The 108,823-nt window shown below is 63.5% G+C and carries 116 protein-coding genes and 2 pseudogenes (1 of these 118 cut by a window edge); 71 read left to right on the forward strand and 47 right to left on the reverse strand.

Annotation, left to right across the window (positions count from 1 at the left end; genetic code table 11):
• Positions 1–289 precede the first annotated feature (289 nt).
• From NKH33_RS15310 to leuB, 3 genes and pseudogenes are all read left to right on the forward strand, one after another.
• Positions 290–673, forward strand: coding sequence for a RidA family protein (locus tag NKH33_RS15310; protein ID WP_352570052.1), 384 nt, complete (start codon positions 290–292; stop codon positions 671–673).
• A gap of 70 nt (positions 674–743) precedes the next feature.
• Positions 744–1,049: pseudogene (locus NKH33_RS15315) on the forward strand (VOC family protein); the annotation flags it as partial.
• Positions 1,050–1,185: 136 nt separating this feature from the next.
• Positions 1,186–2,289: a 3-isopropylmalate dehydrogenase gene (gene leuB / locus NKH33_RS15320; RefSeq protein WP_352577299.1), complete on the forward strand. Its 1,104-nt coding sequence runs from the start codon at positions 1,186–1,188 to the stop codon at positions 2,287–2,289.
• Positions 2,290–2,377: 88 nt separating this feature from the next.
• Here leuB and NKH33_RS15325 read toward each other — a convergent pair whose 3' ends face one another.
• The 3 genes from NKH33_RS15325 to NKH33_RS15335 all read right to left on the reverse strand — a co-directional run bounded on the left by NKH33_RS15325 (position 2,378) and on the right by NKH33_RS15335 (position 5,967).
• Complete coding sequence (locus tag NKH33_RS15325) at positions 2,378–3,154, reverse strand: hypothetical protein (protein WP_352920372.1); 777 nt, start codon at positions 3,152–3,154, stop codon at positions 2,378–2,380.
• Between the two features lie 178 nt (positions 3,155–3,332).
• Positions 3,333–4,046 (reverse strand): DUF805 domain-containing protein, encoded by a 714-nt coding sequence (locus NKH33_RS15330; RefSeq protein WP_352920374.1) that lies wholly within the window; start codon positions 4,044–4,046, stop codon positions 3,333–3,335.
• A gap of 88 nt (positions 4,047–4,134) precedes the next feature.
• Positions 4,135–5,967 (reverse strand): DEAD/DEAH box helicase, encoded by a 1,833-nt coding sequence (locus tag NKH33_RS15335; protein ID WP_352920377.1) that lies wholly within the window; start codon positions 5,965–5,967, stop codon positions 4,135–4,137.
• 201 nt (positions 5,968–6,168) lie between these two features.
• On the opposite strand from NKH33_RS15335, the gene NKH33_RS15340 reads away from it, so the two are divergent.
• Together NKH33_RS15340 and NKH33_RS15345 are read left to right on the forward strand one after the other, a co-directional pair.
• Positions 6,169–6,318, forward strand: a complete 150-nt coding sequence (locus NKH33_RS15340) for a hypothetical protein (protein ID WP_352920379.1) — start codon at positions 6,169–6,171, stop codon at positions 6,316–6,318.
• Between the two features lie 106 nt (positions 6,319–6,424).
• Complete coding sequence (locus tag NKH33_RS15345) at positions 6,425–7,459, forward strand: aspartate-semialdehyde dehydrogenase (RefSeq protein ID WP_023680535.1); 1,035 nt, start codon at positions 6,425–6,427, stop codon at positions 7,457–7,459.
• 398 nt (positions 7,460–7,857) lie between these two features.
• Here the strand turns inward: NKH33_RS15345 and NKH33_RS15350 are convergent, their stop codons facing one another.
• Entirely contained in the window at positions 7,858–8,265 is a 408-nt protein-coding gene (locus tag NKH33_RS15350; protein WP_352920579.1) for an ACT domain-containing protein, read from the reverse strand.
• 255 nt (positions 8,266–8,520) lie between these two features.
• Here NKH33_RS15350 and NKH33_RS15355 point away from each other — a divergent pair, with 255 nt between their 5' ends.
• Positions 8,521–8,931: a DoxX family protein gene (locus NKH33_RS15355; RefSeq protein WP_352507359.1), complete on the forward strand. Its 411-nt coding sequence runs from the start codon at positions 8,521–8,523 to the stop codon at positions 8,929–8,931.
• 190 nt (positions 8,932–9,121) lie between these two features.
• Positions 9,122–9,385, forward strand: coding sequence for a YMGG-like glycine zipper-containing protein (locus tag NKH33_RS15360; protein ID WP_023680734.1), 264 nt, complete (start codon positions 9,122–9,124; stop codon positions 9,383–9,385).
• A 72-nt stretch (positions 9,386–9,457) separates the two neighbouring features.
• On the opposite strand, the gene rpsP is transcribed toward NKH33_RS15360, so the two are convergent.
• From rpsP to NKH33_RS15395, 7 genes are all read right to left on the reverse strand, one after another.
• Positions 9,458–9,859, reverse strand: a complete 402-nt coding sequence (rpsP, locus tag NKH33_RS15365; protein WP_352615509.1) for a 30S ribosomal protein S16 — start codon at positions 9,857–9,859, stop codon at positions 9,458–9,460.
• Positions 9,860–9,909: 50 nt separating this feature from the next.
• Positions 9,910–10,236 (reverse strand): chorismate mutase, encoded by a 327-nt coding sequence (locus NKH33_RS15370; RefSeq protein ID WP_254817890.1) that lies wholly within the window; start codon positions 10,234–10,236, stop codon positions 9,910–9,912.
• Positions 10,237–10,243: 7 nt separating this feature from the next.
• Positions 10,244–11,860, reverse strand: coding sequence for a signal recognition particle protein (gene ffh, locus NKH33_RS15375; RefSeq protein WP_352920382.1), 1,617 nt, complete (start codon positions 11,858–11,860; stop codon positions 10,244–10,246).
• Positions 11,861–12,169: 309 nt separating this feature from the next.
• Entirely contained in the window at positions 12,170–13,138 is a 969-nt protein-coding gene (locus NKH33_RS15380) for a CPBP family intramembrane glutamic endopeptidase (protein ID WP_352541974.1), read from the reverse strand.
• Between the two features lie 147 nt (positions 13,139–13,285).
• A complete protein-coding gene (locus tag NKH33_RS15385) occupies positions 13,286–13,888 on the reverse strand; it encodes a DUF1236 domain-containing protein (RefSeq protein ID WP_352470842.1) in 603 nt (200 codons plus the stop codon).
• A gap of 63 nt (positions 13,889–13,951) precedes the next feature.
• Entirely contained in the window at positions 13,952–15,046 is a 1,095-nt protein-coding gene (locus tag NKH33_RS15390; RefSeq protein ID WP_352920386.1) for a zinc-binding metallopeptidase family protein, read from the reverse strand.
• 96 nt (positions 15,047–15,142) lie between these two features.
• Positions 15,143–15,376, reverse strand: a complete 234-nt coding sequence (locus NKH33_RS15395) for a hypothetical protein (RefSeq protein ID WP_352920389.1) — start codon at positions 15,374–15,376, stop codon at positions 15,143–15,145.
• Between the two features lie 185 nt (positions 15,377–15,561).
• Here NKH33_RS15395 and NKH33_RS15400 point away from each other — a divergent pair, with 185 nt between their 5' ends.
• The 3 genes and pseudogenes from NKH33_RS15400 to NKH33_RS15410 all read left to right on the forward strand — a co-directional run bounded on the left by NKH33_RS15400 (position 15,562) and on the right by NKH33_RS15410 (position 17,740).
• On the forward strand, positions 15,562–16,362 hold the full coding sequence (locus NKH33_RS15400) for a lytic murein transglycosylase (RefSeq protein WP_352817236.1): 801 nt from the start codon (positions 15,562–15,564) through the stop codon (positions 16,360–16,362).
• 113 nt (positions 16,363–16,475) lie between these two features.
• Positions 16,476–16,898 carry a DUF4279 domain-containing protein gene (locus tag NKH33_RS15405; protein ID WP_352920391.1) on the forward strand — a complete coding sequence of 141 codons (423 nt, stop codon included), beginning with the start codon at positions 16,476–16,478 and terminating at the stop codon, positions 16,896–16,898.
• A 76-nt stretch (positions 16,899–16,974) separates the two neighbouring features.
• Positions 16,975–17,740, forward strand: a pseudogene (locus tag NKH33_RS15410) (IS5 family transposase).
• Positions 17,741–18,665: 925 nt separating this feature from the next.
• Here the strand turns inward: NKH33_RS15410 and NKH33_RS15415 are convergent.
• Positions 18,666–19,889, reverse strand: coding sequence for an argininosuccinate synthase (locus NKH33_RS15415; RefSeq protein WP_352920394.1), 1,224 nt, complete (start codon positions 19,887–19,889; stop codon positions 18,666–18,668).
• 166 nt (positions 19,890–20,055) lie between these two features.
• On the opposite strand from NKH33_RS15415, the gene NKH33_RS15420 reads away from it, so the two are divergent.
• Positions 20,056–20,697: a LysE family translocator gene (locus tag NKH33_RS15420; protein WP_352920397.1), complete on the forward strand. Its 642-nt coding sequence runs from the start codon at positions 20,056–20,058 to the stop codon at positions 20,695–20,697.
• On the opposite strand, the gene NKH33_RS15425 is transcribed toward NKH33_RS15420, so the two are convergent.
• From NKH33_RS15425 to NKH33_RS15440, 4 genes are all read right to left on the reverse strand, one after another.
• Positions 20,669–21,148 (reverse strand): hypothetical protein, encoded by a 480-nt coding sequence (locus NKH33_RS15425; RefSeq protein WP_352456359.1) that lies wholly within the window; start codon positions 21,146–21,148, stop codon positions 20,669–20,671. The two genes, NKH33_RS15420 and NKH33_RS15425, sit on opposite strands and share 29 nt — an antisense overlap.
• Positions 21,145–21,570 (reverse strand): hypothetical protein, encoded by a 426-nt coding sequence (locus NKH33_RS15430; protein ID WP_352470834.1) that lies wholly within the window; start codon positions 21,568–21,570, stop codon positions 21,145–21,147. The genes NKH33_RS15425 and NKH33_RS15430 overlap by 4 nt, the downstream gene beginning before the upstream one ends.
• On the reverse strand, positions 21,567–22,799 hold the full coding sequence (rlmN, locus tag NKH33_RS15435) for a dual-specificity RNA methyltransferase RlmN (RefSeq protein ID WP_352685352.1): 1,233 nt from the start codon (positions 22,797–22,799) through the stop codon (positions 21,567–21,569). The genes NKH33_RS15430 and rlmN overlap by 4 nt, the downstream gene beginning before the upstream one ends.
• 267 nt (positions 22,800–23,066) lie before the next feature.
• A complete protein-coding gene (locus NKH33_RS15440) occupies positions 23,067–23,573 on the reverse strand; it encodes an invasion associated locus B family protein (protein WP_023721899.1) in 507 nt (168 codons plus the stop codon).
• 360 nt (positions 23,574–23,933) lie between these two features.
• Between NKH33_RS15440 and NKH33_RS15445 the strand changes: the two genes are divergently transcribed.
• On the forward strand, positions 23,934–24,542 hold the full coding sequence (locus tag NKH33_RS15445; RefSeq protein ID WP_352920401.1) for a methyltransferase family protein: 609 nt from the start codon (positions 23,934–23,936) through the stop codon (positions 24,540–24,542).
• A gap of 44 nt (positions 24,543–24,586) precedes the next feature.
• On the opposite strand, the gene NKH33_RS15450 is transcribed toward NKH33_RS15445, so the two are convergent.
• The 4 genes from NKH33_RS15450 to NKH33_RS15465 all read right to left on the reverse strand — a co-directional run bounded on the left by NKH33_RS15450 (position 24,587) and on the right by NKH33_RS15465 (position 26,723).
• Positions 24,587–24,949, reverse strand: coding sequence for a YkvA family protein (locus NKH33_RS15450; RefSeq protein ID WP_352540811.1), 363 nt, complete (start codon positions 24,947–24,949; stop codon positions 24,587–24,589).
• A 92-nt stretch (positions 24,950–25,041) separates the two neighbouring features.
• A complete protein-coding gene (locus NKH33_RS15455; protein WP_023679826.1) occupies positions 25,042–25,338 on the reverse strand; it encodes a 4a-hydroxytetrahydrobiopterin dehydratase in 297 nt (98 codons plus the stop codon).
• 6 nt (positions 25,339–25,344) lie between these two features.
• Positions 25,345–25,941, reverse strand: coding sequence for an RNA 2',3'-cyclic phosphodiesterase (gene thpR / locus NKH33_RS15460; RefSeq protein WP_352450198.1), 597 nt, complete (start codon positions 25,939–25,941; stop codon positions 25,345–25,347).
• A 137-nt stretch (positions 25,942–26,078) separates the two neighbouring features.
• Positions 26,079–26,723: an arylesterase gene (locus NKH33_RS15465; RefSeq protein WP_352450197.1), complete on the reverse strand. Its 645-nt coding sequence runs from the start codon at positions 26,721–26,723 to the stop codon at positions 26,079–26,081.
• 107 nt (positions 26,724–26,830) lie between these two features.
• On the opposite strand from NKH33_RS15465, the gene NKH33_RS15470 reads away from it, so the two are divergent.
• From NKH33_RS15470 to NKH33_RS15485, 4 genes are all read left to right on the forward strand, one after another.
• Positions 26,831–27,541 carry an ABC transporter ATP-binding protein gene (locus tag NKH33_RS15470; RefSeq protein ID WP_352920405.1) on the forward strand — a complete coding sequence of 237 codons (711 nt, stop codon included), beginning with the start codon at positions 26,831–26,833 and terminating at the stop codon, positions 27,539–27,541.
• On the forward strand, positions 27,541–30,090 hold the full coding sequence (locus tag NKH33_RS15475) for an ABC transporter permease (RefSeq protein ID WP_352920581.1): 2,550 nt from the start codon (positions 27,541–27,543) through the stop codon (positions 30,088–30,090). Before NKH33_RS15470 ends, NKH33_RS15475 begins: the two co-directional genes overlap by 1 nt.
• Before the next feature lie 219 nt (positions 30,091–30,309).
• Positions 30,310–31,089: a Bax inhibitor-1/YccA family protein gene (locus tag NKH33_RS15480; RefSeq protein WP_254817871.1), complete on the forward strand. Its 780-nt coding sequence runs from the start codon at positions 30,310–30,312 to the stop codon at positions 31,087–31,089.
• Positions 31,090–31,199: 110 nt separating this feature from the next.
• Positions 31,200–31,769, forward strand: coding sequence for a GNAT family N-acetyltransferase (locus NKH33_RS15485; RefSeq protein ID WP_352920407.1), 570 nt, complete (start codon positions 31,200–31,202; stop codon positions 31,767–31,769).
• 4 nt (positions 31,770–31,773) lie between these two features.
• Here the strand turns inward: NKH33_RS15485 and NKH33_RS15490 are convergent, their stop codons facing one another.
• Positions 31,774–32,160 (reverse strand): DUF2794 domain-containing protein, encoded by a 387-nt coding sequence (locus NKH33_RS15490; RefSeq protein WP_031212724.1) that lies wholly within the window; start codon positions 32,158–32,160, stop codon positions 31,774–31,776.
• A gap of 475 nt (positions 32,161–32,635) precedes the next feature.
• Positions 32,636–33,385: a DUF1223 domain-containing protein gene (locus NKH33_RS15495; RefSeq protein WP_352470828.1), complete on the reverse strand. Its 750-nt coding sequence runs from the start codon at positions 33,383–33,385 to the stop codon at positions 32,636–32,638.
• Positions 33,386–33,560: 175 nt separating this feature from the next.
• Between NKH33_RS15495 and NKH33_RS15500 the strand changes: the two genes are divergently transcribed.
• Positions 33,561–34,241 carry a ceramidase domain-containing protein gene (locus NKH33_RS15500; RefSeq protein ID WP_352470827.1) on the forward strand — a complete coding sequence of 227 codons (681 nt, stop codon included), beginning with the start codon at positions 33,561–33,563 and terminating at the stop codon, positions 34,239–34,241.
• 77 nt (positions 34,242–34,318) lie between these two features.
• Here the strand turns inward: NKH33_RS15500 and acnA are convergent, their stop codons facing one another.
• The gene (gene acnA / locus NKH33_RS15505) at positions 34,319–37,009 is read right to left on the reverse strand and encodes an aconitate hydratase AcnA (protein WP_352920410.1); all 2,691 of its coding nucleotides are present in this window, start codon (positions 37,007–37,009) and stop codon (positions 34,319–34,321) included.
• 282 nt (positions 37,010–37,291) lie between these two features.
• Between acnA and ccmA the strand changes: the two genes are divergently transcribed.
• The 6 genes from ccmA (at position 37,292) to NKH33_RS15535 (ending at position 40,872) form a co-directional block, all read left to right on the forward strand.
• Positions 37,292–37,891, forward strand: a complete 600-nt coding sequence (ccmA, locus tag NKH33_RS15510; protein ID WP_352491649.1) for a heme ABC exporter ATP-binding protein CcmA — start codon at positions 37,292–37,294, stop codon at positions 37,889–37,891.
• A 37-nt stretch (positions 37,892–37,928) separates the two neighbouring features.
• Complete coding sequence (gene ccmB / locus NKH33_RS15515; RefSeq protein ID WP_352470824.1) at positions 37,929–38,594, forward strand: heme exporter protein CcmB; 666 nt, start codon at positions 37,929–37,931, stop codon at positions 38,592–38,594.
• Complete coding sequence (locus tag NKH33_RS15520) at positions 38,594–38,971, forward strand: Imm50 family immunity protein (RefSeq protein WP_352920413.1); 378 nt, start codon at positions 38,594–38,596, stop codon at positions 38,969–38,971. The genes ccmB and NKH33_RS15520 overlap by 1 nt, the downstream gene beginning before the upstream one ends.
• A 102-nt stretch (positions 38,972–39,073) precedes the next feature.
• The gene (gene ccmD / locus NKH33_RS15525) at positions 39,074–39,241 is read left to right on the forward strand and encodes a heme exporter protein CcmD (RefSeq protein ID WP_352456348.1); all 168 of its coding nucleotides are present in this window, start codon (positions 39,074–39,076) and stop codon (positions 39,239–39,241) included.
• Positions 39,238–39,813, forward strand: a complete 576-nt coding sequence (locus NKH33_RS15530) for a DsbE family thiol:disulfide interchange protein (protein ID WP_352491647.1) — start codon at positions 39,238–39,240, stop codon at positions 39,811–39,813. The genes ccmD and NKH33_RS15530 overlap by 4 nt, the downstream gene beginning before the upstream one ends.
• Positions 39,814–39,828: 15 nt before the next feature.
• Positions 39,829–40,872 carry a DUF2332 domain-containing protein gene (locus NKH33_RS15535; protein ID WP_352491646.1) on the forward strand — a complete coding sequence of 348 codons (1,044 nt, stop codon included), beginning with the start codon at positions 39,829–39,831 and terminating at the stop codon, positions 40,870–40,872.
• Positions 40,873–40,888: 16 nt separating this feature from the next.
• On the opposite strand, the gene NKH33_RS15540 is transcribed toward NKH33_RS15535, so the two are convergent.
• A complete protein-coding gene (locus NKH33_RS15540; RefSeq protein WP_352491645.1) occupies positions 40,889–41,056 on the reverse strand; it encodes a hypothetical protein in 168 nt (55 codons plus the stop codon).
• A 265-nt stretch (positions 41,057–41,321) separates the two neighbouring features.
• On the opposite strand from NKH33_RS15540, the gene NKH33_RS15545 reads away from it, so the two are divergent.
• Both NKH33_RS15545 and NKH33_RS15550 read left to right on the forward strand, forming a co-directional pair.
• On the forward strand, positions 41,322–42,239 hold the full coding sequence (locus tag NKH33_RS15545; RefSeq protein WP_352491644.1) for an SMP-30/gluconolactonase/LRE family protein: 918 nt from the start codon (positions 41,322–41,324) through the stop codon (positions 42,237–42,239).
• A 32-nt stretch (positions 42,240–42,271) separates the two neighbouring features.
• A complete protein-coding gene (locus NKH33_RS15550) occupies positions 42,272–42,481 on the forward strand; it encodes a tautomerase family protein (protein WP_352491643.1) in 210 nt (69 codons plus the stop codon).
• A 107-nt stretch (positions 42,482–42,588) separates the two neighbouring features.
• On the opposite strand, the gene NKH33_RS15555 is transcribed toward NKH33_RS15550, so the two are convergent.
• The 8 genes from NKH33_RS15555 to NKH33_RS15590 all read right to left on the reverse strand — a co-directional run bounded on the left by NKH33_RS15555 (position 42,589) and on the right by NKH33_RS15590 (position 49,702).
• A complete protein-coding gene (locus NKH33_RS15555) occupies positions 42,589–43,122 on the reverse strand; it encodes an NADPH-dependent FMN reductase (protein ID WP_352491736.1) in 534 nt (177 codons plus the stop codon).
• A 40-nt stretch (positions 43,123–43,162) separates the two neighbouring features.
• The gene (locus tag NKH33_RS15560) at positions 43,163–43,783 is read right to left on the reverse strand and encodes a pyridoxamine 5'-phosphate oxidase family protein (RefSeq protein ID WP_352491642.1); all 621 of its coding nucleotides are present in this window, start codon (positions 43,781–43,783) and stop codon (positions 43,163–43,165) included.
• Positions 43,784–43,873: 90 nt separating this feature from the next.
• Positions 43,874–44,539 carry a septation protein A gene (locus NKH33_RS15565; protein WP_352920418.1) on the reverse strand — a complete coding sequence of 222 codons (666 nt, stop codon included), beginning with the start codon at positions 44,537–44,539 and terminating at the stop codon, positions 43,874–43,876.
• Positions 44,540–44,599: 60 nt separating this feature from the next.
• Positions 44,600–46,189 (reverse strand): signal recognition particle-docking protein FtsY, encoded by a 1,590-nt coding sequence (ftsY, locus tag NKH33_RS15570; protein ID WP_352920421.1) that lies wholly within the window; start codon positions 46,187–46,189, stop codon positions 44,600–44,602.
• An 11-nt stretch (positions 46,190–46,200) separates the two neighbouring features.
• Positions 46,201–47,502, reverse strand: a complete 1,302-nt coding sequence (mtaB, locus tag NKH33_RS15575; RefSeq protein ID WP_352920424.1) for a tRNA (N(6)-L-threonylcarbamoyladenosine(37)-C(2))-methylthiotransferase MtaB — start codon at positions 47,500–47,502, stop codon at positions 46,201–46,203.
• Positions 47,502–48,386 (reverse strand): diaminopimelate epimerase, encoded by an 885-nt coding sequence (gene dapF / locus NKH33_RS15580; protein ID WP_352470815.1) that lies wholly within the window; start codon positions 48,384–48,386, stop codon positions 47,502–47,504. The genes mtaB and dapF overlap by 1 nt, the downstream gene beginning before the upstream one ends.
• 73 nt (positions 48,387–48,459) lie before the next feature.
• Positions 48,460–48,621, reverse strand: coding sequence for a DUF1328 family protein (locus NKH33_RS15585; protein WP_031195454.1), 162 nt, complete (start codon positions 48,619–48,621; stop codon positions 48,460–48,462).
• Positions 48,622–48,691: 70 nt separating this feature from the next.
• The gene (locus NKH33_RS15590) at positions 48,692–49,702 is read right to left on the reverse strand and encodes an MBL fold metallo-hydrolase (RefSeq protein ID WP_352540819.1); all 1,011 of its coding nucleotides are present in this window, start codon (positions 49,700–49,702) and stop codon (positions 48,692–48,694) included.
• Positions 49,703–50,008: 306 nt separating this feature from the next.
• Between NKH33_RS15590 and NKH33_RS15595 the strand changes: the two genes are divergently transcribed.
• The gene (locus NKH33_RS15595) at positions 50,009–50,548 is read left to right on the forward strand and encodes a protease inhibitor Inh/omp19 family protein (RefSeq protein ID WP_352540820.1); all 540 of its coding nucleotides are present in this window, start codon (positions 50,009–50,011) and stop codon (positions 50,546–50,548) included.
• A 144-nt stretch (positions 50,549–50,692) separates the two neighbouring features.
• Positions 50,693–51,895, forward strand: coding sequence for a cell division protein ZapE (gene zapE / locus NKH33_RS15600; RefSeq protein WP_352920428.1), 1,203 nt, complete (start codon positions 50,693–50,695; stop codon positions 51,893–51,895).
• Positions 51,896–51,926: 31 nt separating this feature from the next.
• On the opposite strand, the gene NKH33_RS15605 is transcribed toward zapE, so the two are convergent.
• On the reverse strand, positions 51,927–52,355 hold the full coding sequence (locus NKH33_RS15605) for a GNAT family N-acetyltransferase (protein ID WP_352920431.1): 429 nt from the start codon (positions 52,353–52,355) through the stop codon (positions 51,927–51,929).
• Positions 52,356–52,587: 232 nt separating this feature from the next.
• On the opposite strand from NKH33_RS15605, the gene mdh reads away from it, so the two are divergent.
• The 11 genes from mdh (at position 52,588) to lpdA (ending at position 64,571) form a co-directional block, all read left to right on the forward strand.
• On the forward strand, positions 52,588–53,556 hold the full coding sequence (gene mdh, locus NKH33_RS15610; protein ID WP_352456335.1) for a malate dehydrogenase: 969 nt from the start codon (positions 52,588–52,590) through the stop codon (positions 53,554–53,556).
• Positions 53,557–53,597: 41 nt separating this feature from the next.
• Complete coding sequence (gene sucC, locus NKH33_RS15615; protein ID WP_352685336.1) at positions 53,598–54,791, forward strand: ADP-forming succinate--CoA ligase subunit beta; 1,194 nt, start codon at positions 53,598–53,600, stop codon at positions 54,789–54,791.
• 261 nt (positions 54,792–55,052) lie between these two features.
• Positions 55,053–55,424, forward strand: coding sequence for a cupin domain-containing protein (locus tag NKH33_RS15620; RefSeq protein ID WP_352540826.1), 372 nt, complete (start codon positions 55,053–55,055; stop codon positions 55,422–55,424).
• 2 nt (positions 55,425–55,426) lie between these two features.
• A complete protein-coding gene (locus NKH33_RS15625; protein ID WP_352920434.1) occupies positions 55,427–55,924 on the forward strand; it encodes a DUF1579 family protein in 498 nt (165 codons plus the stop codon).
• Positions 55,925–55,936: 12 nt separating this feature from the next.
• On the forward strand, positions 55,937–56,839 hold the full coding sequence (gene sucD / locus NKH33_RS15630) for a succinate--CoA ligase subunit alpha (RefSeq protein ID WP_352920437.1): 903 nt from the start codon (positions 55,937–55,939) through the stop codon (positions 56,837–56,839).
• A gap of 126 nt (positions 56,840–56,965) precedes the next feature.
• Positions 56,966–59,953, forward strand: a complete 2,988-nt coding sequence (locus NKH33_RS15635; RefSeq protein WP_352920440.1) for a 2-oxoglutarate dehydrogenase E1 component — start codon at positions 56,966–56,968, stop codon at positions 59,951–59,953.
• Positions 59,954–59,982: 29 nt separating this feature from the next.
• Complete coding sequence (odhB, locus tag NKH33_RS15640) at positions 59,983–61,284, forward strand: 2-oxoglutarate dehydrogenase complex dihydrolipoyllysine-residue succinyltransferase (protein WP_352920443.1); 1,302 nt, start codon at positions 59,983–59,985, stop codon at positions 61,282–61,284.
• A 9-nt stretch (positions 61,285–61,293) separates the two neighbouring features.
• Entirely contained in the window at positions 61,294–61,875 is a 582-nt protein-coding gene (locus NKH33_RS15645; RefSeq protein ID WP_352832380.1) for a hypothetical protein, read from the forward strand.
• Positions 61,876–61,940: 65 nt separating this feature from the next.
• Positions 61,941–62,393: a hypothetical protein gene (locus NKH33_RS15650; protein ID WP_352920583.1), complete on the forward strand. Its 453-nt coding sequence runs from the start codon at positions 61,941–61,943 to the stop codon at positions 62,391–62,393.
• Positions 62,390–63,145 (forward strand): SDR family oxidoreductase, encoded by a 756-nt coding sequence (locus tag NKH33_RS15655; RefSeq protein ID WP_352615455.1) that lies wholly within the window; start codon positions 62,390–62,392, stop codon positions 63,143–63,145. The genes NKH33_RS15650 and NKH33_RS15655 overlap by 4 nt, the downstream gene beginning before the upstream one ends.
• Positions 63,146–63,164: 19 nt before the next feature.
• Positions 63,165–64,571, forward strand: coding sequence for a dihydrolipoyl dehydrogenase (lpdA, locus tag NKH33_RS15660; protein WP_352767376.1), 1,407 nt, complete (start codon positions 63,165–63,167; stop codon positions 64,569–64,571).
• A 924-nt stretch (positions 64,572–65,495) separates the two neighbouring features.
• Here the strand turns inward: lpdA and NKH33_RS15665 are convergent.
• Both NKH33_RS15665 and NKH33_RS15670 read right to left on the reverse strand, forming a co-directional pair.
• Positions 65,496–66,563 carry a TraB/GumN family protein gene (locus NKH33_RS15665; protein ID WP_352920446.1) on the reverse strand — a complete coding sequence of 356 codons (1,068 nt, stop codon included), beginning with the start codon at positions 66,561–66,563 and terminating at the stop codon, positions 65,496–65,498.
• Positions 66,564–66,648: 85 nt separating this feature from the next.
• A complete protein-coding gene (locus NKH33_RS15670; RefSeq protein WP_352920449.1) occupies positions 66,649–67,587 on the reverse strand; it encodes a tyrosine recombinase XerC in 939 nt (312 codons plus the stop codon).
• A gap of 115 nt (positions 67,588–67,702) precedes the next feature.
• On the opposite strand from NKH33_RS15670, the gene rimM reads away from it, so the two are divergent.
• Entirely contained in the window at positions 67,703–68,302 is a 600-nt protein-coding gene (gene rimM / locus NKH33_RS15675) for a ribosome maturation factor RimM (protein ID WP_352685328.1), read from the forward strand.
• Complete coding sequence (gene trmD / locus NKH33_RS15680) at positions 68,299–68,997, forward strand: tRNA (guanosine(37)-N1)-methyltransferase TrmD (RefSeq protein WP_352685327.1); 699 nt, start codon at positions 68,299–68,301, stop codon at positions 68,995–68,997. The genes rimM and trmD overlap by 4 nt, the downstream gene beginning before the upstream one ends.
• On the opposite strand, the gene NKH33_RS15685 is transcribed toward trmD, so the two are convergent.
• Positions 68,979–69,731: a sulfite exporter TauE/SafE family protein gene (locus NKH33_RS15685; protein WP_023679781.1), complete on the reverse strand. Its 753-nt coding sequence runs from the start codon at positions 69,729–69,731 to the stop codon at positions 68,979–68,981. The genes trmD and NKH33_RS15685 overlap by 19 nt on opposite strands.
• A gap of 365 nt (positions 69,732–70,096) precedes the next feature.
• Here NKH33_RS15685 and rplS point away from each other — a divergent pair, with 365 nt between their 5' ends.
• From rplS to leuC, 5 genes are all read left to right on the forward strand, one after another.
• The gene (rplS, locus tag NKH33_RS15690) at positions 70,097–70,636 is read left to right on the forward strand and encodes a 50S ribosomal protein L19 (RefSeq protein WP_254817835.1); all 540 of its coding nucleotides are present in this window, start codon (positions 70,097–70,099) and stop codon (positions 70,634–70,636) included.
• A gap of 262 nt (positions 70,637–70,898) precedes the next feature.
• Complete coding sequence (locus NKH33_RS15695; RefSeq protein WP_031212709.1) at positions 70,899–71,696, forward strand: transporter substrate-binding domain-containing protein; 798 nt, start codon at positions 70,899–70,901, stop codon at positions 71,694–71,696.
• 266 nt (positions 71,697–71,962) lie between these two features.
• Positions 71,963–72,778 carry an amino acid ABC transporter permease gene (locus NKH33_RS15700; RefSeq protein ID WP_352920453.1) on the forward strand — a complete coding sequence of 272 codons (816 nt, stop codon included), beginning with the start codon at positions 71,963–71,965 and terminating at the stop codon, positions 72,776–72,778.
• Between the two features lie 52 nt (positions 72,779–72,830).
• A complete protein-coding gene (locus NKH33_RS15705; RefSeq protein WP_352920456.1) occupies positions 72,831–73,466 on the forward strand; it encodes a class I SAM-dependent DNA methyltransferase in 636 nt (211 codons plus the stop codon).
• A 249-nt stretch (positions 73,467–73,715) separates the two neighbouring features.
• Complete coding sequence (gene leuC, locus NKH33_RS15710) at positions 73,716–75,125, forward strand: 3-isopropylmalate dehydratase large subunit (protein WP_352470795.1); 1,410 nt, start codon at positions 73,716–73,718, stop codon at positions 75,123–75,125.
• A gap of 58 nt (positions 75,126–75,183) precedes the next feature.
• Here the strand turns inward: leuC and NKH33_RS15715 are convergent, their stop codons facing one another.
• The gene (locus NKH33_RS15715) at positions 75,184–75,495 is read right to left on the reverse strand and encodes a hypothetical protein (protein WP_352920459.1); all 312 of its coding nucleotides are present in this window, start codon (positions 75,493–75,495) and stop codon (positions 75,184–75,186) included.
• Positions 75,496–75,656: 161 nt separating this feature from the next.
• Here NKH33_RS15715 and NKH33_RS15720 point away from each other — a divergent pair, with 161 nt between their 5' ends.
• Both NKH33_RS15720 and NKH33_RS15725 read left to right on the forward strand, forming a co-directional pair.
• The gene (locus tag NKH33_RS15720; protein ID WP_352767386.1) at positions 75,657–76,853 is read left to right on the forward strand and encodes a GGDEF domain-containing protein; all 1,197 of its coding nucleotides are present in this window, start codon (positions 75,657–75,659) and stop codon (positions 76,851–76,853) included.
• Between the two features lie 75 nt (positions 76,854–76,928).
• Positions 76,929–78,149 (forward strand): GGDEF domain-containing protein, encoded by a 1,221-nt coding sequence (locus tag NKH33_RS15725; RefSeq protein ID WP_352920460.1) that lies wholly within the window; start codon positions 76,929–76,931, stop codon positions 78,147–78,149.
• Here the strand turns inward: NKH33_RS15725 and NKH33_RS15730 are convergent.
• Positions 78,133–78,492 (reverse strand): hypothetical protein, encoded by a 360-nt coding sequence (locus NKH33_RS15730; RefSeq protein ID WP_352450158.1) that lies wholly within the window; start codon positions 78,490–78,492, stop codon positions 78,133–78,135. The genes NKH33_RS15725 and NKH33_RS15730 overlap by 17 nt on opposite strands.
• Before the next feature lie 254 nt (positions 78,493–78,746).
• On the opposite strand from NKH33_RS15730, the gene NKH33_RS15735 reads away from it, so the two are divergent.
• The 7 genes from NKH33_RS15735 to NKH33_RS15765 all read left to right on the forward strand — a co-directional run bounded on the left by NKH33_RS15735 (position 78,747) and on the right by NKH33_RS15765 (position 84,142).
• On the forward strand, positions 78,747–79,127 hold the full coding sequence (locus tag NKH33_RS15735) for a hypothetical protein (protein WP_352470792.1): 381 nt from the start codon (positions 78,747–78,749) through the stop codon (positions 79,125–79,127).
• 242 nt (positions 79,128–79,369) lie between these two features.
• A complete protein-coding gene (gene sdhC / locus NKH33_RS15740; protein ID WP_292663224.1) occupies positions 79,370–79,789 on the forward strand; it encodes a succinate dehydrogenase, cytochrome b556 subunit in 420 nt (139 codons plus the stop codon).
• Position 79,790: 1 nt separating this feature from the next.
• Positions 79,791–80,186 (forward strand): succinate dehydrogenase, hydrophobic membrane anchor protein, encoded by a 396-nt coding sequence (sdhD, locus tag NKH33_RS15745; RefSeq protein ID WP_292663226.1) that lies wholly within the window; start codon positions 79,791–79,793, stop codon positions 80,184–80,186.
• A gap of 4 nt (positions 80,187–80,190) precedes the next feature.
• Positions 80,191–82,029, forward strand: a complete 1,839-nt coding sequence (sdhA, locus tag NKH33_RS15750) for a succinate dehydrogenase flavoprotein subunit (RefSeq protein WP_352615442.1) — start codon at positions 80,191–80,193, stop codon at positions 82,027–82,029.
• A gap of 1 nt (position 82,030) precedes the next feature.
• Positions 82,031–82,471 (forward strand): DUF3052 family protein, encoded by a 441-nt coding sequence (locus NKH33_RS15755; RefSeq protein WP_352470790.1) that lies wholly within the window; start codon positions 82,031–82,033, stop codon positions 82,469–82,471.
• The gene (locus tag NKH33_RS15760) at positions 82,471–83,250 is read left to right on the forward strand and encodes a succinate dehydrogenase iron-sulfur subunit (RefSeq protein ID WP_292663232.1); all 780 of its coding nucleotides are present in this window, start codon (positions 82,471–82,473) and stop codon (positions 83,248–83,250) included. Before NKH33_RS15755 ends, NKH33_RS15760 begins: the two co-directional genes overlap by 1 nt.
• Before the next feature lie 250 nt (positions 83,251–83,500).
• Positions 83,501–84,142, forward strand: coding sequence for a YceH family protein (locus NKH33_RS15765; protein ID WP_352920464.1), 642 nt, complete (start codon positions 83,501–83,503; stop codon positions 84,140–84,142).
• Between the two features lie 47 nt (positions 84,143–84,189).
• Here the strand turns inward: NKH33_RS15765 and NKH33_RS15770 are convergent, their stop codons facing one another.
• Positions 84,190–84,615: an OsmC family protein gene (locus NKH33_RS15770; RefSeq protein WP_352470788.1), complete on the reverse strand. Its 426-nt coding sequence runs from the start codon at positions 84,613–84,615 to the stop codon at positions 84,190–84,192.
• Between the two features lie 222 nt (positions 84,616–84,837).
• Between NKH33_RS15770 and NKH33_RS15775 the strand changes: the two genes are divergently transcribed.
• The 3 genes from NKH33_RS15775 to NKH33_RS15785 all read left to right on the forward strand — a co-directional run bounded on the left by NKH33_RS15775 (position 84,838) and on the right by NKH33_RS15785 (position 86,107).
• A complete protein-coding gene (locus NKH33_RS15775; RefSeq protein ID WP_352450153.1) occupies positions 84,838–85,077 on the forward strand; it encodes a hypothetical protein in 240 nt (79 codons plus the stop codon).
• 2 nt (positions 85,078–85,079) lie between these two features.
• Positions 85,080–85,436 (forward strand): YciI family protein, encoded by a 357-nt coding sequence (locus NKH33_RS15780; RefSeq protein ID WP_352615439.1) that lies wholly within the window; start codon positions 85,080–85,082, stop codon positions 85,434–85,436.
• A gap of 143 nt (positions 85,437–85,579) precedes the next feature.
• Positions 85,580–86,107: a hypothetical protein gene (locus NKH33_RS15785; protein ID WP_352540843.1), complete on the forward strand. Its 528-nt coding sequence runs from the start codon at positions 85,580–85,582 to the stop codon at positions 86,105–86,107.
• A gap of 138 nt (positions 86,108–86,245) precedes the next feature.
• Here NKH33_RS15785 and NKH33_RS15790 read toward each other — a convergent pair whose 3' ends face one another.
• On the reverse strand, positions 86,246–87,490 hold the full coding sequence (locus tag NKH33_RS15790) for a ubiquinone biosynthesis hydroxylase (protein WP_352920585.1): 1,245 nt from the start codon (positions 87,488–87,490) through the stop codon (positions 86,246–86,248).
• Positions 87,491–87,590: 100 nt separating this feature from the next.
• Here NKH33_RS15790 and tesB point away from each other — a divergent pair, with 100 nt between their 5' ends.
• From tesB to NKH33_RS15820, 6 genes are all read left to right on the forward strand, one after another.
• On the forward strand, positions 87,591–88,466 hold the full coding sequence (gene tesB, locus NKH33_RS15795) for an acyl-CoA thioesterase II (RefSeq protein WP_031212697.1): 876 nt from the start codon (positions 87,591–87,593) through the stop codon (positions 88,464–88,466).
• Between the two features lie 219 nt (positions 88,467–88,685).
• Positions 88,686–89,024: a P-II family nitrogen regulator gene (locus NKH33_RS15800; protein WP_023679755.1), complete on the forward strand. Its 339-nt coding sequence runs from the start codon at positions 88,686–88,688 to the stop codon at positions 89,022–89,024.
• 49 nt (positions 89,025–89,073) lie between these two features.
• Complete coding sequence (locus tag NKH33_RS15805) at positions 89,074–90,396, forward strand: ammonium transporter (RefSeq protein ID WP_502896491.1); 1,323 nt, start codon at positions 89,074–89,076, stop codon at positions 90,394–90,396.
• 342 nt (positions 90,397–90,738) lie between these two features.
• Positions 90,739–93,396 (forward strand): FtsK/SpoIIIE family DNA translocase, encoded by a 2,658-nt coding sequence (locus NKH33_RS15810; protein ID WP_352540844.1) that lies wholly within the window; start codon positions 90,739–90,741, stop codon positions 93,394–93,396.
• Between the two features lie 129 nt (positions 93,397–93,525).
• Positions 93,526–94,209 carry an outer membrane lipoprotein carrier protein LolA gene (locus tag NKH33_RS15815; protein WP_031213172.1) on the forward strand — a complete coding sequence of 228 codons (684 nt, stop codon included), beginning with the start codon at positions 93,526–93,528 and terminating at the stop codon, positions 94,207–94,209.
• Between the two features lie 130 nt (positions 94,210–94,339).
• Positions 94,340–95,146, forward strand: coding sequence for an exodeoxyribonuclease III (locus NKH33_RS15820; RefSeq protein WP_352920467.1), 807 nt, complete (start codon positions 94,340–94,342; stop codon positions 95,144–95,146).
• 12 nt (positions 95,147–95,158) lie between these two features.
• Here the strand turns inward: NKH33_RS15820 and NKH33_RS15825 are convergent, their stop codons facing one another.
• The 3 genes from NKH33_RS15825 to NKH33_RS15835 are packed head-to-tail and all read right to left on the reverse strand — an operon-like array spanning position 95,159 to position 98,338.
• Positions 95,159–96,010: a TIGR01459 family HAD-type hydrolase gene (locus NKH33_RS15825; RefSeq protein ID WP_352920470.1), complete on the reverse strand. Its 852-nt coding sequence runs from the start codon at positions 96,008–96,010 to the stop codon at positions 95,159–95,161.
• The gene (locus tag NKH33_RS15830; protein WP_352920473.1) at positions 96,007–97,293 is read right to left on the reverse strand and encodes an FGGY-family carbohydrate kinase; all 1,287 of its coding nucleotides are present in this window, start codon (positions 97,291–97,293) and stop codon (positions 96,007–96,009) included. Before NKH33_RS15830 ends, NKH33_RS15825 begins: the two co-directional genes overlap by 4 nt.
• Position 97,294: 1 nt before the next feature.
• Entirely contained in the window at positions 97,295–98,338 is a 1,044-nt protein-coding gene (locus tag NKH33_RS15835) for a class II aldolase/adducin family protein (protein ID WP_352920476.1), read from the reverse strand.
• A gap of 228 nt (positions 98,339–98,566) precedes the next feature.
• Between NKH33_RS15835 and NKH33_RS15840 the strand changes: the two genes are divergently transcribed.
• The 6 genes from NKH33_RS15840 to NKH33_RS15865 all read left to right on the forward strand — a co-directional run bounded on the left by NKH33_RS15840 (position 98,567) and on the right by NKH33_RS15865 (position 105,293).
• Complete coding sequence (locus tag NKH33_RS15840) at positions 98,567–99,349, forward strand: DeoR/GlpR family DNA-binding transcription regulator (RefSeq protein ID WP_023680486.1); 783 nt, start codon at positions 98,567–98,569, stop codon at positions 99,347–99,349.
• On the forward strand, positions 99,346–100,725 hold the full coding sequence (locus NKH33_RS15845; RefSeq protein WP_352920479.1) for an FGGY-family carbohydrate kinase: 1,380 nt from the start codon (positions 99,346–99,348) through the stop codon (positions 100,723–100,725). The genes NKH33_RS15840 and NKH33_RS15845 overlap by 4 nt, the downstream gene beginning before the upstream one ends.
• On the forward strand, positions 100,722–102,266 hold the full coding sequence (locus NKH33_RS15850; protein WP_352920482.1) for a sugar ABC transporter ATP-binding protein: 1,545 nt from the start codon (positions 100,722–100,724) through the stop codon (positions 102,264–102,266). The genes NKH33_RS15845 and NKH33_RS15850 overlap by 4 nt, the downstream gene beginning before the upstream one ends.
• A gap of 20 nt (positions 102,267–102,286) precedes the next feature.
• Positions 102,287–103,264 carry an ABC transporter permease subunit gene (locus NKH33_RS15855; RefSeq protein WP_502894527.1) on the forward strand — a complete coding sequence of 326 codons (978 nt, stop codon included), beginning with the start codon at positions 102,287–102,289 and terminating at the stop codon, positions 103,262–103,264.
• Between the two features lie 86 nt (positions 103,265–103,350).
• A complete protein-coding gene (locus tag NKH33_RS15860; RefSeq protein WP_352920485.1) occupies positions 103,351–104,289 on the forward strand; it encodes an ABC transporter substrate-binding protein in 939 nt (312 codons plus the stop codon).
• A 110-nt stretch (positions 104,290–104,399) separates the two neighbouring features.
• A complete protein-coding gene (locus NKH33_RS15865; protein WP_352920488.1) occupies positions 104,400–105,293 on the forward strand; it encodes a sugar phosphate isomerase/epimerase family protein in 894 nt (297 codons plus the stop codon).
• A gap of 46 nt (positions 105,294–105,339) precedes the next feature.
• Here the strand turns inward: NKH33_RS15865 and NKH33_RS15870 are convergent, their stop codons facing one another.
• The gene (locus NKH33_RS15870; RefSeq protein WP_352470773.1) at positions 105,340–105,795 is read right to left on the reverse strand and encodes a Crp/Fnr family transcriptional regulator; all 456 of its coding nucleotides are present in this window, start codon (positions 105,793–105,795) and stop codon (positions 105,340–105,342) included.
• A 125-nt stretch (positions 105,796–105,920) separates the two neighbouring features.
• Positions 105,921–106,604 (reverse strand): response regulator transcription factor, encoded by a 684-nt coding sequence (locus tag NKH33_RS15875; protein WP_023680479.1) that lies wholly within the window; start codon positions 106,602–106,604, stop codon positions 105,921–105,923.
• A 144-nt stretch (positions 106,605–106,748) separates the two neighbouring features.
• Between NKH33_RS15875 and NKH33_RS15880 the strand changes: the two genes are divergently transcribed.
• Positions 106,749–107,285: a L,D-transpeptidase family protein gene (locus NKH33_RS15880; RefSeq protein ID WP_245274862.1), complete on the forward strand. Its 537-nt coding sequence runs from the start codon at positions 106,749–106,751 to the stop codon at positions 107,283–107,285.
• 84 nt (positions 107,286–107,369) lie between these two features.
• Here the strand turns inward: NKH33_RS15880 and NKH33_RS15885 are convergent, their stop codons facing one another.
• Positions 107,370–107,615: a hypothetical protein gene (locus tag NKH33_RS15885; RefSeq protein ID WP_352920491.1), complete on the reverse strand. Its 246-nt coding sequence runs from the start codon at positions 107,613–107,615 to the stop codon at positions 107,370–107,372.
• Positions 107,616–107,777: 162 nt separating this feature from the next.
• Between NKH33_RS15885 and gcvA the strand changes: the two genes are divergently transcribed.
• On the forward strand, positions 107,778–108,698 hold the full coding sequence (gcvA, locus tag NKH33_RS15890) for a transcriptional regulator GcvA (protein WP_352920493.1): 921 nt from the start codon (positions 107,778–107,780) through the stop codon (positions 108,696–108,698).
• Between the two features lie 3 nt (positions 108,699–108,701).
• On the opposite strand, the gene NKH33_RS15895 is transcribed toward gcvA, so the two are convergent.
• Positions 108,702–108,823, reverse strand: the final stretch of a protein-coding gene (locus NKH33_RS15895) for a DUF1761 domain-containing protein (RefSeq protein WP_352920496.1). 295 nt of this gene lie beyond the right edge of the window; 122 of the gene's 417 nt are visible here — the last part of the coding sequence; its start codon lies beyond the right edge, outside the window; it ends in the stop codon at positions 108,702–108,704.

Genomic DNA, 108,823 nt, shown 5'->3' on the forward strand with positions numbered 1-108,823 from the left:
CTTGGCCAGCGGCCGCAAGGACCGTGCTCAAAGGCCGGACATATGGACGCAAGCGATCGAAAACGACGCAAAACAACCGTTGCAGGCAGGGCGCCGTCCACATATGGATCCTGGGGTCTGCGCCGCGTCGCTTCGCTCCTTGCTTCGCCCCAGGATGACGACTGGAGAGATGTTCTGGCCAATCTCCAAGGTCTGCGCTTTCCACGTCGTAACAACAATCGGTTGCCTCTGGCCCATGGCCGGGTGGACCCTATACCTTCAGGATGGCCGCAACCACTGCGAGGAAGCCATGCGAAAACTGATCTCCACCGGTTCGCCCTTCGAGAAGACCGCCGGCTATTCGCGCGCCGTGGTGCAGGGCGACTGGTGTTTCGTGTCCGGAACGACCGGCTACGATTATGCGACCATGTCGATGCCGGAGACCGTGGAGGCACAAACGCGCAATTGCCTGACGACGATCGCCAAGGCGCTCGGGGACGGCGGCTTCGAGACGGCCGATGTGGTGCGGGCGCATTACTATATCACCGATGCGGCTTTCGTGGATGTGGTGTTCCCGATCCTCGGCGAGGCCTTTGGCGAGATCAGGCCGGCGGCAACGATGATCGTGTGCCAGCTCAACAAGCCGGAGATGAAGATCGAGATCGAGGTGACGGCGCTGCGGCGCACAGCCTGATGCCTGTCACGGTTGCGACAACGACACGGTTAGCACGAGGATCGGCCCATGGTGAAGGTCAGGCGCATCAGCGGCGGCAAAACCCTTCTATCAGGATGTGCTCGGCCTCGATCTCAAGATGGATATGGGCTGGATCGCTACCTACGGCTCGCAAGAGACGATGTCCGTGCAGGTCAGTTTCATGGCCGAAGGGGGATCAGGAACGCCGGTGCCGGACATCTCTATCGAAGTCGACGACGTCGATGCCGCGCTTGAAAGCATGAGGACGGCCGGCTTTGCCATCGAATACGGTCCGGCGGACGAACCCTGGGGCGTGCGGCGCTTCTTCGTACGCGACCCGTTCGGCAGGCTGGTCAATATCCTTTCGCATCTCTAGGCATTTTGTCTTGAGCATCGGATTTTCCCAAAACCGGTTTCCACTTTGGGTCCGATGCTCTGAACCGCAGGCTTGCGCGCCGGCCGCTTGGCGTTTAGCAAGGCCGCGGCTCACGACACAATCAGGACGGTTCCCCATGGCTTCGAAAAATCTTCTCCTGCTTGCCGGCGACGGCATCGGCCCCGAGGCGATGGCCGAGGTGAAGAAGCTGATTTCCGCCATGAACGACAGGCTCGGCAGCGATTTCGTCACCGATGAGGGCCTTGTCGGCGGCTGCGCCTACGACGCGCATGGCGCGGCGATTTCCGATGCCGACATGGCCAAGGCAATGGCGTCGGACGCGGTGCTGTTCGGCGCCGTCGGCGGACCGAAATGGGATGCGGTGCCTTACGAGGTGCGCCCGGAGGCGGGTCTGCTGCGGCTGCGCAAGGACATGGAGCTGTTTGCCAATCTCAGGCCGGCAATCTGCTATCCGGCGCTGGCGGCGTCCTCCTCGCTGAAGCAGGAGGTGGTCGAGGGGCTCGATATCCTGATCGTGCGCGAGCTCACCGGCGGCGTCTATTTCGGCGAACCTAAGCAGATCATCGACCTCGGCAACGGCCAGAAGCGCGGCATCGACACCCAAATATACGATACGTTCGAGATCGAGCGCATTTCGGGCGTTGCCTTCGAATTGGCGCGCACGCGCAAGAATCACGTCACCTCGATGGAAAAGCGCAATGTGATGAAGTCGGGCGTGCTGTGGAACGAGGTCGTCACCCAGACGCACAAGGCCAAGTATGCCGACGTCAAGCTCGATCACATGTTGGCCGATGCTGGCGGCATGCAGCTGGTGCGCTGGCCGAAGCAGTTCGACGTCATCGTCACCGACAATCTGTTCGGCGACATGCTGTCCGACATCGCCGCCATGCTGACCGGCTCGATCGGCATGCTGCCGTCGGCCTCGCTCGGCGCGCCGGATGCGAAGACAAAAAAGCGCAAGGCGCTCTACGAGCCGGTGCACGGCTCGGCGCCCGACATCGCTGGCAAGGGCATCGCTAATCCGATCGCCATGATCGCCTCCTTCGCCATGTGCATGCGCTATTCCTTCGGCATGGTTGAAGAGGCCGACCGGCTGGAAGGCGCGATCGCCGCCGTGCTCGATCAGGGCTTGCGCACCAGGGATATTCATTCACCGGGGATGACCGAGGTCGGCACCGCTGAGATGGGCGACGCGATCATCGCCAAATTTTTGGGCTGATCCCGTGTCGGTCGACGTCCGCTGGGCGACGACCGGGGATGCGGCGGCACTCGCCACCGTGCTTTGTGAGATGGCGGCACAGGGCAATTCATGCCGAGCCCTTGCCGGATCGCGCCAGCGTGAGCGTGTCGATCCGTTTCTTCCTGCCTGAGATAAATTCGACGATGCGGTGCGTTTCGTAACTCCGCACAACGAACGAAGGCGCGGTCCAAAGGTCGTCGATCGTGATGTCATGATCGCGGAGGCGCCCCAGTGCCAGCGACACGCTGAAACTGCGGTTCTCGTTCATTCTGCGGAAGCGCATATGTACGATGTTGCGCTTTTCGGCGATCGAAAGCAGCTCGTATAGGTCGAGCGGTTCCCCCTGAGCGCTTCTGAACGCGGTGTGGGAGTTTATGACGCGCGCCTCCACGCGGCCTTTCCGCGAACGTGGGTTATCGGTGCAGCCATGTTTTGGCCAAGGCCAGCCAAGATTGTCGAAGAACACCCGGCCGCCGTGTGGGCATTGATAATAGAACACCTGCTTGCCGCAGACCGTTCGATCGACACGAGCCCAGCCGGTAGGCGGAGTCTCTGCCACCCGGGAAGCGCGAACGCGAGAAATCAGCGGCGCAAATAGATCGGCGACATAGGCGCGCCGGGGTCCATAGCCCGCGATGTCAGCGCTCCATTTTCCATACCATTGCCAAAGGTCGCTGTAGGGCAGCGGGTTCTCAATTTCCCGGTTGCGCAGTTCGTCAGCTACCGTGCGATAATCCTCCTGGAACTCATTATTCACCTCGCCGATGCGAGCGCCACCAGTGGCAACGCTGATCATCACGGCTCGCAGCTTGTCGAGTAAGGCGAGTAGTTCCGGGTCCGTCATGGACGATTCCTCGTGCGCGCGCTAGCGTGGGTCTCCTCCATGCGCGCTGAAATACGCTGCACAACCCCCTTCGTCATTTCTAAAACAGGTCGAGCTCCTCAGCGTTGAAGTGCCGACGGCACGGGCAGAAGGTGTTCCTTAGGCTGTCGTCTGGCGGGGCACTAGACTAAGGACGACACTAAACCCTGACACCCGCCGGCACGGGACCCCACTTGTTCTCGCGCGGCTGGGTCGGGATCAGCGCAAAGATCAGGATGATCACGGTGCCGAAGGTCGGGATCAGGAAAAGCAGAAAGAGCCATCCCGTCAGGCCGGTATCGTGCAGGCGACGCACGTTGAGCCCGAACCACGGCAGGGCTGTCGCCAGCAGGAAGAGACCGGAAAGGCCGACCGTCACTGCCGGCAATTCACTGTTGTCGAGATTGCCCATGGCGTCGTCGATAAAGACGCCGAGTCCTATGACCACGATCAGCGCGATCGTCCAGAACAGACAATAGCCCCAATACTCCTTGCGGCGGGCACGGCCGGCGAAGTTGAAGTAATTCTCGGTCAGACCCCACCAGAAGTAGCTCCACAGGCCAGCCGATTCAGCCGGACTTTGTTCAGCGGAACGGCCGAAATGTTGCGGCTGACGTGCCGCGGGCGCATTGCCGGCCTGAGTTGGGGCGGCGGTTGCAGTGGAGGCGTCGGCGGGCGCACTGGCAGGTTGGGCGCGGATCGAAAAAACATCGCGTGCCCGTCCGCCAGCCGGCTGGAATTCGACGGTCGTACCTCCGGCAACCGATGCTTCGCGGCGCAAATCTTCGCGCGCCAAAGTGTAGCGGTTGCCGTCGGCTCCGGTGATGAAGCCGAAACCCTGGTCTTCGTCGTAATGAAGAACTTCGCCGCGCATGTCCTGCCCACCCCCATTTCCCCGCCCCAGACTGTGCAAAGTTCCGGCAGACCGCAAGAGGCGTGCGGAAATGGAGAGTTCTGGCTATTTACCCCGGCCGTTTCTTCGATTTCTTGTGTTTCGCAGGTCCGCCTTCGAACTTCGCCTTGGCCGGTTTCCCGGCCCAGGGCTTCGCCTCGAATGCCGGGCGCTGGTCGGCCGGTGCGCGCTTCTCGAATTTGGGCGTGTTCTGATCGAAGGTGCGCTTGCCGCGGTGCGGCTTCTTGTCGGGTCGTGGTTCCTGATAGCCGGCCCGCGACAAATCCGGCGTGCCGTCCAACCGCTTGACCGCAATGTTGCCCTGCAGCTTCCGGTCGGGGCCGATCGCAGCGAGGAAACGCTCGGCCCAGTCCGCCGCGATCTGCACGAAGGTTTCCTCCTGCTGCATCTTGATGGCGCCGATCTCGCGCTTGGAAATGCCGCCTGTCCGGCACAGCATCGGGATCAGCCAGCGTGGCTCCGCATTCTGCCGGCGTCCGACCGACAGCGAGAACCAGACGCTGTCGCCGAAATCGTCGCGGCGGCTCGGTGCCTCGTCCCGGCGGGCAAATTTTTCGCCCGACGGCGTGAACGGTGCCACGTCGAGAAGATCCTCCGGCGCCGAGTGGCTGGAGCGGCACATCCGCAGGAAGGCGGCGGCAACCTGTTCGGGCCCGTGCTGATCGAGAAGCGCCTCGACGAAGCCGCGCTCCTCATCCTTCATAGGCTCGCTGAAGACCGGATCAGCGAGAATGCGCTCGTCGTCGCGCCGTATCACGTCGTCGGCCGACGGCGGGCTTGCCCATGTCGCCGCAAGGCCGGCACTTTGCAGCAGCCGTTCGGTGCGCCGACGGGCATTGTTGGGCACGATCAGCGCGCTGACGCCCTTGCGTCCCGCACGACCCGTGCGTCCGCTTCGGTGCAGGAGCGTCTCCGGGTTGGTTGGCAGGTCGGCATGGATCACCAGCTCGAGATTGGGCAGGTCGATGCCGCGTGCCGCGACGTCGGTGGCGATGCAGACCTTGGCGCGGCCGTCGCGCATCGCCTGCAGCGCGTGGCTGCGCTCGTTCTGGCTAAGCTCGCCGGACAGCGCCACGACGGAAAAGTTGCGATTGTTGAAGCGCGCCGTCAGATGGTTGACGGCGGCGCGGGTGTTGCAGAACACCAATGCATTCTTGGCCTCGTAGTAGCGAAGCACGTTGATGATGGCGTTTTCGCGGTCCGCCTGGGCGACGCTCAGCGCCCGGTATTCGATGTCGAGATGCTGCTTTTCCTCGCCGGAGGCCGAGATGCGCACAGCATCGCGCTGGTAGCCCTTGGCCAGCGTGGCGATGGAGCGCGGCACGGTCGCGGAAAACATCAGCGTGCGGCGATCGGCGGGTGCGGCATCGAGGATGAATTCCAGATCCTCGCGAAAGCCGAGATCGAGCATCTCGTCGGCCTCGTCGAGCACCACTGCCTTGAGCGCCGACATGTCGAGCGAATTGCGGGTGATGTGATCGCGCAGGCGGCCGGGCGTGCCCACGACGATATGGGCGCCGCGCTCCAGCACGCGCCGTTCGGTGCGCATGTCCATGCCGCCGACGCAGGACGCCACCGTGGCGCCGGTCAGTTCGTAGAGCCATTCCAGCTCGCGCGTTACCTGCAGGGCCAACTCCCGCGTCGGCGCCACGGCCAGCGCCAGGGGTGCCGCCGCGTGGGAAAAGCGCTCCGCGCCATCGAGAAGGGTCGGCGCCAAAGCCAGACCGAAGGCGACGGTCTTGCCGGAGCCGGTCTGGGCCGAAACCAGCGCATCGGCCTGGCCAAGCTCGAGAACGGCGTTCTGCACCGGCGTCAGCTCGACATAGCCGCGTTTTTCCAGCGCCTTTGCCAGCGCGGGAACAATAGCTTCGAAGTTGGACATCTTGCTCTTTCGAAATTCGGATTCTGAATACCCGGCGACGGGTCAAATGTCGGCAAGCGCCACAGACGGGCGCCACGAGCCAGACGATGCTCGTTCGTACTTGGTGCCGCGGTCATTGTACAGGGCGGGCGGGTCGGGCTGCTTGCGATTGACTCTAGACGTAAACCGCGTAAAAGCCGGCACCGAACGGGATAGTTTTCGATGCGCGGCCTTTTGATGGCGCTTTCTGCCTTCGACATCCCCGGCCCCAATGCGAACCATTGGGCCGGGCGCGTCGCTGCGTCTCCTCGTTCCAGAAAAATCACGTTCTTGCTCAAAAGAACCGGCAAAACGACCACCAAAACGGTCTGATTCCCTTGGCCTAACCACCCTCTCCCGGGTCCGGCCCGGGGGTTGAAACCCGCATCGGCCGGCGGGTTTTCTCCAGAAACCGAGCGGAGAGGGACAGGAGATTTCGATGAGTTTCAAGGTTGCGATCGTCGGCGCCACGGGCAATGTGGGCCGGGAAATGCTCAACATACTGGAGGAACGCGGCTTTCCAGTGAGCGAGGTGGTGGCGCTGGCCTCGCGGCGCAGCCAGGGCACGGAAGTGTCGTTCGGCGACCGCACGCTGAAGGTCAGGGCGCTCGACCAATATGATTTTTCCGACACCGACATCTGCATCATGTCGGCCGGCGGCAACGTGTCCAAGGAATGGTCGCCGAAGATCGGCAAGCAGGGCTGCGTCGTCATCGACAATTCGTCGGCCTTCCGCTACGATCAGGACGTGCCGCTGATCGTTCCGGAAGTGAACCCGGATGCGATCTCGCTGTTCACGCGCAAGAACATCATTGCCAACCCGAACTGCTCGACGGCGCAGCTGGTCGTGGCGCTGAAGCCGCTGCATGACGCGGCCACCATCAAGCGCGTCGTCGTCGCCACCTACCAGTCGGTCTCCGGCGCCGGCAAGGAAGGCATGGACGAATTGTTCACGCAGACGCGCGCGGTGTTCGTCGCCGACCAGGTCGACGTCAAGAAGTTCACCAAGCGTATCGCCTTCAACGTCATCCCGCATATCGACGTCTTCCTCGACGACGGCTTCACCAAGGAAGAGTGGAAGATGGTGGCCGAGACCAAGAAGATGCTCGACCCGAAGATCAAGCTGACGGCGACCTGCGTGCGGGTGCCGGTGTTCATCGGCCATTCGGAAGCGGTCAACATCGAGTTCGAGAAGCCGATCACCGCCGATGAGGCGCGCGAGATCCTGCGCGAGGCGCCGGGCTGCCAGGTCATCGACAAGCGCGAGGACGGCGGCTACATCACGCCGCTGGAATCGGCCGGCGAGGACGCCACCTTCATCTCGCGCATCCGCGAGGACTCGACCATCGATAACGGCCTGTCGATGTGGATCGTCTCCGACAATCTGCGCAAGGGCGCGGCACTCAATGCGGTGCAGATCGCCGAACTGCTGGTCGAGCGCGGGCTGATCCAGCCGAAGAAGAAGGCGGCATAGTTCGCTCACGGCCGTATCGCCGCTAGCGCGGCTGGCCTCCGCGGGGGCGCCGGACGACCGGCGGCCTGCGGTCGCAGGCTTGGCCTTCGGCCGCGATTTTTGCTCAGCTTGCTTTTTCTCTCACGGCCGTATCGCTGCTGTCGCGGCTGGCCCTCCGCGGGGGCGCCGGAAGGCCGGCGGCCCGCAGTCGCGGGCTCGGCCTTCGGCGGTTGTTTTGCTCACGGCCGTATCGCCGCTACGCGGCTGGCCTCCGCGGGGGCGCCGGAAGGCCGGCGGCCCGCAGTCGCGGGCTCGGCCTTCGGCCGTTTTGCGCCCTTCTCGCCGTTCACGGGGAGAAGGTTCCGGCAGGCGTATGAGGGGCAGCGCAGGCGTCTCAAATAGGCAGCAAGGCGCCGGCGTCACAGCCGGTTCTCCTCCGCTAGGTCCAACAGCAACTCCAGCGCCTCCTCCGCCCGGTCGGCGGGCACGAACAGATGATCGTGGTAGAAGGCCGAGACCGGATTGACGCCGATGCCGGCGGTGGCCAGCCGCGCGGTGATGGCGGCGAGGAAGCCGACCGCTTCCAGCGACGAATGGATGTTCAGCGTCAGCATCCGGCAGCGGAACACGGTTTTCAGTCCAGCGGCCTTGGCATGGTCTTCAAGCACGATCAGCGTCGTGCCCTCGCGCTCGCGAAATAGCATCACCGGGCGGAGCCTGTCGGGAACGGGCGCATGGGGTGGCAACGTGGTGAAGACATGAACGCCGGCAAGCAATTCCGGCGTCATTGCCGCCAGCAACTGTTTCAGGTCGGTCTCTCCGGCCATCGGTTGCTTTCGCTGTGCGATCAGGCTGCTGCTGCCGTCGCGCGCTCGGAAGACACCTCTACGGATTTTCAATAACGCCCTCCACCTCACCCCGCAAGGTGGACTTGGCCAGGTTCGTTGCTGACTGAACGTACACACCCAAGGTTCGCCCCTGGAGTGAAAAGAATTGGAGGCATGTCGGATCGCCGTCATGGGCCGCGTCCTTGGTTCGAGCTGGCGGAGAGCCAGTGCTCACAACGACCGGAGGGAACATCAATGACCATGTCTCAGGCAGCACCCGTCTCATCGCGTGCCTTGTGGGCCGGCCGCGTGCTCAGCGCCGTAGTCGTGCTGTTCATGATCTTCGACGGCGTCATCAAGCTACCGCCGCTCGAAATCGTCACCCAGACCATGGTGCAGCTCGGCTGGCCGGCCGATGCCAATGTCTCGCGCATGCTCGGCATCATTGGACTGGTCTCGACAGCGCTTTACGCGCTGCCGCGCACCTCGGTGCTCGGCGCCATCCTGCTCACCGCCTATCTCGGCGGTGCCGTCGCCACGCATGTGCGTATCGGCAGCCCTTTGTTCTCGCACATACTGTTCGGCGTTTATCTCGGCGCCATCCTCTGGGGTGGCCTGTATCTGCGCGATCCAAGGGTGCGCGCGTTATTCCCGTTCAGCCAATAGCGCGACATCGAAAGCCGCTCGATGGTGGCCAGGCCGCCAGAGCGGGCGCGGTCTGCCGCCGCCTTTCTACTCTTTGGATCAAATTGAGCGCCGCCGGGCGGCAGCCGATCTTCTTCTTTGGATCAAATCGCCTGGTTGCGAGTTAGGGGGTGCAGCGGCGAGGACGGCACCCTGTTGGAGAGGAACGACAATGAAAAAGGTGATGATCTTGATGGCCCTGCTGGTGCCGCTCGGTGCCTGCTCCCGTACTGAGCAAGGCGCGGCAGTTGGTGGCCTGGGCGGTGCGGCGGTCGGCGCTGCTGTGGCCGGCAACCCGACCAAGGGCGCGGTGATCGGCGGTGCGGCCGGCGCTTTGGCCGGTGCGCTGATCGGCCGTGCCAGCGAAAGCGGCCAATGCCGTTATCGCGATCGTAACGGTCGTGTCTACGTTGCGAGTTGTCCGGAAGGCTATTGATCGGGCCGCATCATATGGATGCAATAGCAAAACGGCGGGCAGGGCCCGCCGTTTCGTGGTTGTGGAGATGATTTATTCGGCGCTGGCGGCTTCCGACTCGGCCGGCGCGGCTGCGGCGGCGGCAACGGCCGCGGCGGCATCTTCCTGCGCCTTCTTCAGCAAGGCTGCGCGCTCCTGCGCCTTCTTGCCGGGCTCGGCCTTCTTCGGGTTGGAGCGGGCTTCGCGCTTGGCGATGCCGGCTTCATCGAGGAAGCGCAGCACGCGGTCGGTCGGCTGGGCGCCATGCGACAGCCAATGCTTGACGCGCTCGGCGTCGACCTTGACGCGTTCGCCGTCCTTGGGCAGCAGCGGATTCCACGAGCCGAGCGACTCGATGAAACGGCCGTCGCGCGGCGAACGAGCGTCGGCGACGACGACATGGTAATAGGGACGCTTCTTCGAGCCCGCACGGGCCAATCGGATTTTCAGTGGCATTTCTTTTCTCCTAAAAGCTCTGATCTGGTTGATCGGTTGGTGGCTGGTCCTCAGCCGGTTTTCGTCACGCCGTTGGATGCGGCGATCTGCTCGTGATGGCGGATCACTTCGCGGACGACGAAGTTCAGGAATTTCTCCGCGAAATCCGGGTCGAGATGGGCGTCCTTCGCCAGTTGGCGAAGACGGGCGATCTGCTCCTGCTCGCGCGCCGGGTCGGCAGGCGGCAGGCCATGTTCCGCCTTCAGCACGCCGACTGCCTTGGTGCAGCGGAAGCGCTCGGCCAGCATGTGGATCAGCGCCGCGTCGATATTGTCAATAGAGGCGCGATAATTGGCCAGCGCCGCACGCGCGTCCGCCATGTCCTTCTCTTCGTTCATGGCGCCCTCACTTCTTCTTGCCGAGGCCATTCTTGCCAAGCATTGGCAGCCCGCCACCGCCCGGCAGGCCGGGACGTTTCATGCCGCCGGGCAGCCCAGGCAGGCCACCGCCACCGGGCAGGCCCTTCATGCCGCCGAGCCCGGCGGCCTGGGCCTGCTTCTGCAAGGCGTCGAGCTGCTTGGGGTCCATCTTGGAGAGGTCCGGCATGCCGCCGCCCATCATGCCGCCTCCGGGACCGCCTGGGCCGCCAGGCATCATGCCGCCGAGCCCCATCTTGGAAGCGAGGCCGCCCATCATGCCGCGCATCAGGCCGCCGCCTTTGCCCTTGCCGCCCATCGCCTTCATCATGTCGGCCATGCCGCGATGCATCTTCAACAGTTTGTTGATTTCGGCCGCGTCGGTACCCGAGCCGGCGGCGATGCGCTTCTTGCGCGAGTGCTTCAGAATATCGGGGTTGGCGCGCTCGGCCTTGGTCATCGACGAGATGATGGCGAGCTGGCGACCGAACATCTTGTCGTCGAGCCCGGCGGCGGCCATCTGGTCCTTCATCTTGCCCATGCCGGGCATCATGCCCATGATGCCACCCATGCCACCCATTTTCGACATTTGCTGAAGCTGGCCGGCGAGGTCGTTCAGGTCGAACTTGCCCGACTGCATCTTCCTGGCCATCGCCGCCGCCTGCTCGGCGTCGATGTTCTCGGCCGCCTTTTCGACGAGGCTGACGATGTCGCCCATGCCGAGGATGCGGTCGGCGATGCGCTTGGGGTGGAATTCCTCCAGCGCGTCCATTTTTTCGCCGGTGCCGATCAGCTTGATCGGCTTGCCGGTGACGGCGCGCATCGAGAGCGCCGCACCACCGCGGCCGTCGCCGTCCATGCGGGTCAGCACGAGGCCGGTGATGCCGACGCGCTCGTCGAAGCTTTTCGCCAGATTGACGGCGTCCTGGCCGGTCAGCGAATCGGCGACCAGCAGGATCTCGTGCGGCGACGACATCTTCTTGATGTCGGCCATCTCGACCATCAACGGCTCGTCGATATGGGTGCGGCCGGCGGTATCGAGGATGACGACGTCATGGCCGCCGAGCTTGGCCGCCTGCACGGCGCGGCGGGCGATATCGACCGGCGTCTGACCGGCGACGATCGGCAATGTGGCGACCTTGACCTGCTCGCCGAGCTGGCGGAGCTGCTCTTGCGCGGCAGGACGCCGCGTGTCGAGCGAGGCCATCAAAACCTTCTTGTTTTGACGGTCGGTGAGGCGCCTGGCGATCTTGGCCGAGGTCGTCGTCTTGCCCGAACCCTGCAAGCCGATCATCATGATGACGACCGGAGCCGGTGCATTGAGGTCGATGGCGACGCCCTGGGCGCCGAGCATCTCGACCAGTTCGTCATGGACGATCTTGACGACCATCTGGCCGGGCTTGATCGACTTGACCACGGCGGCGCCGACGGCCTTCTCGCGCACCTTGTCGGTGAAGGAACGCACCACTTCCAGCGCCACGTCGGCCTCGAGCAACGCACGGCGCACCTCGCGCAGCGCCGCCGAGACATCGGCCTCCGACAAGGCGCCGCGGCCGGTGAGGCCGTTCAGGATCGAACCAAGACGTTCCTGTAGCGATTCAAACATTCTTTTTCCTTTTCCCTGGCACCCGGATGATGCCCGAGAGGTAATGCGTTCGCGCCAGCTGTCCAAGCAAAAGCCGGTCCGGGCAAAGCCCAAAGCCAAAAAACACCCGGGGGCGCACAGCGCTGCCGGGTGTTGGCCTCCGGGATCGATTTACAGCACTTCACCTCAAAGAGGTTTCGGCGTCCCGGTCGGTTTGCTCGGAGGAATACTCGTCGCGGAATTCGCGGCGTGTAGACAGGAAATCGGCCGCAGAGTCAAGCTTTGGTCAAGCTTTGCGTCAAATAGCTCAGGACGACCAGGCAATGCACATCAGCGCACGCTGCCGGCGCGCGCCATATCCGGCTCGACCTTCAGCGGTGAGCGCGGATGTAAAAGCAGCAGAACGGTCAACAGGCTGCTGACGATGCCGATCGAAGCGATGAGGACGGCGTCTGAAGTCGTCCAGCCCGCGGCTTCGAGCGGCTTGGCGTTGAACAGGGCGAAGGAATTATAGCTTTGCTGGTGCGAAATCAGCAGGAAGCCGGTCAGATTGTTGCCGAGATGGGCGCCAAAGCCGGCACCGAGATTGCCGGTTGCATAGACCAGAAGCGTCAGCAGCAGCGCAAAGGCAGCGATCGAGGCCAGCACGCAGGCATTGATGGCAGCGCTTGAACCTGGGCTCCAGTGCAGGGAGGTGAACAGCAATCCCGGCAGCAGCGCCCAGATGAAAGAGTTCCGGAACCGGCTCGCCAGGCCCCTGAGCAGATAACCGCGAAACAGCATCTCCTCCGACGACGTTTGCAGAAAGGTCAGGGCGGCGATCGGGATCAGGAACAAAAGCCACGCGGACAGGCCGATCGCGCCGCGCGCGATGTCGGGCTGCAAACCATAAAGCAGGATCTCGGAAAGCAGCGAGGTGATCAGCACCGCGGTCAGTCCTTTCAGGAACCCCGACCAAGAAATGCGCCGGCTGACGCCAATCAGGGCTGTCAGCTTCTCGCGATGGATCCAGCGCATGGCAGCCCAAAGGCCGAGCCAGATTCCGGCAAATGAAGCCAGCGCCGCAAGGATGCCTGCAGGAGAGGCCATGAAATCCTGCACCGCTCCCCCACCTGGCGGGGCGGTGCCAGACGATGCCTGCCAAACGGCAAAGGCATAGGTGCCGCCGAACAGCACGGCGGCAGTGGTTCCGAGCCAGAACAGGATGACGACCACCGCTCCAAGCAGAAGCCGCGGCAAAGTGGTCTTGTTGTTGGCGGTGTGCCGGTACTGTTGGAAGGCGGTTGGGTCGATCGTCACGCGGGCTCGCTGGCTGGTGCTTCGGCTCGCAAGGTCTAGAACATCGGCCCCAATGTGGAAACCGGTATTGCAGCGGCAATACCGGCTTGTGGCAATGTCGGGAGTGCGAGCGGCCGCCATTACAGGGCGACCGCGCTGTTTGTATCGTCAGCGCACGACGTACACGATACGCCGGCTGCCCGGATCGACCAGTGCCGGCTGGCCGTTCACATAGACGTAACGGTAATCATAGTCCGGAATCTCGCGTAGCTCGACGGTGTCAGGCAACGTCGCGCCCGTCACCACCTCGCCCTCGAGATAGACCGGATCGAGCCGATGCGTACGTACATAGGTACGGATCTCGGCCGGCGGTCTCCGGATAGGCTCGATCGCCTCGCCGGCGACGATTGCTCCGGTATAGCTGTCGGAATACTCGACGCTATCGGCGGGCGGCGTCACGACGGCAATGTCGGCGCTGGCCGGACGCTGTGTCAGGACCACACGGCTGCCGCCGAAATCGGCCGTCACATAGTCGGAATAGACCCAGCCCTGGCCGTTAGCCTCGGCGATGGTGCACCATTTGCTGTTGGCGATGCAGCCGTCGAGCGTCGCCGACTGGCCGGCCGCAAGCACGCCGATCACCGGATATTGCGGGCCGGGGCCGGCGCGTACATTGAGATCAGTGATGGCCGAGACGGCGGTGTCGGCCAAGGCAGAGCCCGACATCGCCATGAGCGCTCCGGCCACCGCCGGAAACAATATGCGTTTCATGGTCTTCTCTCCGTTTCACAGTCCCTTGGCACGGAAAACGAAGCAAAGCCGCATGCGTTCCGGCTAAAAGGCTTCGGCCGGCTCACGATTTGTTCCAGTCGTTTTCGGCAGGTCGGTCAAAAGCTCGTGAACAAAAGCAAGTTTTTGCGCCGCCACGTCCGAGATGACGAAGGGATAGAGATCGGGCAGGCCCATGCAGCGGTTGATCGAGTTGGACGCCTCCGACAGCACCAGCCAGCGGTCGAGAATCCTTTCGAAAGGCTCTGGCCTGGAGGCGGGTTCCGATGGTGCCGGCTGCAACTTGCCGCCGGTATCGGCGCGCGGCAGCTCGTTGGCTTCAAGGGTTTCCAGCCGGCCGAGCGGGAAATTCAGGGCATGCACCATCTCCAGTGTGTCGGTGATGTGCATGTGATGCGCCCATGTCTCGGCCCAGTCCTCCCATGGGTGCGACGTCGCATAGGCCGAGATATGGCGCTGCTGCCAGTCGGGCGGCGCGCCATCGGCATAATAGGTCTTCAGCGCCTGTTCGTAGCCGGCGCGCTCGTCGCCGAACAAAGCGCGAAAACCGGCAAGCTTTTGCAAATCGTCGCGGATCAGGCGGTCCCAGTAATAATGGCCGAGCTCATGGCGGAAATGGCCGAGCAGCGTGCGGTAGTTCTCGCCCATCTCGACGCGCCGCCGTTCGCGCTCTGCCGAATCCGCCTCGGCGACGTTGAGCGTGATCCGGCCGTTGTCATGACCGGTCAGGATACGCTCGCCGCCCGGACCGCCGCCGATCGGATCGGCAAGAAAATCGAAAGCGAGACCGATCTCGTCGCCAACGTCCTGCTTGGGTGCGACCGGCAGGCCGAAGGCGAGCAGCGAATAGACGGCACGCTTCTTTGCCGCCTCGACACGGATCCAGCGGCGGCGATTGCCGTCGACCGACAGATCCGGGATCAGCTGGTTCAGCGCACAGGCGCGGCAGAAGGCGTGGCCGGGCTCCGCCATCCAGTTGCAGGCGCATTCGTCGGCATTGGTGCAATGGAAGACCTCGGCCCCGGACAGCGCGAAGCGCGCATGCTCGGGATCGTAGAGCACGAGGCTGGCGCAGTTCAGGCATTGCGCGTTCTCGAAATAGAGACGGTGGCCGCAATGCGGGCAGTCGAAAAGCGTCATTGGCGTCTCAAGTCATTCGAAATCGAAATGCGGAGGACGATACGAGCAGGAGAACGCCAAACGCCTGTCAGCTGCCGACGTTCCTGCCGGCCGATGCTATTTTGCCGCAAGTTGGGCGGCGACCTCCTTGGCCACTGCCTCGCCCGACAATCTGGCGCCGCCGCAGGTCTGCATCAGCGGACCGGCCAAATGCTCGCCGGCGAAGAAGATCTTTTCCGCCACGGGCTGCATCAGCGTGGCGCGCGCTTGCGAGCGGCCGGGCCGCCGCCGCCGCATAGCACACAAACCGCTCAGCGCCCCGCCGATGATCACGACATCAACGTCTTCCATGCTTATTCTGTCCCCGCCACAATAATTACTTGATCGTAGGCAAATTCCCGGGCGTCCGCCAGTGTGGTGGATTTGAGGTTCCTGCTGTATTGAGTGCATCGGCGTGGCGCCGGGGCAGTGACAAGCAGGTGTTTCGCAGGCAAGTTCGCAATTGGGAACGTGATTCAGGCAACCAGGAGAGCAGCATGGCATTTCTTGCCAAGGGGAAGATGTTTGTAGTGGCCACGGTGGTGGCGGTGCTTGCGCTGGCGACGGGCGCGCAGGCGGCGGCCAGCTGTGGCAAGAGCGGCGCCGGCTTCGAGGCATGGAAACCGGAGTTCGCCGCGGAGGCGAAGGCCGATGGTGTCGGCTCGAAGGGTCTGGCCGCTCTGGCTCGCGCAACCTACGCGACAAAGACGATCTCCGTCGACCGCGCCATCCATAAGGCTTTCAGCGGCTCGGTGGAAGCTTTCATGAAGCGCCGTGGCGCGTCCGCGATCATTGCCAGGGGCCGTGCGCTGAAGAAGGCCAATGCTGCGCTGTTCGACAAGATCGAACGGAATTACGGCGTGTCGCCGGGCGTGTTGCTCGCCATCTGGGGCATGGAGACCGGCTTCGGTTCCGCCATGGGCAACCAGAATACGGTCTCCGCCATTTTAACGCTGGCCTATGACTGCCGCCGTCCGGAGTTCTTCTACCCGCATGCCATTGCGGCCCTGAAGCTGGTTGATCGCGGAGCGTTGAGCGCCTCGTCGGTCGGTGCCGCGCATGGCGAGATTGGCCACACGCAGTTCCTGCCCGGAAATGTTTTGACGTATGGTGTCGGAAACAAAAACCTGCGTGACAAGGCCACTGCGTTGGCTTCTACCGCCAACTTCCTCAAGAGTCATGGTTGGCGGGCCGGCGCGAGCGCGCAGGCGAATATGGGCGCAATTGCTGGCTGGAATTCGGCGAGCGTCTATCAACAGGCCATCGCCCGCATGGCCACGGCGATCGATGCCGACTGACAGGATATAAACGCAAAAATGACTGGGCTCGGTTGGAAGCGCGAGGCGAGCATGAAGAGTCTCGCAACAGCGCAGGGCTTGCCTTGCCCTTTGGAACCTAGCTAGGACAGGCGATGATCTCGCTCTCGATCGTTGATTTCGATGCGGACCCCGAGAGGGTGACTGCGATCCTAAGCCTCGAACCGACACGCATAGTCCGCAAGGGCGACCCGATGCGTAACGGTTCCCCGCGCAAGAAGAATGGATGGAGCCTCGATGGTCCGCGGCAAAGGCTCCGGAGTGGGGCCGAGCACGAGAATGCGGTCAACTACCTGATCGAGCAGATGCGAGGTCGGGAGGAAGCCTTCGCCCGGCTGCGGCAGGAAGTGCGGCCGAAGCAGATTACGATCTATGGCGGGTTCTATACGTCCTACGACGAGCAGTGCGGCATCTGGCTTGAGCCGTCCGCGATGAGGGTGCTCGCGGATTGCGGTGTTGGCTGGGGCCTCGACCTTTTCGTTGAGGACGAAGCTCACCAACATGGAAGTGAGGTGTGAGCAGCCGTCCTGTCCGCATTGGGTCGTTTGCCGACTGGCTGGTTCCAAACTTGAGCGGGGTCTGATTCATAAGGGCATGAGCCGATACGATCTGACCGACTTCGAATGGCGGGCGATCGAGCCGCTGTTGCCCAACAAGCCGCGAGGCGTGCCGCGCGTAGACGACCGCCGGGTGCTGAACGGCATCTTCTGGGTGCTGCGATCGGGTGCGCCATGGCGCGATCTGCCCGAGCGCTACGGGCCTCGCACCACTGGCTACAACCGCTTCGTTCGATGGCGGATAGCAGGTGTCTGGGATCGGCTGATGGACGCCATTACCGAGGCCCATGACGGCACGGTGCAGATGATCGACACCTCTATTGTTCGCGTCCATCAGCAGGGTGCGACGGCAAAAAGGGGAATCGAGATCATTGTCTCGGTCGTTCCCGAGGCGGGCTGACGACCAAAATCCATGCTCTTGTCGACGCCGAAGGCAGGCCGATCAAGCTGACGCTCACGGCAGGTCAAATGAGTGACATCGCCTACGCAGCGGACTTATCAAGGATTTGCCCGAGGGTGCCATGCTGCTCGCCGACAAGGGCTATGATGCCAACGCGTTGCGCAATGCCGTCACCGAGCAAAAGGCATGGGCCAACATCCCGCCCAAGGCCAACCGCAAGGACCCGATGTGCTTCAGCCCCTTCCTCTACAAGGCCCGCAACCTCGTCGAACGCTTCTTCAACCAGGCCAAGCAGTTCCGTCGCATCGCAACTCGATATGACAAGCTGGCAGAAAACTACCTCGCTGCCCTCAAACTCGTCTCCGTCCGTATCTGGCTACGCGGTAACGAGTCTACGTCCTAGTCTAGAGCTTTGTTTTAACGCAATCCCGGACGGAAAACCGTTTCACGCTTTTCCTGGAATTGCGCTATTCGACCGAAAGTCCGGCCAAGCCCCGGGCGTGGAAACTTCGTCAAACACCGCCATCGGCCCGGTCGCGGTAAGGACGACGGACGCCGTTTCGCGCCCGAATACGCGAAGCGGGGCCGGCAATTCATATTGCTTGAGGAAAGGATTGCCGGAAGAAACGTCGTTCCAGCCGAGCTTTGCGGGCGCATCGGGGCGGTCGGTCAGCCAAAGGGCAAAACCACTATATGTCGGAACGTCAGCCCTGCACTCGACCAGCGCGGGAAGGTCGAGGGAGGGGGGTCATCGTTGGCTTTGGCGACGGCCAAGTTCGCCAGGACAGCCAACGCGGGCAGGAAACCAGCTCCAAGCGTGGCCAAGCGCCTGGGCACATCACGCTCAATAATGCACGTAGCCGCTCAACGGGCATTTCTGGGAAATGGGAATCTGGAAGGGGCCGTCAAAACTTTTGCAGGTACGGAATTTGGAATTCCGCGGCGCCGGGGTAGCCGCTTTTGGCTTGTCCCCGATGACCGTCGGGACTCTGGGACCCTGCGCGTAGCCGCTCAACGGGCATTTCTGGGAAGCGGGAATCTGGAAGGGGCCGTCAAAACTTTTGCAAGTATGGACCTTGGATGTTTGCCCCGCCGGGACTTGCGTGGACTGACCCGCGGTAAAGACGGCCACCGCCGCAAGCAGAAGAAAAAGTCTGTTTTTCACTGTCAAAGCCCTCCGACCCGCACGAGAAGTAAGATCAAATCACGGAAAGGTCAAACAGGAAACGATCTGAAATCGCGGCTTCTATTATATTAGAGACGCCAAATAAAACCCGGTGTCCTCACCGGGTTCCTAACTCATCTAAGCATTGGGCCTGTTGGGAATATCAACCCTTGCGATTGCGCGCCGCCAGTGTCCGCAGCCTGAGCGCGTTGAGGCGGATGAAGCCTTCGGCATCCTTCTGGTCGTAGGCGCCGCGGTCGTCCTCGAAGGTGACCAGCGCGTCGGAATAGAGCGTCTTCCTCGACTTGCGGCCGGTGACCATGACGTTGCCCTTGTAGAGCTTCAGCCGCACGGTGCCTTCGACGTCTTCCTGGCTCTTGTCGATCATTGCCTGCAGCATCAGCCGCTCGGGCGCGAACCAGAAGCCGTTGTAGATCAGCTCGGCATAGCGCGGCATGAACTCGTCCTTGAGGTGGGCCGCACCGCGGTCGAGCGTGATCGATTCGATCGCCCGATGGGCGGCGATCAGGATGGTGCCGCCGGGGGTCTCGTAAACGCCGCGCGATTTCATGCCGACGAAACGGTTCTCGACCAGGTCGAGCCTGCCGATGCCGTTGTCGCGGCCGAGATCGTTGAGCGCGGCCAGCATGGTCGCCGGCGACAGTTTCTTGCCGTTGAGCGCGATCGGATCGCCCTTGAGGAATTCGATCTCGATCTCGGTGACCTCATCCGGCGCGTCCATCGGCGAAATGGTGCGCTGGTGGACGAATTCCGGCGGCTCGCTCCATGGATCCTCCAGCACCTTGCCTTCCGAGGAGGAGTGCAGAAGGTTGGCGTCGACCGAGAACGGCGCGTCGCCCTTCTTGTCCTTCGGCACCGAGATCTGGTGTTGTTCGGCGAAGTTGATGAGATCGGTGCGCGACTTGAACGACCAGTCGCGCCAGGGCGCGATGACCTTGATGTCGGGGTTGAGCGCATAGGCCGAGAGCTCGTAGCGAACCTGATCGTTGCCCTTGCCGGTCGACCCATGCGCCACGGCGTCGGCACCCACTTCGGCGGCGATATCGACAAGATGCTTCGCGATCAACGGCCGGGCGATCGAGGTGCCGAGCAGATAGGTGCCTTCGTAGACGGCGTTGGCGCGGAACATCGGGAAGACGAAGTCGGAGACGAATTCCTCGCGCACGTCGACGATGCGGATATCCTTGATCCCCATCATTTCGGCCTTTTTGCGCGCCGGCTCCAGCTCGTCGCCCTGGCCGAGGTCGGCGGTGAAGGTGACGACTTCGGCGCCGAGTTCGGTCTGCAGCCATTTCAGGATGATGGAGGTGTCGAGGCCGCCGGAATAGGCGAGCACGACCTTCTTGACGTCTTTCCATTTGGACATTTTTGCATTCCGCGACAGGAGTTGTTGGCGCGCGAGGTATCACGGCGTTTCCGGCTTGCGCAAGAGACGAACGGTGCCTGGACCAGATGCTGCATCGGCCAGAAGCTGGCAAGGGCACGGCTCTTGCGGTATGGCTGCGACGTCTTTTGCTGCCACGAGGCTGGCCATGTCCTTCATTCCCGACACCACCACGCTGATCCAGTTCGCTATCGCCACCTTCATCCTGTCGATCACGCCGGGGCCCGACATGACGTTGTTCGTCTCGCGAACGCTCAGCCAAGGCCGCGCCGCCGGCTTTGCCTCGATGGCGGGCGCGCTGTTCGGCACACTGATCCATACAACGCTGGTTGCGGTCGGCATCTCGGCGCTGATCGTCGCCTCGCCAATGGCCTTTTTCGCCCTGAAGATCTTCGGCGCGGCCTATCTCGTCTTCCTGGCATGGCAGGCGATCACCAAGGGGTCGGCCTTTTCGCCGGAGAAAAAGACCGGGCCAAAAATTTCGCTGTTCCGCGCCTGGGCGGCAGGGCTCGGCGTCAATCTGCTCAACCCGAAGATCATCCTGTTCTTCATGACCTTCCTGCCGCAATTCGTCTCGGCGCATGATCCCAACGCCACCGGCAAGCTGTTCTTCCTCGGCGCGATGTTCGTCGTGCTGGCGATCCCGGTGACGGCGCCGATGGTGCTGGCGGCGGAAAAATTCTCGGCCGCGATGAAATCCAGCCCGCGCGTGACGCGCGTCGTCGACTATCTCTTTGCCGGCGTTTTTTCGGCCTTCGCGCTCAAGATCCTGACGGCCCAGGCGAAATAGGGCGTCCGATCTGACGCCAGCTTCCGGCCGAGCGCCCGGCGCTCAGCCAGTAGAAAATACCGCCGACCATGCCGCAGCCGATCACCGCCAGCATGACGCTGGTATTGGTAACCTCGAAATTGGCATCGGCCGTCTGGTGGACGAAGCCAAGGAAGACCGCTGCCACCACAGCACCCGCCAGCGCATAGAACAGCCAGTCACGTCGGCCAAGGATCTCGGAGGCGAGGATGGCGATGACGGCCGGCATGAAAGCGAAATAGGCGACGAACAGCCCGACGAAGGGGATTGAAAACCACAGCGACGCCTGCGCCGCCGGTTGCGTCTCGTCCGTCATCAGCCCAAGAGACGCCAGGAACATGATGTTAAGGAAGGCGCTTGCCGCTAGCGAAGCCACGCCATAGCCGACAAGGATGACGGCGAAGCGGATCAGATAGGCGACGAGGCGGTTCACGCGAATTGTCCGGGCATTTGCAGGAACCGGCTCTCGACCAGGCGATAGACGGCTCCTGCCAAGCTTCCCGCAATGATTAGGGCCACCAACACGTCAACGTCCGGTGGCCTCTGTGCCGACGGATGCAGTTTCCAGACCGCAAATACGCACGTCCCAACGAAAGCTCCCCCGACGACAAAAAGAATCCAGCGTCTCGCCTCGAGAACTTGGGAAGCAATGACCATCGGGATTGCCAGCGGTGCGCCAAAGATGCCTGCGATCATCGCTCCAAGCAGCAACAGCGACCAACTATCTCGAGTGGACAGGAAAGCGGGAACACGCCACCACATCAGTGCATCGAGCAGGAAAAAGACCAGAGACATGGTGAAGGCAGCCAGGGCGTAGCAGAGCAAAGTCACTGCCAATCGCCTGAGGTATTTCACGCCTCGCCATGCCCCGCGATCATCATCGCTTCCAGCGCCAGCCGGTCGACCTTGCGCATGCGCTCGGAGTCCGACTTGAGCTGGCCGCAGGCGGCCAGGATGTCGCGGCCGCGCGGCGTGCGGATCGGCGAGGCATAGCCGGCATTGTTGATGTAATCGGCGAATTTCTCGATCGTTTCCCAGTCCGAGCACTGGTAGTTGGTGCCCGGCCACGGGTTGAACGGGATCAGATTGATCTTGGCCGGAATGCCCTTGAGCAGCTTGATCAGCGCCTTGGCGTCGTCGATGGAATCGTTGACGTCCTTCAGCATGACATATTCGAAGGTGATCCGCTTGGCGTTCGACAGGCCTGGATAGGCGCGGCAGGCAGCGATCAGATCCTTCAGCGGATACTTCTTGTTGATGGGCACCAAGAGATCGCGCAAATCGTCATTGGTGGCGTGCAGCGAGATCGCCAGCATGACGCCGATCTCCTCGCCGGTGCGGAAGATTTCGGGCACGACGCCGGAGGTCGACAGCGTGATGCGCCTCTTCGACAGGGAAAGCCCGTCGCCGTCGGATGCGATCAGCAGCGCCTTCTTCACCGCCTCGAAATTGTAGAGCGGCTCGCCCATGCCCATCATGACGACGTTGGACACTCTCCTGCCCTCGGCCGGCACGATGGCGCCGTCGGGCGTATCGCGGTCGGGGAAGTCGCCGAGCCGGTCGCGGGCGGTCAAGAGCTGGGCGAGGATTTCCTCCGCCGTCAGGTTGCGCACCAGCTTCTGCGTGCCGGTGTGGCAGAAGGAGCAGGTCAGCGTGCAGCCGACCTGCGAAGAGATGCACAGCGTGCCGCGGCCTTCTTCGGGAATGTAGACGGTCTCGATCTCGACCGGCCGGCCGGCGCCGCGCGGCGGAAAGCGGAACAGCCATTTGCGGGTTCCGTCGGAGGAAATCTGCTCCTCGACGATCTCGGGCCTGGCAACGGTGAAATGCGTGTCGAGGGCGGCGCGCAGATCCTTGGAGATGTTGAACATGCCGGCAAAGTCGGAAACGCCGCGCACATAGATCCAATGCCAGAGCTGTTGGGCGCGCATTTTCGCCTGGCGCTCCGGCACGATGCCGGCGGCGACGAGGGCGGCCCCGAGTTCGGCTCGCGTCAAGCCGATCAGCGACGGTTTTTCAGGCGTCGTGCGGGTGCGCAAAGCGTCACGCGCGCCTTCGGCGGTAAGATCGAATGAAAGGGTCATTGTTGCGCCAATATAAGCGATTTGCGGCCGAATACAGCATCGTGCCCGAAATGAAGCGCGGCGCATAGCACAGGTTAGCGGCGGAGTCATGCCGGGGTTCTTCCTTCTCCCCTTGTGGGAGAAGGTGGCCGAGCGAAGCTCGGTCGGATGAGGGGTGCTCCAGCTTGGCTATGACGGCACTCCGTCCAACACCCCTCAACCGTCTCGGCGCTGCGCGCCGATCCTACTTCTCCCACAAGGGGAGAAGGGAAGACCGCGCCTAACCGCCTACTTGCACTTGGCGATCGAGGCCAGCGCCGCCGAGATGCCCTTCAGCGAGAAGACGTAGGTGGTGGTGTTGCCGCGGCCGGACTTGGCCGACACCTTCATGTCGGTGCCGGTCTTCATCGCGGCTATCAGCACCGGCTCCTCGGCGGCGTTCTCGACCCAGGCCGACTTGCCGCGCGTGAACATCGAAAAAGACTTCTTGTCGATGGTGACGGTGGCCTTGGAACCTTCCTGGAAGGTATAGCCGGCAATGAATTGCGGCTCGTAGGACACTTGCTGCCCCGGCCGCTGGCTGACGAAGAAGAACATGTCGCCGTGATCGAGCGTCGGCGGCTGCTTGTCGGTTGGCACCGTCAGGACATAGCAGACCTTGCCGCCGCCCGACGCCTGATAACTGTAGGTGCCCCAGGCATTATGCTGGCCGATCTTGGTTGCCGACTGCGCCAGCGCGGGCGCCGTCAAGGCCACCAGGGCCAGGCTGGAAACTATAGCAATCAATCCGCGCATCGCTTTTCCCGTATTCCACTGGTGCGGCGGCAGGCCGGCTCGGCGTCCTGCCCGTCGCTTCATTTTGATTTAATCTGGGTTACCAAACGGTGAATTTCCCCTTAGAAAAGGATGTTCACGCCAGGAAACCGCCGCCGTCTTCGCGCTGCCGCTCGAAAAAGCGGCTGGCGCAATGTCCCTGCCGCGACTTGGAGGCCACGAAAACGGCAAGAGTTTGACTTTTCAAGCAGCTAGGTCTTGCGGCGATTCTCGCTTTTTGAGGTGCGTGACGAATTTCCCTGCAGGCGGTACCATGTCTGCGTTCGCCGCCACGGCGCTCGGCCAGGGTGCCCTCCCTGGCGGCTTACGGGAGATTTGGCCATGGCCATTTCCGAGACAGTTCTGACCCTGGCGGGCGGCACAGTCGTCCTGGCGATCGTGTTCGGCGTTCGTGTCGCCGTCCGCGTGGCGGCCGGTGGCGCGGTGCCCCGGTCGGATGGCGGGGAGGCGGCGGGCGGATCGGGCGCCCCCGACGTGGCCGGGGTCATTGCGCTGCCACCTTTGATCTTCCTCGGCTTCCTGGTGGCGGCAACCGTGCTCGAGGTGCTCGTGCCGCTCCCGGTCATGGCCGGGCAGGCGCTCGCCCGCTATCTGACCGGCACCGTGCTCGCGGTGTGCGGCTTCGTGTTCATCTTTATGGCAGCGGACCGCTTTCAGGCCGCTGGAACCAACATACCACCGACCTTGCCAACGACGGCGCTGGTCGTCGACGGTATCTATCGTCGGACCAGGAACCCGTTCTATCTGGGAACGACCCTCGTCTATTTGGGCCTCGGCGTCGCGGCCGGAAGTCTTTGGGCTATCGCGCTCGTCATCCCCCTGCTGTGGGTGATCAATACCGGCATTATCGCGCCGGAAGAGCGCTACCTCGAGCGGAAGTTCGGAGATGTCTATCGCGCCTACAAGGCGCGGGTGCGGCGGTGGATTTGACGGCCGGAAAGTCGGTTCTCACGCGATTTTTGCGCCGCACCGGCTCAGCTCTTGCCGGCGATGGCCTGCCTGGCGGCGAGCCGGTGCGCCGGCGTGATGTGGGCGCTGACGGCGGTAATCGCGGCGGTCAGCACGGCGATGTCGTCGGTGAAGCCTAGCCCAAGGATGAAATCGGGGATGACGTCCGTCGGCAGCACGAAATAGCCGAGCGCAGCAATCAAGGTGCCCTTGGCGCGAAGCGGCGTCTTCTTGTCCATGGCACAGTAATAGGCGGCGACCACCTCTTCCATGAACGGGATATGCCGGGCGGCCTTCTTCGCCGTACGCCAGAACTTTTCGCGCACTTCGCTCTCGTTGCCCGGCTTGCTGCCGAGGCCGAAGAAATCAAAACCGGATTTTTGCGCCATCAACCTCTCCTTGCGGCCGTCGCGTGGCTTCACGCGTGACCGCGAGGCAAAATGTGGTGAAAGCCGAACCTCGCTGCAAGGTGCAGACAGGCTCAGCCGCCGAAATAGCGGTTCATTTTCCTGGCCAGATCGAAATCCAGCGCGGTCAGGCCGCCGGCGTCGTGCGTGTTGAGGGTCACGTTCACCGTCTTGTAGACGTTCGACCAGTCGGGATGGTGGTCCATCTTCTCCGCGGCCAGGGCAACGCGGGTCATGAAGGCAAAGGCTTCGGAGAAATTCTTGAAGGTGAAGCTGCGGGTGATCGAGCCACCATCCTTGGCCAGCGACCAGCCGTCGAGGCCGGCAAGTTCGGCGCGGATCGCCTCTTTTGCTAGTTTCTCCCTGGCCATGTCCGTCTACCGCATGATCCGCGAAGCGTCGGCGGCGCCGACCAAACGGCTGGCGACGCGGTTGTCGGCACCTGAAAGCGGCCAGGCCTCCTCGACGACGTAAGGCCCGCCGCCAACCGAATCGCGCGACGACATCAGCACGAAGCGGCCGACCCGGAACGGCAGCGTCGAAAAATTGCCGCGTGCCGACAGGTACTGGGCGACGTCGAGCGGGCTCGAATTGCGCAGGCGGGCCAGCGTCACATGCGGCATGAACTTGCGCGGGTCGGCCGGGATGCCGAGCCGCTGGCAGATGCGCTCGATCTCGGCCTGCAATGCGGAAAGATCGGGCGAAGCGGCGACCCCGGCCCACACCGCATGCGGCTTCTTCTGGCCGAAGGCGCCGACGCCGGACAGCGTCAGCGGGAAGGACGGGCGGTGAACACGGTCAAGCGCATTGGCGATGTCGTCGGCGACATGGCCCTCGACATCGCCGATGAAGCGCAGCGTCAGATGATAGTTTTCGACGTCGATCCAGCGGGCTCCCGGCAGGCCGCCCCTGAGCAGGGACAGCGAAAGAGCGGCATCACGCGGTATCTCGAGGGCGGTAAAAAGACGCGGCATGGGAAGCCTCCTGTCCTCGAATCGAACTCTTGCCCCTAGCGAATCATCGATATCCAAACGGGGCAAGGGGTTTGTTGGTCGCAGGCCTGCCTAAAAGCTTCCCCTGCGGAAGGTGTTGCGACGGCGAACCCTCGCCTTCAGGAATTGCCCCGGACCGCTTCAATGGTCTTCTCCACACTGGGCAGGATACCCTCGACGATGCGGTCGACGCCTCGGGCGTTTGGATGAAGGCCGTCCTCGAGTTGCAGGACGGATTGACCGGCGATGCCCTCGAGAAAGAAAGGATAGAGCGGCACGCCATATTTTTCAGCCAGTCGCGGAAAGGTCGCGTCGAAGGCGTTCTGGTAGTCGGCGCCGAGATTGGGCGCCGCGCGCATTCCGGCAAGCAAAACGGCGATCTTGCGCTGCTTCAGCTTTGCCAGCATGGCGTCCAGGTTCTTTTCCGCTATGGCGGGCGAAACGCCGCGCAGCATGTCGTTGGCGCCGAGCTCCAGGATGACCAGTTGCGTGCCGTCCGGCACCGACCAGTCGAGCCGCGACAGACCGCCGCTCGTCGTATCGCCGGAGACGCCGGCGTTGGCGACCGTGACATCGTAGCCCTTGGCGCGCAGCGCCGCCTGCAGCTTCTCGGTGAAGCCCTGACCTGGCCCGAGGCCATAACCCGCCATCAGGCTGTCGCCGAAACCGACAATGGTGAATGGTTCAGCACGCGCCGACGAAATGGCGCCGCAAATGGCGAGGAAAAGGGCGAACGCTGCGGCAAAGGTGTGTTTGAAAGCCATGCGGCAGGCCCCATATGACCAGGAACATCTGTTGGCGAAGGCAGGTTTTCGTCTTTGTCGAGCATCGGATGCACTAGCCTTCATCCCCCATATAGGACGATTTGATTTTGGAAGAAGCCGTCATTTCGCTGAAAGACGTATCGCTGACGCTCGGCGAAGGTGCATCCTCGGTCCATGTGCTGAAGGGCGTCAGCCTCGATGTTGCGGGCGGCGAAGCGACAGGCATCGTTGGACCTTCAGGTTCGGGAAAGTCGACATTGCTGATGGTTTTGGCCGGACTTGAAAGGGTCGATTCGGGCACGGTCCGAATTGCCGGCGAGCTGCTAAACGGCAAAAGCGAAGATCAGATCGCATCGTTTCGGGGACGAAACATCGGCATCGTGTTCCAATCTTTCCATCTCATCCCTAATATGACGGCGCTGGAAAACGTTGCTGTCCCGCTGGAGCTTGCCGGCCATGTCGATCCATTCGGCGTGGCGGCGCGCGAGCTGGCGGCGGTCGGTCTCAGCGATCGCGTCACCCATTACCCCGGCGAATTGTCTGGCGGCGAGCAACAGCGCGTGGCGATCGCCCGGGCACTGGCGCCGTCGCCGCGCATCCTGATCGCCGACGAGCCGACCGGCAATCTCGACCAGGCAACGGGGCGGCACGTCGCCGACCTGCTGTTTGCCAAGGCGGCCGAACGCGGCATGACGCTGGTGCTGGTCACGCATGACCCGGTACTCGCGGCGCGCTGCTCGCGCCAGGTGTCGATGCGGTCGGGGCTGATCGAAGACGCGCCTAAGCCGGCCACCAGGGCTGGCAGGGTGACCGCATGATGCCACTGGCGCGCACGCTGAGGCTCGCCTTTCGGTTTTCGCTGCGAGAAATGCGTGGCGGGCTGTCCGGCTTCCTGATCTTCCTTGCCTGCATCGCGCTCGGCGTCGCTGCGATCGGCGGCGTCAATTCGGTGGCGCAAGCGATTTCCGCCGGTGTTGCCGACCAGGGCCAGACGCTGCTCGGCGGCGATCTCCGCTTCCAGCTCAACCAGCGCGATCCGACCAGATCCGAACGCAGCTTCCTCGACCAGCTTGGCACGGTTTCGCACAGTGCCAATATGCGCTCGATGGCGAGGCTCGAGGACGGCTCCGACCAGGCGCTGGTCGAGGCCAAGGCGGTCGACGGCGCCTATCCGCTCTACGGCGCGCTGGAGACCGAGCCGGTGCTGTCGCGAGAGGATCTGTTCGGCGAAAAATCCGGCGTCTTCGGCGCCGCCGCGCCGGACCTCTTGTTCGAGCGGCTGAACCTTGGCATCGGTGACCGGCTGAAGCTCGGCAGCGCGACGTTCGAGCTGCGCGCCAGGCTGGTCAACGAGCCGGATGCGGTGTCGGATGGCTTCGGCTTTGCGCCGCGGCTGATGGTGTCGACCGACGGGCTTGCCGCTTCCGACCTGATCCAGCCGGGCAGCCTGGTCGAGAACGCCTATAAGGTCCGGCTGCCCGGCGGCACCGGCGAGGCACGGATCAAGGCGATCCAGGACCAGGCGGCAAAAGAGTTCCCGCAGGCCGGCTGGTCGATCCGCACCCGCAGCAACGCGGCGCCGGCGCTGTCCTCGAATATCGAGCGGTTTTCGCAATTCCTGACGCTGGTTGGGTTGACAGCGCTGGTGGTCGGCGGCGTCGGCGTGGCCAATGCCGTGCGTGCCTATCTCGACGGCAAGCGCGGCGTCATCGCCACCTTCAAGAGCCTGGGGGCTTCGGGCGGGTTCGTCTTTGCCGTCTATCTGGTGCAGATCCTGATGATCGCCGCCCTCGGCATCACGCTAGGCCTTGTGCTTGGCGCGCTGATGCCGTTCGCGGCCAGCGCGGCACTCCAATCGGTCATTCCAGTGCCGGCGGAAGGTGGGTTCTATCCCGGCGCCCTCGGCATGGCAGCGCTGTTCGGGCTGCTGGTGACGCTGGCTTTCGCCTTGCTGCCGCTCGGCCGCGCCCGCGACGTGCCGGCAACGGCGCTGTTTCGCGAAATGGGATTCGAGGGCCGCGGTTTTCCCCGCCCGCTCTATATCGCCGCGGCATTGGGCATCGCGCTGCTGCTCGCGGTACTGGCGATCCTGTTTTCCGGCGACCGCCGTATTGCCTCGATCTTCGTTGGCGCCACGATCTTTTCGTTCCTGGTGCTGCGTGTGGTCGGCTCGCTGGTGCAGTGGGCGGCGAAGAAAAGCCCGCGCGTGCGCTCGACCGCGCTCAGGCTCGCCATCGGCAACATCCATCGGCCTGGCGCCTTGACGCCGTCCGTGGTGCTGTCGTTGGGACTCGGGCTGACGCTGCTGGTGACGCTGGCGCTGATCGACGGCAATCTCAGGCGGCAGATCTCGGGCAGCCTGCCGGAAAGGGCACCGAACTTCTTCTTCGTCGATATCCAGAGCAGTGACGTCGATGCCTTCTCCGCGCTGGTCGGCAAAGAGGCACCGCAAGGCAGGCTGATCAAGGTGCCGATGTTGCGCGGCCGGGTGATGGCGCTCAACGGCGTCAATGTCGACAAGGTCAAGGTTCCGGCCGAAGGCGCCTGGGTACTGCGCGGCGACCGTGGCCTGACCTATGACGCAAAGCTGCCGGAGAATGCGACGCTGACCGAGGGCAGCTGGTGGCCGGAGAACTATGCCGGCGAGCCGCTGGTCTCGTTTTCCGCCGAGGAAGGCAAAGAGATCGGGCTGAAGCTCGGCGACACCATCACCGTCAACGTGCTCGGCCGCAACATCACGGCCAAGATCGCCAATTTCCGCCAGGTCGAATGGGAAACCATAGGCATCAATTTCGTCATGGTGTTCTCGCCCAACACGTTCGCCGGTGCGCCGCATGGCTGGTTGGCGACGCTGACCGAGACGAATGCGTCGGCAGCCGACGATGCGCATCTTCTCAACGCCGCCACGCGTGCCTTTCCCGCGGTGACGACGGTCAGGGTCAAGGACGCGCTCGAAATCGTCAACCGGCTGGTGGCGCAGCTCGGCACAGCAATCAGGGCAGCAGCGGGGGTGGCGTTGATCGCCTCGGTGCTGGTGCTGGCCGGGGCGCTCGCCGCCGGCAACCGGGCTCGCATTCACGACGCGGTGGTGCTGAAGACCCTGGGTGCGACCAGAAAAACGCTGATCGCCGCGTTTTCGCTGGAATACATGCTGATCGGCCTTGCTACCGCGATCTTCGCGCTGGCGGCGGGCGCTGTGGCGGCATGGTTCGTCGTCGCGCGCATCATGACGCTGCCATCGCACTTCATGCCCGAGGTGGCGGTGGCGACCATCGGCTTTTCGCTGGTGGTCACGGTCGGCATCGGCCTTGCCGGCACGTGGCGGGTGCTGGGCCACAAGGCGGCGCCGGTGCTGCGGAATCTTTGAGCCAGAGCCGGTTTCGATTAAATCTCGGTAATGTTCCGGGCGGGAAGGCCAATAAAACCGTATCTCCGGCACTTCACGGAGCATTACGCTTGGTTACGGTCTTGTCCTTTACGCCAAGAACCATCATATTTCGGCGCAGGCATGCTGGAGCCCCGCCAGCGGCGCCTGGGTTCAAAAGGACCTGACACCGGACGGGGCAGAAGCAATATGAGGATTTCCATGGCTGATCCCGTTCGCAATTATCAGACGCGCGCCGTGCCCGGCGCCGGCGTCGATGCTGCCATCGACCAGGGCCTGCGGGCCTACATGATCAAGGTCTACAATCTGATGGGGCTTGGCCTCCTCATCACCGGCCTTGCCGCGGTCGGCACAATCATGCTGGCCACTACCAGCGATCCCGCCTCGGCGGTCGCGACGTTGCCAAGCGGCGAGATGCTGACCTCGTTCGGCTACGCGATCTTCGGCTCGCCGCTGAAATGGCTGGTGATCTTCGCCCCGCTGGCAGCGGTGATGTTCCTGTCGTTCCGCGTCCAGTCGATGAGCGTTTCGGCCGCGCAGACGACATTCTGGGTCTATGCCGGCCTCGTCGGCCTGTCGCTGTCGTCGATCTTCCTGGTCTACACCACCGCCAGCATCTCGCAGACCTTCTTCGCCACCGCCGCCGCCTTTGGCGGGCTGTCGCTCTACGGCTACACGACCAAGCGCGATCTCTCGGCGTTCGGGTCGTTCCTGGTCATGGGCCTGGTCGGCCTGATCATCGCGATGGTGATCAACATCTTCCTGCAGTCGTCGGCGCTTTCCTTCGCCGTTTCGGCGATCGGCGTGCTGATCTTCGCGGGCCTCACCGCCTACGACACGCAGAACATCAAGGAGATGTACTTCGAGGGCGACGAGACCGATGTCGCCGGCCGCAAGGCGATTATGGGCGCATTGAGGCTCTATCTCGACTTCATCAACCTGTTTATGTTTCTGCTGCAGTTCATGGGCGACCGTCGCTAAATACGGTTTTCCTGGACCAGCGAGTTCGAAAAGGGCGGCCCAATGGCCGCCCTTTTCTTTTGTACCGGCTTTTGCTGTGATATAGGGCAGATGAACGACGTGCCTAAATTATGAGCTGCATCACCTTGCGGGCCGCGACGTCGGCCGATCTCGACCGGATCACGGAAATCTATGCCGACGCGGTGACGAATGGCACGGCGAGCTATGAACTCGAACCGCCGAGCCGCGCCGAGATGGGCACGCGCTTCGACACTCTGATGGCGGGCGGCTTTCTCTATCTCGTTGCGGAAAAGGCCGGCGGCGTGCTCGGCTATGCCTATGCCGGGGCGTTCCGGCCGCGCCCGGCCTACCGCTTCGTCGTCGAGGATTCCGTCTATGTCGCGCCCGAGGCCAAAGGGCAAGGCGTCGGGCTGCTCTTGATGCAAGGGCTGATCGAAGCGGCCAAGGCGGCGGGTTTTCGCCAGATCATCGCGGTGATCGGCGACGGCCGGCCCGACAGCGCCTCGGTGCGGTTGCACGAGAAGCTCGGCTTTCGTCATTCCGGCCGCCTGGAAGGCTCAGGCTATAAGCACGGACGCTGGCTGGACACGGTTTTCATGCAGCTGCCGATCAACGGCGGGGCGTCCATCCCGCCTGATCCGCAATCGCTGCCCGAGCGCAAGTTCCGCCTGCAAAAATAAAGGGTTACGCCTCGACCAGCTTCAGTGTTCGGTCGAACACGCCAAGCACCCGGCCGAGTTCCTGGCCGCGCTTGAGGATGCGCCCGCCGGCGGCGATGACGGCGAACGCGCCTTGCCGGCGCGCCAGCTTCGGATCCTTGACGATCTGGAAAAGCGGCACTTCGCTGGTGCGGCGGAAGACGGAAAAAACGGCGCGGTCGGCGAGATGGTCGATGGCATAGTCGCGCCACTCATTGGCGGCAACCATACGGCCGTAGAGCCTGAGGATCTGGTCCAGTTCGCGCCGGTCGAACCGCACCGGCTGGTCGAGGCGTTCGCGTCTTGCCTCATGCAGCGGGATCAATATTGCGGATGCGTCCCCATCCTCCGTCCCGCTGCTGCGATCAGTCATGCCTGGATCCTCGCAATGAATCGTACGCCGACCAAAGTTGGCGCTTTCGTTGCCGAATTGCAAGGCCCGGCCGGGCAACGGCAGCACCGTGCGGTTTCTCCAGCGTCCAGTCACGTTTGCGAAACGCCTGTTGAAATTGGTGATGCTTCGCCACAATCCTGCCTTTTTTTATCCGTGCTCATGCCCCAATGTCCGACGAATTTACCGGCGTTGCCTGAGACGGTTCGGTCCGGCACCGGCTCGTAAACCCCAAGCCCCCCGCCCACGGGTCTGCGTCGGATCGAACCAACCTCGGTTTTTCCTTGGAAAGATCGGGTGCGACGATCCCAAAACCTAAATGACCGGCGTCAGAAGCAAGCTGACGCCGGTTTTTTATTAGCCGTGGCGATGCGATCCATCCAGATAGGCTGTCGTCGGAGGCTTGAGCGCGGTTATCCCTTCTCCCACAACAAGGGGAGAACGGGGGGCGCCCTATCTAAGGCTTGCGGATAAAGGCTGCGCCCAGGATCGGCCCGGGCATGCCGTCCTTGCCGACCGACTGCAGCAGCACGGCGCAGCCGCCCTTCTTGGCGATCTCGCTCATCGGCAGTTCGTAGCGCTGCGCCTTGCCGTGCCACATGCCGGCGGTCTGGATGCTGGAGACGGCGTTCCAGTAGGTCATGCTGCGGCCACTGTTTTCACCCTTGCCGATCTTTATCGTCTGCGGCGGATTGAAATAGACGATGACGACATGCGCGTCGGTTGGGCCGGTCACAGCGTCGCCGGCATCGATCATGACGCGATCGCTGGTCCGGCTGACCTTGATGCCGACGCGCATGCCTTCGCCGACCCTCTCCATGCGGGCCAGCGCGCCGTCGACTTCCTTGCGGCTGGCGCCGTTGACATGGCTGCGGCCGTTTATGACGGCTTGCGGGGTGTAGACGGAACGACTGCCGAAGGCGCGCATATACTCGTATTGCCGCTCGGTATTTTCCTTGCGGCTCAGCGTGTCCTGCCAGCCGAGGTAATCCCAATAATCGACATGATAGGCGAGCGCGACGATGTCCTCCTTGGCGGCGAGCTCGGCGAAGAATTCATCTGCCGGCGGACAGGAGTTGCATCCCTGGCTGGTGAAGAGCTCGACGACGCCTAATGGCTTGTCGGTTGGCTCGGCAAGGGCCCTGCCGGCAAACGCCGAGAGGGCCAGCGCAAGGGCCGCAAGCCGCAATGGTCTTCGAGATGGCATGGCCGTTCCGATCCCGCCGGTGACGCCGGCTTTGTTCTGGTTGTCGAAATATGTGGCAGAAGCGGCAGTCAACGGGAAGTCACGTTGCGGTGAAATTTTGCCGTTGCAACCGCTGGCAAGGGCGCAATAGGTGGACTTGCACTTCACCATGGAAGCGATTCGGGCGGCAATCAGCATGTGGCAATCTCTCCTGGCGCCGGTCGACCTCTATTGCGAACGGACGGGGCCGGAATTCTGGGCCGAACCGCTCAATGCGCTGAGCAATCTGGCTTTTTTTGCCGCCGGGCTATGGGGTGTCTGGCAGGTGCGCAAGCGCGGCACCGGCACCTTCGCCGAAGTGCTGGCCTGGTGGGTGGTGGCGATCGGCGTCGGCTCGTCGCTGTTCCACACCTTTGCCAACCGTGGCACGGTCTGGGCCGACGTGCTGCCGATCGCCGGGTTCACGCTGGCCTACACGCTGTTCAACCTGCGGCGTTTTCTCGGCATGAAATGGGGCAAGGCGATCGCCATTTTCGTCGCCTTCTATGCCGTCGCCGGGCTGGTGACCTTTGCCGTGCCCGACTGGCTGCGCCAGGCGTCGAACGGGACGACCGGCTATCTGCCGCCCTTCCTGGCGCTCGCCTTCTTCGGGGCCATGGTGGCGGCCAGCGGCAACCGTGCCGGCTGGTACAATCTGGCGGGCTCGGCGATCTTCGTCGTGTCGGTCATCTGCCGGATGATCGATCCGCTGGTCTGCGGCGGCTTTCCGCTCGGCACGCATTTCCTGTGGCACATATTCAACGGGCTGATGCTCGGCGTGCTGCTGGCGGCGACAGCGCGGTTCGGAAAGCCGGGAATTAGGGCAGTAGGGCAGTAGGGCAGTAGGGCAGTAGGGGAATAAGTCGCTTCTCCTTGCTTCACCCTACTGCCCTACTCCCTTATTGCCCTACTCCCTTAAGCGGCCAGATCGCGCAGCACGTATTGCAGGATGCCGCCATTCTTGAAGTAGTCGAGCTCGTCCAGCGTATCGATGCGGCAGATGATCGGAACCTCTTTGACGCTGCCGTCGCCGTAGGTGATCCTGGCGATCATCTTCTGCCGCGGCTTGATGTTGCCCAGTCCGTCGATCTCGACCAGTTCGTCGCCCTTGAGGTTGAGCGAGGCCCATGAGGTGCCTTCCTCGAAGACGAAGGGGATCACGCCCATGCCGACCAAATTGGAGCGGTGGATGCGCTCGAAGGACTGGGCGATGACCGCGCGGACGCCCAGCAAATTGGTGCCCTTGGCCGCCCAGTCACGCGACGAGCCGTTGCCATATTCGACGCCGGCGAAGATGACCAGCGGCACGCCTTCCTTCTTGTATCGCATGGCGGCGTCGTAGATCGATTCCTCTTCTTTCGACGGGTAATGGATGGTGTAGCCGCCCTCGCGGCCGTTCTCGCCCAGCATGTGGTTGCGGATGCGGATGTTGGCGAAGGTGCCGCGCATCATTACCTCATGATTGCCGCGGCGCGTGCCGTACTGGTTGAAATCGGCGACGCCGACGCCGTGGTCGGTGAGGTACTTGCCGGCCGGCGAGGCCGCCTTGATCGAACCGGCCGGCGAAATGTGGTCGGTGGTGATCTTGTCGCCGAACAGACCGAGCACACGCGCGCCCTTGATATCGCCGATCTTGCCGAAGCCCGACGTCATGCCGGCGAAATAGGGCGGGTTCTGCACATAGGTGGAATTGTCGTCCCAGGCATAGGTCTGGCCTTCCGGCGCCTTGACGTTCTGCCAGTACTCGTCGCCCTTGAAGACGTCTGCATATTTGCGGGCGAACAATTCGCGCGTGACGTTCTTCTCGATGAATTCCTGGATCTCGACCGAACTCGGCCAGATATCCTTGAGATAGACCGGATTGCCGTTGCGATCCTCGCCGAGCGGTTCGGTGGTCAGATCCTTGGTCACGGTCCCGGCCAGCGCGTGGGCGACGACCAGTGGCGGCGAGGCGAGATAGTTCGCTTGCACGTCGGGCGAGACGCGGCCTTCGAAATTGCGGTTGCCGGACAAGACTGCCGCAGCAATCAAGCCCTTATCGTTGATGGTCTTGGAGATCGGCGCCGGCAATGGGCCGGAATTGCCGATGCAGGTGGTGCAGCCGAAGCCGACCAGGTTGAAGCCGATCTGGTCGAGCTCCTTCTGCAGGCCGGATTTCTCGAGATATTCGGCGACGACCTGGCTGCCCGGCGCCAATGAGGTCTTGACCCACGGCTTCTGCTCGAGGCCGAGCCGGTTGGCATTGCGCGCCAACAGCCCGGCGCCGATCAGCACGCTCGGGTTCGATGTGTTGGTGCAGGAGGTGATGGCGGCGATGACCACATCGCCATGGCCAAGATCGTAGCTCGTGCCCTCGACGGCATAGCGCTTGTCGATTTCGGCGGCCTTCCTGTATTCGGACTCCATGGCCTTGGCGAAGCCAGCCGGAATGTCTTCAAGTGCGACCCGGCCTTCCGGCCGCTTCGGGCCGGCCATCGACGGGACGACACTGCCGAGATCGAGCTCCAGCAGGTCGGTGAAGACCGGATCGGCCGAGCCGGCATCGCGCCACAAGCCTTGCGCCTTCGAATAAGCCTCGACCAGGGCGATGCGGCTTTCGTCGCGACCGGACATTGTCAGATAGCGGATGGTTTCGCTGTCGACCGGGAAGAAGCCGCAGGTGGCGCCATATTCCGGCGCCATGTTGCCGATGGTGGCGCGGTCGGCCAGCGTCATGTTGGACAGGCCCGGCCCGAAGAATTCGACGAACTTGCCGACGACGCCCTTCTTGCGCAGCATCTGGGTGACGGTGAGCACCAGGTCGGTGGCGGTGACGCCTTCCCTCAGCCTGCCGGTGAGCCGGAAGCCGATGACTTCAGGCAGCAGCATGGAGACCGGCTGGCCAAGCATCGCGGCCTCCGCCTCGATGCCGCCGACGCCCCAGCCGAGCACGCCGAGGCCGTTGATCATCGTGGTATGTGAATCGGTGCCGACGCAGGTGTCGGGATAGGCGGTGGTCTCGCCGTCTTCGCTGTTGGTCCACACGACCTGGCCGAGATATTCGAGATTGACCTGATGGCAGATGCCGGTGCCGGGCGGCACGACGCGGAAATTGCGGAACGCCTGCTGGCCCCATTTCAGGAACTTGTAGCGTTCCTCGTTGCGCTCATATTCAAGCTCGACATTGCGGGCGAAAGCCAACGGCGTGCCGAATTCGTCGACGATGACCGAGTGGTCGATGACCAGATCGACCGGCACCAGCGGATTGATCTTTTGCGGATCGCCGCCGAGCGAGGCCATGGCGTCGCGCATGGCGGCAAGGTCGACCACGGCTGGAACGCCGGTGAAATCCTGCATCAGCACGCGAGCCGGGCGATAGGCGATCTCGACGCCGGCAGTGCCCCGGTCAGTCAGCCAGCCGGCGACCGCCTGGATGCTCTCCTTGGTAACGGAACGGCCGTCCTCGTTGCGCAGCAGATTCTCCAGCAGCACCTTCATCGAATAGGGCAATTGGGCAATACCGGTGAGGCCGTTCTTTTCGGCCTCGACAAGGTCATAGTAAATGTACTCGGTGCCGCTGGCGGTCAGCGTGCGGCGGCAATTGAAGCTGTCGAGTGATTTGGACACGTGCGATCCCTAACTGTCGGTTGCCGGAAGGGAACGGACGCCAGTGGGCATGCAAATCACGCGCAAAGGTGCGGGTACGGCCATTTCCGCTATCCGTTCCCAAGCGTCCGGGCCGTTCAAGGCGGCACGCGCGCTGGTTCGGCGCAAATTCGGTTCCCGTGCCGACCGCTGGCACGGATGATGCGGATATAGAGAATTTTCTGGAATAGTTCTAGACACGGAATCGCCATTTTTGGTGCGGCGCACCGAAGCCGCGCCTGAACTTTCGGCGAAGGGGGACGGATGCGGCTGATCGCCGAAAATCTGGGCGGCGAACGCGGCGGCGAGACGGTATTTTCCGGCATCGAATTCGCGCTGGGGGATGGCCAGGCGCTGGTCGTCACCGGGCCGAACGGCGCCGGCAAATCGACGCTGCTCAGGATCGTCGCCGGACTGTTGCCGGTGGCGGCAGGCCGTGTGCGGCTCGAAGGTGGTGGCGAAGACTTTCCGTCGGCCGCCTCGGCGTGTCACTATCTCGGCCACCTCAACGCGATGAAGACGGCGCTGAGCGTTACGGAAAACCTGTGCTTCTGGCGCGATTTTTCGGGCGCCGGTTCCGCGGGTGTTGAAGAGGCGCTGGAAACCGTCGGGCTGGGCGGCATCGGCCATCTGCCTTTCGGCTATCTCTCGACCGGGCAACGTCGCCGCGCGGCGATTGCAAAACTGCTGGTAAGCCACCGGCCATTGTGGCTGCTCGATGAGCCGACGGCAGGACTGGACAAGGCTTCGGAGGAGAGATTCGGCGAATTGATGGGGAAACACCTCGAGAGTGGGGGGATCGTGGTTGCGGCGACGCATTTGCCGCTGGGGATCGAGGGAAAGGAATTGAGGATGACCGGCTGATGTTGGCATTCCTTCACGGGCGAAAGCATCTCACATCATGCTAGCCCTCTTCCTGCGCGACATCCGCCTGAGTATCCGCGCCGGCGGCGGGGCGCTTACCGGCGTGATTTTCTTTCTCGCCGTTATCGCGACCATCCCCTTCGGCGTCGGTCCCGAGCTGAAGCTGCTGGCCCGCATCGGCCCGGCGATCCTGTGGATCGCCGCATTGCTGGCCTGCTTGCTCGGCCTCGACCGGCTGTTCCAGGCCGACCGCGAGGACGGCTCGCTCGATCTTCTGGTGCTTGGCAACGACCGGCACATGCTGGCCTTGACCGTTCTGACGAAATGCCTGGCGCATTGGGCGGGAAGCGTGCTGCCGCTGGTCATCGCCGCTCCCTTGCTCGGCCTGTTCATGAACATGGAGCCCATCGGCATCGGTGCGACGGCGCTGACGCTTCTGGTCGGTACGCCGGCGATCACCTTCATCGGTGCCGCCGGTGCCGCGGTGGCGGTGGCGCTGCCGCGCGGGGGCCTGCTGATCTCGGTGCTGGTGCTGCCGCTAACCATTCCCGTGCTGATCTTCGGCGTATCAGCAAGCTATGGCGCGGTGGCGAACCCCGATCCTTTTCTGCAGCCCTTCCTCATTCTCGCCGCGCTGACCCTGTTCCTTGCCGTGCTCGGGCCGGTGGCGGCGGCGCTGGCGCTTCGGCACGGAACGGATTGATGTGGCCGCTGCGCATAGAGAACCCGATCTTTCTCCAGACAATCTACGGCAACTATCCGGACCTGTCTTCCGTCGAGGTAACCAAGGCCGAAATCAATCGTGAAGGGCCTAGCATGTACCTTTCCTTCATCTCGACCGTCCTCACCTACCGGCCCCCCGCCAAATGGGCGGCGTTCAATGCCGTGTCTTTCGGGCTTGAGTTCATCGCGGTCGAATCGATTAGCCTTCGCAAGTTCCGGAGCCATGGCTGGAGTGCAATCAGGATGTGGGATGACGCCGGTAGAATCCTGCTTACCTGCGAAGGGGCTGTCAGGCTGTCTCTGACGTGCCAATACATGCGTATCAAAAACATATCAGGTGTTTTGCGTTCGCAGTGACCTTCGGCTTGCGATAACCGCAAATCTGCCGCAGACCCGTTCATTGCGACAAACAGCCGGTGAGGCTATGAATTCCGCCGTGAGAAGCCTTGGATCGGGAAAATGAGCGTTCACGCCCTTTATGTCACCGCCGCCTATGCGATCACGGCCGTGGTGCTGGGTGGGCTGATCGGCTGGATTCTGCTCGACCAGCGCGGCCGCAAGCGAGAGCTTGCCGAGCTGGAGGCATCCGGCGTGCGCCGGCGCTCCGATAAGGCAGTAAAATCATGAGCACGGAAACCCAAACACCGGCGCGCCGCCGCCTGATCGTGCTGCTGCCGCTGGTGGTCTTTCTCGGGCTGGCGGGATTGTTCCTGGCGCAGCTTTTGTCAGGGCGCGACGTGTCGGAAGTGCCGTCAGCGCTGATCGGCCTGCCGGCGCCGCAGACCAACCTGCCGGCGCTCGAAGGCACCAATTTGCCGGGCCTCGATTCAAAACAGTTCGCCGGCAAGGTGACGCTGGTCAACGTCTTCGCGTCCTGGTGCGCGCCGTGCCGCGAAGAGCATCCGGTGCTGCTGGCGCTGTCGCAGGACAGACGCTTCGTCATGGCGGCGCTGAACTACAAGGACCAGCCGGAAAACGCCCGTCGGTTCCTTGGCGATCTCGGCAATCCATTCCAGGCGATCGGCGTCGACCAAGCCGGACGCACGGCGATCGACTGGGGTGTCTACGGCGTGCCGGAAACCTTCGTCATCGGCAAGGATGGCAAGATCGCCTATAAGCATGTCGGGCCGCTGACGCCGGACTCGGCGCGGACGCTGCTGTTACCCGAAATCGAGAAGGCGCTCGCGGCTCCGGGCTGAGACACCTGAAACGCGATGGACGAACGAGACATCCGCGATCATTTTCTGGCACAGGCGAAAGCCTGCGATGGACTTGGCTCGCCTTTCACCGCGAATTTATGCCGTGCGCTCGCTAAGGTTCTCGACGCAAACACCAGGACCGGGCAGGCGGTGCTCGGTTGGCCGGGCGACGCGCGCGCCGACGCCCTCGCATTGCGGCTTTGCGGCGCGCTGCATGGGTTGGTCCTGACGGGTGCCAATGAGCGATTGGCACTGATCTATCCGCCCAACCAGACAAGCGAATCCGAGATCGCGGCGGTGCTGCCGGAGGCAATTGCGCGATCCGACGAGCGGATCGTCGCCGGCCTCGCCGGTGCGCCGCAGACCAATGAAATCGCCCGGTCGGCGATGCTGCTGCCTGGATTTCTGACGGTCGCGCGGGAAACCGGCCTGCCGCTGGACTTGTGCGAGATTGGCGCCAGCGCTGGGCTCAATCTCCTGTTCGACAGCTTTCACTACCGCTACGGCGATGCCGAGTGGGGCGACCGGACCTCCACCGTTCGGTTGGCGCCGGAGGTGCGCGGACTCGCTGTTCCGCTTGGTGGAGCGATCGACGTCCGCCACCGCGCCGGCTGTGACATCGCGCCGGTAGATGTCGCCGACGCAGCCACACGGTTACGGCTTCGGTCTTACGTCTGGGCCGATCAGGCTACGCGGCTGGCCCGGCTCGACGCTGCGCTGTCACTTGCCGAAAAGTTTCGACCGCCACTTGTCAAAGCGGACGCGGCGGATTTTGTCGGGAAGGCGCTGGCCGCGCGGCAGGAGGGTGGCGCTTTTGTGCTCTATCATTCGATCATGTGGCAATACCTGCCGCGGGCGACCAAGGATGCGATCATCGTCGCCCTGGAGCAGGCGGGCAGACAGGCCACGGCCGCTGCGCCAATCGCAAGGCTGAGGATGGAGCCGCGCGATCCCACAAACAATTGGGCGGTACTCAGCCTGACTTTATGGCCGGGCGGCGAGACGCACCGCCTGGCCCATTGCGATTACCACGGCCGCTGGATCGAATGGGTGGGCTAAGCCCGATCCCATTCACTCAGCCGTAGATCTGCTTGTGGACCTGGTAGAGCATTTCTGAGCGGTCGGCGCGCATGTCGGCGAGGTCGCGGCTGCTGAAGCTGTCGATTTCGGCGACGAGGCGGTTGTAATGCCGGCGCTTGGCGATGCTGGCGCGAGCGCGGCTCATGAGGCTGTCGATGACCATAGCGAGTTTCCTTTTTGCGCCGCGTTTCGCGGCCAGTTGTTCCTCCCTTGATCAATACGGAGCATGACATAGTTATGGTGCATTGCAAAAATAAGATGTTGCAATGCACCATTGCGCTGGGCGCATAGCCGGTTAACGGGATGTGACCTGCCGTCCGGGCCAGCATTCGCATTCCATAATGCCTCTGACGCATCATCGATCTTGCCATATCGATCGTGGGCTGGCTTGATCGCGCCTTGCCAAGCGACTGCTACCGGGAGGAACCATGGCCAGCGAATTCTACGAAGTTCTCGATCCGCGCTTTTCGCGGCTGTTCAACGGCAATGCACAGGTCGACAGGCTGTTTACCGGCTGCCGATGGGCGGAAGGACCGGCCTGGTTCGCGGCCGGGCGCTATGTGGTCTGGTCCGACATCCCGAACAATCGCATGCTGCGGTACGACGAGACCGACGGCTGCGTCAGCGTATTCCGTCAGCCGTCCGGCAATTCCAACGGCAACACCGTCGACCGGCAAGGCCGGCTGGTTACTTGCGAGCATTCCGGCCGCCGCGTCAGCCGCACCGAGCATGACGGCTCGGTCATCACCATCACCGACAAATGGCGCGGCAAGCGGCTGAACTCGCCCAATGACGCGGTGGTCAAGTCCGATGGCTCGATCTGGTTCACCGATCCGAGCTACGGCATCGATACCGATTACGAGGGCGACAAGGCCGAAAGCGAAATCGGCGCCTGCCATGTCTACCGGGTCGATCCCGGCACCGGCGAGACCGAGGCGGTGATCACCGACATGGTCAGGCCCAACGGGCTCGCCTTCTCGCTCGACGAGCGCCAACTCTATGTCGCGGATACCGGCCGCACGCATGGTGCGCAAAATCCGGCGCACATCCGGGTGTTCAATGTCGGCCAGGGCGGCAAGACGGTCTCAGGCGAAAAGGTCTTTGCCGACTGCACCGCCGGCCTGTTCGACGGTTTCAGGCTGGATGCGGACGGCCGCATCTGGACCAGCACCGCCGACGGGGTCCATTGCTACGATCCAGACGGGACGCTGATCGGCAAGGTCAAGGTACCGGAAGTCGTTGCTAATTGCGTGTTCGGCGGCAACAAGCTGAACTGCCTCTACATCGCCGGCACCACATCGCTCTACATGGTCCGGCTCATGGTCAACGGCGCCAAAACCTACTGAGCGGCTGCCAAGCATATGCAAGGGAGGGAACCATGCCATTCGTGAATATCCGCCTGGTCAAGGAGGTGATTGCCGACGACCCGGCCGGCAAAAAGGCCGCGATCGCCGCCCAAGTGACAGCGGCCATCACCGGCGTCACCGGCCTGACCAACAACGATGTCTGGGTGGTTTTCGAGGAGGTCGCTGCACGCGACTGGTTCGTCGGCGAGACCGACGTCGAGACGCGGAGGAGCAAGGGATAGTTCCCGGCACAGATTGGCCGCAGCTCCTAGCGTCGTCATCCCGGGGGCGGAGCAGGAGCGAAACTCCGTCGCGGAGACCCTGGGATGGCGAAAGCACGGTCCGGCGTTCACCGCGAGCGGATGAACTCCGCGAAGGCGGATAGGGCATCGCGCATCGTCAGCCGGTTTTCCGGCTGCGATAAGATATCCTCCACCTCCGGCGGCTTCTTGCCGAGCAGCGCTATTTCGAGCGCTGCTTCCTCATGGAGCGCAAAAGACATTGTCCGCATGATCTCGATCAGTGCGGCGCGGGCAAACAGCGAGCGCGGCGAGGCATGCACCAGCATGGCTGGCTTGCCAACGGCGGCATCGCGCGACACCAGCCAGTCAAGCGCGTTCTTCAGGCCGCCTGGCACACCGTGAGCATATTCCGGGCAGGAGACGATGACGCCGTCAGCGGCGGTGACCGCATCGATCAGCACTGCTGCTTGCGGCGGCGTCCGCTCGCCTTCGTCGTCGGGGTTGAAGATCGGCAGCCGGCCAAGTCCATCGTAGACGGAGACGTGACAGTCCGGCGGCGCGTTTTGCGCGAGTGCCGCGACCAGGGCCGAATTGATCGAGGCGGCGCGCAGGCTGCCGGAGATGGCGAGGATGTTCAGCAAAGGAATGGAGACCGGCTTGGGCGATTCGTTGCCGGGCACGCTACCACATGGTCTCCCTGTATTCCTCATCCAGCCAGCGGTCGGTCGCCTCGGCCGAATCGGCGAGCGCCAGCTGGTCGCGCAGGATCTGGCCGAGCGTCGGCAGCGTCGCGCGGTCGTACCAGCTCTCCGGCTTCCACAGTTCGGAGCGCATGAAGGCCTTGGCGCAATGCATATAGGCGGCCTTGACCGTCACCACGACGACGCTTTGCGGCGCCTTGCCGTCGACCGCCAGCCGCTCGCGTAACGCCGCATCGACGGTGATGCGGGCATCGCCGTTGACACGCAGCGTCTCGTTCATGCCGGGAATGAGGAAGAGCAGCCCGACCGAGGGATTGAGAAGGATGTTCTCCAGCGTGTCGAGCCGGTTGTTGCCCGGCCGGTCGGGGATGGCGATGGTCTTCTCGTCGAGCACTGCCACAAAACCCGGCCTGTCGCCCTTGGGCGTCACATCGGCATTGCCGGCGCCGTCGGACGAGCCGATCAGCACGAACGGGCTCTTGCCGATGAATGAACGGCAGTGGCCGTCCAATGTCTTCAATTCCTTGCGGATCGAGCCGTCGGTCAGCCGAGGCGTCTTGTAGATCGTCCTCAACTCGTCGCGCGTGGTGATGAATTCCATGCCCCTCTCCCCTTATTCTGATGCAATTCCCTAGGGAAAACGCTACGCGCTTTTCCCGGGAAAACCGCTACACACTTTCCTGGAATTGCTCTATTTGCCGGCCTTCTCTTCCTTGCCGGCCTTGTCCTCGAGCGAATGGCGCAGGATCAACCGCATTTGGCTTAACGTGAAGACAAGGGTAATGGGAATCGTGCCCCAGACCTTGAAATAAAGCCAGGCTTCCTCAGAAAAGTTGCGCCACACGATCTCGTTCAGCGCAGCCAGAAAAAGGAAGAAGAGTCCCCATCGGAAAGTGAGCTTGCGCCAGCCTTCGGCGTCGAGATTGAAGGCGGAATCAAAGACATAGCCCAACAGCGATCTGCCAAACGCCAACCCGCCAAGCAACGTGATGCCGAACAGGCTGTTGATGATTGTCGGCTTCATGAAAGCGAAGGTCTTGTCCTGCAGCCACAGCGCCAGTGCGCCAAACACAAACACCACGATGGCCGAGACCAACGGCATGATCGGCCAGCTGCGCGTCAAAATCCACGAAACGCTGAGCGATAGCGCCGTCGCCACCATAAAGAACGCTGTGGCAATCAGGATAGGCTCGCCGATATGGCCGAGGATCGGAAATTTCCCGACAAGCCACGCGCCGCGGATGGTGGTGAAAAAGAACACCAGACCAGGCCCGAGCTCGAGCAGGAATTTCAGGCCGGGGTTCAACGCCTTGCGTCGCGGATCGGACGGGTCGCCTTCGAGGATGGGTGGGTTCATAGCGTCCTTCTTACGCGTGATCCAATCCAAAAAGCTTGCAACTTTTCGGGATCATGCTCGTCAAGCCACTCCAGCGATCGCCCTGGCAAATTCGCTTGCGGAAAAGGGTTCGAGGTCGTCGACCTGTTCGCCGACGCCGATGAAATAGACCGGCAATTTGTGCTTTGCCGCGATCGCCACCAGAATACCGCCGCGCGCCGTGCCGTCCAGCTTGGTCATCACCAGGCCGTTGACGCCGGCGACATTGCGGAAGATCTCGACCTGGTTGAGCGCATTCTGGCCGGTGGTGGCATCGACCGTCTGCAGCACGGTGTGCGGCGCTTCCGGATCGAGCTTGCCCAGCACCCGGACGATCTTTTCCAGTTCCGCCATTAGTTCGGTCTTGTTCTGCAGCCGCCCGGCGGTGTCGATGATCAGCACGTCGGAGCCGGCCTCCTTCGCGCGCTCGAATGCATCGTAGGCGAGGCCGGCGGCATCGGCGCCGAGCTTCGAGGCAATGACCGGCGAGTTGGTGCGCTCGCCCCAGATCTTCAGCTGCTCGATCGCGGCTGCGCGAAAGGTGTCGCCGGCGGCGAGCATCACCGAGAGACCGCCATCGGTGAGCTTCGCCGCCAGCTTGCCGATGGTCGTGGTCTTCCCCGTGCCGTTGACGCCGACCACCAGGATGACATGCGGCTTGTGGCTGAGGTCGAGCTCCAACGGCATGGCGACGTGGGTCAGCACCTTCTCAACCTCGGCCGCCATGATGGCCCGGACTTCGGTGTCGGAGACGTCCTTGCCGTAGCGGCTGGCGGAGAGCGCGTCGGTAACGCGCAAAGCCGTCTCCATGCCGAGATCGGCGCGGATCAGCACATCCTCCAGGTCCTGCAGCGTGTCCTCGTCAAGCTTCCGCTTGGTGAAGACGCCGGCGATGTTGCCCGACAACTCCCGGGAAGAGCGGGCAAGCCCGTCTCGCATGCGCTGGAACCAGGAACGCCTCGGCGCCGGTTCGGGCGCCTTCTGCGGCTCGGCTTTCTGCTCGACCTTCTTGGTTACGGTGACTTTGCCGGGGGCGGGCTTTGGCTCCGGCGATGGTTGCGGAACGGCTTCTGGCTCGGGCTTTACCTCCCCCTCGATGGGAGGGTGGGGCGCCGGCAGGACCTCCGGTTCGGGCGCGATCTCGCTCAAGATCGGTTTCGTCTCGGCCGGCGCTGGCTGGCGGATCGGGGGCGGTATTTCGGCGGGCGGGACTTCGCGCGCTGGCGCTGCTGAGGGAGCCTCGGTGGGCACTACCGGCACTTCGACGGGTGCAGGTTCTGGCTGGGAGGGGACGATTTCTGGCTGCTGCGGCTCGGCCCGGATCTCCTCCGGTTCCTCAGCAGGCGTTTCCGGCTCGGGTGGAATGGTCGGCGGCGGCTCAGGCTTCTGCGATTCCGGCGCCGGTTGGGGTGCCGGAGGCAACTCTGGTTCGACTGGCGGTGGAGGTACGGCTTCGACTTCGGGTCGCGACTCGTCGCGTTTCAAAAACTCCGGGACGGCCTGCTCGGCGGCCGGTTTCAGCGCCTCCAGTTCGTCCCATTTGATCGGCGGCAGCGGCGCGGCCTCGTCGGGCCGCTCCTCGACGACTTCCTTCTTGCCGAACGAAAATATCTTCTTGAAAAACCCAGCCATGTCTTGCGCTCTCAGGCGGCGCGGGCGGCAAGCGGCGCGGCGATCAGTCGGATACCGTCATGGCCGGCGATATCAGCCTCGACGATGTCGCCCGGAGCGCCGGCAGAGACCGCGGCCAGCGTAAACCCTTCGGTGCGGCCAAGGCCGTCACGCTCGACCAGGATCGACTGATGCGTTCCAGCGAGCGAGGCAAGATGGCGGCGATAGGCGGCCTCGCCGGCGGCGCGCAGGCGTGCCGCGCGTTGCTTGACGACGTCGCGGCGGAGCTGCGGCATGCGCGCGGCGGGCGTGCCCTGGCGCGGCGAAAACGGGAAGACGTGGAGATGCGTCAGGCCGCATTCCTCGACGATCTCCAGCGAGTTTTCGAACATGGCGTCCGTCTCGGTCGGGAAGCCGGCGATGATGTCGGCGCCGAAAACAATGCCGGGGTGCAGTTTGCGCACATCCTCGCAAAAGCGGATCGACTGGTCGCGGCTGTGCCGGCGCTTCATCCGCTTCAGGATCATGTCGTCACCCGATTGCAGCGACAGATGCAGATGCGGCATCAGCCTCGGCTCGGTGGCGATGGCGTCCAGCAGATCGTCGTCGGCTTCGATCGAGTCGATCGAGGAAAGCCGCAGGCGTTTCACGTCTGGCACCTGCTTCAGGATGGTCTTGACCAATTTGCCGAGCTTCGGTGCGCCCGGCAGATCGGCGCCAAAACTGGTCATGTCGACGCCCGTCAGCACGATCTCGGCATAACCATTGCCGACGAGTCGCTTGATCTGCTCGACCACGGCGCCCATCGGCACCGAGCGCGAATTGCCGCGACCGTAGGGAATGATGCAGAAGGTGCAGCGGTGGTCGCAGCCGTTCTGCACCTGGACAAAAGCGCGCGCCCGGCCCTCGATGGCGTCGACCATGTGGGCGGCCGTCTCGCGCACCGAAAAGATATCGTTGACGCGCGCCTTCTCAGTGTCGTTGACGCCGAAATCCGGCAGCGCGCGATAGGAATGCGCCTTCAGCTTTTCCTCATTGCCGAGGACGAGATCGACCTCGTCCATGGCGACGAAATCCTGCGGGCCGGTCTGCGCGGCACAGCCGGTGACGATGATGCGGGCGGCCGGGTTCTCACGGCGGGCTTTTCTGATCGACTGCTTGGCCTGGCGTACAGCCTCGCCGGTGACGGCGCAGGTGTTGAAGATGATGGCGCCGCCTTCGAGGCCGCCGAGGCCCGCACTTTCGGCTTCACGCCGCATCACCTCGGATTCATAGGTGTTCAGCCGGCAGCCGAAGGTGACGACCTCGATACCCTTGTTGCCAAGAGGAGCCATCAGGCGGCGCTTTCGGTGTCGCGCGCCCACGCCCCGGTCGAAGGATCGAAGCTGCCGGAAAATTCCCATTCGGCGGCACCGGTGAGGATGACGTGGTCGTCGTCGCGCCACAAAACATGCAGCGAGCCGCCGCCGGGCGTCATCAGCGTGACGCCGCGGCCGGTACGCCGGGTGCGGGACGCGGCGACTACAGCGGCGCAAGCAGCCGTGCCGCAGGCCTTGGTCAGGCCGGCGCCGCGCTCCCAGGTGCGGATGGCCATGGTCTCCGGCGAGGTCACCTGCGCGATGGTGATGTTGGCGCGCTCGGGGAAGATCGGGTGGTTTTCGAGCAGCGGGCCGAAGCGCTCGAGCTCGTACGACCAGACGTCGCGGTCGACCCAGAAGATGGCGTGCGGATTGCCCATCGAGACGACCGACGGCGAATGCAGCACCGGAGCATCGATCGGGCCGATCTGCAGCTCGATCATGCGGGTGTCGCGGAATTCCTCGGCCAGCGGGATGTCCTGCCAGCCAAAGCGCGGCCTGCCCATGTCGACCGAGATCATTCCGTCGGCATGTTCCTCGGCATTGAGGATGCCGGCGACTGTTTCAAAGGCAAATGTCTTCTGGCCGGTCTCGGCGGCGAGCGCCTGGACGACACAACGCATGCCGTTGCCGCAGGCTTGCGCCCTGGTTCCGTCGGAATTCAAGATGTCGATGAAAAAGGCGGTGCCCGGCGTCCTGGGGTCGTGGATCGCCATGATCTGGTCGAACCTGGTCGCCGCATCGGCATTAAGCGCGACGGCTGCCGCAGGCGTCACGCGATCGGCACGGCCACGCATATCGGCAACGATGATTTCGTTGCCGATGCCGTTCATCTTGGCGAAAGGGGCCGCGCTTGCCATCGATCGAAAGGTCTCTTGCCGTTTGGCGCCTATATGGCGGATAGCGGCAGAAATTACCAGCGCGGCGTGATTTTCAAGTCACCGCGAAGACGCCAAGCACGATCAGCAGGAAGATGATCAGCACGATGCCGATGAGGATGCGCGCGCCGGTGGCGGCGGCTCCGGCCAGTGCCGGCATGCCGAGCAGGCTCGCCGCGGCCGCGATAATCAAAAGAATGATGATCCACCTGATCATGAGAGACACCTCGCAGGCGACAAGTTTGAACACCTACAAACGTCTATGTGATGCCCTAGGTTCCGCCGCGCTAGACCGCCGGCACGTCCCAGACTTCGCCCGGCCGCAAGGCGCGAAAACGTTGCCGCGGCAGGCCGGCAGCATCGAGCGCTTCGCCGAGCTTTCTGGGCGGCTCGTCGATCGGCTCGTTGGTGAGCCGGAACGTGCCCCAGTGACAGCCGGCTGCATAGGCGGCGTTGCACAAAAGCATGCCTTGCACCGCCTCCTCCGGATCCTGGTGATGTGGCGCCATGAACCAGCGCGGCTCGTAGGCGCCGATCGGCAGGATGGCGAGGCGGAAGCCGCCGTGCTTTTGCGCCATCAGCCGGTAATTGATGCCACCGTGGAAGCCGGTATCGCCGGCGAAATAGATCTTTGCGTCGGGTGTCTCGACGACGAAACCCGCCCACAGCGCCATGCGCCGGTCGCGAGTACCGCGGGCCGACCAGTGGTGCACCGGCTCGACATGGACGGCGACGCCATCGCCGATATCGACCCGGTCGCCCCAGTCATGCGCGGAAAGCCTCATACGGGGCACGGCAGCGCCGATGATCGTGTCGTTGCCGAGCGGCGTCAGCAGCAGCGGGTCGTGTCTTGTCTTCAGGCGCTTCAGCGTGGCGAGGTCGAGATGGTCGTAATGGTTGTGGCTGACCAGCACGAGGTCGATCGGCGGCAAATGCGAAAACGCGATGCCCGGCGGATTGACGCGTTTCGGACCGGCGAAGGAGAGCGGCGAGACGCGTCGCGACCAGACTGGGTCGGTCAGGATGTTCAGGCCGGCTGTCTGGACGAGCAGCGAGGAATGACCGACCATGGTGAGGCGCAGCGCAGAACCATCGATGCGCTCGACCGGTCTTGCCGGTGGAAACGGGCTCGGATCCGCCGCCGGCCATTTCGAGCGCTCGCGGCTCAATTGCCATTTCAACAGATCGGCAAAGCGACCCGGCGGCCGTCCGTCGGGATTGAAGAACAAGGTGCCGTCGAAATGATCGCTGGGCGGCCCGCTGTAATAGCGGTTGGCGGCTCTCTTTCTCGCGGCCAAGAAATCGGCTCCCTGCAGTTTGCTGATCGCCAAGAGATAATGCCGGCGCCGGCCCGCACAAGCATTTGAGGTGAACGCCAGGGATTTGGCGCCAGCGCGCCGTATCGAAATCAACCGGAGGTGTCGGCCAAACGGCCAAGGCGTAACGCAATTTCAGGCAATGTGAATTTTGCGACAAATTTGCAACATTACCGGCGCAAACCGTATTTTAACCATATCGGGTTGAAATTTCGCCACCTTCTCCATCTTGGTGAGGGGGACATTGCGCGGACGGCATCCCCAGCCCGATCCGACGGAGGTTGAAGAATGAAATTTTCGAAAACCGGCCCGCTGGCCGTATCGTTGGCCGTGCTCGTTGCGAGCGGCTGTTCAACCTCACGGTTCACATCGATGGACGAGCAGCAGCCGGCGCCGCTGGAAGCTGCGCCCGCCGGCAAGGTGACTGCAAACCAGCTGCCGCCACCGGCGACACCCGGCCCGGCCGACCCGTCGAAATTTCCGACCGCGCCGCAGAACACGCAGGTCGCCTCGCTGCCGCCCGACGGGACGGCGCCGGCCGGTGCAGCCGACCTGACCGCGTCCAGCGTCGCCGGTGTTTGGAAGGCAAGCGTGTCCGGCCAGAGCTGTCAGGTGGCGACGCCGCAGACCAAATTCGGGTCGGGCTACCGCGCCGGACCGCTGCATTGCCCGGCGCCGCTCGATGGCATCAAATCCTGGAACGTCGCCGGCAAGCAACTGACGCTCTACGACGAGAATGGCGGCACGCTGGCACGGCTTTATTCCTCAGGCGGCGAGAAATTCGACGGCCAGACTTCCAACGGCCTGCCGATCTCGCTTACAAGGTAAGAAAACGGCCCCCATTGTTACGCAATTCCGGACGGAAAACCGTTACACACTTTTCTTGGAATTGCTCTCTTTTGTTTTTTACGCAATTCCGGACAGAAAACCGCTGCACACTTTTCTTGGAATTGCTCCGGAACGACGTGACCAATGCATCTGCGTGACGGCCTCCAGACTCATGCGACCGTCAAGCAGCGCTATGACCATCTGGTCGAGACGGGCGCCATCGGGCGCGATCCGGCGCAGGAGCGGATCGCCGCTGCGCTCGACCGGCTGATCGAAGAGATATCGGCAAAGCGGCTGGCGCAGAAATCAAGCGCGCTGGGGTGGTTGTTCGCCCGCAAGCGCGAGGTGCACGAGGCGGTCAAGGGCCTTTATATCCATGGCGGCGTCGGCCGCGGCAAGACCATGCTGATGGACATGTTTTTCGAGCTGCTGCCGGTGCGGCGCAAGCGCCGGGTGCATTTCAACGACTTCATGGCCGACGTGCAGGACCGCATCCAGAAGCACCGACAGGCTCGCAAGAACGGCACGGCCAAGGAGGACGATCCGATCCCGCCGGTGGCGCGCGCGCTGGCCGAGGAAGCCTGGGTGCTATGCTTCGACGAGTTCTCCGTCACCGACATCGCCGATGCGATGATCCTGTCAAGGTTGTTTTCGGCGTTGTTTGCCAATGGCGTGGTGCTGGTTGCCACTTCCAATGTTGCGCCGCAGGATCTCTACCGCGACGGCCTGAACCGTCAGTTGTTTTTGCCGTTTGTCGCTATCCTGGAGCGCCACGCGCAGGTGCTGGCGCTGGACGCCGATAAAGATTACCGCCTCGACAAGCTCAGCCGCATGCCGGTCTACATCACCGCGGCCGATGCCGCCGCCGACCATGCGCTCGACGACGCGTGGGCGGTGATGACGCATGGCAGGCCGACGGCCGAGACGATGCTGACGGTGAAGGGCCGGCACGTCGTGGTGCCGCGTTCTGCCGGCGAGGCGGCGCGGTTTTCCTTCGCCGATCTCTGCGAGAGGCCGCTCGGCGCCCGCGACTATCTTGCCATTGCCAGCCGTTTCTCGACCATCTTCATCGACCGTGTGCCGGTGCTCGGCGAAGGCAAGCGCAACGAAGCCAAGCGCTTCATCCTGCTGGTCGATACGCTCTACGATCATCATGTACGGCTGGTGCTGAGCGCCGCGGCACCGCCGGCGCAGCTCTATACGGCCAAGCGCGGCAACGAAGTCTTCGAGTTCGAGCGCACCGCATCGCGGCTGATCGAGATGCAGAGCCACGACTGGCTGGAGAACTGGACGGAGAGGCAGGGGGCGCAGGGATCATCGACCGAGGCACGGCAGGCTCAGGCGTGAGGGATAGTACAGAAGGGGTCGCTGCCGCTGGCTATAACCTATAAACATACATGACGAACCCCTCCGCCGGCCCATGCGGCTCTTTTCGCGACTCGTAAAGTGCGCGAGCAGCAACATTGTCCGGCTCGGTGCCGACCCACGCCTCCTCACAGCCATGCTCGCGACCGAGTGCCAGCATGGCGCCGAGCATCCTCGTCGCAATGCCCAGGCGTTGAAAGGCCGGCGCCACGCCGACCTCGTCTATGTAGAGTTCGCTCACCTTGTCCGGGTAGCGGTGGATGACGGCTGCGCATTGGCCAACGACGATGCCGTCGGCGAGGGCCACGACCATGAAATGACCGGGCTCCGCGAGATAGGCGGAGAGCCGATCCGGCCTGACCGGCTCGTCGAAGACTTCGTCGGCAACCCGCATCACAAGGGCGTCATCGCCAGGAAACAGCCTTCTGATTTCCAGTGCCATTGTGTAGAACTCCTCTAGTCGGCTTCAGAATTCTGACGTTTACGTAACTCCCATTGTTTCTAACCGATTGAAATTACTCACTCCAAAATAATCGTTTGAATTTTTGTGCGGCCGGGGCTATTGCGTGCGGCGCATTTCGCGGTTCCGCAGCATTCCGGCCTCTTCCTCCGACGCCGTCATCAAATCGTCAAGGATTTGGGCGCCGTCATAGTCAAAGGGAAAATATCCTGACATGGCACGCAACAAGATAGCGCTCATCGGCTCGGGCATGATCGGCGGCACCCTCGCCCACATGGTCGGCCTCAAGGATCTCGGCGACGTCGTGCTGTTCGATATCGCCGAAGGCATCCCGCAAGGCAAGGGACTGGACATCGCGCAGTCGTCGCCGGTCGATGGGTTCGACTCGAGGCTGACCGGCGTCAACGACTATGCCGGCATCGAGGGCGCCGATGTCTGCATCGTCACCGCCGGCGTGCCGCGTAAGCCCGGCATGAGCCGCGACGATCTTCTAGGCATCAATCTGAAGGTAATGGAGCAGGTCGGCGCCGGCCTCAAGAAATACGCGCCGAAAGCCTTCGTCATCTGCATCACCAATCCGCTCGACGCCATGGTCTGGGCGCTGCAGAAATTTTCCGGCCTGCCCAAGAGCCATGTCGTCGGCATGGCCGGCGTGCTCGACAGTTCGCGCTTTCGTTATTTCCTGGCCGAGGAATTCAAGGTCTCGGTCGAGGACGTCACCGCCTTCGTGCTCGGCGGCCATGGCGATTCCATGGTGCCGATGATCCGCTATTCGACGGTTGCCGGCATCCCGCTGCCCGACCTCATCAAGATGGGCTGGACCTCGAAAGAGCGGCTCGACCAGATCGTGCAGCGCACCCGCGACGGCGGCGCCGAGATCGTCGGCCTGCTCAAGACCGGCTCTGCCTTTTATGCGCCGGCCGCCTCGGCCATCGCCATGGCCGAAGCCTATCTCAAGGACAAGAAGCGGGTGCTGCCCTGTGCGGCGTACCTCTCCGGCCAATATGGCGTCAAGAACACCTATGTCGGCGTTCCCGTGGTAATCGGGGCCGGCGGCGTCGAGCGGATCATCGAGATCGAGCTCGCGAAGAGCGAGCAGAAGATGTTCGACAATTCGGTCGCGGCGGTGCAGGGCCTGTGCGACGCCTGCGTCAAGATCGCTCCGCATCTCGCGGCCAAGTAAGCCGGTAACCAAGCCCGCCAAGCAAGCTGGAGACATAGCGCATGAACATCCATGAATATCAGGGCAAGGCGCTGCTGAAAGGCTTTGGCGCACCCGTGGCCGAGGGCGTGCCGGTGTTCAAGGCGAGCGAGGCGGAAGCTGCCGCCAAGGCGCTGCCCGGCCCACTCTATGTGGTCAAGAGCCAGATCCATGCCGGCGGCCGCGGCAAGGGCAAGTTCAGGGAGCTCGGGCCCGATGCCAAGGGCGGCGTCAGGCTGGCGAAGTCGGTGGCCGAGGTCGTCGCCAACGCCGAGGAGATGCTCGGCCATACGCTGGTCACCAAGCAGACCGGCCCGGCCGGCAAGCAGGTCAACCGGCTCTATATCGAGGACGGCGCCGACATCGAGCGCGAGCTCTATCTGTCGATCCTGGTCGACCGCTCGGTCGGGCGCGTCGCCTTCGTCGTCTCGACCGAGGGCGGCATGGACATCGAGGCGGTCGCCCACGACACGCCGGAAAAGATCATCACCGTCGCCATCGACCCGGAAAAGGGCGTGACTGCGGACGATGTGAGGAAGCTCAACGCGGCGCTGAAGCTCGACGGCGACGCCGCCAAGGATGGCGCGACGCTGTTCCCCATCCTCTACAAGGCGTTTGTCGAGAAGGACATGAGCCTGCTCGAGGTCAACCCTTTGATCGTCATGAGGAGCGGCCGGCTGCGCGTTCTCGACGCCAAAGTGTCGTTCGACAACAATGCGCTGTTTCGCCACCCGGACGTGCTCGAATTGCGCGACACCACCGAAGAGGACGAGAAGGAGATCGAGGCGTCGAAATACGACCTCGCCTATGTCGCGCTCGACGGCAATATCGGCTGCATGGTCAACGGCGCCGGCCTCGCCATGGCAACGATGGACATCATCAAGCTTTATGGCGCCGAGCCCGCCAACTTCCTCGATGTCGGCGGCGGCGCGTCGAAAGAAAAGGTGACGGCGGCGTTCAAGATCATCACCAAGGATCCGGCGGTCAAAGGCATTCTGATCAACATCTTCGGCGGCATCATGAAATGCGACATCATCGCCGAGGGCGTCATCGCAGCAGTCAAGGAGGTCGGCCTGCAGGTGCCGCTGGTGGTGCGGCTGGAAGGCACCAATGCCGAGCTCGGCAAGAAGATCATCAACGACAGCGGGCTAAACGTGGTGTCGGCCGATGACCTCGATGACGCAGCCAAGAAGATTGTCGCGGCGGTGAAGGGCTGAGCATTTGGAAAACGCTCCGTTTGCCCATCCAATATGGTCAATATTTATGATTGCCATGGGTATCGGCGGACTGTGGGCCTTTCCCGAGCGGAGAAAGATGTCGGAAAAGATGCGCCGCCACACCTCGTTCAGAATTGTTCTTCCAAGATCGCTTGACCTTGGGGTGCATCTTGGCGTGAGCGTCATTCTCTTCTTGGTGGGCCTCCTGTTGCTGTTTCGGATTATCCAGTGAGAACAGAGCGAGTCAGAGGTCGATAGGCGATGCCTCCGCACAAGATAAACCTCGTCGAGGCGGCGGATCAGAAGATCAAGAAGGTCTTCGATCCGCATATCGCCGGCGACGTGAACGACAGCCAGGTCAAGATCGCCAAGTTCGGCGATGTCTTCGACTGGCACGCGCATGACAATGAAGACGAAGCATTCCTGGTGCTGCGCGGCCGCATCGCCATCGATTTCCGCGACGGCACGGTTGAGCTTGGCAGCGGCGAGTTCATCGTTGTGCCGCGCGCCGTCGAGCACCGTCCGCGCTCACTGAGCGAGGAGCCTGTCGTGCTGATGTTCGAGCCGGCGACGACGCTCAACACCGGCAACGCTAAGAGCGACCTCACCGTCGCCGATCTCAAGCGGCTCTGACCATGAACGCTGCGCCCTTCTCCTCACTCTCGGCCGATCACCAGCGCCTGCGGGCGCTGGTCGGAGCGTGGCGCGGCGAGGAAGAGGTGTCGGCCACGAAATGGGCCGATGCCGGAACAGCGAGTTCGGAAATACTGGCAGAGGCACAGTTCGGCGGCCTGTTCGTAGTGCAGCGCTATCGCCAGCGCCGCGACGGCACGGTTTCGTTCGGCGCGTACAGCGTGTTCGGCTTCGACCAGCAAAACAAAATCGTCACCATGCACCAGTTCGATTCGATGGGTTTCGTGCCGATGTCGCCGGCCAAAGGCAGCTGGAACGGCACGGAGCTGGTTCTGGAGCGGTCGTCGCAGCGCGGCTCCGCGCGTGTGACTTATATTTTCGACAATGCCGATGCCTTCCGCATGCGACTGCATTTCAAACCTGCCGGCGGCGATGGCTGGCAAGACATGGTGAGCGGCGTCTACCGGCGCGTCTCGCCTTCCTCGATCAACGGTTTTTAGAAAAGGGCTCCGATGTCCATTCTCGTCGACAAGAACACCAAGGTGCTGGTGCAGGGCCTGACCGGCAAGACCGGCACGTTTCACACTGAACAGGCGCTCGCCTATCACGGCACAAAGATGGTCGGCGGCATCCACCCCAAGAAGGGCGGCGAAACCTGGACCGGCGCCAAGGGCGAGGCGCTTCCGATCTTCGCCACCGTAGCCGAAGGCAAGGCCAGGACCGGCGCCAACGCTTCGGTCGTCTACGTGCCGCCGGCGGGTGCTGCCGAAGCGATCCTGGAAGCGATCGAGGCCGAGATCCCGCTGATCGTCTGCATCACCGAGGGCATACCGGTGATGGACATGATCAAGGTCAAGGCGAGGCTCGACCGTTCGACGTCGCGGCTGATCGGGCCGAACTGCCCCGGCGTGCTGACCCCCGACGAATGCAAGATAGGCATCATGCCCGGCAACATCTTCCGCAAGGGCTCGGTCGGCGTTGTTTCCCGCTCGGGAACGCTTACCTATGAGGCGGTGTTCCAGACCACCAATGTCGGCCTCGGCCAGACCACCGCCGTCGGCATCGGCGGCGACCCGGTCAAAGGCACGGAGTTCATCGACGTGCTGGAGATGTTCCTCGCCGACGACGAGACCAAGTCGATCATCATGATCGGTGAAATCGGCGGTTCGGCCGAGGAAGACGCCGCGCAATTCCTCAAGGACGAGGCAAAGCGCGGCCGCAGCAAGCCGATGGCCGGCTTCATCGCCGGGCGCACCGCGCCGGCGGGCCGCACCATGGGCCATGCGGGCGCGGTCATCTCCGGCGGCAAGGGCGGCGCGGAAGACAAGATCGCGGCGATGGAATCGGCCGGCATCAAGGTTTCGCCGTCGCCGGCCCGGCTCGGCACGACGCTGGCCGAGGCGATCAAGGGTTAGGGGAGTAAGGGAGTACGGGAATAGGGGAGTAGGGAACAAGACGAGGGCATTTGCCCTACTCCCTTACTCCCCGATTCCCTTACTCCCCTCCAACAAAGGAGACGAAGCAAAGGCTTCGACAGTGACATGGCAAGACAAGATCAGGCCAACGACCAATTTTCGCTTACCTCTTTCCTCTATGGCGGCAATGCCGATTATATCGACGCGCTCTATGCCGCCTATGAGGACGATCCCGCTTCGGTCGATCCCGAATGGCAGGACTTCTTCGCGGCGCTGAAGGATGACGCCGGCGACGTGCGCAGGAACGCCAAGGGCGCCTCTTGGGCCAAGCCCACCTGGCCGATGCAGGCCAATGGCGAGCTGGTCTCGGCGCTGGACGGCAATTGGGGCTTGATCGAAAAGCACATCGAAAAAAAGGTCAAGGACAGGGCGGCCGGCAACGGCGCAGCGCTTTCCGACGCCGACGTGCATCAGGCGACGCGCGATTCCGTCCGCGCCATCATGATGATCCGCGCCTTCCGCATGCGCGGTCATTTGCACGCCAATCTCGATCCGCTCGGCATCGCCAAGCCGCTCGAGGACTATAACGAGCTGTCGCCGGAGAATTACGGCTTCACCGAAGCCGATTACGACCGCCCGATCTTCCTCGACAATGTACTCGGGCTGGAATTCGGCACCATCCGGCAGATGCTCGATATCCTGACCCGGACCTATTGCTCGACGCTCGGCGTCGAATTCATGCATATTTCCGATCCCGAGGAGAAGGCCTGGATCCAGGCGCGCATCGAGGGTACCGACAAGGAGATCTCCTTCACCGCCGCCGGCAAGAAGGCGATCCTGCAGAAGCTTGTCGAGGCGGAAGGCTTCGAGCAATTCATCGATGTCAAGTACAAGGGCACCAAGCGCTTCGGCCTTGATGGCGGCGAGTCGCTGATCCCGGCGCTGGAGCAGATCATCAAGCGCGGCGGCCAGCTCGGCATGAAGGAGATCGTGCTCGGCATGGCGCATCGCGGCCGGCTGAACGTGCTGTCGCAGGTGATGGCCAAGCCGCACCGCGCCATTTTCCATGAGTTCAAGGGCGGCTCGGCTGCGCCCGACGAGGTCGAGGGCTCGGGCGATGTGAAGTACCATCTCGGTGCCTCGTCGGATCGCGAGTTCGACGGCAACAAGGTGCATCTGTCGCTGACCGCCAATCCCTCGCATCTGGAAATCGTCGACCCGGTGGTGATGGGCAAGGCGCGCGCCAAACAGGACTATCTGTTCGGCCGCAGCCGCGAGGAGATCGTGCCGCTGGAAGAGCGTGCTAAGGTGCTGCCCTTGCTGCTGCATGGCGACGCCGCCTTTGCCGGCCAGGGCGTGATTGCCGAAATCCTCGGCCTGTCGGGCCTGCGCGGCCACCGCGTCGCCGGCACGCTGCATTTCATCATCAACAACCAGATCGGCTTCACCACCAACCCGCGCTTCTCGCGCTCGTCGCCCTATCCGTCCGACGTGGCCAAGATGATCGAGGCGCCGATCTTCCACGTCAATGGCGACGATCCGGAAGCCGTGGTCCATGCCACCAAGGTGGCGATCGAATTCCGCATGAAGTTCCACAAGCCTGTCGTGGTGGACATGTTCTGCTACCGCCGCTTCGGCCACAATGAGGGCGACGAGCCCGCCTTCACCCAGCCGATCATGTATCGCAAGATCCGCAACCAGAAGACGACGGTGCAGATCTATGCCGACCGGCTGATTTCCGAAGGCCACATCACCCAGGCCGAGTTCGAAAAGATGAAGGCCGATTGGCGGGCGCATCTCGAGCAGGAATTCGAGGTGGGCCAGCATTACAAGCCGAACAAGGCGGACTGGCTGGACGGCGCGTGGTCCGGCCTGCGCTCGGCCGACAACCAGGACGAACAGCGGCGCGGCAAGACCGCCGTGCCGGTCAAGATGCTGAAGGAGATCGGCAAGAAACTGACCGAGGTGCCGAAGGATTTCGAGGCGCACAGGACGATCATCCGCTTCCTCGACAACCGCCGCCAGGCGATCGAGTCCGGCGAAGGCATCGACTGGTCGACGGCCGAGGCGCTGGCCTTCGGCGCCATCCTGCTCGACGGCAATCCGATCCGGCTGTCCGGACAGGATTCGGAGCGCGGCACCTTCTCGCAGCGCCATTCCGTGCTCTACGACCAGCGCGACGAGACACGCTACATTCCGCTCAACAATCTGTCGGCGGCGCAGGCCGGCTTCGAGGTCATCAACTCGATGCTGTCGGAAGAGGCCGTGCTCGGCTTCGAATATGGCTACTCGCTGGCCGAGCCGAAGGCGCTGACGCTGTGGGAAGCGCAGTTCGGCGACTTCGCCAACGGCGCCCAGGTGGTGTTCGATCAGTTCATCTCGTCGGGCGAGCGCAAATGGCTCAGAATGTCGGGCCTCGTCTGCCTGCTGCCGCATGGCTATGAAGGCCAGGGGCCGGAGCACTCGTCGGCCCGGCTCGAGCGCTTCCTGCAGCTTTGCGCCGAAGACAATATGCAGGTCGCCAACGTCACGACGCCGGCCAATTACTTCCACATCTTGCGCCGGCAATTGAAGCGGGACTTCCGTAAGCCGCTGATCCTGATGACGCCGAAGTCGCTGCTGCGCCACAAGCGGGCGGTATCGACGCTGCCGGAAATGTCGGGCGAAAGCGCCTTTCACCGGCTGTTGTGGGACGACGCGCAGCTGCTGTCAGGCCAGGCCATCAAGCTCACCAAGGATTCGAAAATCCGCCGTGTCGTGCTCTGTTCGGGCAAGGTCTATTACGACCTCTACGAAGAGCGCGAGAAGCGCGGCATCAACGACATCTATTTGCTGCGCGTCGAGCAGCTCTATCCGTTCCCGGCCAAGGCCCTGATCACCGAACTGTCGCGCTTTCGCAATGCCGAGATGGTGTGGTGCCAGGAGGAGCCCAAGAACATGGGCGCATGGTCGTTCATCGACCCGTATCTCGAATGGGTGCTGGCGCATATCGACGCCAAGCATCAGCGGGTGCGCTATACCGGCCGGCCGGCCGCCGCCTCGCCGGCGACCGGATTGATGTCGAAGCATCTCGCCCAGCTTGCCGCCTTGCTCGACGACGCGCTTGGTGAATAGAACAGAACCGAAAGAAACGGACAGGCACAATGGCAACCGAAATCCGCGTCCCGACACTTGGTGAATCCGTCACCGAGGCGACCATCGGCAAATGGTTCAAAAAGGTCGGCGACGCGATCGCCGCCGATGAGCCGCTGGTCGAGCTCGAAACCGACAAGGTGAGGGTGGAAGTGCCGGCCGCCGCCGCGGGCACCCTCGCCGAGATCGCCGTCAAGGAAGGCGAGACGGTCGGCGTCGGCGCACTGCTCGGCACGATTTCGGCGGGCGCCGGCGCGGCAGCCAATGCCGCCGCCGCTCCGGCGGACAAACAGGATGCGGTATCGCAGGCTTCGGCTCCCACCGCAGCCTCGAGCGTCAAGCAGGCCGCTGCCGAGACGGCCAAGATCGCCGGCGACGCCGGCGCGATCGAGACGCGCACAATGCCGCCGGCGCCGTCGGCGGCAAAGCTGCTGGCCGAGCACAATCTCGCGGTCGACCAGGTGTCGGGCTCGGGCAAGCGCGGCCAGGTGCTGAAAGGCGACGTGCTCGACCTTATCGCCAGGGGCGCGCCGTCGCAGCCGGCCGAAATGCCGAAGGCAGCGCCTGTACCGGCACCCGTTGCCGCGCGCGCGCCGTCCCCGGCCGACGATGCGTCGCGCGAGGAGCGCGTGCGCATGACCAAGCTGCGCCAGACGATCGCGCGCCGCCTCAAGGAAGCGCAATCGACCGCCGCCATGCTGACCACCTTCAACGAGGTCGACATGAGCGCGGTGATGGCGCTGAGGGGCAAATACAAGGACGTGTTCGAGAAGAAGCACGGCGTGAAGCTCGGCTTCATGGGCTTCTTCACCAAGGCCGTCACCCATGCGCTGAAGGAGATCCCGTCGGTCAATGCCGAGATCGACGGCACCGACATCATCTTCAAGAACTACGCTCATATCGGCGTTGCCGTCGGTACAGAGAAAGGCCTTGTCGTGCCGGTTGTGCGCAATGCCGACCAGATGTCCATCGCCGAAATCGAGAAGGACATCGGCAGGCTGGGGCTTGCGGCGCGCGACGGCAAGCTCTCCGTCGCCGATATGCAAGGCGGCACGTTCACGATTTCCAACGGTGGCGTTTACGGGTCGCTGATGTCGACGCCGATCCTCAATGCGCCGCAGTCGGGCATTTTGGGCATGCACAAGATCCAGGAGCGGCCGGTGGTGGTCGGCGGCCAGATCGTGATCCGGCCGATGATGTATCTGGCGCTGTCCTACGACCACCGCATCGTCGACGGCAAGGAAGCGGTGACTTTCCTGGTCCGGGTCAAGGAAAGCCTGGAGGATCCCGAGCGGCTGGTGCTCGACCTCTAGGGGGCTCCGGTGGCTGAGCCGATCGACCCGATAGATCTGTTCGAACTATTGTCGACAGGCCGTGCTGGCCCAATCGAGCTCGGCAAGAGCGACCGCGAGACGGTTCGCAGCTTGATAGATCCGGAGGATCTGCGGGCGGACAATCATTATCGCCACGGGGACGCCGGATCGGCGTGGTGCATCTATGGTGCCAATTGCGAGTTCTTCTTCAGTCCCGATTTTCGTCTGAGGTCGATTAGTGTCGAGCCTGTCTTCGGAAGACTGGAATCGGGTGGAACGATGGCGACTTGGTACGGCCATCTTAACGTCGATGTGGGCCGGCATCCCGTGACTTTTGCAGGCACAAAACCGATTGCCATACATACCTTGCCCAAGGCACTGCAGTTCCTGAACAAGAGCGAGTTCAAGTGGGCAATCGGCGGCGGTCGTGAGCGCGACGTCTATATTGAGCTGGCGGAGAGTTCTCGCATCTTGACTCTCAAATACGAGGTGAACGCGGTTCCGGTCGACAGGAATGAAAACGTAGCGTTTGAGATAGACTATTTTCTTTCGACGGTCTTCATCCTCGATCAAGCTGTTCAAGGCGGATAGCAGTGACGATCCGTTCTTTCTTGTCCGAAAGCCTGTCGACCGCATCGATAGCGGTCGGCGCGGCGATGATCCCGGCGGCCGCGCACGCCGCCTGCCCGCTCGAGCTCGCCGTCTATGGCGATCCTGAAAACGCCGCCGAGATCGATTTCAGGCCGACCGGCGAGTCGGCCGCCGTCACCAACAGCTTCAAGATGGTATTCGACAAGGGCGTCGTGCTCGACGGCATCGTCATGTGGACCGAGGGCGCGGCGCGGCCGCATGGCTCGCTGATGTACAAATGCCCGGCCGGCGACGTCACCGGCGACGAGCTCGCCGCCTGCACCGTGTGGGAGGGCGTCATCTACACTGCCGACGACCAGGGCGATATCACGTTGCTGCCGGGCGAAGGAAAGGATGCGCCGAAGAAGCTGATCTTGCCTGACTTGGGAGCGTCGTTGCAGATGTCGGCGGCCTATGGCGCCAACGGCTTTTCCAAGGTGCCCTGGGACGTCTTTGCCCTGAAGGGATGTCAGGAATGAGCGCGAGCGGAAAGATCCTGCTGGTGACCGGCGGCAGCCGCGGCATTGGCGCCGCTACATGCAGGCTTGCCGCCAGGGCCGGCTATCGCATTGCGGTCAATTACGCGTCGAATGCAAAAGCCGCCGAAACGGTGGTCGCCGACATCGAGGCTGCTGGCGGAGAAGCCTTCACAGTCAAGGCCGATGTCGGCAGCGAGACGGACGTATTGGCCATGTTCGAGGCTGTCGATGGCCGTTTCGGTCGGCTCGACGCGCTCGTCAACAATGCCGGCGTGGTCGACCAGAGCGCGCGCATCGACGAGCTTAGCGCTGCAAGGCTGGAGCGCATGATGCGCATCAATGTGATCGCGCCGATGCTTTGCGCCCGCGAGGCGGTGAAGCGGATGTCGACCAGGCATGGCGGCAAGGGTGGTGCCATCGCCAATGTTTCTTCGATCGCGGCAAGGCTTGGCGGGCCGGGTCAATATGTCGACTACGCCGCCTCCAAGGGCGCGGTCGATTCCTTCACCATCGGGCTTGCCCGCGAAGTGGCCGGCGAAGGCATTCGTGTCAACGCGGTCAGCCCGGGCATCATCGACACCGAAATTCATGCCTCCGGCGGGCAGCCGGATCGCGTCGAGAGAATGCGCAAGGTGGTGCCTATGCAGCGCGTCGGCACCGCCGAGGAAGTCGCAGCCGCAATTCTCTGGCTGCTGTCGGACGAGGCGTCCTACACAACCGGCGCCAATCTGGAAATCGGCGGCGGCCGCTAAAGCAAAAGGGGACAGTATCATGGCCTATGACGTCGTTATCATCGGATCGGGACCAGGCGGCTATGTCTGCGCCATCAAGGCGGCGCAGCTCGGTCTGAAGACGGCGGTGGTCGAAAAGAACCCGACCTTCGGCGGTACCTGCCTCAACATCGGCTGCATCCCGTCAAAGGCGCTGCTGCATGCGTCCGAGATGTTTGCCGAGGCCGGCCATTCCTTCGAGGCGCTCGGCGTCGAGATCGGCGCGCCCAAGCTCAACCTTGGGAAGATGATGGCACACAAGGATGCGACGGTGACGGCCAACGTCAATGGCGTCGCCTTCCTGTTCAAGAAGAACAAGATCGACAGTTTTCGTGGCACCGGCAAGGTGGTTGCGGCCGGCAAGGTGTCGGTGACCTCCGATGACGGCAAGGTCGAGGAGATCGAGACCAAGAACATCGTCATCGCCACCGGCTCCGACGTCGCCGGCATTCCCGGCGTCAAGGTCGATTTCGATGAGAAGGTGATCGTCTCGTCGACCGGCGCGCTGTCGCTGGACAAGGTGCCGGGCCATCTGGTGGTGGTCGGTGGTGGTGTCATCGGTCTGGAGCTCGGCTCGGTATGGGCGCGGCTCGGCGCCAAGGTCACCGTGGTCGAGTTCCTCGACACCATCCTGGGCGGCATGGATGGCGAGGTCTCCAAGCAGTTCCAGCGCCTGCTGTCGAAGCAGGGCTTTGAATTCAGGCTGGGCGCCAAGGTGACCGGCGTCGCCAAGGCCAAGAAGGGGGCGACGGTTACCTTCGAGCCGGTCAAGGGCGGAGCAGCCGAGACGATCGAGGCGGACGCGGTGCTGATTGCGACGGGACGACGGGCCTATTCGGACGCTCTCGGGCTGAAGGAGGCCGGCGTCGACGTCGACGAGCGCGGCCGGGTCAAGACCGACGGCCATCTCAGGACCAACGTGCCCGGCATCTACGCCATCGGCGATGTCATCGCCGGGCCGATGCTTGCCCACAAGGCCGAAGACGAGGGCGTGGCGGTGGCCGAGACCATCGCCGGCCAGGCCGGTCATGTGAACTATGACGTGATTCCGAGCGTCGTCTACACGACGCCGGAAATCGCCACGATCGGCAAGACCGAAGAAGAATTGAAGAAGGCCGGCATCGACTACAAGGCCGGAAAATTCCCGTTCAGCGCCAATGGCCGCGCGCGCGCCATGCTGCACACCGACGGCTTTGTGAAAATCCTGGCCGACAAGGCCAGCGACCGTGTACTCGGCGTCCACATCGTCGGCTTCGGCGCCGGCGAGATGATCCACGAGGCGGCCGTGCTGATGGAATTTGGCGGCTCGTCGGAAGACCTAGCCCGCACCTGTCACGCCCATCCGACAATGTCGGAAGCGGTAAAGGAGGCGGCATTGGCGACGTTCTTCAAGCCGATCCATATCTGAGCGGTTGAATCGCAGGCGACGGTGGCGATTGGCGAAATAGCCAATCTCCCCCCAAGTGGCCCCAAGTGGGGAGATGTCCGGCAGGACAGAGAGGGGCGCGAAGGGTCACCACAGACGGCTTCCATTCTCAACCGCAGATGGATTCCAGGGTCTCCGCGATGTCGCTTCGCTCCTGCTCCGCGCTGGATGACGGAGATGAAGTTAGCCCATGGCTAATCGCAGCTCAGAGCATCGACGGCTGCTCTCAAAAAAACGGCCCGCCTTTCAGCGGACCGTTCATATATTAAATCAGCAGTCTGATCACTGAGCCGGTGCCGGCGCTGGTGCTGGTGCTGGTGCCGGGGCCGGGGCCGGGGCGGGCGCAGGGGCCGGAGCCGGAGCCGGAGCCGGAGCGGGTGTTGCCGGAGCTGGCGCAGGAGCCGGTTCGGCTGGTTTCATCGGCTCGGCGGGCGCTGGGGCGGGAGCCGGTGTGCTGGCTGCGGGCGGTTCGGCAGGCGCAGGTGCCTCGCTACGTCTTCCAAAAACATAATAGGCGACAATTGCCAGGATAACGACGACCAGGGCAATCAGCCAGCCGCTGCCGCCGCCGCTTGGCCGTGCGGAGCCCGGCGAGGTGAATGGGTCGTTCGGATTGGGTGTGTTCGCCATAAAAGTGTCCTCCGTGGATGAAAAACATCAAGTAATAGCCATCAACGTACAATCGTTGAATCGGTTTCACATTAGGCGTTGAAAACGCCGAAAACAGGGCAATTCTGATCCGGAATCGCTCGCAGGCATGCATTTCCACCGCAAAATGGGTTCGATCGAGCCAAACCGAACCTTTTTCGGTTTCTTGGCACGAAGCGCGGCTGGTCCGCCGTCGCGCCACGCGTAAGGGCTGATCCCGCCTCGGCAATGATTCGGTGTGCAACTCCGCCGTGTCGTTCAGTTGACGGCGGTCACCGTATAGCCGGTCTTGCGGAAACCCTCGACCAAGCCTTGCGCTCCGGGAAGGTGCATGGCGCCGACCGCCATGAAGACATTGCCGTGGGCGAGGATCGGCGCTGCACGATCGACCATCACCTTGTTGCGGCTGGTGATCATGGTCTGCTCGAATTCGGCGTAACCCGATTGGTCGTCGACCTGTTCGGGGACGACAGCCCGAAACAGCGGTACATACATGCCAGTGTCGCCACGCCGGTAAAGCACGATCATGGTTTCGTTGACGTCGTTCACCTTGTCGCCAAGCTTCAGCGTATCGACCAGCCCCTTCAGGTGAAAGGCGATCGGCAGCGAAGCCATGGCGCGCAGCTGGTCGGCGATTGTCTCCAGCCCCTCGACCGATTTGCCCGAAGCCTCGGCGTCCTTGGCAAGCTTGACGTCGAGCACCGGCGCACCGCCAGCCTGGCGAGCTACTTCGCATGCAGGTAGCGCCACCATCGCCGACAGCAACCAAGGTTTCATCTTGGCGACGGTCGCTGGCGGGATGCCACGCGCATCGAGCGCCTTGTTGACCACCGCCGCATCCTCCGGCGACAGCAGCGACGAAAGCGTCGTCTTGTCGGTGAACATCATCAGATCCGGCTCTTTCAGCATTGCTGCCATCATCTTCTGCTTGTCGAGCACTTCGGTGGTCTCGATGATGACGGTGCCAGCCGCATCGAATGCCTCCTGCGCGGCGGGTGGCAGCGTGGTGACGCGCGGGTCGGCAACGTGCATGGTGCCGAACAGGAAGGACGGTTTTTCGCCCGATTTTTCGAGCTTCCACAGCAGGCCCTTGCCGTTCGGCGTCGCTGCCGCCTCCGCCTCGATCTTGCGGTAGGCAGCCGGGTCGTCCTTTTGCAGCGCGCTCAGCATATCGCTACCGGTGCAGGCCGAAGTCTCGGCGCGTGCCTTGCCCGCCGCGAGCAGCGCGACGATGAGGAAAGAGAGGAAAAACAGGGCGTTGAGCGCGACGAGCAGCTTCAGCGACATATGGGTCGCGCGGTCGGCGATGGCGATGAGGCGTTTCATGCTGCGGTTCTAGGCGCAAAAAGCGGCAAAACGGTTAACCGGCGCATCAAAATTGTTGCGAGATGGCCACCGACACATGCATCGATCACGCACGAGGATGAGCTGCTTCGTAAATCTCGAGCAGCCTGGCGGTGTCGACGCCGGCGTATATCTGGGTTGTCGACAGGCTGGCGTGGCCGAGCAACTCCTGGATGGTGCGCAGGTCGCCGCCGCGCCCTAGCAGATGCGTGGCGAAGGAATGGCGCAGCGCATGCGGCGTCGCCGTGTCGGGCAGGTTGAGCGCCGAGCGCAGCTTGGCCATGTCGCGCTGGACGATTGCCGGGTTGAGTGGGCCGCCGCGGGCACCGCGAAACAGCAGGCCCTTGGGATCGAGATGCCAAGGGCAGAGGCGGCGGTATTCGGCAATCGCCCGCAGCGCCACCGGCAGCACCGGCACCAGCCGGGTCTTGCCACCCTTGCCGGTGACGCGCAGCACGGTATCACCAGGTGAGGAAAGATCGGCGCTCGACAGGCCGAGCGCCTCGGAAATCCGCAAACCGGACCCATAGAGCAGGGTCAGCACGGCGGCGTTGCGCGCGGCAATCCACGGCTCCTCCGCCAGTTGGCCTTCCACCGAGACGACGTGTTTTGCATCGCTTGCGGTCAGCGGCTTGGGCAGCGATTTCGGCTGCCGCGGCGCGCGCAAGGCTGTCGCACCTGCCGCATTGGCGAGGCCGCGCCTTTCCAGGAAACGCAACAGCGAGCGGATGCCGGCCAGCCCGCGCCCGAGCGTGCGGGCGCCGGCGCCCTCAGCACGGCGGGCAGCGAGAAAGCCGCGCAAATCGGCGGGGCGCAGATCGGCGATGTCGGAAATGCCGGGCGAGCCGCCGCAATGGCCGGTCAGGAAATGCAGGAACTGGCGTGTGTCGCGCTCATAAGCCTCGACGGTTTCGGGCGACAGCCGGCGTTCGCGCGCCAGCATCTTCAGCCAGGCCTCGCGCGCCGCCTGCAGGTCGGGTTTTGCCGATATGAGGAATTCCTGCATTGCACTCTTCCAGTTCCCCGCCATCTTCCGGCACGCGGGTTAGGAAGCGGTGAAGAGCGGCGTCATTGAAATGACGACGGGCTGGGGTTAGAGCAAGGCAAAGGATTTTCCGCAGATGAGCAAGCCGCAAAACCCCGTCCAGATGGCCGTGATCGGTGCCGCGCACGGCATCAAGGGCGAATTGCGCGTCAAGAGCTTTACCGGCGACCCGCTGGCGCTGGCCGATTACGGTCCCCTCTACGCCAGGGACGGCCGCGCCTTCCAGATCGTTGACATCAGGCCCGCCAACACCGTGGTGGTGGTGCGCTTCAAAGGCGTCAACGACCGCAATGCCGCCGAGGCGCTGGCCGGCACCGAATTGTTCGTCGATCGTTCGGTGTTGCCCGATGAGGGCGAAGAGGATGAATTCTACCATGCCGACCTCGTCGGACTGGAGGTCAAGGACGACACCGGTGCGGTCGTCGGCAAGGTCGTCGCCGTGCACAATTTCGGCGGCGGCGACATTCTCGACGTGACGCTGGCGGGGCGCAAGGGCGTGCTCATCCCGTTCACTCAGGCCGCCGTTCCGGAAGTGTCGATCGCCGGCGGCTTTGTCCGCGTTGATCCAGCCGCCGCAGGTTTGGTCGAGGATGAGGACGGCGAGCCTCCCGCTGACGACGGTTTCGACCCCAGGGGCAGGCCGCGCGGGCCGAGGGACGCCGGAGGCAACCGGTGAGTTTTTCGGCTTCGGTGCTGACGCTCTATCCCGAGATGTTTCCCGGCGCGCTTGGCCTGTCGCTGGCCGGCCGCGCCCTCGAGACCGGCATTTGGTCGCTCGAAACGATCCAGATCCGCGACTTTGCCAGCGATCGTCACCGTACCGTCGATGACACGCCGGCCGGCGGCGGCGCCGGCATGGTGATGCGGGCAGACGTGCTGGCCAGCGCCATTGACCATGCCTCGCCGGCAGCCGATCCACGTCCGCGCCTGCTGATGAGCCCGCGCGGCAAGCCGCTGAACCAGGCACGCGTGCGCGAACTCGCCGCTGGGCCGGGTGCGGTGATCGTCTGCGGCCGCTTCGAAGGCGTCGACCAGCGGGTCATTGAGGCGCGCGGCCTCGAAGAAGTTTCGATCGGCGACTTCATCCTGTCCGGCGGCGAGCCGGCGGCACTGGTGCTGCTCGACGCCGTGGTGCGCCTGCTGCCCGGCGTCATGGGCAATGCGGAATCGGGCGAGGAAGAGAGCTTTGAAAACGGCCTGCTCGAACATCCGCATTACACACGGCCGCAGGAATTCGAGGGGCGGCCGATCCCCGAAGTGCTGATTTCGGGCAATCACAGGAAGATCGCGGCGTGGCGGCGGGCCGAAGCGGAGAGGCTGACGAAGGAGCGACGCCCGGATCTGTCAGCCGCTCAGCCCTTATCGAAATAGTAGAAAGCCAGGAACAGGCCGACGGCGATGACGAAGCCGCGCACCGCGTTCTGCGGCACGCGCCTGGCGATCCAGACGCCGGCATAGCCACCCAGCGCGCCACCCGGGATCATGATGATCGCCTGCAGCCAGGCAATGACGCCGCCCGAGACGAAGACGAGGATGGCAACCGCAGCAATGACCACGGCCAGCATGTTCTTCAATGCGTTCAGCCGGTGATAGTCGCCGGACTGGGTGAGACCGAGCGTCGCCAGCATCATGACGCCCATGCCGGCGCCGAAGAAGCCGCCATAGACGGCGGTGGCGAACTGCGCCAGCGACCCGACCAGCGAACCTACCGCGGCCTCATGCTCCGGCTTGGGCGCCGGCTTCAGCCATGGCCCGGCAGCGAACAATGCGGTTGCCGCCAGCAGCAGCCACGGCACCAAGGCGCGGAACGACGGGTTGTCGAGCCCTAGAAGGATGAGCGCGCCAGACAGCGCACCGAGAGCCGAAATGAGGCTGAGCAGCAGTGCGCCACGCCAGAAATGCTTGATGTCGTGCCAATAGGCGAGCGTCGAGGTGATGTAGCCAGGAAATTGCGTCACCGACGATGTCGCATTGGCGACGATCGGCGGCAGGCCGGCCAGGGTCATGGCGCCAAAGGTTATGAACGTGCCGCCGCCGGCAACGGCATTGACCGCGCCTGATAGAAAGCCGGCGAGAAAGAGCAGGACCGCGTCCAAGATTGGCATGAGGGTGTCGTCGCTGGAGGAAAATGCTTATCTTCCGGCTTAGGAAGCTTGACGCGCGGGCGCAACCCCCTGGACCACAAGCGATCACGGGATTGCCACAGCGGCCTCAGCCAAAAAGAACAGCGCCAAAAAAGAAACAGCGAAGGCGTGACAAAGCGCCGAAATAGCTGTATGTGCGCGCCGAACCGGAAGAAAATATGCCAAGAGCGATCTTCTGGCCCGTCAACAATGACGGTGTAGTCGCCCCTGCCCGATGTTCTCGAACAGAAGTTCTCGAACGAAGGGCATAGCCGAGCGGTCGATGCGACTGCAAGGCGAGTGTCGGACGCTCTGACTGTCGGAAGAACAAGAAGTGGATTATTGAGATGGACATCCTCCGTCAGCTCGAGGCCGAGCAGGCCGCCAAGATCGAAGCCAAGCGCAAGCTCCCCGAATTCCAGCCCGGCGATACCGTGCGCGTCCAGGTCCGTGTGACCGAAGGCACCCGCACCCGCGTCCAGGCCTATGAGGGCGTCGTCATCGCCCGCGCCGGCGCCGGCTTCCAGGAAAACTTCACCGTCCGCAAGATCTCCTACGGCGAAGGCGTGGAGCGGGTGTTCCCGGTCTATTCACCGATGGTCGAAGGCGTCGAGATCGTGCGCCGCGGCAAGGTGCGTCGCGCCAAGCTGTACTATTTGCGTGACCGTCGCGGCAAATCGGCCCGCATTTCGGAAAACACCGGCGTGCGCGCCCGCAAGCTGAACGACGAAGAGCGCGATGCGCTGAACGCCGAGAAGGCGCGCATCGAGGCCGAGAAAGTGGCCGCCGCCCAGGCGCTGGCCGCCGAGAAGGCCGCGCAGGACGCCGCCGAGAAGAAGGCCGCCGACGAGGCCGCCAAGGCCGCGGAAGCAGCTGCCGCCGAATAAGGCTCTTCAAGAACGTATTTTCGGAAAGGCGGCTTCGGCCGCCTTTTTGTTTCGCGAGGCGGATTCTATTTTGCCGGGCTGCATCGGCCGCAATCGATACGGATCGTTCCGTAATGCCGCCGTTGAAAGCATTGAAATCCATTTTCGTGCCGAACGCCGCATCGGAGCGGCTTGCAAGGCGCCGGCGGAAAGCTAAAGTCGGCGCCGGATTTCCTGCATGCCTCGGCCGATCGAGGCGGTTCAGTTCCTGGGGAGCATCGTCATGATCAATTCGAAACTGCTGCTGGCCGGCCTGCTGGCTTGCCTTCTCGTGCCTGTCGCGGCTCTGGCGCAGGCGCTGCCCGACCTCGGCGGCAAGAAAGTGGTGGTGGTGACCGAAAACGCCTATCCGCCGCTGCAGTTCATCGATGCCAAGACCGGCAAGCAGATCGGTTGGGAATATGACGCGATGAACGAGATCGCCAAACGGCTGAATTTCAAGGTCGAGTACCAGAATACCTCCTGGGACGCGATGATCCAGGCGGTTTCCGACAATCAGTACAACATCGGCATGACCGGCATCACCATCAAGGACGACCGCAAGCAGAAGGTCGATTTCTCCGATCCGTATATGCGCTCGGAACAGTTCATGCTGGTGCGCGGCGACGAGAAGCGCTTCACCGATGCAAAGACGTTCGCCGCCTTCAAGGACGGGCTGATCGGCGCGCAGGCCGGCACCACGCCCTTCTACACCGCCGTCTACAGCGTGCTCGACGGCAACGAGCAGAACCCGCGCATCAAGCTGTTCGAGACATTCGGCGCGACGGTGCAGGCGCTGAAGGCCGGCGACGTCGACGTCGTGCTCACCGACGGCACTGCCGGCAAGGGCTATGTCGATGCGTCCAATGGCGGCCTTAAGCTGATCGGCGGCCCACTCGGCACCGAGGATTTCGGCTTCATCTTCCCCAAGGGCTCCGACCTGGTGAAGCCGGTCAACGCGGCAATCGCCGCGCTCAAGGCCGACGGTACGCTCGACGCGCTCAACAAGAAGTGGTTCCTTGATTACAAGATGGGGCAGTAGGCCCGCTTGTTGCGCGCATTTCATGACGATTGTGCGCGGGAACTCGCGCTGACTCTGCGCTCGTACACCCCCCTCTGTCCTGCCGGACATCTCCCCCTCAAGGGGGGAGATCGGATTTCGCATCGGCTTTCGCCAATTTTCAGTGTTGCAGAACGGGCCGCGAGGTCAAAGCTGCCGATCTCCCCCCTTGAGGGGGAGATGGCCGGCAGGCCAGAGGGGGGTGTGACAGAACGCTGCCTTCGTGACTCTGTTATCGGTACCGCTTGATGCCGTCGGCGCCTCTCGCCTCAGCCAAATCCGACTTCCCGTGGTGGCTTGCCGTGGCCGTGGCGATCGCCTTGGCCGCCGCCATCTTCATCGCTGCCAGCGACGTCTATGCCCAGGTCTTCGCAACCGTCGCCAAGGGCATCGGCGTCACCATCTTCGTCACGGTGGTCGCCTTCGCGCTGGCTTGCGCGATCGGCCTCGGCGTCGCGCTGATGGGCCTGTCGGGCTCACGCTGGCTCAGCCAGATCGCCCGCTTGTACGTCGAGATCATCCGCGGCGTGCCGATGCTGGTGCTGTTGTTCTGGATCGCCTTTGCCGGCGCGCCGGCCTTCGTCGCGGCATGGAACGCGCTGATGGCGCCGCTGCAAAGCGCCGGCCTCTTCGGTGAGCTGCTGGTACGCGACGTGTCGTTGCTTTGGCGCGCCGTCATGGCGCTGACCATCGGCTATTCGGCCTTCATCTCGGAGGTGTTCCGCGCCGGTATCCAGGCGGTCGAGAAGGGGCAGATCGAAGCGGCCAAGGCGCTCGGGCTGACGCGCACCCAGCGCTTCCGGCTGGTCATCTTTCCGCAGGCGATCCGCACTATCATGCCGCCGCTCGGCAATGATTTCGTCGCCATGGTCAAGGATTCCTCGCTGGTCTCGGTGCTCGGCGTCGCCGACATCACCCAGATGGGCAAGATCTACGCCGCCGGCTCGTTCCGCTTCTTCGAAACCTATTCGATCGTCGCCTATATCTATCTCATCCTGACCGTCGGCCTGTCGTTGGCCTTGCGGGCGCTGGAGAAGCGGCTGCGCCACCAGCATGGGGAATAGAAGGCAGGCGAAAACGGCGCTACCATCGAGCGGACGCGACCGGGGAGGACCCATGATCATCGACAAGGCCAATGCGGCGCTGGAAGCGGTCTATACGGCCGACACGCCTGAGACGCTCGCCAAGGCCTATGCGCAATGGGCCGCGACCTATGACGGCGAAACCGCGGCGCTCGGCTATCTCCTGCCGTTCCTGATCACCGCCTGGGTGGCGCGCCATGTGCCGCCGGGCGAAGGGCCGCTGCTCGACGCCGGTTGCGGCACCGGCCTGTCGGGGCCGTCGCTCAAGGCACTCGGCTACCACGATATTGCCGGGCTCGACCTGTCGCAGGACATGCTGAAAATCGCCGGCAGCCGGCAGGCCTACAGCGAGCTGAAACAGGCGATGCTCGGCGGGCCATTGCCTTGGGCGGACGGGTATTTCCGCGCCTTTTTCTCGACCGGCGTGTTCACCATCAGCCACGCACCGGCGTCGGGCCTGCGTGAACTGATACGCATCACCAGGACGGGCGGCCACGCCATCTTCACGGTCCGCGATCAGGTGTTTGAAAGCGGCGGGTTCAAGGCCGTGTTTGGCGAACTGGAGCAGGCGAAAAAATGGCGGCCGGTCGAGGAGAGCCCGTGGTTCCGCTGCTACGCAATCGCCGAGCCCGACGCGCTGGTGAAGACGTTTGTGTTCGAGGTGCTGTGAAGCGCCTGCGAAGGCCGCCACGATTGCTGAAAAGCCAAAACATTGATATGAGCAGCGCCATGGAAGAGCTTTTTGGCGATCCGGCCTATAAGGGTTTCGTGCTGCAGGACAGAAAACGCCTGCCGTCGCGATTTTCCGCGCGCGTCTGCGGGGCGCTGACCAGCCGACTTAGCTAGGGCGGACTCGCCAGGCTGTTTCGCCGGTCCGACCGGCGTCGTTTTCCCTTTTTAAATCGACGGATTTAAGCAAATGAGCGCACCGCGCACCCTCTACGACAAGATTTTCGACGACCATGTCGTCGACCGCCAGGACGACGGCACCTGCCTGCTCTATATCGACCGCCATCTGGTCCACGAAGTCACCAGCCCGCAGGCTTTCGAAGGCCTGCGCATGACCGGCCGCAAGGTTCGGCATCCGGAAAAGACGCTGGCCGTGGTCGACCACAATGTGTCGACCTCGCCCGAGCGCAAGTTCGGCATCAAGAACGAGGAAAGCCGCATCCAGGTCGAGGCGCTGGCCAAGAACGCCAAGGATTTCGGTATCGAATATTATTCCGAGAAGGATATCCGCCAGGGCATCGTCCACATCATCGGTCCCGAGCAAGGCTTTACGCTGCCCGGCATGACCATCGTCTGCGGCGACAGTCACACCTCGACGCATGGCGCGTTCGGGGCGCTGGCGCATGGCATCGGCACCTCGGAAGTCGAGCATGTGCTGGCGACGCAGACGCTGATCCAGCGCAAGGCCAAGAACATGCTGGTGCGCGTCGACGGCGCACTGCCGGAAGGCGTCACCGCCAAGGACATCATCCTCGCCATCATCGGCGAGATCGGCACGGCCGGCGGCACCGGCTATGTCATCGAATATGCGGGCGAGGCAATCCGTGCGCTGTCGATGGAAGGCCGCATGACGATCTGCAACATGTCGATCGAAGCCGGCGCGCGCGCCGGCCTGATCGCGCCCGACGAGACCACCTTCGCCTATGTCAAGGACAAGCCGCGCGCCCCCAAGGGCGAAGCCTGGGACGCCGCGCTCGCCTACTGGAAGACGCTGCAGTCCGACGAAGGCGCGCATTTCAACAAGGTGGTCGTGCTCGACGCGGCAAAGCTGCCGCCGATCGTCTCCTGGGGCTCCTCGCCCGAGGACGTGGTCTCGGTGCAAGGCATCGTGCCGAACCCGGACGACATCACTGATGAGAACAAGCGCACCTCCAAGCAGCGCGCACTCGACTATATGGGCCTGAAGCCGGGCACCAAGATCACCGATATCGAACTCGATCGCGTCTTCATCGGCTCCTGCACCAATGGCCGCATCGAGGATCTGCGCGCCGCCGCCAAGGTGATCGAGGGCAGACAAGTCAATCCGCGGGTCAGTGCGATGATCGTGCCGGGCTCCGGCTTGGTCAAGGAACAGGCAGAGGCCGAAGGCCTCGACAAGATCTTTGTCGCCGCCGGCTTTGACTGGCGTGAGCCGGGCTGCTCGATGTGCCTTGCCATGAACGACGACCGGCTGAAGCCGCATGAGCGCTGCGCCTCGACCTCGAACCGCAATTTCGAAGGGCGCCAAGGCTTCAAGGGCCGGACCCATCTGGTGTCGCCGGCAATGGCCGCGGCGGCGGCGATCGCCGGCCATTTCGTCGACATCCGCGAGTGGAAATAGGGCAGGCGCGCGCAGTCGGATATGAGGAGCCCGAGGCGCAATGCGGTTCGGGCATTCTTCAGTCGGGCCGCCTGACGAATTCGTGGAATCCCTCACGGCGGCCGGGTTGGTCCTTTGCGACGACCAGCGCCAGTTGGCGCTCGTCGAAGAGTTTGAACCATTCATCCCATTCGACCAGTTCGTAGCCGCCGGCATTGACCGGACGTTCGGCCTCATCCTGGTCCTGATAGGCATGCTGGCCGAAGACCAGCCTCAGCATGGGCTGCGTTCCGGCTTCGGGCGACACGTCGACGATCGCCGGAAAGCCGGCGCGTGCCGCGGCCCATGAGCGAATTGCATCGTGATCGGTCAGCATGATCGCGTCGGCCATCGGAGCGTCTCCTGGTTGCCGTCGTGAAACGCCGCTCGCCGTTCGCGGTTCCGCCCAGCGGCTTTGTCGACGCACCTGTCGTATATTCGCTTTCGCTTAACCGCTTGTTTGGGCTTCCGCTCTAAGGTCCTCCAAGGGGAAGCGAGGGGAAATTACAGCGCTTGGACACCGGCCTGCTCATAGCGCTGCTCAATCCAGGCATCGCCCTCACACTCGGCGCGGCATTTCTCGTGCTGTGGTTCTATCAGCGCCACCGTCCCTATCTGGCTGTGCTGGCGGCGGGCTACTCGGCCTCGGCCGCAGGCTTCCTGCTCCAGTATTTCACGCTGCCGGTCGGCATGGCGCCGACCAAGCTCATCTCGATCCTGTGCTTCACCTTCGCCACCTGCTGTCTCGCCGGCGCGGTCATTGCGCGCTATGGGCGGCGCGTGCCTTACCCGGCGGTCGGCATTCTGGCCTGCGGCGGCCTGGCCGCGTTCTCGTGGTTTCTTTTTGCCCGGCCGGATCTCACCTGGCGCATCCTTGCCATCAATTTCAGCTTCGGCGGCATCAGCCTGGTTGTCGCCGCCGAGTTGCGCGTGGTGCGCAACAACGGCCCGACAGAAATGATCCTGTTCGTGCTGTCGCTGCTTTCCGGCCTGAACTTCCTGGCGCGGACGCTTGCCGTCGTCATCGCGCATGGGCCGTTCACCAGCTATGAAGGGCTTTACTCCTCGTCCTACTGGACGACGGCTCTGCTGTCGCATGCATTGCTGTCGCTGCTTATTGCGCTTTGCCTGTTCGGCGCCGCCGCGCTCGATGTGATGAAGGCCCTGAAGACCGAAACCCTGACAGACCCGCTGTCGGGCCTGCTCAACCGCCGCGGCTTCGAGGAGCGCGCCATGCTTGTCCTGCAGCACTGTGCCACGGCGCAATTGCCGGTTGCTCTGGTGCTTGCCGATCTCGATCATTTCAAGGCGCTCAACGATCAACATGGCCACGCGGCCGGCGATCGCGTCATCGCCGACTTCGCTGCCAAGCTTCTGTCGGCTGCAGGTACGCGCGGCGTTGCCGGCCGCATCGGCGGCGAAGAGTTCGCCGTGCTTTTGCCGCTCAGCGACCTTGGCGCGGCAAGACTGTTTGCCGAAACCATTCGCACGCTCTATTCGGCGGACAGAATCGACGGGCTTCCGCCCGAGACAAGAGTGACCGCCAGCTTCGGCGTGGCCGCCCGCGCCAGCGACGAAGGGCTGGACCCGCTGATGCGCCGCGCCGACGAAGCGCTCTACAGAGCCAAAAGGAGTGGCCGCGACAGCGTATGCCTGTCCTATCAGCGGCCTGAGACGGTCGTCCTTCCCAATAGGACCAGTGCTGGCTGAGCGTCAGCGACGGCTTCGAATTAACGTCTTTTTCGCGCGTTGGTGATTTGCTGTTCGGGGGAGTGCCAAAACGCCATGGGCAGCGCTAATTTCATCCTGCTGATCAACCTGTTCGTTGCCGGGCTGCTGGCGGCGGCCTTCATGACGATCACGGTCTATGACGCCGGCCGGGTGTCGGCACGCTGGCTGGCGTTCGGCTATGTGCTCGGCACGGCTTATTTCGCGATCGAGTTCAGCATTCCTGCCTTCGACAATGCGCGCCCCGTGGTTGTCGCCGCCTTTGCCGCCTTCCTTGGCGCTACCGTCGCCTTCAATGGCGGGCTTGCCCATAAATACCGCGTTTCGCCGCCTTGGCCGCCGATGCTGTTCTTCCTGGTCTTCGCCACCCTCGCGGTCTACTTCGTGCAGGACCTGCCACGCCAATCCTTTGTGCGAATGGCGGCCTACCAGCTTCCCTATGCGGCCATGCAGTTCACCGGGCTGGCGATCGTCTTGTCGTCCAGGCAAAGACGCGAGCAGCTCGACTATATGCTGATGGCTGTCCTGGCGGCCAGCACCTTGCAGTTCGCCAGCAAACCCTTCATCGCCCATGCGCTTGGTGGCTGGGGTGCCAACCCGCAATCTTATGCGCAGACCAGCTATGCGTTGGTGTCGCAGTCGGTCGGCACCGTGTTCGGCCTGGCGCTTGCGCTGGTGACATTGGCTATCCTGGTCCGCGACGTGCTCGCCGAGGCGACGTCGAAATCGGAAACCGACACGCTTTCGCGGCTGCTCAACCGTGGCGGCTTCGAGCGCCATGCCGAGATCGCACTGCGTGACGCCATGCGGCGCGCCGTTCCAGCGGCACTGGTCATTGCCGATCTCGACCATTTCAAGCGCATCAACGATACTTACGGCCACGCGTCGGGCGATCGGGTCATCGAGACCTTTGCCGGTTTTCTCCGCGATGCCGCGGCCGACCATCATGTCGCCGGCCGCATCGGCGGCGAGGAATTCGCGATTTTCCTGCCGGGGACCAATCTAGCCGCCGCCCGGCTCTTTGCCGAGGGCACGCGGAGCGCCTTCGGTGCCACGCCGATCGACTGCCTGCCCGCGGATCACCGCTGCAGCGCCAGCTTCGGCGTTGCCGAGCTTGGTCCGGGCGAAAGCTTTTCCGACCTGCTGCGGCGCGCCGACAAAGCGCTCTATCAGGCGAAGGGCAGCGGTCGCGATTGCGTGCGTGTCTCGGTGGGGCCGGCTGTTGCCCTGCCGGCGCCGTCAACCAAGGGCGGCATGGCCGTCAGCGGCAGGGGCTGAGCTCCGGCATTTCGCCGTCGGAGAGGCCGTACATATAGCTGCGGCCCTTGACGAAAACCGGCGGCCTATAGCAGTCGCCGCCGCGGACATCGTCCGATTCGTTTTCGTAGATCACGTCGGGCTGGCCGGCGCTGGTGTAGTCGGACAATTCCTTGGCCAGCTTGCCCTCGCCAACGAGGATACGCTTGTAGCCGGCGGCGCTGTCGATGACGAGATTGCCGAAGGAATCGGCATAGACGCGGTCATGATGGCGCGTCCCGGCGAATGCCGGTGCGACGACGCCGACGGCGAGCGCCGCCAATAGGAACCAGGGAAGGCGCGATCCTGCTGAATTCGAATGCATGGCGTGCTGCTCCAGTTGCTGAGAGGCAAGCCTCCTCGAATCAGAAATTAACCTTTTATTAACCTTTGTTAAGAGGGCAACCGCAGCACGGGCGAGGTCTCGGAAAATATGGTTAATACCCGATCGCCCACCGGCCATCATTCGGCCACGCCTTGTTCCCACCATTCCCAGCATCGGGCGCGACTCAAAAAGCATGAAATCCGGTGGCTTGCCGGAGCATCGCGGCGGGCTCGATACGCGGTGGGGAAGGCAGCATGAGATTACGCCGCACGTTTCGGATGGCGCTGGCCATTCCGCCGCTGCTGGCTGCAGCCGCCTGCGCGCCGCAGACCAGCGCGCCCAAGCTCGGCAACACGGCCGCCGCTTCCGTGTCGCTTGCTCCGGCTGCTAGCGAACCGACGGCACCGCAGCCGCGCACAGCTACTTACAACTGCGCCGACGGCAGCGTGATGACCATCGAGAATCTCGGCACGTCGGTGCGCGTCCTCGGCCAGAACGGCGCCAGCGCCGAGCTGCCGGCCTCACCGGCCAATCAGACCAGCCGTTACGGCGAGGCGCATGACGCAATCGTGATCGATGGGCGTGAGGCGCTGGTGATGAAGGGCGGTGCACCACCGCTGGCCTGCAAGCGCTGATCCGCCCCTTGCGCCAGCCATATTTTGCAGTGCGGCGACATTGTGCCGGCGCAAGGCGACAGCCCTAATCGATTGAAGCTGAAAGCCTGGCTTTCATCAGACTAAATTACGTTTTCGAAACGGTTTTCCGGCTTTGACGCGGTGCAAAAAGAGCATTAGAAACCGGCTGTCCGAAGTCGCAACCGGAAGCGGTAATGCCGCATTCCCACCTGAGGCTCCAGAGACGCCGAACTGGGGGAGCCATGAGCAAATCACCAGCCACCCGCGAATTTGCCAGGCGTGAACGGCCGCTTTCGCCGCATCTGACCGTCTATCGGCCGCCGATCACCATGACGATGTCGATCGTCCACCGCATCACCGGCGGGGCGCTCTATTTCGGCACGCTGCTGGTCGCGCTGTGGCTGATGGCGGCGGCGAGCTCGGAGGCGACCTTCAACGCCGTAAACTGGGCCTTCGGCTCGTGGCTGGGACGGCTGGTGCTGTTCGGCTACAGCTGGGCGCTGATGCACCACATGCTGGGCGGTGTGCGCCATCTTATCTGGGACACTGGGGCAGGGCTGGAAAAGCATACGGCATCGAGGATCGCCTGGGCGACGCTTGCCGGCTCGGTCACGCTGACGCTGCTGATCTGGATCGCCGGCTACATGGCGCGGGGAGCCTGACATGAACGGCAAGAACACCGACATGCGCACGCCGCTGGCCAAGGTCCGCGGCCTCGGTTCCGCCCGCGAGGGCACCGGCCATTTCTGGCGCCAGCGGCTGACGGCGATCTCCAATATCCCGCTGGTCCTGTTCTTCGTCGGCTTCCTGATCGCACTCAACGGCGCCAGCTATCTCGAGGTGCGCGCCGCACTTGCCAATCCGTTCGTTGCACTGGTGCTGGCGCTGGTGCTGTTGTCGGTGCTCTACCACATGCGGCTCGGCATGCAGGCGATCATCGAAGACTATGTGCATGGCGAAGGCACCAGGCTGGCGCTGCTCGCCCTCAACACATTCTTTCCCGTAGTCGTCGGCGTCGCTTCGGTCTTCGCCCTGCTTAAACTGGCATTTGGAGGCTGATTTTTTGGCCAAGGACGCGAAGAACGCCAACACGGCTTCCGCCTATAGCTATGTCGATCACAAATTCGACGTCGTGGTCGTCGGCGCCGGCGGCGCCGGCCTGCGCGCCGCGCTCGGCATGGCCGAGCAGGGCCTGCGCACCGCCTGCATCACCAAAGTGTTCCCGACGCGCTCGCATACGGTTGCGGCGCAGGGCGGCATCGCCGCCTCGCTCGCCAATATGGGTCCCGACAACTGGCAGTGGCATCTCTTCGACACCGTCAAAGGCTCAGATTGGCTGGGCGACACCGACGCTCAAGAATACATGGTGCGCGAAGCGCCGGCGGCGGTCTACGAGCTCGAGCACTACGGCGTTCCCTTCAGCCGCACCGAGGACGGGAAAATCTACCAGCGGCCGTTCGGCGGAATGATGATGAATTTCGGCGAGGGGCCGCCGGTGCAGCGCACCTGTGCGGCCGCCGACCGCACCGGCCACGCCATGCTGCACACGCTCTACGGCCAGTCGCTGAAGCACAATGCGCAGTTCTTCATCGAGTATTTCGCGCTCGACCTGATCATGGAGCCGGACGGCACCTGCACCGGCGTCGTCGCCTGGAACCTCGACGACGGCACCATCCACCGCTTTTCGGCCAAGATGGTGGTGCTGGCGACCGGCGGCTATGGCCGCGCCTATTTCTCGGCCACCTCGGCGCATACCTGCACCGGCGATGGCGGCGGCATGGCCGCACGCGCAAGCCTGCCGCTGCAGGATATGGAGTTCGTGCAGTTCCACCCGACCGGCATATACGGCGCCGGCTGCCTGATCACCGAGGGCGCGCGCGGCGAGGGCGGCTATCTCGTCAATTCCGAGGGCGAGCGCTTCATGGAGCGCTACGCGCCGTCAGCCAAGGATCTGGCTTCGCGCGACGTGGTCTCGCGCTGCATGACGCTGGAAATCCGCGAGGGCCGCGGCGTCGGCCCGAAGAAGGATCACATTTTCCTGCATCTCGACCATCTCGACCCGGCCGTTCTGCACGAGAGGCTTCCGGGTATTTCGGAATCGGCAAAGATCTTTGCCGGCGTCGACCTGACCAAGGAGCCGATCCCGGTGCTGCCGACGGTCCACTACAATATGGGCGGCGTGCCGACCAATTACTGGGGCGAGGTGCTGAACCCGACGGCGTCGAATCCGGACCAGGTGTCGCCCGGGTTGATGGCGGTCGGCGAAGCCGGCTGCGCCTCGGTGCACGGTGCTAACCGGCTGGGCTCCAACTCGCTGATCGACCTGGTGGTGTTCGGCCGTGCGGCGGCAATCCGGGCCGGCCAGGTGATCGACCGCACATCGGCGATCCCTTCGCCCAACGAGGCCGCCGTCGAAAAGATCATGGACCGCTTCGACCGGCTGCGTCACGCCAACGGCTCGACGCCGACCGCGGTGTTGCGCGAAAAGATGCAGAAGGCGATGCAGGAGGACGCGGCGGTGTTCCGCACCCAGGACTCGCTGGAAAGCGGCTGCAGGCGCATTTCCCAGATCTGGGGTGAACTCGGCGACGTCAAGGTGTTTGACCGCTCGATGATCTGGAACTCCGACCTGGTCGAGACGCTGGAGCTGGAAAACCTGATGGCCAACGCCATCACCACCGTCTACGGCGCCGAGGCGCGCAAGGAAAGCCGCGGCGCGCACGCGCGGGAGGACTTTTCGGCCCGCGACGACGCCAACTGGCGCAAGCATACGCTGGCCCGGCTCAACGAGGCCGGCGAGGTGGCGCTCACCTACCGGCCGGTGCACACCGAAACGCTGCTCAAGGAAGCAGACGGCGGCATCAACCCGGCCAAGATCGCGCCGAAGGCCAGGGTGTATTGAGATGAGGCTGCTGGCGGTTGCGGGATATTCCGGCACGCCCCTTCCGGCCAAGCTCGGCCTGAAGGACGGGATGATTGCCGCTTTCGTCGCCTTGCCGGCCGAACTCGAGGATTTGGCCGAAGCCGTGGATTTTGCCGAGCTCGATCGGCTGGCCAACTGGTCGGCGATTTCGGGCGTTCATGAGAAATACGATGCCGTACATGCTTTCACCCGGCAGCGTGTCGAGATCGAGGACCGTCTTGGCGACGTCGAAGCGGCAATCAAGCGGGACGGCATGGTCTGGGTGTCATGGCCGAAGAAGGCATCGAAAGTGCCGACCGACGTCACCGAGGACGTTATCCGCACAGAGGCGCTGAAGCTCGACCTTGTCGACGTCAAGGTCGCCGCCGTGAACGAGATCTGGTCCGGGCTGAAGCTCGTCATCCGAAAGGACCTGAGGTAATGGTCGAACTCACGCTTCCGAAAAACTCGAAGATCATGGCCGGAAAAACTTGGCCGAAGCCGGAGGGCGCGACCAACCTGCGCGAATATCGCATCTACCGCTGGTCGCCGGACGATGACGAGAACCCGCGCATGGATACGTATTTCGTCGACATGGACGATTGCGGGCCGATGGTGCTCGACGCGCTGCTCTGGATCAAGAACAAGATCGATCCGACGCTGACGCTGCGCCGCTCCTGCCGCGAAGGCATTTGCGGCTCGTGCGCCATGAACATCGACGGGTCGAACACGCTGGCCTGCACCAAGGGCTGCGACGACATTTCCGGCGCGATCAAGGTCTATCCGCTACCGCACATGGCCGTGGTCAAGGACCTGGTGCCCGACCTCACCAATTTCTACGCCCAGCACGCCTCGATCGAGCCGTGGCTGAAGACGGTGTCGCCCGAGCCGGCCAAGGAATGGCTGCAGAGCCATGAGGACCGCGAAAAGCTCGACGGGCTCTACGAGTGCATATTGTGCGCCTGCTGCTCGACCTCCTGCCCGAGCTACTGGTGGAACGGCGAGCGCTATCTCGGCCCGGCGACGCTGCTGCAGGCCTATCGCTGGCTGATCGATTCCAGGGACGAGGCGACGGGCGAGCGGCTCGACAATCTCGAAGACCCGTTCCGGCTCTATCGCTGCCACACCATCATGAACTGCGCCCAGACTTGCCCCAAGGGGCTCAACCCGGCCAAGGCGATCGCCGAGATCAAGAAGATGATGGTGGAGCGACGGGTTTAGGCGGCGGGCGGGTTGCAGCCGAGATCGTCTCGTCCGCAGCGATCCTTCGCGCCCCCCTCTGTCCTGCCGGACATCTCCCCCCTTGAGGCCTCTTGAGGGGGGAGATTAGCAGCTTGGAGGACAGCGCCCTTTCTGCAGCCTTGAAAAGTGGCGAAGCGGTGATGACAGCCAATCTCCCCACTAGAGGGGGAGATGTCCGGCAGGACAGAGGGGGGCGCTGTCCCGCCGAGTTCGAAAGGATAGCAAACTTATGACCGATTCCGACCTTCCCATCCTCTCTCCCATCGAAGCCCGCGTGCTCGGCTGCCTGATCGAGAAGAAGGAGCTGACGCCGGACGTCTATCCGCTGACGCTCAATGCGGCAAATGCGGCGGCCAACCAGAAGACGGCGCGCGAGCCGGTAATGTCGGTCGAGCTTGCCGAGGTCAGGCGGGCGCTTGGCCAGCTGGAGCAGAAGGGCCTCGTCAGGCAAGTGTTCGCGTCGCGCGTCGAGCGCTACGAGCATATCGTGGCGCAGCGCTTTTCCCTGACCTCGGCGCAGATCGCGCTGCTCGGCCTGTTGCTGCTGCGCGGCCCGCAGACGGCCTATGAATTGCTGGCGCGAAGCGAGCGCATGGCGCGGCTGCCGTCGATCGACGAGCTTCGCGGCAATCTCGATCTGCTGATCGGCCGCCGGCCACCGCTGGTGCAGCAGATCGATCGCGGCCCAGGCCAGCGCGAGGATCGCTACGTCCATCTGCTCAGCGGGCCGCCGCAGCTGTCGGCTGCCGCAGCACCCCTGCAGTCGTCCTCGCCGGCGTCGGATATGGAAATGCGCGTGCGGGCCCTCGAGGAGGAGGTCGCGGCATTGCGCGCCCGCCTCGACGCGCTCGTTGGCGAAAAAAGCCAATAATCATTCGAGAGGGGGCGCGAAGGATCGCCCGCTTCGCAGACCAGCTCTCACCCGAGCCTGGCGTCGAGCGATACTTTGATGGCGCCGAGCGCTTTCGAGACCGGGCATTCGGCCTTGGCCTTCTCGGCCAATTCCTTGAACTTGGCGGCATCAATGCCCGGTACCTTGCCGACCAGCGTGATCGCGCTGCCGGTGATGCCGGTGCCGGGGACCAGCGTTACCACGGCCTTGGCGTCGAGCTCGGCAGCCGGAGTGCCGTTCTCGGCGAGAAAATGCGAAAGCTGCATGGCGTAGCAGCCGGCATGGGCGGCGGCGATCAGCTCTTCCGGGTTTGTGCCGGATTTGCCGCTTTCATCCTCGAAACGCGTCTTGGCCGAATAGGGTGTGCCCTTCAGCACCCCGCTCTGGGTTTCGAGTGTGCCCTTGCCTTCCTTGAAACTGCCTTTCCAAACGGCGTTGGCGGTGCGGTCCATCAATTCCTCCTTGATTGTCGTGGCTGAGCCCGTGATCGGCATCCAGTCGACTATAGCGCGCGCGGGAGCGAAGGCCACCCACGCTTTCGTATCGGCGGCGGCGTGACACATCATGTCGAGCGAAAAAAATTCGAAAAAAATATGCGTGCAAAAATGTCGACTTCCATCTGTCCCGGCCGTCCTGCGGGCGGCCATGGACTTGGTGGCCGGATGGAGGACCACATGAACAATCTGTTTTCTGCTCACTGGACAAGCACCGGCCACAGGGCCGGTGAACAACAAGCCGACTGGTCGCGCCTGCAGCCTTCCGGCTTCGGCCGACTGCTTGCGGCGATTGCCATCATTGGGATTGCGGTATCTCTTCTCGACTATGCTGCGGCCGGTCTCGATTCTGCGGCAGGCAAGGGCTCCGCGGAGATTTCCGTAGCCTCGTCTTCGGCTTCAAGCCAGGAATGGAGATAAAAATGAAGTATGTTTGCCTAGTCTATGGTGAAGAAAAAGATCTCTACGCAATGACCCCCGAGAGGCTGGCCAAGCTCGACGCCGATTCGATGGCCCATGACCGGTCATTGGACCAACGCGGGATGCTGATCATCGCGCAGGCGCTGCAATCGGTGCAGACGTCGAAAACCGTTCGCAGGCGCAAGGGCAAGCGGCTGGTCACCGACGGCCCCTTCGCCGAAACCAAGGAGCAGTTGCTCGGTTTCGTCATGATCGAGGCCGAGAGCCTCGATGAGGCGCTGGAGATCGCGGGCGAGATTCCGCTGGCCGAAATCGGCACGATCGAGGTGCGGGCGATCTACAACGTGCCGGGGTCGTAGGGATGTCCCGATAAGATCCTTAGCAAAGTGATGGCGGCCGGCGACTGGCGCGGGCTGTCGTTTTCTTCAATCGGCGCAACTTTTGCGTGTTGAAGCGAAGCAATACTTCTCCTATCGTCGCCCGAGATTGGGGGATCTTGGGCATGCATATATTGATTGCTGCAATCGGCCTGCTGGGGGCGGCGGCGTTCTGGTGGTACCGGCTGAAGACCATGAACGACGCGGCGCGTGAGGTTGCCGACGTGGTTGGCCGCGTCCAGGGCAACGTCCGCCGCAAGAAACTGCGCAAGCAGGCGGCGCTCTCGCCGCTGACGGCGATCGACGATCCGGTCGTCGCCGCCGCGACGCTGATCACCGCCATCGTTTCCGAACATGGTCCTGTGCTGCCGCAACGCGAAGCTGCCATTCGATCGGTGATCTCGGAGATTGCCGACAAAAAACAGACCGATGAAGCGGTGATCTACGCCAAATGGGCGGCATCGCAAATCGACGACGCCACGGTGGTCATCGACAAGCTGGCACCGTTCCTGCGCGAACGGCTCGACGCGGCCGAAAGGAGCGATCTGCTGCGGATGGTCAGCCGTGCGGCGGAAGCCGGCGGTCAAAACCTGCAAATTCCCGACCAGCGCATGCTGCGGCTGCGCCAGAAGCTGGGCTTCGAGGTCAACTAAGTTCCCTGACACGGAAATTTGGCAGACCGCATGGCGATCAAGCCGAGACGCCTGATCGCTTCGTCATCCTGGGTTCTTCTCTCCGCTTCGCGTCGCTACGCCCAGGGATGACGAAGTTGGGGAAGCTTCAGGGCCTGTTTAGATCGCCTCGCCCTTCAACAGTTTCGGCGTGTCGCCGGACAGACCCGACGCCTGGCGGATGAAAAACCCCTTCAGCCGGGGCATGCGCTCGACGAGGCCGAGGCCGATGTCGCGCAAAGTGCGCAGCGGGCCGAAATCGTTGGAAAACATCCGGTTCAGCACATCGGTGGTGATGCCCATCTGCACCGTGTCGAAACGCCGCCATTGCTGGTAGCGCTCGAGCACGTCGAGCGCGCCGATGTCCTGGCCGAGCCGGTCGGCCTCGACCACCACTTCGGCCAGCGCCGCCACGTCCTTGAAGCCGAGATTGAGACCCTGGCCGGCGATCGGGTGGATGCCGTGGGCGGCGTCGCCGGCCAAGGCGATGCGCGGCGCGACGAAGGCGCGCGCAATGATCAGCCCGAGCGGCCAGGCACGCGGCTTGTCGGCGAGATGGATTTCGCCGAGTTTCAGGCCAAAGCGCTGCTCGAGCTCATATTCCAGGACCAGCGTGTCGCCACTGACCAGTTTCTCGGCATCCTGCGACCGTTCGACCCAGACGATCGACGAGCGGTTGGTGCCGTCCTTGCCCGGCTTGAGCGGCAGCGTGGCAAACGGGCCTGCGGGGAGGAAATGCTCTTCGGCGCGGCCGTTGTGCGGCCGCTCGTGCGCCACCGTGCAGACGATGCCGGACTGGCCATACTCCCATTTCACCGTCTTGATGCCGGCCATGTCGCGCAGCTTCGAATTGACGCCGTCGGCGGCAACCAGCAGCCGCGCCTTCAGCGTCGCGCCGTCGGCAAGATGCACGGTGATGCCGGCGCCGTTGATGTCGAAGGCGCTGACGGCGACGCCTTCGATGATGCCGATGCCGAGTTGTTCGGCGCGCCGGCGCAAGGCGCCGTTCAAATCCTTGTTGGCGACCATATGCGCAAAGGGTTCGCCGGGCGCGACCTCGCCGTCGAAAGTGAGGAACACCGGGCGGACCGGATCGGATGTGCGCGAATCGGTGACGATCATTTCGGTGATCGCCTGCGCCCCCGGCGCGATCTCGTTCCAGACGCCGAGCTGGTCGAGCATGCGGCACGCGGCGGCGGCAATCGCCGAGGCGCGGCCGTCCTTCCGCCAGACCCTGGCGGGTGCTGCATCGACGACGGCGACGGCGAGGCTCGGCCGCGCCTGCTTCAGCGACACGGCGGCGGCTAGGCCGACATAACCGGCGCCGGCGACCAGAACGTCGAGCGAATTCTTGCTGTCGACCATGGCAATTCCTTTCGCAGCCTGACTGTCGCCGGGCATTCCGCCCTTGACTGCCCGCTGTTCCTGTCGGAAACCGCCATGGTAATTTAGCGGCGAGGTCAAGATGACGGCAGCCATGGACGAGCTTCTCGGCATTCTCGACCTCGAGCAGCTGGAACACAACCTGTATCGTGGTCGCAGCCCCAAGCTCGATTGGCAGCGCATCTTCGGCGGCCAGACCATCGCCCAGGCGCTGGTCGCCGCGCAGCGAACGGTCGAGCCCGAGCGCCACGTGCATTCGCTGCATGGCTATTTCATGCGGCCGGGCGACACCAAGGTGCCTATCATCTACGAGGTCGACCGCATCCGTGACGGCGGCTCCTTCACCACGCGCCGCGTCGTGGCGATCCAGCACGGCCAGGCGATCTTTTCGCTGGAAGCCTCGTTCCAGCAGGATGAGGTCGGCCTGGAACATCAGGTGCCGATGCCGCAGGACGTGCCGGCGCCCGACACGTTGCTGTCGCAGCGCGAATTGCTGGGCAAGTTCGGCGAAGCCGTGCCCGACGGCATCAAGCGCTATTGGGAGCGCGACCGGCCGATCGAGATGAAGCCGGTGATGCTGAAGCATTATACCAGCCGGGAAAAGCTCGAGCCGAAGCAGAACATCTGGATCCGCACCACCGGCCCGGTGCCGGCCGACCGCGCCACGCAGGCGGCCGTGCTCGCTTACCTCTCGGATATGACGCTGCTCGACACCTCGACCTTTGCTCATGGCCGCGCCATTTTCGATCGTGATATCCAGGCAGCCAGCCTCGACCACGCCATGTGGTTCCACCGCAGCCATCCGCTCGACGACTGGATGCTGTACACGCAAGACAGTCCGTCGACGCAAGGATCGCGTGGCTTTACCCGCGGCTCGCTGTTTGCCCGCGACGGCACCTTGATCGCCTCGGTTGCCCAAGAAGGACTCATCCGGCTGAAGCGGCCGCCTGCGGAGTAGGCATTTTTCGAAATTTGCCTATTTTTTAAGCATATGCACTGCCGCGCCTGTGAACAGGCAGCTGCCAGACCTTCTCGATTTCGTTGTTTAACAACAGCTTAACACCCTGCTTCGGCAATTGGCACGGAGCTTGAATCCTAGCGGGCACTCTCCGGCTCTCATGGGGATCGGCGAAGTCGTGCAAACGCGGGGACCCGCAACAGCAAAGGGTGAAACCTTATGAAGATCGTGATGGCAATCATAAAGCCGTTCAAGCTCGACGAGGTGCGCGAGGCGCTCACCGCAGTCGGCATCCAGGGCCTGACCGTCACCGAAGTAAAAGGCTACGGACGTCAGAAGGGTCACACGGAAATCTATCGCGGGGCGGAATACGCGGTCAGCTTCCTGCCGAAGATCAAGATCGAAGTCGCGGTCGCTGTCGACATGGTCGACAAGGCCGTCGAAGCCATCACCGCGGCGGCCAAGACCGGCCAGATCGGCGACGGCAAGATCTTCGTTTTCGGCATCGACCAGGCGGTGCGCATTCGCACCGGCGAAACAGACACCGACGCGCTTTGAGCTGCGGATACGTATTCCAATGGAGAGTTCAATGAATATTCCTTCCACCTTGAAGATAACGGGACGCGCGGCCGTTTTAAGTTCGCTCGCTCTCGCTGCACTGGGCTCGGTTGCTGCGTTCGCGCAGGAAGCGGCACCGGCGGCACCGGCTGCCCCTGCGCCCGCGCTCGACACCGGCAACACAGCCTGGATGCTGACCTCGACGGCGCTGGTGCTGATGATGACCGTACCGGGCCTGGCGCTGTTTTATGGCGGCATGGTGCGCAAAAAGAACGTGCTCGCCACCATCATGCAGAGCTTTGCCATCACCTGCCTGGTGACGGTGCTGTGGTTCATGTTCGGCTACTCGCTGGCCTTCTCGGATGGCGGCGGCATGAATGCCTATCTCGGCGGCTTCTCGAAGTTCTTCCACAACGGCATCACCACCTCCTCGCTGTGGCTGCCGGGCGTGGCGAACATTCCTGAGTTCGTCTTCTCGATGTTCCAGATGACCTTCGCCATCATTACGCCGGCGCTGATTGCCGGCGCCTTCGCCGAACGCATGAAGTTCTCGGCGCTGCTCATCTTCATGGGCGCGTGGCTGCTGGTGGTCTACGCCCCGATCGCGCACTGGGTGTGGGGCGGCGGCTTCCTCGGCACAGCCGGCGTTCTCGATTTCGCCGGCGGCACGGTCGTTCACATCAACGCCGGCGTTGCCGGCCTGGTCTGCGCGCTGGTTCTCGGCAAACGTGAAGGCTACGGCACCACCAACATGGCGCCGCACAACCTCGTCTACTCCGTCATCGGCGCTTCGCTGCTGTGGGTCGGCTGGTTCGGCTTCAACGCCGGCTCGGAACTGGCCGCCGACGGCCTTGCCGGTGCCGCGATGCTGAACACCCAGGTTGCCGCTGCCGCCGCGGCGCTCGCCTGGATGTTCGCCGAATGGATCGTCGCCAAGAAGCCGAGCGTGCTTGGCATCATCTCGGGCGCCGTCGCCGGCCTGGTCGCGGTGACGCCGGCTTCCGGTTTCGTCAATCCGACCGGCGCCTTCATCGTCGGCATCGTCGCCGGCGTGCTCTGCTACGTCTCGGCCGTCAAGCTCAAGCACGCGTTCGGCTATGACGACTCGCTCGATGCATTCGGCGTGCACGGCATCGGCGGCATCATCGGTGCACTGCTGACCGGCGTGCTCGCCGATCCGGCGATCAACAGCCTTGGCTCGGGTGCCTCTGTCGGCAAGCAGCTCTACGGTATCGTCTTCACCATCCTGTGGACGGCGATCGCGAGCTTCGTGATCCTCTATATCGTCAAGGCGCTGGTCGGCCTGCGTCCTTCCACCCAGGAAGAGGTCGAAGGCCTCGACATCAGCCAGCACGGCGAAGTGGTGCCGTGAGGTTTATTGGCTGGCACCGGCGTTTTGCCGGTGCCGGGAAGATCCCGTCGTGATGTTCCCGAAAGGGCTCACGCCTTGAGGCCCGGAAACCTTCCGGGCCTTTTTTTTGTGTGCAGGCGGCCGTTATGGCTCGATCACACAATCGCTTGATCAAGGTGCTCGATCCGCCGGCGGCGTGAAACAGCGGCCGCAACGCTCCGAACTGTGGTGGCGGTCGCCCGTTCCGGTGACGCAGAATGCCCATGGTTAATGCGCCCTTAACCTTCCCGCCGCTAGTCTGACAGCCGAATCTGCCGTGTTGCGCGTCCGCGCCCGGCCGGGCAACGACAGACGAGGAAGAGCATGCGTTCAGGGGCTTCAGCACCGCTTGCGCTGGCCGATACGGAGCACGGCATCCGGTCGTTCGCGAGGCGCCAGGTCGGGCGGCTGGTCGGTGCCGGGCTGTTTGCTCTGGTTGGTTTCGGCGTCGCCGCCCTTGCCACCTGGAACGTCGCCGATCCGAGCTTTTCGCACGCCACCGACAATATCGTCACCAATGCAATGGGTTATGCCGGCGCCGTCTTTTCCGACATTGCCATGCAGTTCTTCGGACTTGCCGCCGTTGCGGCGCTGGTGCCGGCGGTGATCTGGGGATTTCTGCTGTTTACCGCGCGCGGCGTCGACCGGCTGCCGAAACGGGCACTGGCCTGGTTCGGGTTTTCGCTGCTTGGCGCGGCAATTGCCGGCTGCGTGGTGCCGCCCAAGACCTGGCCGCTGCCGACTGGCCTCGGCGGCGTCTTCGGCGACATGGTGCTCAATATCCCGGGCCTGGTCATCGGCGGCTATCCGACCGGCCTCGTCGCCAGCGTGCTCGCCGTGCTCCTGGCAGCGCCGGCGCTGTGGGTATTCTTGTATGGCTCGGCGCTGATTTCGCGCAAGAACGGCTTTGCCGTCCTCGAACAGCCCGCAGTGCCCGATCCGCAGGACGACCTGCTTTTCGACAATGAAGAGGACGAGGGCGACGAAGGTATTTTGGCGCTTGGCGCCATCACCCACTGGTGGCTGTCGCTGCGGGCCTATCTGCGCCGCCGCGCCGCGCGCCGGCGCGAGCGCGACGATTTCGAGCCGGAGATGGAACCGCGCCCCAGCGCCTGGCGGCGGGCGGCCGAACGGGTCGAATCGGCCGAGTTCGCCGAGGCGCGGATGAGCCCGGGCGGGCGCGCCCGCGTCGAGCCGGAATTCTTCGCCGCCATGGTCAACGACCGCAGTGCCTCGATCGACCCTGACGATGCCGACGTCTTCGATAACGACGACAATGACGACGACATGGATTTCGCGCCCGAGCCGGCCGGCCAGCGCCGCGCCGCGCCAACGGCCAGGGTGCAGAACTTCCGTTCCGACGCGGCGACACGCGTCGAGGCGCCGGCGCCGCGGCCGGCCCCCGGCGCCCGCGTCCAGCGCGAGGCGCAGACTTCGCTGATCGGCTCGGAAAAATTCGAGATGCCGTCGCTGCACTTCCTGTCGGAACCAAAGAACGTGGTGCGCGACGCCAGCCTGTCCAAGGATGCGCTGGAGCAGAACGCCCGCCTGCTCGAGGGCGTGCTGGAGGATTTCGGCGTCAAGGGCGAAATCATCCATGTGCGTCCGGGTCCGGTCGTCACGCTCTACGAGCTGGAACCGGCGCCCGGCATCAAATCGTCGCGGGTCATCGGCCTGTCCGACGACATCGCCCGCTCGATGAGCGCCATCGCCTGCCGTGTCGCCGTGGTGCCCGGCCGCAACGCGATCGGCATCGAATTGCCGAACGCCAGGCGCGAGACGGTCTATTTGCGCGAGATCATGGCCAGCCGCGATTTCGAAACCACCAAGGCCAAGCTGGCGCTGGCGCTGGGCAAGACCATCAATGGCGAGGCGGTGATCGTCGACATCGCCAAGATGCCGCACGTGCTGGTCGCCGGCACCACCGGCTCGGGCAAGTCCGTCGCCATCAACACCATGATCCTGTCGCTGCTCTACCGGCTGACGCCGCAGGACTGCCGGCTGATCATGATCGATCCAAAGATGCTGGAGCTCTCGGTCTATGACGGCATTCCGCATCTTCTGACGCCGGTCGTCACCGATCCGAAGAAGGCGGTGGTGGCGCTGAAATGGACCGTGCGGGAGATGGAGGACCGCTACCGCAAGATGTCCAAGGTCGGCGTCCGCAACATCGACGGCTTCAACGCGCGCGTGCAGCAGGCCGAGAAAAAGGGCGAAAGGATCTCGCGCACCGTGCAGACCGGCTTCGACCGCCAAACCGGCGAGGCGATCTACGAGACGGAGAACCTCGACCTCGAGCCGATGCCCTACATCGTCGTCATCATCGACGAGATGGCCGATTTGATGATGGTCGCCGGCAAGGACATCGAAGGCGCGGTGCAGCGCCTGGCGCAGATGGCGCGCGCCGCCGGCATCCATGTCATCATGGCGACGCAGCGGCCATCGGTCGACGTCATCACCGGCACCATCAAGGCGAATTTCCCGACCCGCATCTCCTTCCAGGTGACATCGAAGATCGACAGCCGCACCATCCTGGGCGAACAGGGCGCCGAACAGCTGCTCGGCATGGGCGACATGCTCTACATGGCCGGCGGCGGCCGCATCCAGCGCGTGCACGGTCCCTTCGTCTCCGACGACGAGGTGGAGAAGATTGTCGCGCATCTGAAATTGCAGGGCGTGCCGGAATACCTCGACGCCATCACCGAGGACGACGACAAGGATGACGATGAGCCGACGGGCAAAGGCAGTGGCGGCGGCGACGGCGGCAATTTCGAGGATTCCGACGATCCCTACGACCAGGCGGTCGCGGTGGTGCTGCGCGACGGCAAGGCCTCGACCAGCTACATCCAGCGCCGGCTCGGCATCGGCTACAACCGCGCCGCCTCGATCATCGAGAAGATGGAGAAGGAAGGCATTGTCGGCCCGGCCAACCATGCCGGAAAACGCGAAATCCTGGTGCCGACGGAGGACGACAAGTTCTAGAGCGCGTCCGCGCCGGCAACTTTGAACCTTTTGGCGCGTTGCAACGATGAGCGCCGTGCCGCCAAACTTAAGCCCAACTGGGGGGCCAGACCAATATAACGAGCAAGCAATCAGATGATGGTGACCGGCATGAAAAACGCAACTCTCGCCCCAAGCAGGGATTTCGCCCCAACCCGCCGGCAGGTGCTCGGCCTCGGCCTGGTCCTGGCCGGTGCGGCGGCCGCCAACCTCGTGCCCGGCTTCCAGCTGCTGGCGTCGGCGCAAGCAGCGGTTCCGGCGACGGCGCAGAAGATCGCCGATCATTTCTCCTCGGTCAAATCGATGAGCGGCGAGTTCGTGCAGTTCGGACCCAAGGGCGAGCAGACCGGCGGCAAGTTCTTTCTGGAACGGCCGGGCAAGATCCGCTTCAATTATGACGGCGCCTCGAATTTCAGGGTGATTTCCGACGGCAAGTCGGTGGTCATCCTCAACAAGAAGCTGCGGACGTCCGACCTCTATCCGCTGTCGAAGACGCCGCTGAAGCTGCTGCTCGACGACAAGATCGATCTGTCGGGCGGGCGCGTCAGAAGCGTCAAGGAAGAGGACGATCTCACCACCATCCAGCTTGCTGACAAATCGGTGTTCGGCAATTCGAAGATCACCATGATGTTCGATCCGAAATCTTATGAATTGCGGCAGTGGACCATCACCGATGCGCAAGGCAAGGACACGACGGTGATGATCTTCAACACCAAGGAGGGCGTCAGCTTCGCCCCCGACACCTTCGCCATCGACTATACGGCGAACCGCGAGCTGAACACCAAGACGCGGTAACTTCCTACTGCTGCGGGATAGCTTTTCCCGCGTTGGTGCGGGCGGCTTGTTTTTGCGGTGCGCGGCTGGCAGTAGTTTCCGCGATTGACTTCCGGCGGAGCCATCCGGCGGATCTTGCGTGGAACCCCACATGCCGTTTTCCGTCGCTACCTGGAACATCAACTCCGTCCGGCTGCGCATGCCGATCGTCGAGCGCCTGCGGGTCGAGCAGGCGCCGGACGTGCTCTGCCTGCAGGAAACCAAGGTTCCGGACGAATTGTTTCCGGAGAAGGCGTTCCGCAAGCTCGGCTACGAGCACATCGCCTTCCATGGCCAGAAGGGCTATCACGGCGTTGCCACCATAGCGCGGCGGCCGATCGAGGTGGTCGAAAAGCGCCGCTTCTGCGAGATCGACGACAGCCGGCATCTGTCGGTCACCGTCAACGCCGGCGGCAAAACGATCCTGCTGCACAATTTCTACGTTCCGGCCGGCGGCGACGAGCCCGACCCGGCCGTCAACCGCAAGTTCAAGCACAAGCTCGATTTCGTTGCCGAGATGAACGCCGTGCGGGCCGAGCATGACGAGCACTCCGGCTCGATCCTGGTCGGCGACCTCAACATCGCGCCGCTCGAGCACGATGTCTGGTCGCACAAGCAGCTCCTCAATGTCGTCAGCCATACGCCGGTCGAGACGGAAAACTTCGAGGCAATGCGGCTCGCCGGCGACTGGATCGACCTGATGCGGCTCAATGTGCCTTACGAGGAGAAACTCTACACCTGGTGGAGCTATCGCGCCCAGGATTGGCAGGCCTCAAATCGCGGCCGCCGCCTCGACCATGTCTGGTCGTCGCCAAACCTGGTGCCGCATTTTGCCGGCTATGAAATCCTGCGGCCGGCGCGCGGCTGGGAACGGCCCTCGGACCATGTGCCGGTGATCGGGCGTTTCAACCTGGATTAGCTTTGTCTCGCCTCAGCGAAACCTGAAGCTATCCGCGATGTAGTCGGGACGGGCGTTCAGCGTGGCGAAAACGTCCTCCAGGTCAGGCGCCCCCGCCAATATGCCCGACAGGACCAGCGTCGTCGCGACACCGACGCCGTTGCCGCCGGCGATGTCGTGCTCGACGCTGTCGCCGACGCAGACCACGCTGTCGCGCTCCGGGTGGCCCGCCAGTGCCAGCGCTGCCTCGAATATCTGCGGATTGGGCTTGCCAATGCGCACCACGCTGCCGCCGAGGCTCTCATAGAGATCGGCGAGCCGGCCGGCGCCGAAGCGAGGGCCGACGGCAGTCAGCATGATCTTGTCGGGATTGGTGCAGAAGCATGGCACCCGCCGCGCCGCCGCCGGACCAAGAAGCCGGCGATAATGGTCGAGGTCGTAGCGATCGCCCTCGCTGGCGGAAATCAGCACCAGTTCGGCATCGTAGCCGTCCTTGGCCAGGACGAAGGGCAGGCCGTCGACAGCCGAACGGTCATTGTCGCGGCGGATCAGCAGGCATTTTGTCTGCGGGCGCAGGGCTCCGGAGGCTGCCATTTGGTGGAAGGAGCGCCACGCCACCTCGCCGGAGGAGACAAAGTGATCCCAGCTTCCCGGTTCGAAGCCGAGCTTCAGCAGGCGGCGCTCATTGGGTTGCGCCCGCTTGCCGGAATTCGAGATCAGTACGATGGTCTTGCCGGCGCGCTTGAGTGCCGACAACGCTTCGACAGCACCTGGATAGGCGCTGGTGCCGTCGTGCAGCACACCAAATTGGTCGAGCAGGAACACCTGATAGCGGTCGGTCAGCGCGGCGATGCCGTCGAGGTGTTGAATTGCCTTGTCCGTCATAAAAGCCCCGCTGCGCTTGCGCCCATCAGCGCCAGCCGCGCCGTGCCGGCAGCGGCCTCCTCCGAAAGAGCCGGCACGAGAGCGACGCCAAGCTTGCGCTGCCGGATCGCTGTCCAGGCCGGATTGGCCGCACCGCCGCCGACGCTCCTGACCGATGTCAGCCGGGGGGCGCCGAGTTCGGCAAGCCGGCGATAGCCGAGCGCTTCGATCGCCGCAATACCCTCGAACATCGCTTTCAGATAGTCGGCGTCGTCGGCGGGCCGCGGCTCGAGGCGCGGCGGCAGCGCCGGATCGGCTATGGGGAAGCGTTCGCCCGGCGCCGGCAGCGGGTAATAATCGAGGCCGGTCTTCGTCGCCGGGTCGATTTTTTTGCTGAGTTCGACAATGCGGGCGACGGGGAAATGCTGGGCCAGCACCTTGCCGCCGGAGTTCGAGGCGCCGCCCGCCAGGTAGGTGTCACCCAGCCGATGGCTGTAAATGCCGAATTGCGGCGCCGAGATCGGCCGGTCGCAGAGAATCTTGATGGTCAGCGACGAGCCGAGCGCGGTAACGCCGTCGCCCGCGGCACTGGCACCGGTCGCCAGGAATGAGGCGCAACCATCCGTCGTGCCGGCAACGACAACCACGTCGCGCGGCAGGCCGAACATTTTCGCAGCGCTGGCGGTGAGCGTGTCCGTGACATCGCCCGGCCGCACGACGCGGGGCAGGAATTCCATGCGCACGCCGGTCGCCGCGATCCAGTCCGGCCAGCGCCGGGCCTCGACGTCGTAGCCGGTCTTCAGGGCGTTGTTCTCGTCGCTGACATCGAAATGGCCGGAAAACTGTCCGGCGATCCAGTCTGCCTGGTGCAGCACAGTGGCGACGCCGGGCAGGTGCTGGAAAGACAGCGCCTTGGCGAGACCGGAGGTTGCCCCGAGTGCAGCGCTCGTTGCCGGTGCCGCGCCGGCTATTGCTGTCAGAATAGTGTCGTCAGCGACCTTGTCGTTGTACATCAGCGGTTCGGCCAGCGGCCGCCCGGCGCCGTCGACCGGCAGCAGCGTGCCCGACGTACCGTCGACGGCGATCGAGCGCACTGCCGCGCGATCGATACATTTGACCAGTTCCGCCAAAGTCGCGCCGACCGCCTCCCACCATATTGCGGGGTCACGGCCGTTCGGCCCAAATCGCTCGAGGGCAATAGCGGAATGCGCGGCAACGGAAAAGTCCGGACCCATGGCGACGGCGCGCGCGCCGGATGTGCCGATGTCGATGCCGATGGCAAGCGGGCCAGACGAACGCGACATGTCAGCTGCCTCCGGCATTGAGTTTCTGGCGATATTTTTCGGCGTCCCAGTTGATCAGCTCGTCATTCTCCGCCGCTGTCAGATAATTCAGCTTCGCCGAGACATCGATCCGCGCCGTCACGTCGGAAAGGCAGCGCTGCATGGCGTCGGCACCGGCGCCGGCGTCGCCGCGCATCAACACGCCGAGTCCAGGAAACAGGATCGCCACGGGTGCGGCGCCGCAGCGCTCGATGACGCGCTTCACACCCTCGTCCGGTCTCGCCACGACCGAGCCTTCGCCGAGAAAGATGACGTGGTCGGGGTAGAGGCTGCCACCCGAAGCCATGCGGCAGCTTTCAGGGTCGATCGCCACCGCATGCGCCTCAACGTCCGCCGGCAATCTGTAGTCGCTGTCGCCGGCGCGCGCCGTCAATGCCGCGATGTCCGGTTCCGCCACCTGGCGCGGCGGCCGCGCCAACAGTCGTGTCACGCGCCGCAGCAGCATGTCGGCCGCGGCGACGGTCTCGGCTGCAACGACCAGGCCGTGATTGCCGAGGATCAGGATATCCACGCCTGGCCGAAGGCGCTCGGCGATACCCTGCGCGAGCGGCAGTCCCGGCCGGCGATAGGGAATATACGCCCATTGATGGCCGTTGAGCCGCCTGGCGGCCTCGGCCTCGCAGTCGGCCTGCACGGCCAGCGAAATGGTCTCGACGCAGTGAACATGCAGAACGATGCGCTGCGGCATCAGCGCATGCACGGTGGTCTCGATCGACGGGCGCAAGCCGCGCGCGTTGAGGGCGTCGACAGTGAAGGCCTGCGGCTGTTCGGCGGCCGGCTCGCGCCGTTCGATGGCGTCGAGCAATGGCGGGATGCCGACCGGCACCATGATGTCGGCGATGAGCGCGTCCTTCAGCCAGGTGCCGGAGGCCTTGATCCAGAGCGTGTCGCCGGCTTTCAGCGAGGTGTTGCCGCCGGCGGCCTGGGTCAGATGCGGGTCGCTGCCGATGGCGGCCGAAAGCGACCGCAGCGCTGCCAGTTCCTGCGCATCCGCAGTGATCGTCATCGAAATTCCTCTACAATCCGGCCGCGTGGCCACGGCTTTGGACGTCCCGGTGCCGGGACGAAGATCCATGCTGGTATCGCAGATGCGAGTAAGTTACGTCAACAGTGATGTTATCGCGTCAAATCAGGCTTGCAATCCGAGGGCCGTTGAGTAAGTTGCACCAATTGCCATGCAAAACGGCAATGCCGTGCAAAATGCTTGGGAGGCAAGCGCATTGGGAGGTAAGGGTTGAGCGACTCCGGCCGCCAGCGTCAGATTGTCGAGCTTTTGCGGGACCGGCCTTTCGCATCGGTGCGCGAGCTGCAGGAGCGGCTTGGCGTATCGGCGGCGACGGTGCGGCGCGACATCGACAAGATCGACGAGGCCGGCGAAGCGCGCAAGGTCTATGGCGGCATCTCGGCGCTCGATGGCGCTTCGCAAGCCGGCGTCGCCTATGCCAGGCCCTATGACGAGAACCGCGACCTCGCCGTCGAGGCCAAGCGGCAGATCGCCGCTCTCGCCGCCACCATGGTGCGCGACGGCGACGCGGTCATCGTGCATGGCGGTTCGACCTGCTTCCATCTCGGCGTCAAGCTCGCCGACCGCAACATCCGGCTCTACACCAACTCGATGCCGCTCGCGGCCTATCTCAGCGACCACGGCCATTGCAGCCTCACCGTCGCCGGCGGCGAACTGCACCGCGAGCCGGGCATCATCCATTCGCTGACGCAGACGGTGCCGTTCTACGCCTCGAAGTTCTTTCTCGGCGCGCAAGGCATCGGCCAGGAAGGCCTTCTGGAATCGCACCCGCTGCTGGTCCGCTCGATCGTCGAGCTCAGCCTCTGCGCCGACCAGATCGTCGTGCTGGCCGACAGCCGAAAATTGTCGATCCACGCGCGCAATGTGGCACTGCCGCTGTCGCGGATCGGCACGCTGGTCACCGATGACGGCCTGTCCGAGACAGATGCCCGCATGCTCGAAGATGCCGGCGTCATGGTGCGGATCGCGGCTTCCTCGGGAGGCGCCCAGTGAACATCGCCGTCCTCGATTTCGGCAAGACCAATTCGAAGCTGTTCGTCTTCGGCCAGGACGGACAGATCCTCGACGAGCGCCGCAGCCAGCCGAGCTGGATCCGCAAAGGCGGCTTCAGCGTGCTCGACGAGCCAGCGCTGCACGACTGGGCGGCTCGCGCCATCGATGCTGCAGTCGACACGCATGGCGTGGAAGGGCTGATGGTATCCGGCCATGGCTGTACCTTCGCGTTGGTCGACGAAGCCGCGCTGACGCATCCGATCCTCGATTACGAGCAGGAACCGCCAGCTGAAATCGCCGCGCAGATCGACCGCCGCATTCCGGATTTTGCCGAGACCTTTTCGCCGCGCCTGCCGCTTGGCTTCAACTACGGCCGCCACATGTTGTGGCTGAACGAGGTGGAGCCCGGTGCCTTCGCCGCAGCGAAATCGATCCTCGGCTACCCCCAATATTGGAGCTGGCGGTTTGGCGGCCGGCCGGTATCGGAAGTGTCGTATCTTGGCTGCCACTCGCATTTATGGGCGCCGCGCAAACGCGATTTCAGCTCGCTAGTCGATGCCGAGGGCTGGCGCGGCCAGATGCCCGCCTTCGAGCGTGCCGGCGCGGTGATCGGCGAGCAGCGCTTCGGCCAGGCCGCGAAGCCTGTCGCCATCCATAATGGCGTCCACGACAGCAATGCCGCGCTCCATGCCTACCGCCGGCAGCAGCTCGGGCCGGTGACCGTGGTCTCGACCGGCACCTGGGTGGTCGTCCTCAATCCCGACTGCCCGCTCGACGCACTCGACGGCGAGCGCGACATGCTGGTCAATGTCGATGTCGATGGCGGCCCGGTGCCAACCGTCCGCTTCATGGGTGGGCGCGAATTCGCCACGATCAGCGCTGGCTGGCAGGGCGCAATCGCGCCGTCATCGATACAACGGGTGATCGACGCCGGCATTATGGCGCTGCCGAGCTTCGCCCCCGGCGGCCCGATGCCGCACCGCCGCGGCGAACTGGTCGGGCGTACGCCCAATGCCGAGGAACGCGCGGCCATGGCGCTGCTCTATGTCGCGCTGATGGTCGATCTGTGCCTCGAGTTGATCCATTCGGACAACACAGTGATCGTCGACGGCGGCCTGAACAATGGCGGCCTGCTTGCCGCGTTGCTGGCGCAGTTGCGGCCCGGGCAGGCTTTCCTGCAGGGCGCAACGCTGGAGGGCAGCGCCACCGGTGCTGCCGCACTTGCCTTCGAAAGCGTCGGACGCGAGTTTGCCACCGAAGCGCCGGAGGCGGTGCATGCGGCAAGTTTCAGCGGCCTTGCCGGCTATCGCAACGACTGGCGCGGCCTTGCCGCCGACCGGGCTGTGGCCAGCGCAGCTGCAGGAGGTGCGCGATGAGCGCCGCCGCCCGGATCGAGACGGTGCGCCAGCCGGTGCTGGAGATGCGCCACATCTCCAAGACGTTCGCTGCGATCCGCGCCTTGCACGATGTGTCGCTGGCCGTTCACGCCGGCGAGCTGCACGCGCTGATGGGCGAAAACGGTGCCGGCAAGTCGACGCTGATGAAGGTGCTGTCCGGCGCCTATCGGCCGGACCCCGGCGGCGAAATCCTGATCGACGGCGTGCCGGCCGCGACGGGCGACCCGATCAAGGCGCGCGCCGCCGGCATTGCGGTCATCTATCAGGAGCTGTCGCTGGCGCCTAATCTGTCGGTAGCGCAGAACATTTTTCTCGGCAACGAGCCGCGACGGTTCGGCGTTGTCGACCGCGAGCAGTGCAATCGGCGCGCCAGCGAGATCATCGCGCGGCTCGGCGTGACCTTCTCGGCGCGCACTCCGGTCGCAAGCCTGTCGCTCGGCGAGCGACAGCTGGTGGAAATCGCCCGCGCGCTGTCGACCAATGCGCGCATCATCGTCATGGACGAGCCGACCACGTCGCTGACCTCGCGTGAGACCGACCGGCTGTTCGAGGTGATCGCGACGCTGAAGTCGCAAGGCATCGCCATCATCTACATCAGCCACCGCATGGAAGAGGTCTACCAGCTCGCCGACCGCGTCAGCGTGCTACGCGACAGCGGCTATGTCGGCACGCTCGACCGCGCCGACCTGAACGCCTCGCGCCTGGTATCGATGATGGTCGGGCGCGATCTGTCGACGTTCTACAAGAAGGATCACCGTCCGCCGGACAGCAAGCGCGCCATCGCGCTGTCGGTGCGCGGCATGTCGGACGGCAATCTCATAAAGAATTGTTCCTTCGACCTCCACAAGGGCGAGGTGCTGGCACTGGCCGGCCTGGTCGGCTCGGGCCGCACCGAACTGGCACGGCTGATCTTCGGCGCCGACAGGCACACATCAGGCACGCTGGAGCTCGGCGGCAAACCGATATCCATCGGTTCGCCGAGCGAGGCGCTCGATGCCGGCATCGCCTACCTGACCGAGGACCGCAAGCAACTTGGCCTGTTTCTCGACATGTCGATCTCCGACAATATCAGCATGGGCGTGCTGGCAAAGGACGCGAAGGCCGGCGGTTTGCGCGACTTCACGGCTGCCGAAAAGCGCGCCGCCAAGGCGGTGTCAGACCTCACCATCCGCACCAGCTCGGTGCAGGCCAATGCCGGCTCGCTGTCGGGCGGCAACCAGCAGAAGGTGCTGCTCGCCCGCCTGCTGGAAACCGAGCCGCAGGTCGTCATCCTCGATGAGCCGACCCGCGGCGTCGATGTCGGGGCCAAGTCGGAAATCTATCGGCTGATCGACAACCTGGCCAAGAAAGGCATCGCCATCCTGATGATCTCCAGCGAACTGCCGGAGGTGATCGGCATCGCCGACCGCGTGCTGGTGATGCGCGACGGCACCATTGCCGGCGAGGTGACGGCGTCGGAGGGCGAGCCGCTGCGGCAGGAAGCGATCATGGAACTTGCAACGGGAGCGGCTCAGCGATGACCGACAAGGTGGCCGACACGATGAAAGCGGACGACCGGGCGGTCGGCAGGAGCACGAGGTGGCGTACCGCCATTGCCGCACTCGGCATGCTGCCGATCCTGATCCTGCTGGCGGTCGGCTTCCAGTTCATCAATCCGCGCTTTTTCACCCAGACCAATCTGCTGATCGTCATGCAGCAATCGTCGATCAACATCGTGCTGGCCGCCGGTATGACCTTCGTCATCCTGACCGGCGGCATCGACCTGTCCGTCGGCTCGATCCTTGCCGCCTCGGCGATGGTGGCAGTGATGGTGTCGCTGGTGCCCGATTGGGGACTGCTGGGGGTGCCCGCGGCCATTCTCGTCGGGCTCGGTTTCGGCGTCATCAACGGGCTGCTGATCGCCTATATCAAGCTGCCGCCCTTCATCGTCACGCTGGGATCGCTGACCGCCGTGCGCGGCGTCGCCCGCCTGCTCGGCCAGGACACGACGGTGTTCAACGCGGACCTGCCGTTCGACTTCATCGGCAACGGTTCGCTGTTCGGCATTCCGTGGCTGGTAATCATCGCGCTGGCGGTCGTCGTCCTGTCCTGGCTGGTGCTCAAGCGCACCGTGCTCGGCACCTGGATCTACGCCGTCGGCGGCAACGCCGAGGCCGCCAGGCTGACCGGCATCAAGGTGCCGCTGGTGCTGCTCTTCGTCTACGGCGTTTCCGGCCTTCTGGCCGGCCTTGGCGGCGCCATGTCGGCGGCCCGGCTCTATGCCGCCAACGGGCTTCAGCTCGGCCAGTCCTACGAACTCGACGCCATTGCCGCAGTCATCCTCGGCGGCACCAGTTTCGTCGGCGGTGTCGGCTCGATCTGGGGCACGCTGATCGGCGGCCTGATCATCGCCGTGCTGTCCAACGGGCTCATCCTCGCCGGTGTTTCGGACATCTGGCAGTACATCATCAAGGGATTGGTCATCATCGTGGCGGTCGCCCTCGACCGTTACCGGCTCCAGGCAGGAGCAAGAACGTGATGGCCCTTAGTCGCCGGCATCCAACGAGCCGGTTTCATGTGTAACGCACCGTGAGAGGCGCGGGGCATCAGGAGGAAAATAAAACAATGAAGACCATCGCTAAACTGCTCTGCGGCGTCGCCCTTGCGGCCGCCGTCATCGCGCCGGCATCGGCAAAGGATCTGAACAAGGTCGGCATCTCGGTCGGACTGCTCGGCAACCCGTTCTTCGTCGCCACCATCAAGGGCATCGAGGACGCGGCCAAGAAGATCAACCCGAATGTGCAGGTGACCTCGGTATCGGCCGACTACGATCTCAACAAGCAGGTATCGCAGGTCGATTCCTTCATCGCTGCCGGTGTCGACGTCATCATGCTCAACGCAGTCGATGCCAAGGCGATCGCGCCGGCGGTGAAGAAGGCGCAGGCGGCCGGCATCGTCGTTGCCGCTTTCGACGTTTCGGCGCCCGGCGCCGACGTCACCGTGATGACCAACAACGTCAAGGCCGGCGAAGAGGCCTGCCAGTATCTGGTCGATAATACCGGCGGCAAGGGCGACTATGTCATCCTCAATGGCCCGGCCTCGTCGTCGATCCTGGAGCGGGTCAAGGGCTGCAAGGACGTGCTGGCAAAGCACCCCGACATCAAGATCCTTTCCGACGACCAGAACGCCGAAGGCTCGCGTGACGGCGGCCTGAAAGTGTTCCAGTCGCTGCTGACGCGTTTCGACAAGATCGACGCGGTCTTCGCGATCAACGATCCGACGGCGATCGGCGCCCAGCTTGCGGCCAAGCAGCTCAACCGCTCGGAGTTCATCTTCACCGCGGTCGACGGTGCACCCGATATCGAGAAGGAACTCGCCTCCGGCACGTCGATGATCAAGGCCTCGGCCTCGCAGGATCCCTATGTGATGGCCGGCCAGTCGCTGACGATGGCGGCTGACCTGCTTGCCGGCAAGAAGCCGGCCGAGCCGACGGTGCTGCTCGACCCGAAGCTGATCACGGCCGACAATTTGACGTATTACACGGGCGCCCCCGGGGCTCTATAAGCCCCCCACGCGGGGGGCGGCGGGTATGCCCGCCCGCACCTTTTTGTCCGAGCATCGGATTGCCAAAACCGCTTTGGACTTGGGTCAGCTGGAAATAACCGGAGACGATCATGTCGCGCATCGGAATCCACTCATTCGTCTGGTCGGCGAGCTCGGCGCAGGGCGACCTCGAGCGGACGCTGGCCAACACCAGGGAAGCCGGCTTCGACCTGATCGAATTCTCCTATCTCGACCCCGCCAATGTCGACATTGACGGTCTGGCCAAGCGGATCGCCGATCTCGGCCTCGGCGTTGCGATCAGCATTGGACTGCCGGCCGGCGGCGATATTTCGAGCGCCGACAAAACGATTGCCGCGCACGGCATCGAAATCCTGGAACGTACGATCGCGCTGACCCGCGATCTCGGCGGCCAGAAGGTTGCCGGCATCCTCAGCACCAGCCACGGCTTGCAGAGCGAGGCGCCGACGCCTGACCAGTGGAACCGCAGCGCCGGCACGCTGGCCGAGGTGGCGGACACGGCAAAATCAGCCGGCGTCACCCTCAACCTCGAAATCGTCAACCGCTTCGAAAGCAATCTGCTCAACACCGCCGCGCAAGGCATGGCCTTCATCGCGGACAGCGGCTCCGACAATATCTTCCTGCATCTCGACAGCTTCCACATGAACATCGAGGAGGCCGATGTCGGCTTGGCCATTCGCAATGCGGTCGGGAAGATCGGCTATGTCCATATCGGCGAGAGCCATCGCGGTTTCCTCGGCACCGGCAATATCGATTTTGCCGCGATATTCGATGCGCTGACCGCCATCGGCTACAGCGACGACCTCAGCTTCGAATCCTTCTCCTCGGAAATCGTCGACGAGAACCTGTCGCGGAAAACCGCGATCTGGCGCAATCTGTGGACCGACAACATCGAGCTGGCCAAACATGCGCGCCGCTTCATTGCGCTCGGACTGGAGACGGCACGGCGCAAGGCCGAGCTTGTTTCCGCAACGCACCGGCCCTGAGCCCTCGCAGTTCCGAAGTCGATCTGGTTAGGCCAGAGGCGCTATATTAGCCGGCAAAACGCGGCCCAAGTTCCTCGATGCGGCGAATCATCGCCTGGAAATCCTCCAAAATGCGCTGGTGCAGGTGAACCGCCAGTTCCGGGTATTCCTCGAGGATGCGGCGGAACATCTTGCGGCTGAGCCGCAGCACTTCCGAATCGATTTCGGCGGAGGCGCTGGTCAGCCGGTTGGTGTCGGCGATCAGCGCCAGTTCGCTGAGCATGGTGCCGGGGCCGACGGTGCCGATCGGGATGCGCTCGCCGTCGTGCTCGCGGTAGAGGACGATGCGGCCGCTGACCACGATGTAGGCCGAATCAGCCTCGTCGTCCTCGCGGTAAAGCTTGTGGTCGGCTTTCAACATGGTGGTTTCGGCGCCGAAGGCGAGCAGACGCAGCTGTTCCTGCGTAAAGCCCTCGAAGAGCCTCACGGTGGACAGGATGCGGATGTCGTCATCCAGCGCCATCTAGCTATGTCCCCGAACCGTCAGTCCGACTCCTCCCCTACGAGGCCGATCCAAAACCACCTCCAGCCTCAGGACCGTACCCGAAAAGCGCCCCGCCCGGATCGCTTATTTGAATAATGAAATGTTTAAGGAACCAGCTTGTAGCCGCCGCTTTCTGTCACGAGAATTTCCGCGTTGGAAGGATCGCGCTCGATCTTCTGGCGCAGCCGGTAGACGTGAGTTTCGAGCGTATGCGTGGTGACGCCGGAATTGTAGCCCCAGACTTCCTCCAGCAGCACGTCGCGGGTCACCACCTTCTGGTCGGCACGGTAGAGATATTTGATGATCGAGGCTTCCTTTTCGGTCAGCCGCACCTTGGCGCCCCGCGGGTCGATCAGAAGCTTCTGGCTGGGCTTGAACGTGTAGGGGCCGACCGAGAAAGTGGCGTCCTCGCTCTGTTCGTGCTGGCGCAACTGCGCGCGGATGCGGGCCAGCAGCACGGCAAAACGGAACGGCTTCGTCACATAGTCGTTGGCGCCGGCCTCGAGGCCAAGGATGGTGTCGGAATCGGTATCATGGCCGGTCAGCATGATGATCGGCGCCTTGTAGCCGCCCTTGCGCAATATCTTTACCGCCTCGCGGCCATCCATGTCGGGCAGGCCGACATCCATGATGAGCAGGTCGATGAGCCCGCCACGCGCCGTGGCGACGCCTTTGGCGGCGGTCGCTTCCTGCAGGACATCGAATTCCTCATAAAGCGACAATTGCTCGACAAGGGTGCCGCGCAGGTCGTCATCGTCGTCGACGATCAGAATGGTGCGTGAAGTCATGGATCAATCCGTTGTTTTGAAAAGAGATTTCAGTTGACCGCTGCCTGTTTATGCGGAAGCTGACCGGCACAACAGCCGTTCACAGTGATTTGTTCCGTGGCACGATCATACAAGAAAAAACACGATCGCAATGCAGTCGGCGCAATTTTGCCGAAAGGGCTCACCGTGCTCACCGTGCGCGCGCGCCCCGGCCAACCCAGCCAGGGCTTTCTGCAGGCCGGCAAACTGGTGTTTCCATGTGCGCTCGGGCATGGCGGCATCTCGGCCGGCAAGCGCGAGGGCGACGGCGCCACGCCGCTTGCCTCGATGCGGATATTGTCGGGGTATTTTCGCGGCGACCGTTTTGCCGGCGGCCGCCGGACGCGGCTGGCGATGACGCCGATCGGCCGCGACCTCGGCTGGTGCGAAGTGCCCGGGGACCGCAACTACAACCGCCCGGTCAAAATCCCCTATGGCGCCAGCCATGAGCGGATGCTGCGCACCGACGATCTCTATGACGCCTGCCTGGTGCTGGACTGGAACATTGTGCCGCGCCGGCGCGGGCGCGGCAGCGCCATCTTCTTCCACCTGGCGCGCCCCGGCTTCACGCCGACGCAAGGCTGCGTCGCGGTAACCGCCCGCACCATGGCGCGGCTGCTGCCGCTGCTATCAGAGCGGACGGTGGTAAGGGTGGTGAGGTGAGGGAATAGGGGAATAGGGGAGTAGGGCAGTAAGAGTAGAGACAGGGGCGGGCGCGCCGCTTAGCTTTCCTACTCCCCTACTCCCCTACTCCCCTACTCCCCTACTCCTTTGCCACCCTATGTCGAGAAGGCCGAGCCGGCCGAGTTCGCGGTCCATGGCGCGTGCGATGTCCTTGCGTTCGCCGCCGATGTCGCGAAGCTGGCGATCGGAGAGATCCTCGACATTTTCGTAGGGAAGACTGACCGCGATTTTTGCGTGCCGAAGCCAGTCAAGCACGGCGCGCAGCCAGGCCGGGCGGAGGGTTACCGAGCGCAAGGCGATGTCAGACATGGTGCAATCCGCTTCTCCGGACATCAAATCCGGTTTGATGTTTCTTCGATGCTCAGAGCATGGCGGATTGAAATTAAAACGGGAAACGAGTAGTTTTTTCTGCATCTTCAAGTTTTGTTTGAGGATTGGAATGCTCGATCGAACCCTCCTCGCCTGGCACTGATGGCGCGCCTGCTGCCTGGAACCCGTGCGCTGCGGACGCTGGAGGCAGCGGCCCGGCACCTCAATTTCACCCGCGCCGCCGACGAGCTCGGCCTGACGCCGGCAGCGGTCAGCCATCAGATCAAGGAAATCGAGGATCAGCTCGGCATCGTGCTGTTCACACGCACCAGCCGCACGATCCGGCTGACCGAGGCGGGCGCGGTGCTGTTCGAAGCTTCGACCGATGCGCTCGACCTGCTTGGCCGGGCCGTCTCACGGGCGCAGAAGGCGGCGCGCGGATCGGCGCTGCTGAAGGTCACCCTCGATGCGCAATTCGCGACGAAGTGGCTGATGCGGCGCGTCGACGATTTTCGCAAACAGCATCCGGCAATCGAGCTGCGTTTCGACATCAGTTACGAGGTGCGCGACTTCGATCGCGACGACGTCGATCTCGGCATCCGTTTCGGCACCGGCAAATATCCGGGGCTTCGCTCGCACCGGCTGTTCGAAAACGTCATCATCCCCGTCTGCAGCCCGGCCTTGCTGCGGTCAGGGCCGCCGCTCAAGGAGCCGCGCGACCTGTTCCACCATACGCTGGCCCATATCGAGTGGTCGCGCCAGGGCGTCACCTGGCCGAACTGGAGCATGTGGATGGCGGCGGCGGGCGTCGACGATTTCGACGACAGCCGGACCATCGTGTTCGGCAATTCGACGGATGCCGTCCAGGCCGCGCTCGACGGCAACGCGGTCGCGCTCGCCGATTTCGCCATGGTGGCAAACGACCTTTCGGAAGGCAGGCTGATCCGGCCGTTCGAACTCGGCATCAAGGTCGCGCCCGAATTCGCCTATTTCCTGGTCTATCCCGAAAGTGCGGCGAATGATGCGCGCATTGCCGCCTTTCGCGATTGGCTTCTCGACGAAATCGCCAGGACCCCGACCTGACGTTCAGCCCGCCGCCGCGCCGAACCAGCCGATCACCGCGCCGATGAGAAGCAGCACGCCGAGCCAGTGACCAACATCGATCAGCGTCAGATCCCAGCCGAAACCTTCGTAGCGATGGTTGACCG

The organism is Mesorhizobium sp. M1182 (assembly GCF_040318335.1).
GTDB lineage: Bacteria > Pseudomonadota > Alphaproteobacteria > Rhizobiales > Rhizobiaceae > Mesorhizobium.

Bases quoted from the DNA above. Each gene is read 5' to 3' on its own strand.
- NKH33_RS15340 (WP_352920379.1), top strand. From the start codon at position 6,169: ATGCGCGGCCTTTTGATGGCGCTTTCTGCCTTCGACATCCCCGGCCCC.
- NKH33_RS15875 (WP_023680479.1), bottom strand. From the start codon at position 106,604: ATGACTTCACGCACCATTCTGATCGTCGACGACGATGACGACCTGCGC.
- NKH33_RS15815 (WP_031213172.1), top strand. From the start codon at position 93,526: ATGAAAAACGCAACTCTCGCCCCAAGCAGGGATTTCGCCCCAACCCGC.
- NKH33_RS15360 (WP_023680734.1), top strand. From the start codon at position 9,122: ATGAAAAAGGTGATGATCTTGATGGCCCTGCTGGTGCCGCTCGGTGCC.
- tesB (WP_031212697.1), top strand. From the start codon at position 87,591: ATGACGGCAGCCATGGACGAGCTTCTCGGCATTCTCGACCTCGAGCAG.
- NKH33_RS15870 (WP_352470773.1), bottom strand. From the start codon at position 105,795: ATGGCGCTGGATGACGACATCCGCATCCTGTCCACCGTGAGGCTCTTC.
- leuC (WP_352470795.1), top strand. From the start codon at position 73,716: ATGAGCGCACCGCGCACCCTCTACGACAAGATTTTCGACGACCATGTC.
- NKH33_RS15480 (WP_254817871.1), top strand. From the start codon at position 30,310: ATGGCTGATCCCGTTCGCAATTATCAGACGCGCGCCGTGCCCGGCGCC.
- NKH33_RS15550 (WP_352491643.1), top strand. From the start codon at position 42,272: ATGCCATTCGTGAATATCCGCCTGGTCAAGGAGGTGATTGCCGACGAC.
- gcvA (WP_352920493.1), top strand. From the start codon at position 107,778: ATGGCGCGCCTGCTGCCTGGAACCCGTGCGCTGCGGACGCTGGAGGCA.
- rplS (WP_254817835.1), top strand. From the start codon at position 70,097: ATGGACATCCTCCGTCAGCTCGAGGCCGAGCAGGCCGCCAAGATCGAA.
- NKH33_RS15465 (WP_352450197.1), bottom strand. From the start codon at position 26,723: ATGGCTTTCAAACACACCTTTGCCGCAGCGTTCGCCCTTTTCCTCGCC.
- NKH33_RS15385 (WP_352470842.1), bottom strand. From the start codon at position 13,888: ATGAAACGCATATTGTTTCCGGCGGTGGCCGGAGCGCTCATGGCGATG.
- NKH33_RS15625 (WP_352920434.1), top strand. From the start codon at position 55,427: ATGAACGCTGCGCCCTTCTCCTCACTCTCGGCCGATCACCAGCGCCTG.
- NKH33_RS15355 (WP_352507359.1), top strand. From the start codon at position 8,521: ATGACCATGTCTCAGGCAGCACCCGTCTCATCGCGTGCCTTGTGGGCC.
- NKH33_RS15735 (WP_352470792.1), top strand. From the start codon at position 78,747: ATGAGATTACGCCGCACGTTTCGGATGGCGCTGGCCATTCCGCCGCTG.
- mtaB (WP_352920424.1), bottom strand. From the start codon at position 47,502: ATGGCTCCTCTTGGCAACAAGGGTATCGAGGTCGTCACCTTCGGCTGC.
- NKH33_RS15415 (WP_352920394.1), bottom strand. From the start codon at position 19,889: ATGTCCAAATGGAAAGACGTCAAGAAGGTCGTGCTCGCCTATTCCGGC.
- NKH33_RS15325 (WP_352920372.1), bottom strand. From the start codon at position 3,154: ATGACGGACCCGGAACTACTCGCCTTACTCGACAAGCTGCGAGCCGTG.
- ffh (WP_352920382.1), bottom strand. From the start codon at position 11,860: ATGTTTGAATCGCTACAGGAACGTCTTGGTTCGATCCTGAACGGCCTC.
- NKH33_RS15485 (WP_352920407.1), top strand. From the start codon at position 31,200: ATGAGCTGCATCACCTTGCGGGCCGCGACGTCGGCCGATCTCGACCGG.
- NKH33_RS15330 (WP_352920374.1), bottom strand. From the start codon at position 4,046: ATGCGCGGCGAAGTTCTTCATTACGACGAAGACCAGGGTTTCGGCTTC.
- NKH33_RS15370 (WP_254817890.1), bottom strand. From the start codon at position 10,236: ATGAACGAAGAGAAGGACATGGCGGACGCGCGTGCGGCGCTGGCCAAT.
- NKH33_RS15585 (WP_031195454.1), bottom strand. From the start codon at position 48,621: ATGATCAGGTGGATCATCATTCTTTTGATTATCGCGGCCGCGGCGAGC.
- mdh (WP_352456335.1), top strand. From the start codon at position 52,588: ATGGCACGCAACAAGATAGCGCTCATCGGCTCGGGCATGATCGGCGGC.
- rimM (WP_352685328.1), top strand. From the start codon at position 67,703: ATGAGCAAGCCGCAAAACCCCGTCCAGATGGCCGTGATCGGTGCCGCG.
- NKH33_RS15850 (WP_352920482.1), top strand. From the start codon at position 100,722: ATGAGCGCCGCCGCCCGGATCGAGACGGTGCGCCAGCCGGTGCTGGAG.
- lpdA (WP_352767376.1), top strand. From the start codon at position 63,165: ATGGCCTATGACGTCGTTATCATCGGATCGGGACCAGGCGGCTATGTC.
- NKH33_RS15420 (WP_352920397.1), top strand. From the start codon at position 20,056: ATGTCCTTCATTCCCGACACCACCACGCTGATCCAGTTCGCTATCGCC.
- NKH33_RS15495 (WP_352470828.1), bottom strand. From the start codon at position 33,385: ATGCCATCTCGAAGACCATTGCGGCTTGCGGCCCTTGCGCTGGCCCTC.
- NKH33_RS15475 (WP_352920581.1), top strand. From the start codon at position 27,541: ATGCCACTGGCGCGCACGCTGAGGCTCGCCTTTCGGTTTTCGCTGCGA.
- NKH33_RS15730 (WP_352450158.1), bottom strand. From the start codon at position 78,492: ATGCATTCGAATTCAGCAGGATCGCGCCTTCCCTGGTTCCTATTGGCG.
- NKH33_RS15860 (WP_352920485.1), top strand. From the start codon at position 103,351: ATGAAGACCATCGCTAAACTGCTCTGCGGCGTCGCCCTTGCGGCCGCC.
- NKH33_RS15560 (WP_352491642.1), bottom strand. From the start codon at position 43,783: ATGGAATTCATCACCACGCGCGACGAGTTGAGGACGATCTACAAGACG.
- NKH33_RS15705 (WP_352920456.1), top strand. From the start codon at position 72,831: ATGATCATCGACAAGGCCAATGCGGCGCTGGAAGCGGTCTATACGGCC.
- zapE (WP_352920428.1), top strand. From the start codon at position 50,693: ATGCATCTGCGTGACGGCCTCCAGACTCATGCGACCGTCAAGCAGCGC.
- NKH33_RS15545 (WP_352491644.1), top strand. From the start codon at position 41,322: ATGGCCAGCGAATTCTACGAAGTTCTCGATCCGCGCTTTTCGCGGCTG.
- NKH33_RS15540 (WP_352491645.1), bottom strand. From the start codon at position 41,056: ATGGTCATCGACAGCCTCATGAGCCGCGCTCGCGCCAGCATCGCCAAG.
- ftsY (WP_352920421.1), bottom strand. From the start codon at position 46,189: ATGGCTGGGTTTTTCAAGAAGATATTTTCGTTCGGCAAGAAGGAAGTC.
- NKH33_RS15770 (WP_352470788.1), bottom strand. From the start codon at position 84,615: ATGGACCGCACCGCCAACGCCGTTTGGAAAGGCAGTTTCAAGGAAGGC.
- NKH33_RS15765 (WP_352920464.1), top strand. From the start codon at position 83,501: ATGACCGATTCCGACCTTCCCATCCTCTCTCCCATCGAAGCCCGCGTG.
- NKH33_RS15785 (WP_352540843.1), top strand. From the start codon at position 85,580: ATGCATATATTGATTGCTGCAATCGGCCTGCTGGGGGCGGCGGCGTTC.
- NKH33_RS15755 (WP_352470790.1), top strand. From the start codon at position 82,031: ATGAGGCTGCTGGCGGTTGCGGGATATTCCGGCACGCCCCTTCCGGCC.
- NKH33_RS15390 (WP_352920386.1), bottom strand. From the start codon at position 15,046: ATGACGCTTTTCGACTGCCCGCATTGCGGCCACCGTCTCTATTTCGAG.
- NKH33_RS15715 (WP_352920459.1), bottom strand. From the start codon at position 75,495: ATGGCCGACGCGATCATGCTGACCGATCACGATGCAATTCGCTCATGG.
- thpR (WP_352450198.1), bottom strand. From the start codon at position 25,941: ATGCCGCGTCTTTTTACCGCCCTCGAGATACCGCGTGATGCCGCTCTT.
- NKH33_RS15835 (WP_352920476.1), bottom strand. From the start codon at position 98,338: ATGACGATCACTGCGGATGCGCAGGAACTGGCAGCGCTGCGGTCGCTT.
- NKH33_RS15445 (WP_352920401.1), top strand. From the start codon at position 23,934: ATGGCCATTTCCGAGACAGTTCTGACCCTGGCGGGCGGCACAGTCGTC.
- NKH33_RS15825 (WP_352920470.1), bottom strand. From the start codon at position 96,010: ATGACGGACAAGGCAATTCAACACCTCGACGGCATCGCCGCGCTGACC.
- rlmN (WP_352685352.1), bottom strand. From the start codon at position 22,799: ATGACCCTTTCATTCGATCTTACCGCCGAAGGCGCGCGTGACGCTTTG.
- NKH33_RS15440 (WP_023721899.1), bottom strand. From the start codon at position 23,573: ATGCGCGGATTGATTGCTATAGTTTCCAGCCTGGCCCTGGTGGCCTTG.
- leuB (WP_352577299.1), top strand. From the start codon at position 1,186: ATGGCTTCGAAAAATCTTCTCCTGCTTGCCGGCGACGGCATCGGCCCC.
- NKH33_RS15490 (WP_031212724.1), bottom strand. From the start codon at position 32,160: ATGACTGATCGCAGCAGCGGGACGGAGGATGGGGACGCATCCGCAATA.
- NKH33_RS15695 (WP_031212709.1), top strand. From the start codon at position 70,899: ATGATCAATTCGAAACTGCTGCTGGCCGGCCTGCTGGCTTGCCTTCTC.
- NKH33_RS15885 (WP_352920491.1), bottom strand. From the start codon at position 107,615: ATGTCTGACATCGCCTTGCGCTCGGTAACCCTCCGCCCGGCCTGGCTG.
- NKH33_RS15455 (WP_023679826.1), bottom strand. From the start codon at position 25,338: ATGGCCAGGGAGAAACTAGCAAAAGAGGCGATCCGCGCCGAACTTGCC.
- NKH33_RS15395 (WP_352920389.1), bottom strand. From the start codon at position 15,376: ATGGAAGACGTTGATGTCGTGATCATCGGCGGGGCGCTGAGCGGTTTG.
- NKH33_RS15565 (WP_352920418.1), bottom strand. From the start codon at position 44,539: ATGAACCCACCCATCCTCGAAGGCGACCCGTCCGATCCGCGACGCAAG.
- NKH33_RS15865 (WP_352920488.1), top strand. From the start codon at position 104,400: ATGTCGCGCATCGGAATCCACTCATTCGTCTGGTCGGCGAGCTCGGCG.
- NKH33_RS15595 (WP_352540820.1), top strand. From the start codon at position 50,009: ATGAAATTTTCGAAAACCGGCCCGCTGGCCGTATCGTTGGCCGTGCTC.
- NKH33_RS15775 (WP_352450153.1), top strand. From the start codon at position 84,838: ATGAACAATCTGTTTTCTGCTCACTGGACAAGCACCGGCCACAGGGCC.
- ccmA (WP_352491649.1), top strand. From the start codon at position 37,292: ATGCGGCTGATCGCCGAAAATCTGGGCGGCGAACGCGGCGGCGAGACG.
- sucC (WP_352685336.1), top strand. From the start codon at position 53,598: ATGAACATCCATGAATATCAGGGCAAGGCGCTGCTGAAAGGCTTTGGC.
- NKH33_RS15820 (WP_352920467.1), top strand. From the start codon at position 94,340: ATGCCGTTTTCCGTCGCTACCTGGAACATCAACTCCGTCCGGCTGCGC.
- NKH33_RS15725 (WP_352920460.1), top strand. From the start codon at position 76,929: ATGGGCAGCGCTAATTTCATCCTGCTGATCAACCTGTTCGTTGCCGGG.
- NKH33_RS15700 (WP_352920453.1), top strand. From the start codon at position 71,963: ATGCCGTCGGCGCCTCTCGCCTCAGCCAAATCCGACTTCCCGTGGTGG.
- NKH33_RS15760 (WP_292663232.1), top strand. From the start codon at position 82,471: ATGGTCGAACTCACGCTTCCGAAAAACTCGAAGATCATGGCCGGAAAA.
- sdhC (WP_292663224.1), top strand. From the start codon at position 79,370: ATGAGCAAATCACCAGCCACCCGCGAATTTGCCAGGCGTGAACGGCCG.
- NKH33_RS15790 (WP_352920585.1), bottom strand. From the start codon at position 87,490: ATGGTCGACAGCAAGAATTCGCTCGACGTTCTGGTCGCCGGCGCCGGT.
- NKH33_RS15400 (WP_352817236.1), top strand. From the start codon at position 15,562: ATGGCATTTCTTGCCAAGGGGAAGATGTTTGTAGTGGCCACGGTGGTG.
- NKH33_RS15605 (WP_352920431.1), bottom strand. From the start codon at position 52,355: ATGGCACTGGAAATCAGAAGGCTGTTTCCTGGCGATGACGCCCTTGTG.
- odhB (WP_352920443.1), top strand. From the start codon at position 59,983: ATGGCAACCGAAATCCGCGTCCCGACACTTGGTGAATCCGTCACCGAG.
- sucD (WP_352920437.1), top strand. From the start codon at position 55,937: ATGTCCATTCTCGTCGACAAGAACACCAAGGTGCTGGTGCAGGGCCTG.
- rpsP (WP_352615509.1), bottom strand. From the start codon at position 9,859: ATGCCACTGAAAATCCGATTGGCCCGTGCGGGCTCGAAGAAGCGTCCC.
- NKH33_RS15335 (WP_352920377.1), bottom strand. From the start codon at position 5,967: ATGTCCAACTTCGAAGCTATTGTTCCCGCGCTGGCAAAGGCGCTGGAA.
- NKH33_RS15535 (WP_352491646.1), top strand. From the start codon at position 39,829: ATGGACGAACGAGACATCCGCGATCATTTTCTGGCACAGGCGAAAGCC.
- NKH33_RS15635 (WP_352920440.1), top strand. From the start codon at position 56,966: ATGGCAAGACAAGATCAGGCCAACGACCAATTTTCGCTTACCTCTTTC.
- dapF (WP_352470815.1), bottom strand. From the start codon at position 48,386: ATGGCAAGCGCGGCCCCTTTCGCCAAGATGAACGGCATCGGCAACGAA.
- NKH33_RS15685 (WP_023679781.1), bottom strand. From the start codon at position 69,731: ATGCCAATCTTGGACGCGGTCCTGCTCTTTCTCGCCGGCTTTCTATCA.
- NKH33_RS15530 (WP_352491647.1), top strand. From the start codon at position 39,238: ATGAGCACGGAAACCCAAACACCGGCGCGCCGCCGCCTGATCGTGCTG.
- sdhD (WP_292663226.1), top strand. From the start codon at position 79,791: ATGAACGGCAAGAACACCGACATGCGCACGCCGCTGGCCAAGGTCCGC.
- NKH33_RS15310 (WP_352570052.1), top strand. From the start codon at position 290: ATGCGAAAACTGATCTCCACCGGTTCGCCCTTCGAGAAGACCGCCGGC.
- NKH33_RS15345 (WP_023680535.1), top strand. From the start codon at position 6,425: ATGAGTTTCAAGGTTGCGATCGTCGGCGCCACGGGCAATGTGGGCCGG.
- ccmB (WP_352470824.1), top strand. From the start codon at position 37,929: ATGCTAGCCCTCTTCCTGCGCGACATCCGCCTGAGTATCCGCGCCGGC.
- NKH33_RS15620 (WP_352540826.1), top strand. From the start codon at position 55,053: ATGCCTCCGCACAAGATAAACCTCGTCGAGGCGGCGGATCAGAAGATC.
- NKH33_RS15810 (WP_352540844.1), top strand. From the start codon at position 90,739: ATGCGTTCAGGGGCTTCAGCACCGCTTGCGCTGGCCGATACGGAGCAC.
- ccmD (WP_352456348.1), top strand. From the start codon at position 39,074: ATGAGCGTTCACGCCCTTTATGTCACCGCCGCCTATGCGATCACGGCC.
- NKH33_RS15350 (WP_352920579.1), bottom strand. From the start codon at position 8,265: ATGGCCGGAGAGACCGACCTGAAACAGTTGCTGGCGGCAATGACGCCG.
- NKH33_RS15650 (WP_352920583.1), top strand. From the start codon at position 61,941: ATGATCCCGGCGGCCGCGCACGCCGCCTGCCCGCTCGAGCTCGCCGTC.
- NKH33_RS15830 (WP_352920473.1), bottom strand. From the start codon at position 97,293: ATGTCGCGTTCGTCTGGCCCGCTTGCCATCGGCATCGACATCGGCACA.
- NKH33_RS15405 (WP_352920391.1), top strand. From the start codon at position 16,476: ATGATCTCGCTCTCGATCGTTGATTTCGATGCGGACCCCGAGAGGGTG.
- NKH33_RS15780 (WP_352615439.1), top strand. From the start codon at position 85,080: ATGAAGTATGTTTGCCTAGTCTATGGTGAAGAAAAAGATCTCTACGCA.
- NKH33_RS15855 (WP_502894527.1), top strand. From the start codon at position 102,287: ATGAAAGCGGACGACCGGGCGGTCGGCAGGAGCACGAGGTGGCGTACC.
- NKH33_RS15665 (WP_352920446.1), bottom strand. From the start codon at position 66,563: ATGAAACGCCTCATCGCCATCGCCGACCGCGCGACCCATATGTCGCTG.
- NKH33_RS15450 (WP_352540811.1), bottom strand. From the start codon at position 24,949: ATGGCGCAAAAATCCGGTTTTGATTTCTTCGGCCTCGGCAGCAAGCCG.
- NKH33_RS15800 (WP_023679755.1), top strand. From the start codon at position 88,686: ATGAAGATCGTGATGGCAATCATAAAGCCGTTCAAGCTCGACGAGGTG.
- NKH33_RS15520 (WP_352920413.1), top strand. From the start codon at position 38,594: ATGTGGCCGCTGCGCATAGAGAACCCGATCTTTCTCCAGACAATCTAC.
- NKH33_RS15670 (WP_352920449.1), bottom strand. From the start codon at position 67,587: ATGCAGGAATTCCTCATATCGGCAAAACCCGACCTGCAGGCGGCGCGC.
- NKH33_RS15500 (WP_352470827.1), top strand. From the start codon at position 33,561: ATGTGGCAATCTCTCCTGGCGCCGGTCGACCTCTATTGCGAACGGACG.
- NKH33_RS15655 (WP_352615455.1), top strand. From the start codon at position 62,390: ATGAGCGCGAGCGGAAAGATCCTGCTGGTGACCGGCGGCAGCCGCGGC.